102 protein-coding genes and 3 tRNA genes (1 of these 105 running past the window's edge) are annotated in these 115343 nt (G+C 40.8%); 62 read left to right on the top strand and 43 right to left on the bottom strand.

Annotation, left to right across the window (positions count from 1 at the left end):
* The 3 genes from H9Y05_RS11330 to recQ form a co-directional block, all read left to right on the top strand.
* A protein-coding gene (locus H9Y05_RS11330; protein ID WP_216714351.1) for a TonB-dependent receptor crosses the window boundary here: on the top strand, positions 1–1534 show its 3' portion. It extends 1244 nt beyond the left edge of the window; only the last 1534 of its 2778 coding nucleotides appear in the window; its start codon lies beyond the left edge, outside the window; its stop codon occupies positions 1532–1534.
* Entirely contained in the window at positions 1518–2249 is a 732-nt protein-coding gene (locus H9Y05_RS11325) for a GLPGLI family protein (RefSeq protein ID WP_216714350.1), read from the top strand. Before H9Y05_RS11330 ends, H9Y05_RS11325 begins: the two co-directional genes overlap by 17 nt.
* Before the next feature lie 195 nt (positions 2250–2444).
* On the top strand, positions 2445–4625 hold the full coding sequence (gene recQ / locus H9Y05_RS11320; protein WP_163491232.1) for a DNA helicase RecQ: 2181 nt from the start codon (positions 2445–2447) through the stop codon (positions 4623–4625).
* 67 nt (positions 4626–4692) lie between these two features.
* Here recQ and H9Y05_RS11315 read toward each other — a convergent pair whose 3' ends face one another.
* A complete protein-coding gene (locus H9Y05_RS11315) occupies positions 4693–6315 on the bottom strand; it encodes an ABC-F family ATP-binding cassette domain-containing protein (protein ID WP_163491230.1) in 1623 nt (540 codons plus the stop codon).
* 348 nt (positions 6316–6663) lie between these two features.
* On the opposite strand from H9Y05_RS11315, the gene H9Y05_RS11310 reads away from it, so the two are divergent.
* The 3 genes from H9Y05_RS11310 (at position 6664) to arr (ending at position 8474) form a co-directional block, all read left to right on the top strand.
* The gene (locus H9Y05_RS11310) at positions 6664–7272 is read left to right on the top strand and encodes a hypothetical protein (protein WP_216714349.1); all 609 of its coding nucleotides are present in this window, start codon (positions 6664–6666) and stop codon (positions 7270–7272) included.
* A 68-nt stretch (positions 7273–7340) separates the two neighbouring features.
* Entirely contained in the window at positions 7341–8024 is a 684-nt protein-coding gene (locus H9Y05_RS11305; protein ID WP_216714348.1) for a hypothetical protein, read from the top strand.
* Positions 8025–8033: 9 nt separating this feature from the next.
* Entirely contained in the window at positions 8034–8474 is a 441-nt protein-coding gene (gene arr, locus H9Y05_RS11300; RefSeq protein ID WP_216714347.1) for an NAD(+)--rifampin ADP-ribosyltransferase, read from the top strand.
* A gap of 60 nt (positions 8475–8534) precedes the next feature.
* Here arr and H9Y05_RS11295 read toward each other — a convergent pair whose 3' ends face one another.
* On the bottom strand, positions 8535–10706 hold the full coding sequence (locus H9Y05_RS11295; protein ID WP_216714346.1) for an outer membrane beta-barrel family protein: 2172 nt from the start codon (positions 10704–10706) through the stop codon (positions 8535–8537).
* Positions 10707–10820: 114 nt separating this feature from the next.
* On the opposite strand from H9Y05_RS11295, the gene H9Y05_RS11290 reads away from it, so the two are divergent.
* Together H9Y05_RS11290 and H9Y05_RS11285 are read left to right on the top strand one after the other, a co-directional pair.
* Positions 10821–12125 carry a sensor histidine kinase gene (locus H9Y05_RS11290; RefSeq protein WP_216714345.1) on the top strand — a complete coding sequence of 435 codons (1305 nt, stop codon included), beginning with the start codon at positions 10821–10823 and terminating at the stop codon, positions 12123–12125.
* Positions 12115–12795, top strand: coding sequence for a response regulator transcription factor (locus tag H9Y05_RS11285; RefSeq protein ID WP_163491219.1), 681 nt, complete (start codon positions 12115–12117; stop codon positions 12793–12795). The genes H9Y05_RS11290 and H9Y05_RS11285 overlap by 11 nt, the downstream gene beginning before the upstream one ends.
* Positions 12796–12939: 144 nt before the next feature.
* Here H9Y05_RS11285 and H9Y05_RS11280 read toward each other — a convergent pair whose 3' ends face one another.
* Together H9Y05_RS11280 and H9Y05_RS11275 are read right to left on the bottom strand one after the other, a co-directional pair.
* Positions 12940–14982 carry a M13 family metallopeptidase gene (locus H9Y05_RS11280; RefSeq protein WP_163491218.1) on the bottom strand — a complete coding sequence of 681 codons (2043 nt, stop codon included), beginning with the start codon at positions 14980–14982 and terminating at the stop codon, positions 12940–12942.
* Between the two features lie 174 nt (positions 14983–15156).
* Positions 15157–15426 carry a hypothetical protein gene (locus tag H9Y05_RS11275; protein WP_163491216.1) on the bottom strand — a complete coding sequence of 90 codons (270 nt, stop codon included), beginning with the start codon at positions 15424–15426 and terminating at the stop codon, positions 15157–15159.
* Positions 15427–15544: 118 nt separating this feature from the next.
* Between H9Y05_RS11275 and H9Y05_RS11270 the strand changes: the two genes are divergently transcribed.
* The 8 genes from H9Y05_RS11270 (at position 15545) to H9Y05_RS11235 (ending at position 25440) form a co-directional block, all read left to right on the top strand.
* Positions 15545–16294: a hypothetical protein gene (locus tag H9Y05_RS11270; RefSeq protein ID WP_216714344.1), complete on the top strand. Its 750-nt coding sequence runs from the start codon at positions 15545–15547 to the stop codon at positions 16292–16294.
* Between the two features lie 23 nt (positions 16295–16317).
* Positions 16318–17655, top strand: coding sequence for a methylmalonyl-CoA mutase family protein (locus tag H9Y05_RS11265; protein WP_216714343.1), 1338 nt, complete (start codon positions 16318–16320; stop codon positions 17653–17655).
* 10 nt (positions 17656–17665) lie between these two features.
* Positions 17666–19804, top strand: coding sequence for a methylmalonyl-CoA mutase (gene scpA / locus H9Y05_RS11260; RefSeq protein WP_163491211.1), 2139 nt, complete (start codon positions 17666–17668; stop codon positions 19802–19804).
* A 93-nt stretch (positions 19805–19897) separates the two neighbouring features.
* A complete protein-coding gene (locus H9Y05_RS11255) occupies positions 19898–20632 on the top strand; it encodes a hypothetical protein (RefSeq protein ID WP_163491209.1) in 735 nt (244 codons plus the stop codon).
* A gap of 214 nt (positions 20633–20846) precedes the next feature.
* Positions 20847–22799, top strand: coding sequence for a DNA topoisomerase (ATP-hydrolyzing) subunit B (gene gyrB, locus H9Y05_RS11250; RefSeq protein WP_163491207.1), 1953 nt, complete (start codon positions 20847–20849; stop codon positions 22797–22799).
* 92 nt (positions 22800–22891) lie between these two features.
* Positions 22892–23872: a 6-phosphofructokinase gene (gene pfkA / locus H9Y05_RS11245; RefSeq protein WP_163491169.1), complete on the top strand. Its 981-nt coding sequence runs from the start codon at positions 22892–22894 to the stop codon at positions 23870–23872.
* Between the two features lie 64 nt (positions 23873–23936).
* Positions 23937–24353: a tRNA (adenosine(37)-N6)-threonylcarbamoyltransferase complex ATPase subunit type 1 TsaE gene (gene tsaE, locus H9Y05_RS11240; RefSeq protein ID WP_163491168.1), complete on the top strand. Its 417-nt coding sequence runs from the start codon at positions 23937–23939 to the stop codon at positions 24351–24353.
* 181 nt (positions 24354–24534) lie between these two features.
* Positions 24535–25440 (top strand): PstS family phosphate ABC transporter substrate-binding protein, encoded by a 906-nt coding sequence (locus H9Y05_RS11235; RefSeq protein ID WP_216714342.1) that lies wholly within the window; start codon positions 24535–24537, stop codon positions 25438–25440.
* 189 nt (positions 25441–25629) lie between these two features.
* Here H9Y05_RS11235 and fabG read toward each other — a convergent pair whose 3' ends face one another.
* Both fabG and H9Y05_RS11225 read right to left on the bottom strand, forming a co-directional pair.
* The gene (gene fabG / locus H9Y05_RS11230) at positions 25630–26376 is read right to left on the bottom strand and encodes a 3-oxoacyl-[acyl-carrier-protein] reductase (RefSeq protein ID WP_163491165.1); all 747 of its coding nucleotides are present in this window, start codon (positions 26374–26376) and stop codon (positions 25630–25632) included.
* A gap of 161 nt (positions 26377–26537) precedes the next feature.
* Positions 26538–27944 carry an AAA family ATPase gene (locus H9Y05_RS11225; protein WP_216714341.1) on the bottom strand — a complete coding sequence of 469 codons (1407 nt, stop codon included), beginning with the start codon at positions 27942–27944 and terminating at the stop codon, positions 26538–26540.
* A 159-nt stretch (positions 27945–28103) separates the two neighbouring features.
* Between H9Y05_RS11225 and H9Y05_RS11220 the strand changes: the two genes are divergently transcribed.
* The 11 genes from H9Y05_RS11220 to H9Y05_RS11170 all read left to right on the top strand — a co-directional run bounded on the left by H9Y05_RS11220 (position 28104) and on the right by H9Y05_RS11170 (position 37384).
* A complete protein-coding gene (locus tag H9Y05_RS11220) occupies positions 28104–30359 on the top strand; it encodes a beta-N-acetylhexosaminidase (protein WP_216714340.1) in 2256 nt (751 codons plus the stop codon).
* A gap of 24 nt (positions 30360–30383) precedes the next feature.
* Entirely contained in the window at positions 30384–31112 is a 729-nt protein-coding gene (locus H9Y05_RS11215; RefSeq protein ID WP_216714339.1) for a copper homeostasis protein CutC, read from the top strand.
* A gap of 51 nt (positions 31113–31163) precedes the next feature.
* Positions 31164–32255: a hypothetical protein gene (locus H9Y05_RS11210; protein WP_216714338.1), complete on the top strand. Its 1092-nt coding sequence runs from the start codon at positions 31164–31166 to the stop codon at positions 32253–32255.
* Positions 32252–32851: an RNA polymerase sigma factor gene (locus H9Y05_RS11205; protein WP_216714337.1), complete on the top strand. Its 600-nt coding sequence runs from the start codon at positions 32252–32254 to the stop codon at positions 32849–32851. The genes H9Y05_RS11210 and H9Y05_RS11205 overlap by 4 nt, the downstream gene beginning before the upstream one ends.
* The gene (locus H9Y05_RS11200; protein ID WP_163491155.1) at positions 32844–33644 is read left to right on the top strand and encodes a hypothetical protein; all 801 of its coding nucleotides are present in this window, start codon (positions 32844–32846) and stop codon (positions 33642–33644) included. The genes H9Y05_RS11205 and H9Y05_RS11200 overlap by 8 nt, the downstream gene beginning before the upstream one ends.
* Positions 33645–33817: 173 nt before the next feature.
* Entirely contained in the window at positions 33818–34111 is a 294-nt protein-coding gene (gene trxA / locus H9Y05_RS11195) for a thioredoxin (RefSeq protein WP_163491153.1), read from the top strand.
* A 2-nt stretch (positions 34112–34113) separates the two neighbouring features.
* Positions 34114–34824 (top strand): thioredoxin domain-containing protein, encoded by a 711-nt coding sequence (locus tag H9Y05_RS11190; RefSeq protein WP_216714336.1) that lies wholly within the window; start codon positions 34114–34116, stop codon positions 34822–34824.
* Between the two features lie 14 nt (positions 34825–34838).
* Positions 34839–35183 (top strand): hypothetical protein, encoded by a 345-nt coding sequence (locus tag H9Y05_RS11185; RefSeq protein WP_163491150.1) that lies wholly within the window; start codon positions 34839–34841, stop codon positions 35181–35183.
* Positions 35184–35274: 91 nt separating this feature from the next.
* A complete protein-coding gene (locus H9Y05_RS11180) occupies positions 35275–36285 on the top strand; it encodes a TQO small subunit DoxD (RefSeq protein WP_163491148.1) in 1011 nt (336 codons plus the stop codon).
* Positions 36286–36411: 126 nt separating this feature from the next.
* Complete coding sequence (locus tag H9Y05_RS11175; RefSeq protein WP_163491147.1) at positions 36412–36975, top strand: Crp/Fnr family transcriptional regulator; 564 nt, start codon at positions 36412–36414, stop codon at positions 36973–36975.
* A gap of 79 nt (positions 36976–37054) precedes the next feature.
* Positions 37055–37384, top strand: coding sequence for a DMT family transporter (locus H9Y05_RS11170; protein WP_163491146.1), 330 nt, complete (start codon positions 37055–37057; stop codon positions 37382–37384).
* Between the two features lie 63 nt (positions 37385–37447).
* Here H9Y05_RS11170 and H9Y05_RS11165 read toward each other — a convergent pair whose 3' ends face one another.
* The 4 genes from H9Y05_RS11165 to H9Y05_RS11150 all read right to left on the bottom strand — a co-directional run bounded on the left by H9Y05_RS11165 (position 37448) and on the right by H9Y05_RS11150 (position 46171).
* Positions 37448–39406: a hypothetical protein gene (locus H9Y05_RS11165; protein WP_163491144.1), complete on the bottom strand. Its 1959-nt coding sequence runs from the start codon at positions 39404–39406 to the stop codon at positions 37448–37450.
* Between the two features lie 9 nt (positions 39407–39415).
* On the bottom strand, positions 39416–41359 hold the full coding sequence (locus H9Y05_RS11160; protein WP_216714335.1) for a DUF3857 domain-containing protein: 1944 nt from the start codon (positions 41357–41359) through the stop codon (positions 39416–39418).
* On the bottom strand, positions 41346–44627 hold the full coding sequence (locus H9Y05_RS11155; RefSeq protein WP_216714334.1) for a toxin-antitoxin system YwqK family antitoxin: 3282 nt from the start codon (positions 44625–44627) through the stop codon (positions 41346–41348). The genes H9Y05_RS11160 and H9Y05_RS11155 overlap by 14 nt, the downstream gene beginning before the upstream one ends.
* 230 nt (positions 44628–44857) lie before the next feature.
* A complete protein-coding gene (locus H9Y05_RS11150) occupies positions 44858–46171 on the bottom strand; it encodes a DUF389 domain-containing protein (RefSeq protein ID WP_216714333.1) in 1314 nt (437 codons plus the stop codon).
* Between the two features lie 206 nt (positions 46172–46377).
* Between H9Y05_RS11150 and H9Y05_RS11145 the strand changes: the two genes are divergently transcribed.
* From H9Y05_RS11145 to H9Y05_RS11115, 7 genes are all read left to right on the top strand, one after another.
* Positions 46378–46773, top strand: coding sequence for a DoxX-like family protein (locus H9Y05_RS11145; protein WP_216714332.1), 396 nt, complete (start codon positions 46378–46380; stop codon positions 46771–46773).
* A gap of 108 nt (positions 46774–46881) precedes the next feature.
* On the top strand, positions 46882–47481 hold the full coding sequence (locus H9Y05_RS11140) for a SatD family protein (protein ID WP_216714331.1): 600 nt from the start codon (positions 46882–46884) through the stop codon (positions 47479–47481).
* The gene (locus H9Y05_RS11135) at positions 47474–48187 is read left to right on the top strand and encodes a DUF3307 domain-containing protein (protein ID WP_216714330.1); all 714 of its coding nucleotides are present in this window, start codon (positions 47474–47476) and stop codon (positions 48185–48187) included. Before H9Y05_RS11140 ends, H9Y05_RS11135 begins: the two co-directional genes overlap by 8 nt.
* The gene (locus H9Y05_RS11130) at positions 48188–48922 is read left to right on the top strand and encodes a DUF2071 domain-containing protein (protein WP_216714329.1); all 735 of its coding nucleotides are present in this window, start codon (positions 48188–48190) and stop codon (positions 48920–48922) included.
* Positions 48913–49674, top strand: a complete 762-nt coding sequence (locus tag H9Y05_RS11125) for a class I SAM-dependent methyltransferase (protein ID WP_216714328.1) — start codon at positions 48913–48915, stop codon at positions 49672–49674. Before H9Y05_RS11130 ends, H9Y05_RS11125 begins: the two co-directional genes overlap by 10 nt.
* Positions 49658–50059: a hypothetical protein gene (locus H9Y05_RS11120; protein ID WP_216714327.1), complete on the top strand. Its 402-nt coding sequence runs from the start codon at positions 49658–49660 to the stop codon at positions 50057–50059. Before H9Y05_RS11125 ends, H9Y05_RS11120 begins: the two co-directional genes overlap by 17 nt.
* A gap of 1 nt (position 50060) precedes the next feature.
* On the top strand, positions 50061–50699 hold the full coding sequence (locus H9Y05_RS11115) for a class I SAM-dependent methyltransferase (RefSeq protein WP_216714326.1): 639 nt from the start codon (positions 50061–50063) through the stop codon (positions 50697–50699).
* Position 50700: 1 nt separating this feature from the next.
* Here the strand turns inward: H9Y05_RS11115 and H9Y05_RS11110 are convergent, their stop codons facing one another.
* From H9Y05_RS11110 to H9Y05_RS11040, 15 genes are all read right to left on the bottom strand, one after another.
* Positions 50701–51726, bottom strand: a complete 1026-nt coding sequence (locus tag H9Y05_RS11110; protein ID WP_216714325.1) for a cytochrome-c peroxidase — start codon at positions 51724–51726, stop codon at positions 50701–50703.
* Between the two features lie 50 nt (positions 51727–51776).
* Positions 51777–52601: an MbnP family protein gene (locus H9Y05_RS11105; protein ID WP_163490980.1), complete on the bottom strand. Its 825-nt coding sequence runs from the start codon at positions 52599–52601 to the stop codon at positions 51777–51779.
* Between the two features lie 31 nt (positions 52602–52632).
* Positions 52633–53022, bottom strand: a complete 390-nt coding sequence (locus H9Y05_RS11100) for a hypothetical protein (RefSeq protein ID WP_163491127.1) — start codon at positions 53020–53022, stop codon at positions 52633–52635.
* Positions 53019–53933 (bottom strand): hypothetical protein, encoded by a 915-nt coding sequence (locus H9Y05_RS11095; protein ID WP_216714324.1) that lies wholly within the window; start codon positions 53931–53933, stop codon positions 53019–53021. The genes H9Y05_RS11100 and H9Y05_RS11095 overlap by 4 nt, the downstream gene beginning before the upstream one ends.
* A gap of 177 nt (positions 53934–54110) precedes the next feature.
* Positions 54111–54488: a hypothetical protein gene (locus tag H9Y05_RS11090; RefSeq protein ID WP_163491124.1), complete on the bottom strand. Its 378-nt coding sequence runs from the start codon at positions 54486–54488 to the stop codon at positions 54111–54113.
* 285 nt (positions 54489–54773) lie between these two features.
* Positions 54774–55808, bottom strand: a complete 1035-nt coding sequence (thiL, locus tag H9Y05_RS11085) for a thiamine-phosphate kinase (protein WP_216714323.1) — start codon at positions 55806–55808, stop codon at positions 54774–54776.
* 62 nt (positions 55809–55870) lie between these two features.
* Entirely contained in the window at positions 55871–56692 is an 822-nt protein-coding gene (locus H9Y05_RS11080; RefSeq protein WP_163491121.1) for a hypothetical protein, read from the bottom strand.
* Positions 56689–58206: a GH3 auxin-responsive promoter family protein gene (locus tag H9Y05_RS11075; protein WP_163491119.1), complete on the bottom strand. Its 1518-nt coding sequence runs from the start codon at positions 58204–58206 to the stop codon at positions 56689–56691. Before H9Y05_RS11075 ends, H9Y05_RS11080 begins: the two co-directional genes overlap by 4 nt.
* Before the next feature lie 336 nt (positions 58207–58542).
* Entirely contained in the window at positions 58543–58914 is a 372-nt protein-coding gene (locus tag H9Y05_RS11070; protein WP_216714322.1) for a hypothetical protein, read from the bottom strand.
* A gap of 62 nt (positions 58915–58976) precedes the next feature.
* Positions 58977–59990 carry a hypothetical protein gene (locus H9Y05_RS11065; protein WP_163491116.1) on the bottom strand — a complete coding sequence of 338 codons (1014 nt, stop codon included), beginning with the start codon at positions 59988–59990 and terminating at the stop codon, positions 58977–58979.
* A gap of 77 nt (positions 59991–60067) precedes the next feature.
* Positions 60068–60514 carry a DinB family protein gene (locus H9Y05_RS11060; protein ID WP_216714321.1) on the bottom strand — a complete coding sequence of 149 codons (447 nt, stop codon included), beginning with the start codon at positions 60512–60514 and terminating at the stop codon, positions 60068–60070.
* Positions 60515–60521: 7 nt separating this feature from the next.
* Positions 60522–61172: a ribulose-phosphate 3-epimerase gene (rpe, locus tag H9Y05_RS11055; protein WP_216714320.1), complete on the bottom strand. Its 651-nt coding sequence runs from the start codon at positions 61170–61172 to the stop codon at positions 60522–60524.
* Positions 61173–61276: 104 nt separating this feature from the next.
* Positions 61277–62227, bottom strand: a complete 951-nt coding sequence (fmt, locus tag H9Y05_RS11050; RefSeq protein ID WP_216714319.1) for a methionyl-tRNA formyltransferase — start codon at positions 62225–62227, stop codon at positions 61277–61279.
* 103 nt (positions 62228–62330) lie between these two features.
* The gene (locus H9Y05_RS11045) at positions 62331–63659 is read right to left on the bottom strand and encodes an MATE family efflux transporter (protein ID WP_163491110.1); all 1329 of its coding nucleotides are present in this window, start codon (positions 63657–63659) and stop codon (positions 62331–62333) included.
* Positions 63660–63756: 97 nt separating this feature from the next.
* Positions 63757–64926 carry a class I SAM-dependent rRNA methyltransferase gene (locus H9Y05_RS11040; RefSeq protein ID WP_216714318.1) on the bottom strand — a complete coding sequence of 390 codons (1170 nt, stop codon included), beginning with the start codon at positions 64924–64926 and terminating at the stop codon, positions 63757–63759.
* Positions 64927–65124: 198 nt separating this feature from the next.
* Here H9Y05_RS11040 and H9Y05_RS11035 point away from each other — a divergent pair, with 198 nt between their 5' ends.
* A complete protein-coding gene (locus H9Y05_RS11035) occupies positions 65125–65577 on the top strand; it encodes a DUF1569 domain-containing protein (protein WP_216714317.1) in 453 nt (150 codons plus the stop codon).
* 37 nt (positions 65578–65614) lie between these two features.
* Entirely contained in the window at positions 65615–66196 is a 582-nt protein-coding gene (locus tag H9Y05_RS11030; protein WP_163491105.1) for an NAD(P)H-dependent oxidoreductase, read from the top strand.
* A 105-nt stretch (positions 66197–66301) separates the two neighbouring features.
* Here H9Y05_RS11030 and H9Y05_RS11025 read toward each other — a convergent pair whose 3' ends face one another.
* Genes H9Y05_RS11025 through H9Y05_RS11015 form a run of 3 tightly spaced genes read right to left on the bottom strand, consistent with a single transcriptional unit; the run spans position 66302 to position 72956 of the window.
* Positions 66302–68218, bottom strand: coding sequence for an OmpA family protein (locus H9Y05_RS11025; protein WP_216714316.1), 1917 nt, complete (start codon positions 68216–68218; stop codon positions 66302–66304).
* A 26-nt stretch (positions 68219–68244) separates the two neighbouring features.
* The gene (locus tag H9Y05_RS11020; RefSeq protein WP_216714315.1) at positions 68245–69168 is read right to left on the bottom strand and encodes a PorP/SprF family type IX secretion system membrane protein; all 924 of its coding nucleotides are present in this window, start codon (positions 69166–69168) and stop codon (positions 68245–68247) included.
* Positions 69169–69194: 26 nt separating this feature from the next.
* Entirely contained in the window at positions 69195–72956 is a 3762-nt protein-coding gene (locus H9Y05_RS11015) for an Ig-like domain-containing protein (protein ID WP_216714314.1), read from the bottom strand.
* A gap of 411 nt (positions 72957–73367) precedes the next feature.
* Between H9Y05_RS11015 and H9Y05_RS11010 the strand changes: the two genes are divergently transcribed.
* The 7 genes from H9Y05_RS11010 (at position 73368) to H9Y05_RS10980 (ending at position 77662) form a co-directional block, all read left to right on the top strand.
* Complete coding sequence (locus H9Y05_RS11010) at positions 73368–73694, top strand: hypothetical protein (protein ID WP_163491099.1); 327 nt, start codon at positions 73368–73370, stop codon at positions 73692–73694.
* 155 nt (positions 73695–73849) lie between these two features.
* Positions 73850–74329, top strand: a complete 480-nt coding sequence (locus H9Y05_RS11005) for a hypothetical protein (RefSeq protein ID WP_163491098.1) — start codon at positions 73850–73852, stop codon at positions 74327–74329.
* A 3-nt stretch (positions 74330–74332) separates the two neighbouring features.
* Positions 74333–74719 (top strand): histidine kinase, encoded by a 387-nt coding sequence (locus tag H9Y05_RS11000; RefSeq protein WP_216714313.1) that lies wholly within the window; start codon positions 74333–74335, stop codon positions 74717–74719.
* A complete protein-coding gene (locus tag H9Y05_RS10995; protein WP_216714312.1) occupies positions 74719–75138 on the top strand; it encodes a sensor histidine kinase in 420 nt (139 codons plus the stop codon). The genes H9Y05_RS11000 and H9Y05_RS10995 overlap by 1 nt, the downstream gene beginning before the upstream one ends.
* Positions 75135–75791 carry a response regulator transcription factor gene (locus H9Y05_RS10990; RefSeq protein ID WP_163491096.1) on the top strand — a complete coding sequence of 219 codons (657 nt, stop codon included), beginning with the start codon at positions 75135–75137 and terminating at the stop codon, positions 75789–75791. Before H9Y05_RS10995 ends, H9Y05_RS10990 begins: the two co-directional genes overlap by 4 nt.
* Positions 75792–76099: 308 nt before the next feature.
* Positions 76100–77143, top strand: a complete 1044-nt coding sequence (locus H9Y05_RS10985) for an amidohydrolase family protein (protein WP_163491095.1) — start codon at positions 76100–76102, stop codon at positions 77141–77143.
* 102 nt (positions 77144–77245) lie between these two features.
* The gene (locus H9Y05_RS10980) at positions 77246–77662 is read left to right on the top strand and encodes a BrxA/BrxB family bacilliredoxin (RefSeq protein WP_163491094.1); all 417 of its coding nucleotides are present in this window, start codon (positions 77246–77248) and stop codon (positions 77660–77662) included.
* Positions 77663–77741: 79 nt separating this feature from the next.
* Here H9Y05_RS10980 and H9Y05_RS10975 read toward each other — a convergent pair whose 3' ends face one another.
* From H9Y05_RS10975 to sucC, 6 genes are all read right to left on the bottom strand, one after another.
* Positions 77742–78569, bottom strand: a complete 828-nt coding sequence (locus tag H9Y05_RS10975) for a phosphosulfolactate synthase (protein WP_163491093.1) — start codon at positions 78567–78569, stop codon at positions 77742–77744.
* A 13-nt stretch (positions 78570–78582) separates the two neighbouring features.
* Complete coding sequence (locus H9Y05_RS10970) at positions 78583–79989, bottom strand: tetratricopeptide repeat protein (protein ID WP_163491092.1); 1407 nt, start codon at positions 79987–79989, stop codon at positions 78583–78585.
* Positions 79990–80168: 179 nt separating this feature from the next.
* Positions 80169–81965 carry a translational GTPase TypA gene (gene typA, locus H9Y05_RS10965; RefSeq protein ID WP_216714311.1) on the bottom strand — a complete coding sequence of 599 codons (1797 nt, stop codon included), beginning with the start codon at positions 81963–81965 and terminating at the stop codon, positions 80169–80171.
* Positions 81966–81989: 24 nt separating this feature from the next.
* Entirely contained in the window at positions 81990–83867 is a 1878-nt protein-coding gene (locus H9Y05_RS10960; protein WP_216714310.1) for a DEAD/DEAH box helicase, read from the bottom strand.
* A gap of 148 nt (positions 83868–84015) precedes the next feature.
* Positions 84016–84489 (bottom strand): hypothetical protein, encoded by a 474-nt coding sequence (locus tag H9Y05_RS10955; RefSeq protein WP_216714309.1) that lies wholly within the window; start codon positions 84487–84489, stop codon positions 84016–84018.
* Positions 84490–84632: 143 nt separating this feature from the next.
* Complete coding sequence (gene sucC / locus H9Y05_RS10950; protein WP_163491088.1) at positions 84633–85844, bottom strand: ADP-forming succinate--CoA ligase subunit beta; 1212 nt, start codon at positions 85842–85844, stop codon at positions 84633–84635.
* Positions 85845–85998: 154 nt separating this feature from the next.
* On the opposite strand from sucC, the gene H9Y05_RS10945 reads away from it, so the two are divergent.
* Positions 85999–86679, top strand: coding sequence for a hypothetical protein (locus H9Y05_RS10945; RefSeq protein ID WP_216714308.1), 681 nt, complete (start codon positions 85999–86001; stop codon positions 86677–86679).
* A gap of 68 nt (positions 86680–86747) precedes the next feature.
* On the opposite strand, the gene H9Y05_RS10940 is transcribed toward H9Y05_RS10945, so the two are convergent.
* Positions 86748–88232 carry an acetyl-CoA carboxylase biotin carboxylase subunit gene (locus H9Y05_RS10940; protein WP_163491086.1) on the bottom strand — a complete coding sequence of 495 codons (1485 nt, stop codon included), beginning with the start codon at positions 88230–88232 and terminating at the stop codon, positions 86748–86750.
* Positions 88233–88365: 133 nt separating this feature from the next.
* On the opposite strand from H9Y05_RS10940, the gene nhaA reads away from it, so the two are divergent.
* The 9 genes from nhaA to H9Y05_RS10895 all read left to right on the top strand — a co-directional run bounded on the left by nhaA (position 88366) and on the right by H9Y05_RS10895 (position 98473).
* Positions 88366–89703, top strand: coding sequence for a Na+/H+ antiporter NhaA (gene nhaA / locus H9Y05_RS10935; RefSeq protein ID WP_216714307.1), 1338 nt, complete (start codon positions 88366–88368; stop codon positions 89701–89703).
* Positions 89700–91439 carry a TrkH family potassium uptake protein gene (locus tag H9Y05_RS10930; protein ID WP_317170303.1) on the top strand — a complete coding sequence of 580 codons (1740 nt, stop codon included), beginning with the start codon at positions 89700–89702 and terminating at the stop codon, positions 91437–91439. Before nhaA ends, H9Y05_RS10930 begins: the two co-directional genes overlap by 4 nt.
* Positions 91440–91450: 11 nt before the next feature.
* Complete coding sequence (locus tag H9Y05_RS10925; RefSeq protein ID WP_163491084.1) at positions 91451–92143, top strand: potassium channel family protein; 693 nt, start codon at positions 91451–91453, stop codon at positions 92141–92143.
* Between the two features lie 225 nt (positions 92144–92368).
* Positions 92369–94813 (top strand): alpha-ketoacid dehydrogenase subunit alpha/beta, encoded by a 2445-nt coding sequence (locus tag H9Y05_RS10920; protein ID WP_216714306.1) that lies wholly within the window; start codon positions 92369–92371, stop codon positions 94811–94813.
* A gap of 158 nt (positions 94814–94971) precedes the next feature.
* Positions 94972–96018, top strand: coding sequence for a serine hydrolase domain-containing protein (locus tag H9Y05_RS10915; protein ID WP_163491082.1), 1047 nt, complete (start codon positions 94972–94974; stop codon positions 96016–96018).
* A 14-nt stretch (positions 96019–96032) separates the two neighbouring features.
* Positions 96033–96407 (top strand): fluoride efflux transporter CrcB, encoded by a 375-nt coding sequence (crcB, locus tag H9Y05_RS10910; protein ID WP_163491081.1) that lies wholly within the window; start codon positions 96033–96035, stop codon positions 96405–96407.
* 202 nt (positions 96408–96609) lie between these two features.
* Positions 96610–97386, top strand: coding sequence for a class I SAM-dependent methyltransferase (locus H9Y05_RS10905; RefSeq protein ID WP_163491080.1), 777 nt, complete (start codon positions 96610–96612; stop codon positions 97384–97386).
* A gap of 11 nt (positions 97387–97397) precedes the next feature.
* Positions 97398–98117 (top strand): iron-sulfur cluster repair di-iron protein, encoded by a 720-nt coding sequence (gene ric, locus H9Y05_RS10900; RefSeq protein WP_216714305.1) that lies wholly within the window; start codon positions 97398–97400, stop codon positions 98115–98117.
* Positions 98114–98473 (top strand): DUF488 domain-containing protein, encoded by a 360-nt coding sequence (locus H9Y05_RS10895; protein WP_235992185.1) that lies wholly within the window; start codon positions 98114–98116, stop codon positions 98471–98473. The genes ric and H9Y05_RS10895 overlap by 4 nt, the downstream gene beginning before the upstream one ends.
* A 78-nt stretch (positions 98474–98551) precedes the next feature.
* Here H9Y05_RS10895 and H9Y05_RS10890 read toward each other — a convergent pair whose 3' ends face one another.
* Together H9Y05_RS10890 and H9Y05_RS10885 are read right to left on the bottom strand one after the other, a co-directional pair.
* Positions 98552–99613: a CaiB/BaiF CoA transferase family protein gene (locus tag H9Y05_RS10890; RefSeq protein WP_317170302.1), complete on the bottom strand. Its 1062-nt coding sequence runs from the start codon at positions 99611–99613 to the stop codon at positions 98552–98554.
* Positions 99614–99656: 43 nt separating this feature from the next.
* Entirely contained in the window at positions 99657–99950 is a 294-nt protein-coding gene (locus H9Y05_RS10885) for a c-type cytochrome (RefSeq protein WP_163491077.1), read from the bottom strand.
* A 269-nt stretch (positions 99951–100219) separates the two neighbouring features.
* On the opposite strand from H9Y05_RS10885, the gene H9Y05_RS10880 reads away from it, so the two are divergent.
* Together H9Y05_RS10880 and hppD are read left to right on the top strand one after the other, a co-directional pair.
* The gene (locus H9Y05_RS10880; RefSeq protein WP_163491076.1) at positions 100220–101377 is read left to right on the top strand and encodes a homogentisate 1,2-dioxygenase; all 1158 of its coding nucleotides are present in this window, start codon (positions 100220–100222) and stop codon (positions 101375–101377) included.
* Between the two features lie 38 nt (positions 101378–101415).
* Positions 101416–102576 carry a 4-hydroxyphenylpyruvate dioxygenase gene (gene hppD, locus H9Y05_RS10875; RefSeq protein WP_163491075.1) on the top strand — a complete coding sequence of 387 codons (1161 nt, stop codon included), beginning with the start codon at positions 101416–101418 and terminating at the stop codon, positions 102574–102576.
* A 76-nt stretch (positions 102577–102652) separates the two neighbouring features.
* Here the strand turns inward: hppD and H9Y05_RS10870 are convergent, their stop codons facing one another.
* Complete coding sequence (locus H9Y05_RS10870) at positions 102653–103114, bottom strand: thioredoxin family protein (RefSeq protein ID WP_216714304.1); 462 nt, start codon at positions 103112–103114, stop codon at positions 102653–102655.
* A gap of 84 nt (positions 103115–103198) precedes the next feature.
* On the opposite strand from H9Y05_RS10870, the gene H9Y05_RS10865 reads away from it, so the two are divergent.
* Both H9Y05_RS10865 and H9Y05_RS16555 read left to right on the top strand, forming a co-directional pair.
* Positions 103199–104218 carry an AMP-binding protein gene (locus H9Y05_RS10865; RefSeq protein WP_216714303.1) on the top strand — a complete coding sequence of 340 codons (1020 nt, stop codon included), beginning with the start codon at positions 103199–103201 and terminating at the stop codon, positions 104216–104218.
* Positions 104190–105053 carry a J domain-containing protein gene (locus H9Y05_RS16555; RefSeq protein ID WP_216714302.1) on the top strand — a complete coding sequence of 288 codons (864 nt, stop codon included), beginning with the start codon at positions 104190–104192 and terminating at the stop codon, positions 105051–105053. Before H9Y05_RS10865 ends, H9Y05_RS16555 begins: the two co-directional genes overlap by 29 nt.
* Here the strand turns inward: H9Y05_RS16555 and H9Y05_RS10855 are convergent, their stop codons facing one another.
* Genes H9Y05_RS10855 through H9Y05_RS10840 form a run of 4 tightly spaced genes read right to left on the bottom strand, consistent with a single transcriptional unit; the run spans position 105054 to position 110054 of the window.
* On the bottom strand, positions 105054–107366 hold the full coding sequence (locus H9Y05_RS10855) for a helix-turn-helix domain-containing protein (protein ID WP_216714301.1): 2313 nt from the start codon (positions 107364–107366) through the stop codon (positions 105054–105056).
* 60 nt (positions 107367–107426) lie between these two features.
* Positions 107427–107975, bottom strand: coding sequence for an LPS export ABC transporter periplasmic protein LptC (gene lptC, locus H9Y05_RS10850; protein ID WP_163491070.1), 549 nt, complete (start codon positions 107973–107975; stop codon positions 107427–107429).
* Positions 107976–107980: 5 nt separating this feature from the next.
* The gene (locus H9Y05_RS10845; RefSeq protein WP_216714300.1) at positions 107981–109330 is read right to left on the bottom strand and encodes a hypothetical protein; all 1350 of its coding nucleotides are present in this window, start codon (positions 109328–109330) and stop codon (positions 107981–107983) included.
* On the bottom strand, positions 109320–110054 hold the full coding sequence (locus H9Y05_RS10840) for a type III pantothenate kinase (protein WP_216714299.1): 735 nt from the start codon (positions 110052–110054) through the stop codon (positions 109320–109322). The genes H9Y05_RS10845 and H9Y05_RS10840 overlap by 11 nt, the downstream gene beginning before the upstream one ends.
* Positions 110055–110151: 97 nt before the next feature.
* On the opposite strand from H9Y05_RS10840, the gene H9Y05_RS10835 reads away from it, so the two are divergent.
* The 3 genes from H9Y05_RS10835 to H9Y05_RS10825 all read left to right on the top strand — a co-directional run bounded on the left by H9Y05_RS10835 (position 110152) and on the right by H9Y05_RS10825 (position 110754).
* Positions 110152–110238, top strand: a tRNA-Ser gene (locus H9Y05_RS10835).
* A gap of 321 nt (positions 110239–110559) precedes the next feature.
* Positions 110560–110634, top strand: a tRNA-Pro gene (locus tag H9Y05_RS10830).
* 46 nt (positions 110635–110680) lie between these two features.
* Positions 110681–110754, top strand: a tRNA-Arg gene (locus tag H9Y05_RS10825).
* Between the two features lie 320 nt (positions 110755–111074).
* Here the strand turns inward: H9Y05_RS10825 and H9Y05_RS10820 are convergent.
* Entirely contained in the window at positions 111075–112151 is a 1077-nt protein-coding gene (locus H9Y05_RS10820) for a tyrosine-type recombinase/integrase (RefSeq protein ID WP_216714298.1), read from the bottom strand.
* A gap of 264 nt (positions 112152–112415) precedes the next feature.
* Here H9Y05_RS10820 and H9Y05_RS10815 point away from each other — a divergent pair, with 264 nt between their 5' ends.
* Positions 112416–113525: a DNA adenine methylase gene (locus H9Y05_RS10815; RefSeq protein WP_216714297.1), complete on the top strand. Its 1110-nt coding sequence runs from the start codon at positions 112416–112418 to the stop codon at positions 113523–113525.
* Between the two features lie 2 nt (positions 113526–113527).
* Complete coding sequence (locus tag H9Y05_RS10810) at positions 113528–114628, top strand: hypothetical protein (protein ID WP_216714296.1); 1101 nt, start codon at positions 113528–113530, stop codon at positions 114626–114628.
* Positions 114629–115343 lie beyond the last annotated feature (715 nt).

Here is a 115343-nt window from a genome sequence, read left to right as displayed (position 1 = left end):
CAATAATTCACTGCAATCTGACTTCTTAAACAGCACTGGTACTCTGACCAGGAATGCATCTAACACGAATACCAGTGAAAGTGACGCAACAAATATTAAAACAAAGCTGGGATACACCAAAAACTTTAAAAAAGAAAAACGGCAATTGCGTGTATTGAATAACTTTGTTTATGATCAGTCCAACACTGAATCCGGACTACTGTATACCGATTATTTCGCACAAACGGGACTGACAGAAAACGGAATAGACCAGAAAAAGAACGGGGATAAAACAATTCTTTCCAATGTATTCAGCATCGCGTATGTAGAACCGATTTCCAAGAAACTGAAGTTGGAATTTACATACGAGTTATTCAACAGCACCAACATCCGTCACAGCCGTTCATACAATAATCAGAATGGGGTTTACGACAATCTGGATTCACTGACTTCCGGTGATTTTAAAAGTATTAAGTTTCAGAATCGCCTGGGAGCTTCTTTGTTTTACGACTTCAAGAAACACACGTTCGGGTTTGGTGTATTCGGAAGAAATGTTTCCATTGACAACCAAAATCACTTTTTGAACACAACCATCAATCAGAATGAAACCAACCTCCTGCCGAAGTTCACTTACCAGTTCAGGATTAATCAGAACAGCAGTTTGAGAATCAACTCCCAGACGACATCCGTTTTACCGGGTATTGAATTGCTGCAACCGATTCAGGACAATTCGAATCCGAACAGTATTCTGACGGGGAACCAGAACCTGCGTCCGAATTATGCCATCAACACCAACGTGAATTACAATACCTACAACCCGTTGTCAGGTGGGTACTTTTATGGTGGATTCTACTCTGAATACGGGTTCAATCAGTTCATTTCCACGATTAATTACGATGCCATCGGAAGAATTGAAAGTAGCTATCAGAACGGGAATACCCTGAACTACCTGGGAACTTACGGAGGAGGAGCTATTCCGTTGATTAAGCAGGTTTTTACACTTGATCCGAATTTTGGATACAGTTACGGAAACAGGTACAGTTTTATCAACGGTGAACGAAATGCGTTGACAACCCACAACCTGGAGACCGGGTTAAGCCTGGAGTTGTATACAGACGTCATTGAATTCAGTGTCGGAGGAAGCTATACGCTCGGGCAAAACCTCAATTCAATCAGTCCCGAACTGAACTTAACCAATCATATTTACGGATTAAATTCAGATTTACGGGTGTATCTTCCATGGAAAATGGAACTTGCGACGGATTTTAATTACAATAATTACAATAACCTGAGTGAGGAATTCAACATCAATACATTTATCTGGAATGCATCCATTGAACAAAATTTAGGAAAAAATAAAAACTGGACCATTTCGGCGCAGGCACATGATATTCTGAATCAAAATACGCGCATTAGCCGTACTGCCGTTGCCAATCGTGTAACGGACAGCAGAACGGCGATTATCGCACGTTACTTCATGTTCAGTTTAAGCTATAAGTTCAACAGCACATTCAAGAAAACAACTAATACGGATACAAATGAAGAAGGCCAATAAGATCCGGACGGTATTGCTCGTTGCATCCGTTCTTTTTGCAGTGGGGTATTCACGCGCACAAATGCAGGAAGGTAAGATTGTATTTGAACGCAAAACCAACCTGTTTAAGAAATATACCAATAAATCAACACAGGATTACATCAAGGAAGAAAATAAATACAAAATAGATAATTTCACCCTCTATTTCAATGATTCCGTTTCGGTATTCGTTCCGGAAGAAAACTATGAAAACAACCGGCTCAGCTGGACAACAAACTCCAATACCGTCGTTCAGGATTTTCGAAACAACGAGACAAAAACCATTTACAGTTTTTCCGGTGCACCTGTACTGGTAAAGGACTCTTTGCAAAAACGCCAATGGAAGCTGACCGATAAATGGCGGACAATCTGCCAGATTGAATGCATGCAGGCAGTGTACGAACTTGATGATTCTACCCGGATTTATGCCTGGTTTACCGCCTCCATTACCCCCAATATAGGACCTGAGAGTTTTTGGGACCTCCCCGGTGCAATTTTGGGGTTGGCTACAGAAGACGGGGCTGTTACCTATTTTGCAAAATCCATTGAAGAACGCAAGATAGATATGGAGGTCGTAATGCCGAAATTCAAAGACAAAAAAGCAAGAACACGGGAGGAAGTAATGGAGCAGGCTAAAAAGGATTTCAAATTTGAGAAAGAAATCGACTCGTACCTCAAAAGCCTGTTCATGTGGTAGTTGACCATACACCATGTAAGTATACGTAGAACTACTTACTGAAAACAACTTTCTATAAATCAACCGGCTGAATTTTAGGACCATCCCGGCGTGTCATTTTATAAACAAAAAATTATTTTTTTGTTCTTTTTTGTAGTATATTCGTGAGGTTGATATGAACCAAACCGTTTATTCGGAAAAATATATATGGAAAATATGATAGCCTTAGATTTGAAAGATGCTTTAAGAAAGTATTTTGGCTTTGATCAGTTCAAGGGGAAGCAGGAATCTATTATAGCAAATTTACTGGAAGGAAAAAATACATTTGTCATCATGCCTACCGGAGGCGGTAAGTCCTTGTGTTACCAGTTACCGGCGTTGTTATCGGAAGGAACTGCTATTGTTGTTTCTCCATTGATTGCATTGATGAAAAACCAGGTGGATGCTATTCGCAATGTGAGTGACCAGGAATCCATCGCTCATTTTTTAAACTCATCGCTGACAAAAACGGAAATCAACCGGGTGAAGGCAGATATTTCTGCCGGGTTGACGAAATTACTGTACGTTGCACCGGAATCTCTGACAAAACAGGAGTACATCGATTTCCTTACATCTGTCAACATTTCGTTCTTCGCAATTGATGAGGCGCATTGTATTTCGGAATGGGGGCATGACTTCCGGCCTGAATACCGCCGGTTGCGTGAAATTTTTGAGCGGATTTCCAATGTTCCGATCATTGCATTAACGGCTACGGCAACACCAAAAGTTCAGTACGATATTCAGAAAAACCTGAACATGCTGGATGCTGTGCTTTTTAAATCATCCTTCAACAGGGATAATTTATACTATGAAATCCGTCCGAAGCGCGACATTGATAAGCAAATTATCAAATACATTCGTACCAAAGAAGGAAAAAGCGGCATCGTTTATTGCCTGAGTCGTAAAAAAGTGGAAGAACTGGCGGAATTACTCCAGGTCAACGGAATTAATGCCCTGCCCTATCATGCCGGGTTGGACGCTGCTACGCGTGCCAAACACCAGGATATGTTCCTGATGGAAGAAGCTGATGTAATTGTGGCAACGATTGCCTTCGGAATGGGAATTGATAAACCGGACGTACGTTTTGTAATTCACCACGACATCCCAAAATCGCTGGAAAGTTATTACCAGGAAACCGGTCGCGCAGGCCGTGACGGTGGTGAAGGAGAATGCCTGGCATTTTATCAATACAAAGACATTGAAAAACTGGAAAAATTTCTGCAAGGAAAACCGGTTGCGGAGCAAGAAATCGGAAAGCAACTGCTCAACGAAATTGTTTCGTATGCGGAAACTTCTGTGTGCCGCCGGAAATTCATCCTGCACTACTTCGGAGAGGTCTTTGATGAATCGTTGTGCAACGACAACTGTGACAACTGTAAACATCCGCGGGAACGAACGGAAGGAAAAGAATATGTTCGGAAATTACTGCAGGTTATCTCTGATCTGGAAGAAATGCAGAAAGCAAAGCACATCTGTTCGTTTGTTGCTGGTAAAGTAACTTCTGACATTAAATCCTACAAACACGATCAGCTGCCGAATTTCGGAATCGGGCAAGACCGGGATGAGCATTTCTGGAATGCGGTTGTACGTCAGTCACTGGTAGCCGGATTGATTTATAAAGACATTGAATCCTACGGAATTGTTAAATTAACCGAAGCAGGAAGAGATTTTCTTGAAAATCCGACTTCGTTTATGCTGATCAAAGAGCACGATTATTCTTCGGATGAAGACGGGGACGATGTTGTCGTATCAGGAAAATCAGCGGTGCTGGATGACGTACTCTACAAACAATTACTGGATTTACGGAAATCGATTTCCAAGCAGAAGAACATTCCACCGTTCGTGATTTTCCAGGAACCATCGTTGCGCGATATGTGTTTTCAATACCCGATTACCATTGAAGAATTAACCAATATCCAGGGAGTCGGAACCGGAAAAGCAGCTCGGTACGGTGCTCCTTTTGTTGCGTTGATTAAAGCGTATGTAGAAGAAAACGAAATCGACCGTCCACAGGACATGGTTGTCAAATCACTGGTGAACAAAAGCGGGTTAAAAGTACAATTAATTCAAAACATTGACCGAAAATTACCGTTGGAAGACATTGGTCGTTCACAAGGGAAAACGCTGGAAGAAATCATCGAAGAAATCGAAGCGATTGTTGCATCGGGTACACGTGTGAACATTAATTATTACATCGACGATATTTTAGACCCCGAAAATCAGGAGGAAATTTTTGATTACTTCACTGAAGCTGAAACGGATGATTTGCGTGAAGCCTATAAAGAATTTGACGGAGATTATTCCGAAGAAGAATTACGCCTGATGCGCATCAAGTTTATGAGTGATATGGGGAACTGATTATTAATTTTGAATACTGAATATTGAATTATGAATGGGGTTTATTATTCAAAATCCTATATTCAACTTAAGCGTATAATTCCGCTTGTTGCTGTGCAATCTTTTCGTCTTTTAAATAGGCATCGTACGGCATCATTTTATCAATGATTCCATTTGGTGTAATTTCAATGATGCGGTTAGCAACTGTATTCACCAACTCATGGTCATGTGATGTGAACAGGATTGTCCCCGGAAATTCATTCATCCCGTTGTTCAATGCCGTAATAGATTCCAAATCCAGGTGATTGGTCGGCTCGTCCATCAGCAATAAGTTCGCTTTCGCCAACATCATTTTCGACAACATGCAACGTACTTTTTCACCTCCGGACAATACATTTGCCGTTTTCATTGCCTCCTCACCGGTAAACAACATACGCCCCAGGAATGTGCGCAGGTATACTTCCTCTTTTTCTTCATCTGTATGCGCATATTGACGCAACCAGTCGATCAGTGGTAATTTATCTGCGAAATAGTCACTGTTATCATTTGGTAAATAAGACGTTGTAATTGTTGTTCCGTACAAGAATTCACCTGTTTCCGGCTTTTGATTACCGCTTAAGATTTCAAAAAGAGCAGTCAGTGCCAGTGAGTTTTGCGATACAAATGCAATTTTATCTCCTTTATTGACAATGAAATTGACATCTTTGAACAAGGTTACACCATCCGAAACAGCAGATAAATTATCAACATTCAAAATCTGGTTACCGGCTTCCCTATCCTGGTAAAATGTAATTCCCGGGTATTTTCGCGAAGAAGGTTGAATTTCTTCAATATCCAGGTTATCCAACATTTTTCTACGGGAAGTTGCCTGTTTTGATTTTGCAGCATTGGCAGAGAAACGGGAAATAAATTCCATCAATTCCTTTTTCTTTTCTTCTGCTTTCTTATTCTTATCCGCACGCTGACGGGCCGCTAACTGAGAACTGTGGTACCAGAATGAATAGTTCCCGGTAAACAAATTAATTTTTGCAAAGTCAATATCACAAATATGCGTACACACCGTGTCCAGGAAGTGCCGGTCGTGGGATACAACAATAACTGTGTTTTTAAAATCCAATAAAAAGTCTTCCAGCCATGAGATCGTTTTCAGATCCAGGTCATTCGTCGGCTCATCGAGTACCAGTACATCGGGGTTTCCGAACAATGCCTGAGCCAATAACACACGCACTTTCAAGTCGTTGGACAAATCCTCCATCAACGAGTAATGTTTGGATTCATCAATTCCTAAACTGCTCAGTAAGGTAGCTGCATCTGTTTCGGCGTTCCATCCTTCCAAATCTGCAAATTCTGCTTCCAGTTCAGCTGTACGCATTCCGTCTTCATCTGAAAAATCCGGTTTTGCGTACAAAGCATCTTTTTCCGTCATGATTTCAAACAACCGTTTGTGTCCCATAATCACAGTTTGCAATACCTGGATCTGGTCAAATTCAAAGTGGTTCTGCTTCAATACAGCCAAACGTTTCCCCGGCTCCAACTCTACCCTACCCGTTGTAGGATCCTGATCACCCGTAAGAATTTTCAGAAATGTAGATTTCCCGGCACCGTTCGCACCGATCACACCGTAACAGTTTCCGTTTACAAATTTTACGTTCACCTCGTCAAACAAAACACGTTTTCCGAACTGAAGAGATAAATTATTAACTGAGAGCATACTTTTGAAATTTTGTGCAAAGATAGTCATTTTTTAGAAAACAGAATACCTTCGGTTGACGATAGTCAAAGCAAACACATTTAAAATTTTTATGCTATTTTTTTTAGTGATTTGTATAAAAATGGCTCGCCAAGGTGCTAAGTCGCAAAGGTATTGGTTTATTTAGATTGCACCTTTGCGTCTTTGCGAGAACAGGTTAACTACATTACTTAGCATTTGCTCTTATCTTGTTAAACGTTTAAATGAGTTCAAAAGTAAATGTATTTGCCCTGTGGCGATGGTCTTTTTGCTTCGTTTTTTAAGAAATAACACGTATATTCGTTCTTCGATCAAGATATTCCGAAACCAATGAAAATACTACTCACATTATTCATGTTCATGACCGGTCTGTGCGCAACAGCAACACATGAACTTACCTATTATGTTTATTCTGAAACAGAATATATACAAGGTCCCTGGTTGCGAACCGACGCATTGGAAGCGTCCGGTTTTAAATTCCTTTCGGCAACGTCTTACGAAGACTTATTCGGCTCCGGAGATGACGCTTTAGCCGGTAAACTATTGTCCCGGTTGAAAGAGAAAAAGCCTGATTTGTATGAATGGAATTACACATTATCTTTTCAGGGCGATACTGTTATCATCACTCCACAAAAAACGATTCAATCATTTGAAACCGTTATGAATGAAATAACAGCGACATTGACACTCAATCGGTTTAAAGCAGTTACATTTCAGATAAACGGCCAACAAAAGACATACACACTGACCGACCTCACACTCCCCTATTTCGATCTGGTATCCGGACAACCTGAAACAAGTGGTGAACCGGAGATAGTGAGCGCAGAACAAACACAAGATCCCGTAAAACCGCAAAGGAACCAACGTACCTGGTTGATCATCTCAGGAGTATTAAATGTTATTTTTCTCGGAGTATTGATCATGAGAAAGAAAAATTAATCGTTTCCCGGTAGTAAATCCCTTGTTTTTCTGCAATTTAATTGCTTTCAACGAAATCAGACATCCCGATGATTCAAAAGATTCAGATTCACATCAGTTTATTATCTCTGTTGCTCGTTGTTTATTCCTGCCGGCAACATTCTACCCCGAAGCAAGAGGCAGAAACTGGCCCCCACAACGAAAAACAGACAACAGAAACACATTTTATAAAATTTGATCCGGATACAATTCCCGCTTTGACTATAAACGGATTTACCAGCGATTATTCCTTTAAAATCGGGCAAAACTACCTCGTTGTTGGATATTACATGCCTGTGGACGGACAAATCGTGCCGCCGGATACCGAAGATAATTGGGGAGATCGTTTGCTTTTTTTGGATGCAAAGAAGTCGATTGTCTACACATCAAAAGGTGTGGGGGATGTTTATCTTTACGAGCCCCATTTCTTTAAAAGCACCAGCGGAGATAAAATAATTGTTGTTTGCCAACTGGGATATGAGTATTTCTTCGGAGGCGATGCATACCTGATTGAAAACACTACAATCCGGTACATTGGAGCGATCGATATTGAAAATTACCGGGACGAGAAAAGATTGGTGGATATTCTGAATATTAAATCCATTGACAGTACCATTGTCTTTTCATTTGATACCGATTCATTGGTATTACAGCCCGGAAGTGAAGATATACCTGTCGCCAATAACAACATTCGGTATGAGTATGACTACAATGCATTGAAATTGATCAAATAACAGAAAAACATGAAAGACGTACAAGAAAACAGTAAACCTGATAGTGAGAATGAGCGTCCGCAGCAATTTTATCACGGGACGAAAGCAAACTTGCAATCAGGGGATTTAATTAAACCCGGATTCCAATCCAATTACGGTCAGCGAAAGAAAGCGGCTTACGTTTACCTGACAGCCACCATGGATGCAGCGATCTGGGGAGCTGAACTTGCAGTGGGAGATTGTCTGGAACGCATTTACATTGTGGAACCGACCGGAGCTATTGAAGATGATCCCAATCTGACGGATAAAAAATTTCCGGGAAATCCAACGAAATCCTATCGCACCATGTTTCCGCTCAAAGTAATTGGTGAAATTCCAAAGTGGGAAGGTCATTCACCGGAACAATTGGAAGCCATGCACAAACACCTGGAGCGATTAAAGCAACTTGGAATTGAAGCAATTGAAGATTAAAAACAATCGGTCGCTTACTGGTTTACAAGCAAACGACCGACTCTTCATTGGCAAATGAAGTTATAAGCGTTTTTGCTCATCTGTTTTATCAACGGAGCGCGTTTCTTTGACTTTCTGGTTTCCAAAGTTGTATTTCAGATTGATCATGAAGTAACGGGTATCTCTGTAATCTTTGAATTGCTGATTCTGATCGGCGTATTGTGTCGAGATCGTATTTCTGTCGGTTTTAAAGATATCGTTGATTACCAATCCGACTTCCAATCTCTTATCAAACAGCTTTTTATTCAAGATGATGTATGTATTTTGAGAGGGACTAATCGTAAACGATCCCTGAATCGCTTTCGAATTGTATCGGTAACCTACATTCAAATCCCATGTTTTATTTTTATCCAATGTCACCATCGTAGAAAGGTTCAAGTGGTAGAAAAACACGTTGTTCTTATACAGCTGATTATCCGTGCCTCGGAAATAATTTTCAGTGTACTCCCCCATTGCAAATGCATTGAGTTTCCAGTTGGGTAGCAACGTAAATGATTTGGACACATTTACTCCTATATTGCGTCCGTCTTTAATGTTTGTGTAATGATATACCGTTTCAAACGTTGACGGATTCTGGACAGATATTTCCATCGATGGATTTTTAATGTAGCTGTAATACACTTCAAAATTCCAGTCAGACAATGTGTAAGTTAAACTCAGGTTGTCAATCAAAGCAGATTTCAGATACGGATCCCCCTGGAAGTACGAGTAATAATTATAATACGATTTGGAAGGATTTAAAAAATCATACACCGGACGATCGATGCGCTTTCCATAGGAAAACCCGATTTGTTGCTCGTCCTTTACCTCGTACATCACAAATACCGTAGGAAATAAATTGTTTCTGGTTGTTGTATTCACCACCTCAGGATTATCCGACGTTGACCGGATGAGTGTTGTTTCATTGCGCAATCCTGCCTTAAAAAACCATTTTTTCCATTGATATTCCGCTGAAATATATGCTGCAATGATCTGTTCATTGTAATTGAAGTGATTACTTCTGTCCGTATCCATGTAGAGTTGCCCGTTTTGTTCACTCAGAAAGTCCAGTTGATTTTCGTTTCCGACCAAACTGTATTTTGTACCGCTTTCAAAAATAACCCCCTCTTTTTCTAACCGGTAATCAAGCTGCGAAGAGAACAGATTGATGTCTTGTTTGCTGTTGTAGCCAAATCGATTAAAACTTTCCGGTTGATTGATAAAGTATTGCCAGGTAGAAATTTCCTGGTCTTCGGCATATTTCTTCGTGCTGAAATGATTGCTCCAGGTCAAATTACTGCTTTTAAAGGTTTTGTCAAAAGCCAGAAATGCATTTAAGGTACTGTGCTTTTGAAAACGGTCGTTCGCTGTTGTGTAATGCGATTCCAACAGGTTGGTTTCCGTATTGTAAATGCGTGTCGGAATGTAATAATTCCCCGTAGACTTAGGGTTGATGTGCCCGTCAACAGCAAATTGAATCACCGAAGTACTGTCAGGGGCATACTGTACTGAAAAATTATACAAATGTTGCTGGAGTGCACGTGTTTTTCGAACCATCTCACTTTCCCAGCGCGTTTTTTGCTGATCGTAAGTCACGACATCAAAGTTTTGTCGTACATAATCACCGGAAACAAAAGTGTAATTCCCGCTTAACTGCCATTTTTCAGTATTGTAGGACTGCGTCAACCCCAATCGTCCTTTGGCGTACATGGATTGATGATAACGTGCAGCAACGCTACCTTTATACCCTGTCATTTTATTCTGTTTCATCTTGATATTGATCACTGCTGCGCCTTCTGCTTCATATTTCGCGGGAGGATTTGTGATTACTTCAATGGAATAGATCTGATCACCGCTTGTGTTTTCAAGGAATTGTTTCAATTCTTCCTGTGTCATCAATGTTCGTTTGTCATTAATGGTAACGATGATTCCGGTATTCCCACGAACGCTCAAGGCTTCATTTTTGATGACAACATTAGGGGTGTTTCGTAAAATTTCCCATGCGTTGAGACTTTGTAAAGGAGTTCTGTCAACCGTAAATTCCAAGCGGTCCACTTTTCGTTTTAACATGTTTCTTTTGGCGGTTATTTCAACGGAGGGCATCAAATATAAACTATCAGTTACCGTTGAATCTGCTGGTATTTCGTATTCATTTGTTACTTGCCCGAATAAACTTATCGGTAAAAGGAATGTGAAAATCAATCGTCGTTTCATTGTCTGTTTGTTTTTTATGCAAAAGTGGATCAGAAATCTCCCGTATTCGGTTAATGGTAGGTTAATGACAGGTTAAACAAGTGATTGCCTGCATTTATATTGTATGTTTGTGAAATGAATAAGAAAGGAAATATACTTTTACTTTTCAGTTGCTGCTTCCTGATTCTGTTGGGATTACAAGTGTTCTACATTCATAATTCCTACCAGCTTGAGGAGAAAGAATTGAACCGGGAAGCACGTCTCATTGCTGACAGTGTTTTAGTGGAAATGGAGCATCTGAAAAAAGGGATGCGTGAAGATTCTCTAATTAAGCACTTGTTGAAATTGGATACACAGGAGCGGGCTACGGATAAAATCATCCAATACAACCTGAATTTGTCAAAATCAACAGAACACTTCAATCAATTGATTGATCAGCTGATGGAACAACGGACCAAAGGTACAGGGTTTCGGATTGCCCTGAAAAATGAAATTTATTCCATCAATGATCTGAGACTAAAAAAAGAACTGTTACCGCCAGAAACCCCTATCGTGCTCTATGAAACGAAAGACAAAATTGAAAAGGGTAATTTGATCAACGAAGGGAAATGGAACAGCGATGTGCACCATCAGAACACCGATCAAAGTACGGACGAGTATTACAAATCCGTTATCAAATCACGTAGCATGTTTGAGCTGTTGAACGTCCGGTCGCTGATCATTCAAAAAATCATTCCCCTGTGCGTTATCAGTTTATCGATCTTAATCTTTTTACTGTATCTGTTCCGGAAGACTCTAAAAAACATTGAGCTTCAAAACCGGAAAATAGCACAGCTGCACACAACAATTGATTCCATCGCTCATGAATTAAATACTCCCATTACAACGCTGAAGTTTGCCATTGCATCCGTACAGGAAACAACGTCAACACACTTGTTGGAGCGTCAAGTCCGAAAATTGGAACACATTGTTGCTTCCATCCATACCGTTGAACAAACAACCGACCTGGTGACTGAACAGGAGATCAAACAATTCATACAACAACTCAAAAACAGTTATCCGTCCCTTACAATCACAGCAACCATTCAATTCAACAAAAATGAGCGCCTGACAAAACAAGCATTGGAACTGATCTTGAGCAACCTGGTTGATAATTCATCCAAATACAAAGCAAACAATGTCGAAATCAGGCTTTCCTTTGGCACACGGGTTGAGTTGCTCATTACCGATGATGGCATGGGGATTCCAAAGGAAGAGCAACAGCATGTTTTTGAGAAATACTATCGAATTTCGCGCACGGAAAATCATGAAATCAACGGATTAGGAGTTGGATTATACCTGGTGAAGAATACAGTTGAACGATACAACGGAACTGTTGAAATTATATCTGGTTCGGGGAAAGGGACAACATTTAAAATTGCGCTACCGAATGAAAAATAAACTGATCCTGGTAGAAGATGATCCTGATCTGGGGACTGTACTCAAGCAGTACCTTGAGTTTTCGGATTTCGAGGTCATTTGGTTTACTTCTCCTGATGCATTATTAGCTTCATCTATCAATTATACGGATTATGACGTGGCTATTCTGGATGTAATGCTTCCTGGAATGGATGGTTTTCAATTGAGTAAAGAATTGAGGAAACAAACACCGATTCCGTTCTTATTTCTGACCGCAAAGGGACAAAGCATTGACCGGATTTTGGGACTGAAATTAGGTGCTGATGATTACATTACGAAACCATGTGAACCGGAAGAGTTGATTTTACGTATCCGGAACATTTTGAAACGTCAAACGAGTGTTTCTTCCAATACAATAATCCGCTTGGGAAATTATACGTTTTTTCCATCCCGGTATTTGTTACAGCTGGAAGAAAAAGGATTCCAACTGACCGAAAAAGAGTCTGATTTACTCCAGTTACTGACGACCCGTAACAACAATGTGATCAGCAGGAAGGAAATCTTGGAGAAACTCTGGGGGGAAGATGACTACTTTCTGGGACGCAGTCTGGATGTATTCATGTCACGCTTGCGAAAGTACCTGCAACACGATGACCGCATCAAACTGGAATCAATTCGCGGCGTTGGGTTCAGAGTTGTGTTCCCTGAGTAATACATTGAATGATGTTGTTCTAAAACTATTTTTTTACACAGATTTGATACTACGTATAAACGAACTACCAATTGAATCCGTGGTTAAAACACAAAAAAGGGGAATCAAACGACTCCCCCTCTTCAATCTATTATTCATCAATGATTACCAGATCACCGCGACTTTATCTTTCGGGTTTCTCATCTTATCACCTTCTTTTACGTCAAATGCTTCGAAGAACTCCGGACAGTTTTTCAACGGGCCGTTGATTCGGTACATCCCCGGAGAATGCGGATCCGTTGCCAGTCGCTTTTTCAACTCCGCATCCGTATAATTGATTTTCCACAACTGCGCGTACGAAATAAAGAAACGTTGTGCCGGTGTATAACCTGCACGCTTCTCCCCTTTTTTAAACTCATCTGTGCGTGTGTAGGCGTAATAGGCCATCGTCAATCCTCCTAAATCGGCAATATTTTCTCCCATCGTCAGATCAGGATTGACACAATGCCCTTCAAACGGACAGAAATTAGAGAACGTTTCCCCGTACACTTTTGTTTTTGCTTCGAATGCTTTTCTATCTGCATCTGACCACCAGTTTTTAAAGCTTCCGTCGGCGGCAAATTTTGACCCCATATCATCAAATCCATGCGTAAACTCATGTCCGATCACCATTCCGATTCTTCCGTAGTTAACCGCATCTTCTGCTTCATTATCGAAGAATGGCGGCTGCATGATTCCTGCAGGGAACGCAATTTCATTCAACAGCGGGTGGTAATACGCATTTACCATGTGTGCCGGCATGTGCCATTCGTCCCTGTCTACTTTTTCAGCCAGTTTATTCATGTTTTTCTTGTGATCATATGCTGCCACAGCCTTCAGGTTACTTACATACGTATCCGGACTGAAATTCAGCGAACTGAAATCTTCCCATTTGTTCGGGAATCCTAATTTTCGTCCGAAAGATTCCAGTTTACCTACTGCTTCTTTCTTCGTTGCATCAGACATCCAGGATAATTTCTCAATACGTTCTTTGTAAACTGCTTTCAGATTGTCAACCATTTCATTCACGCGTTTTTGAGCCGCTTCAGAAAAATATTTATCTACAAACGCTTTCCCCAGCATTTCTCCGAAACTACTGCGGGTAATTTTTTCAATCGCCCGTTCGTTAATCGGTTTCATTTCCTTTTTACCACTTAGTGTAGTTCCTTGAAATGCAAATTCCAGATCAACAAATTGTTGCCCCAGACTTCCAATGTATCTATCAAGTGTCTGCCATGTCAAATAATCTTTGATTGCATCCAATGACTCTTCTTTGATTAATTTATTCAAATGAGCAGGGTATTTTGTATTGTCAACAATTAACGTATCAAAATCAAGCGAACCGATTCCCGTTAAATACGCATTAAAATCAAAATTTTTGAATTCATCAGTCAATTGTTTTTTCCCGTATTTGTTATACGTTAACTCAGGGATTCGCTGTTCTGCCGGTTTTAACATAACAGACGCCAATTTATCTTCAATCCGGTAAACGTTTGCCACTTTCATGTTTTGATTTCCCTGGGTTGTTTCATTGGTCAATCCTGCCAATGCGAATGCGTCTCCGATGTATTTTTTATATGCCTCGCGGATTTCCGCCTTCGTTGCATCTTTGTAATAATCACGGTTAGGCAACCCGATTCCTCCCTGCCCGAAGTAGGAAATGTGGTTTTCCACATTCTTCAAATCCTGCTCAACGCCAAATCCGAAAAACGCACCAATCCCTTGTCTGTGCATTGTTGCTATAAGAGCAGCCAGTTCATCTTTTGATTTTAATTGCGCAATTTGATCCAGTTCCTGCTTGATTGGCTCCGCACCTTTTTTATTGCGGGCATCCATGTTTGTATACGATGCATAGAAATCTCCCAACAATTGTTCTTTTGTACCTTTTTTCGCTTTTGCGTTTTTAAATTCTTCAAGAATTTCAGTCAGCTTTTTATTATTTTCCTGTTCCAGTTCATTAAAACTCCCCCAACGGGATTCAGATGCCGGAACCGGATTGTTTTTTATCCAGTTTTCATTAGCAAATAAAAAGAAATCTTCAGTCGGTTTTACAGTCTTACTCAGGTAGTCAACATCAATTGTCTTTAATTCCGCGTGTTCTGTTTTGGCAGAATTACAGGAAGCAAGTACCACCGCTCCCATCACTAAATACAGAGGTGTTTTTTTCATATGTTATTTTCGAATTATTTATTGAATGACGAAACGTCGAATGGTGCTAAAAATAGCAAATAATTCTCAATTGATTTCCTTTCATTATGAAATGAAGTACGAGAGTACCCCTAAAAAAGAGAAGTGATGTACGATTGGTACATCACTTCTACTAAAATAAGATGGAGGTTGTTTTTATCTCTCTTCTTTTCTTTTTTGCACTTCAGTATTTTTCTTCGGTGCTTCTGAATTAACAGCTTTTGGCTCTGTACTATTCTTTTCGGAAGAAACACTTTCATTTTTCTTTACCTCAGTATTCATTTGTTTTGCCTCAATAGCTTTAGGGTTAGAAAAAGCACTTGCATTTATTTGCTTTCCGTTGCTTCCTGTTTGTCCTGTCTGAGCGTTTACCGTTGAAACTGCAAGAAATGACAGGACAAAAAATGACACTTTAAATACGTTCATAATTTCCTGATTTTGATATAATCCGGTAAAATCAAAAATGATGCCACATCAACATAACATTTACCTTTACCTGGCTAAAGATAAATCTATTTTATTAAATTCGCAAGTCATTAGAACTATGAAAAAAAATATTCATTACCATCTGGAAGCAATTAAGGATACATTTGATCAATTATCAAAAGGTAATTTCCTCATTTATTTTTTACCCGGAGCGATCATAACACTGTTTTTTGTGTTCTTTAACGTGTTGCTGCAGTTCATTTTCGGATCACCTGAGTCCGTGACGGAAAATACCGGTTGGTTTGCTACAGCATTTACAAAGATCGGATCAGTTGTTGATTTTATCCTGACCCAGATTTATATTTTTTTCATCTTGACCCTGCTTTCACCGTTTAATACGATTCTTTCGGAAAAACTGGATACTAAGTTGACCGGACAGAAGTTCAACTTTAGCTTCGCACGATTAATTAATGATTTTTTACGGATGATCTTTATTGTGATATTGGTTGTTATCATGGAGTTTTTCATCCTGGGAATCTGGTGGTTTTTCTGCTGGATTTTCAACATTGATGATACCATTATCTACAAAATAATCACGTTTTTAATCGGAGCATTTTTCTTTGGCTTTTCATTTTATGATCACAGCCTGGAGCGTTATGAAGTCAATGTATTTGGGAGTATCGGGTTTGCGTTTTCCAACATTCTGATGCTGACAATTACAGGCACACTCTTTAAATTATTGTATTATTTTCCTTACTTTTGGGAGGTCTCATACATAGGAATAATAATTGCACCGGTGATAACAACAATGATTTCTACGATTGTATATTTACGTTTCAAAAACAAATATCCACAGACCAACAACTGATATTCAAACGCTAAGACAAAAGGATGGACAATTTATTTGAAGAATTCGCAAAACCAGGTTATCAGGACTGGGTTAACCAACTAATCAAAGACTTGAGAGGTCAGCCGGAAGAATTAATTCAACGTGATGATTTGATTGAAGAACTGAATTTCAATTCATACCAGCACCAGGATTCAGGACAGACTCATCCGGTTGACAGTATGAATAATCCGTATGTACGGCAAACATTCCGTAGTTCTAATCAATGGGAAAATATTGGAAATATTGTTGTAACCAATGAAGAGACAGCAAATAAACAAGCACTTTCATACCTGAACATGGGAGTTACTGCTCTTCGGTTTGATATACGGAAACAATCCGGATTGAATTGGAAACAGTTGACAACTGAGATTCAGTTAGAATACATCGAAACAACTATTGTTGTAGATTCTTATGATCAGTTTTCTTTCATCAGAAGCAGCTTGTCTGAATCAGCATTTGATAAGATTCACTTCGAGATAGAACTCACTGATTTAAAGCTAAATGAATGGGATTATTTCGCGAAAGACTTAAAGAAAAAACAGCAATTTACATTCCTTGCAAACGGATATGCTTTACAACAGTGCGGAGCCACAACCTGGCAGGAGGTCAGTTATTGTTTAGCGACTGCTCACGAATACCTGGTGCGTTTAACGGAATCGGGACTAACTGTTGATGAAGCAGCAGCCTGCATTCATTTTAATACTGGCGCAGGAGCGCGTTATTTTTATGAAATTGCGAAAATCAGAGCGTTGCGCATTTTGTGGTCACGTATCCTGGAAGAATATCAGCCAACGCACATGTGTACGTACGCCACACGCATTACGGGAATGACCGGTTTTACCAACAAGTCGTTAAAAGATCCATATACCAACCTGCTGCGCCAAACAACGGAAGCAATGAGTTTACTTTTTGGCGGTGTACACGCGGTGTGTGTGCAGCCCTACGATATCTGCTCGACAAAAGGTGCAACAACCTTATCAACACGGATGGCGATCAATATCCCACTGATCTTACAGGAAGAAAGCTTTCTGGAGAAAGTAATTGACCCCCTGGGAGGAAGCTACACACTGGAATACCTGACGAATGTCATTGCAGACAAAGCATGGGGTGAATTCAGGAAACTGGAAGAACTTGGTGGCATTGGAAACGAGGCGGCTGTAAATTACATGAGGACAGCTGTTCAACAAAAAGCAGACTTGAGAAAACAACGAATCGCCGATAAGTCGGATGCATTCATCGGTATCAATATCTTCCCGAACCCATCCGAAGAAAACAATGAATGGTTGCCGGTCGACACGTACCTGGGAATGCCGGCATTAAACTTGGAACAGTCCATATAACTAATTACAGATGAGCAGAAAGATTTTCAAACATATCGACTGGAAAACAAGCAATGTGACAACACAAGCGACAGCTGCCGAAACGGTATTCACAACAGCTGAGCAAATTGACCTGAAAAATTATTATACCGGTAAAGATATTGCGACAACCGAACACGTCGGATACGTTTCGGGGATTGCACCATTTTTAAGAGGACCTTATTCTTCCATGTACGCAATTCGTCCGTGGACTATTCGTCAATATGCCGGATTTTCAACGGCCGAAGAATCAAATGCATTTTACAGAAGAAACCTCGCCGCCGGGCAAAAGGGACTTTCTGTTGCGTTTGACCTGGCAACACACCGGGGATATGACTCCGACCATCCGCGTGTATTCGGGGATGTCGGAAAAGCAGGAGTTGCCATTGATTCGGTCCTCGACATGAAAGTACTCTTCGATCAGATTCCGCTGGATGAAATGTCTGTGTCGATGACCATGAACGGAGCCGTGATTCCAATCATGGCATTTTATATTGTCGCAGCAGAAGAACAAGGAGTAAAGCAGGAGCAATTATCAGGAACCATTCAAAATGATATCCTCAAGGAATTTATGGTGCGAAACACCTACATCTACCCTCCTGACCCGTCCATGAAAATTATTGCAGATATTTTTGAATATACTTCGAAATACATGCCCCGTTTCAATTCGATTTCCATATCCGGTTATCATATGCAGGAAGCCGGTGCAACAGCAGCGATTGAATTGGCATATACACTTGCTGACGGGTTGGAATACTTACGCGCAGGAATCAAAGCAGGAATCAATATTGACGACTTTGCTCCGCGACTCAGCTTCTTTTGGGCAATCGGGATGAATCACAATATGGAAATTGCAAAAATGCGTGCAGGACGTATGATCTGGGCAAAGTTAGTAAAGCAATTTCACCCGAAAAGCGATAAATCACTTGCCTTGCGAACCCATTGTCAGACTTCCGGATGGAGTTTAACCGAACAGGATCCGTTCAACAACGTCGCAAGAACATGTATCGAAGCATTAGGGGCCGCACTCGGTGGTACGCAGTCGCTGCACACCAATGCACTGGATGAAGCCATTGCACTGCCGACGGATTTCTCGGCACGAATCGCACGCAACACTCAGATCTACATTCAGAAAGAAACAGGTATAACAGACTTTATCGATCCGTCAGGAGGCAGCTATTATATTGAGAAATTAACAGAAGAATTGATTCATCAGGCGTGGAACCTGATCCAGGAGGTGGAAGAATTGGGAGGAATGGCGAAAGCAATTGAAACAGGTCTTCCGAAAATGCGCATTGAAGAAGCTGCTGCCAGAAAACAGGCCCGGATTGATTCCGGTAAAGACATTATCGTTGGAGTCAACCGGTACGAAGTAACTGATAGTGATCCTTTGGAGATTTTAGAAGTTGATAATACAGCTGTACGCAACGCGCAGATTGAGCGATTAACAAAAATGCGGGCGGAAAGAAACCAGGAAAACGTTCAGCGCGCACTCAACAACCTCAAACAGGCTGCTGCAACCGGAACAGGTAATTTATTAGAACTTGCCATTGAATGCGCACGGGAACGAGCTTCACTTGGGGAAATCTCCGATGCAATGGAAGATGCATTCGGTCGCTTTAAAGCAACCATCCGATCCATCAGTGGTATTTATTCTGCGGAAGCTATGAACGATAAAGATTTTGAACTGGCGAAAGAAATGGTTGAGCAGTTTACGAAACTGGAAGGACGACGACCACGTATTATGATCGCTAAAATGGGACAGGACGGACATGACAGAGGTGCAAAAGTTGTGGCAACTGCTTATGCCGATATCGGGTTTGACGTAGACATCGGACCGTTGTTTCAGACACCGGAAGAGGCAGCGCGGCAAGCAATAGAAAATGATGTACACATTCTTGGTGTTTCTTCACTGGCAGCCGGACACAAAACACTTGTTCCGCAAGTTATTGAAGAATTAAAAAAACAAGGACGGGAAGACATCATGGTTGTTGCCGGGGGAGTTATTCCTCAGGGAGATTATGAGTTTCTGGAAAAAGCAGGAGTATTTGGGATTTACGGTCCGGGGACAAAAATATCAAAAGCAGCGCAGGATTTATTGCGGTTGTTGATTCAAAGTGCCTCTGAGTAAAAAAACAGATCGAATTTTTAATCCTGTCATTTTTTTATTACCTTCGGCATGATTCTTGAACTTATGTGGACTAACTTGAAAAATTAAAAACAAATGAAAAATATACTGAACACCTTAATTTTGTTTTTGGCAGTTAATACTGGTTTCAGCCAGAAAGAATATGACGAATTGCGTATTCTCTATGCTGACGGAAACTATGAAAAATTAGCAAAAGTAGCTGATAAATACACCAACGCAGACGACACAAAAAAAGATCCATGGCCTTATTTATGGCTGTCCAAAGGATTGTACAAAATCCACGTTGGAGGAAATACAGACCCGGTGTTTAAAAATGCGTATAAAGAGTCTATCAATGCGATGAACAAATGCATTAAGTTTGATAAGACCGGATCCGTTATCGCAGATCCTGACAACAAGGAATTTTTAGATTTACTTCAAAGTTCCCTGGTAGAACAGATCGATAATGAAATATCAGGAGGCAACTTCCGGAAAGCATACAGTTGGGTAACGACTTACAAAAAAATCTCCAACAACCTGATCGGTCAGGTATTGCTGGAAGGAGCGTGTAAATTCCGTACAGATGATAAAACAACAGGATTTACGCTGTGGAAAACAGCAGATGATCAATTGAAAAGCCTGGATGACGCTGCCATCAAAACGTGGTCTGAATCAGACAAAGAAATGTTGAAGATGGGAGTGATTCAAACTTCGGAATGCTACGTCTCGATCAAAAAGATAGAAAACGCACGTGTATTGCTCAACAAAGTGGCGCAATGGTTTGAAAACGATGAGGAATTCAAAGAAATATACGACAAAGTCGTTAACTGATTCACCTCTTATTTTTATACGAAGCCTTCCCAATCCGGGAAGGCTTTTTTGGTTTCCGTAACATCGTTTTCCTGATTTAAACGAATCGTTTCGAAATCGTTAATTAATTGTTGATAAGTCAATCCAAACCACCTTGTTTTTAGTGGTTTTTACCATTTAAATTTCGTATTTTTGCACGTTATAAAATATTTACATCAGCTCAAAAGAAAAGGCAATGAGTGAAGACTTAAAAAAACAGGAATATTCAGCGGATAATATTCAGATTCTTGAAGGTTTAGAGGCGGTAAGAAAACGTCCTGCCATGTACATTGGTGATGTCGGGATCAAAGGATTACACCACCTGGTATATGAGGTCGTGGACAACTCCATTGACGAAGCATTGGCAGGTTACTGTGATACAATTGAGGTATCTATCAACGAAGATAATTCAATCACCGTTAAAGATAATGGTCGGGGAATTCCTACAGCCATGCATACCAAAGAAAAGCGTTCAGCGCTTGAAGTGGTAATGACAGTACTGCACGCCGGAGGTAAATTTGACAAAGATACGTACAAAGTATCCGGAGGTTTGCACGGAGTGGGTGTGTCGTGTGTGAACGCGTTGTCGATTCACTTACGTGCTGAAGTTCACCGGGAGGGAAAAATCTTTGAACAGGAGTATTCCATCGGAAAACCACTTTACGCTGTAAGAGAAATCGGAACATCTGATATTACAGGTACGATTGTTACATTCAAACCGGATACATCTATTTTTGAAGATACGGTATACAACTACGATACACTTGCGGCAAGAATGCGCGAGCTGGCGTTTCTTAACAAAGGCATTCGTATCACACTGACCGATCTTCGCGAGCAGGATGAAAAAGGCAATTATCTTTCCACGCAATTCTATTCCGAAGGTGGCTTGAAAGAATTTGCGCAATACCTGGACCGAAACAGAGAAACACTGGTGCAGGACGTGATCTATTTCGAAGGAGAAAAAGATGGGATTCCGGTAGAAGTCGCACTGACGTACAATACTTCTTATACGGAGAACATTCAGGCATACGTAAACAACATCAATACACACGAAGGAGGAACACATTTGTCCGGATTCCGCAGAGGTCTGACGAATACGCTGAAGAAATACGCAACAGACTCAGGAATGTTAGCGAAAGAAAAAGTGGAAATCGAAGGAGATGACTTCCGTGAAGGATTGACGGCTGTTGTATCTGTAAAAGTTGCGGAACCGCAATTCGAAGGACAAACAAAAACAAAATTAGGAAACAGGGAAGTAACAGCTCCTGTCAGCCAGGCTGTTTCTGAAATGTTATCCGATTACCTGGAAGAACATCCGAACGAAGCAAAACAAATTGTTTACAAGGTGATCTTAGCAGCGAAAGCACGTCAGGCTGCAAGAAAAGCACGGGAAATGGTGCAACGTAAGAGCGTGATGACAGGCTCCGGTCTTCCCGGGAAACTGGCTGACTGTGCTTCGAAAGATCCGGCTGAGTCAGAATTATTCCTTGTCGAGGGAGACTCTGCGGGGGGGACGGCTAAACAAGGTCGTGACCGTCATTTTCAGGCAATCATGCCGCTTCGTGGTAAGATTCTGAATGTAGAAAAAGCAATGCAATACAAAATCTTCGAAAACGAAGAAATTAAAAATATCTACACGGCACTTGGTGTTCGAATCGGTACGGAAGAAGATTCCAAAGCACTGAACCTGGAAAAACTGCGCTATCACAAGTTGATCATCATGTGTGATGCCGATGTGGACGGAAGTCACATCGAGACATTGATCCTGACATTCCTGTTCCGTTACATGAAGGAATTGATCGAGTTGGGGTATATTTATATTGCAACCCCTCCACTTTACCAGGTAAAGAAAGGGACAAAAGCACAATACGCCTGGAACGATGATCAACGCGATGTGCTGATTCAGCAATTGAAAGGTGCCGGGTCTGACTCTTCGGTTAACGTTCAGCGTTATAAAGGTTTGGGGGAAATGAACGCAGAACAGCTGTGGGATACAACCATGAATCCGGAGGGACGTACACTACGCCAGGTAACAATTGAAAACGCAGCAGAAGCTGATCAGATTTTCTCGATGTTGATGGGGGATGATGTTCCGCCTCGCCGGGAATTCATTGAAAAAAATGCAAAGTATGCGAAAATTGACGCATAACAAATTGATACCAAAAACGCTCACAGGAATGTGGGCGTTTTTTTTGTATGTAAACCTTCCGTTGTTCATTGATAAACCATATATTTAGGTATATGAATCTAAAAAAAATAGCCGTTTTGACTTCCGGAGGAGACGCTCCCGGAATGAATGCATGTATCCGTGCCGTTGTTAAAGCTTCCCTGCATTTTGAATTGGAATGTATCGGAATCTATGATGGTTTCCAGGGATTAATTGACCGAAAGAGCTGTGTGTTAGACTATGCAGTTGTCAATAATGTCATTCAGCGGGGCGGGACGATTCTGGGAACAGCACGCAGTCAGGAGTTTCGTACAACGGAAGGGAGACAAAAGGCAATCAGCTATTTGAAAGAATTACAAGTAGACGGGTTGATCGTCATCGGTGGAGATGGTTCGTTTACCGGTGCAAAAATACTGGGAGACGAATACGATTTACCGATTATCGGAATTCCCGGAACAATCGATAATGATATTTACGGGACAGATCATACCATTGGTTACGACACCGCTTTGAATACTGTTGTAGATGCCGTCGATAAAATACGGGACACCGCCAGCAGCCATCACCGGGTATTTTTTGTTGAAGTAATGGGGCGCGATTCCGGGTTTATCGCTTTAAATGCAGCAATTGCATCGGGAGCAGAATCAGTATTGATTCCAGAAGAACTGACCGACATTCCCAAATTAGCGGAAAGCATTAAAACACAAAACAAAGGAAAAAGAGGTTCCATCATTATCATCGCTGAAGGTGATGATGCCGGTGATGCAGTGACCATTATGAACAAAGTAAAACCCTACCTCCCCGATTACGATCTGAGATGTACCATCCTGGGACACATCCAACGAGGCGGCAATCCATCTGCGTATGATCGGATCATTGCCACCCGGATGGGGGCCAAAGCAGTAGAATTACTACGGGAAGGAATGACCGACAAAATGATTGGAATGCAAGGAGATCTCATCGTGATTAGCAGTATTGAGGACGGAATAAAAAAAGAAAGTTCACCTGATTTATCAAAACTTGAACTGCTTGCGCAACTGAGAACAAAAAAATAACCCTAATTTTGCAGCAGTATATGTCACAGGTAAATAAACTCCGTTGACTTTGTAAATCAATAACATGCAGTACCTTCTTCCCGATCTCAATAGTATTCCCAAAGTCGCCTCCCAATTTCTGACAGATTTCGGGCACCGTAAAATTTTTGCTTTTGAAGCAGCAATGGGAACCGGAAAAACAACATTTATCCTCGGACTTCTGCGCGCAATGGGGATTGAACACCCCGAGGGCTCCCCTACTTACTCGCTGGTAAACAGTTATGAAAGCCCCATGTATGGAAAAGTATATCATTTCGATCTGTATCGAATCGAAGATGAGGAAGAGGCCTATGACATCGGAATGGAGGAAATGCTGTACGGGAATACAGCTTATTGCTTTATCGAATGGGCAGAAAATGTGAAAAATCTACTGCCACCCAATACAGTAGTTGTAACCATGCATGTAAATGAAACGGGGGAGCGTTTGATTGATGTAAAGTAACATCAGTACGCGTATTGTTACTGTTATGTAATGATTAACTTCGTTAATGCATTCGCTGTCATTTTATTCACGGGCTTTTCAACCTTTTTACAGGACAATTATTTCTTTCAGGCTTAACTTCTCTTTAATCTGAATCGGTGACAGAGTCTCTACTTTTGTTGCGTCAAATTAAGGATTTATTATGAAACATATTATTGGAATTTTAACAATAAGCCTGCTACTAACAACCTGTCAGAAAGCGACAGAACAAACAGACAGCTACACCATCAAAGGTTCTGATTCCGAACTGGAACTGATCCGGATTTTAGCAAACAATTTTGAAGAAGAACACCCCATGACGCGTTTATCTATCTCGGGTGGAGGCTCCGCATACGGGGTACAGGAATTAATCAAAGGAGCTGTCGACGCGGCCAATTCCTCCCGCATGATTACCCGGGAGGAATTAACACAGGCACAGGAAAAAGGAATCAATCCCGTTCCGATTATTATTGCAACAGATGCCGTTGCGATTATTACCAACCCTAAGTTAAAAATGGATAGTTTATCTATTTTCCAGGTGAGGGATATTTTGAGCGGTACCATCACAAACTGGAAAGAGATTGGTGGTCCGGACCAGGTGATAACAGTCTACGGGAGGGACTATTCTTCCGGTACGCGTGAATTTTTGAAAAAAACCGTTCTGAAATCCAACTTTGCAGCCAATTCAAAGGAATTAAAAACATCAAAAGAGATCATCGAATCGGTAAAGAAAGACATCGGAGGAATCGGGTATGTCAGTGTCGGGACATTAATGGACGAAAATCACAAACCGAACGGTGAAGTATGGGCGACTTATTTATACCTGGAGAATAACCGCGCGGTATCTCCTTATGAATTTAAATCGGTAGAGTCCGGAGATTATCCACTCAAACGTCCGTTGTTCCAATACTTTAACGGGTGGCCGAAAGGCGATCTGCTGCAATATGTCGAATTTGAGCTTTCAGAAAAAGGGCAGGCAATCATACGGGAAAACGGCTACTTTCCGATCACTCATTTTCATGAGCATTTAAATGAAATGAGTAAGAAAGAAGCCCTGGAGAAAAAATAGTGTACCCCCTTGAGAAAAAGATGCGGAGATCCGTTGAAACATAGATAAAACCATTCAGTCGTTTCACTAATTGTTCAATCGCTATCGGTTGTGTTTTATCCTGCATTCAGGGTCTCCGTATTTCACAGAATAAAAAAGCCGGACATACATCATCACCCGGCTTTTAACTTATTTTGAAGTATGAATTTGTTACATCAGCATTCCCCCGCACACATTAATCGTTTGCCCGGTGATATAAGTCGACATATCCGAACCAAGGAACACAACCAGATTGGCTACATCTTCCGGCTTTCCTCCGCGTCTCAATGGAATCGAACTTCTCCATTCATCCACTACTTTCTGATCCAACACTTCTGTCATTTCAGTTTCAATGAATCCCGGGGCAATTGCATTGCAGCGAATATTCCGAGATCCCAACTCCTGCGCCACAGATTTTGTAAATCCGATTAACCCGGCTTTTGAAGCAGCATAATTTGCCTGACCGGCATTTCCGCTGACTCCAACAACGGAAGACATATTAATGATTGATCCTGATTTTGCTTTCAACATCGGTCGCTGAACGGCTTTTGTCAGGTTGAATGCTGATTTCAGGTTTGTATTAATCACTTCATCCCATTGTTCTTCTGTCATCCGCATCAGCAACGTATCGCGTGTAATTCCCGCATTGTTCACCAACACGTCAATTGTTCCGAACGCAGCAACCACATCGTCAACTAATTTTTGAGCTTCGTCAAACTTAGCGGCATCAGACTTAAAACCTTTTACTTCCCCTCCGTCTTTTGCCAATTCCGCTTCCAATGCTCTCGCTTTTTCTTCTGATGACAAATAGGTAAACGCTACTTTAGCGCCGTGCTTTACACATTCCTCAGCGATCGACTTACCGATTCCACGAGATGCTCCCGTGATCAAAACAACTTTGTCTTGTAATAATTTCATCTTGTTTATTTTCTGTATTCAAAAATAGACAAAAAGATTAACAAGCGATGTATTTTACAAACAAAAAAACACGTTAAAAAGAACAGTATAATTGGGAGTAAATAAATAATATATTCCGCCAAAACTAAATTAAAATAAAAGTTTTGGCGGAATATAAAAAATCAATCATTGAATAAACTATCTATTTTCAGTTCGTTCTGAACCAATTCCCTGCTGTATTCATTTTCTTTTATCCCGTACGATGTAACCATCGTCAGGAAGATATTCTTCCGCGTTCCGGTTTCCCGTTGAAACGCATGTAATTTATTTTTGAGGTTTTGATACGCCTTTTTATCAATCGTATAATCCGTATTGTAAAACTTCATTTCACAGATCGTAATGATGTTGTCATCCCGGTCAATGAGCAAATCAATCTGGGCATCCTGATTGAACCAACTACTGTTCAGAGAATAAATTGCATCAATTCGGAGTGATCGCTTCAGTTGGTGAATGTGCTTCAAACAAAGATTTTCAAAGCTGAATCCCGACCAGGAGTTATAGGACTGACTCTTAAACAAACGCTGCCAGGTTCCTGATCCGTTTCCTTTGTGCTGTTGAATGAATTTTAAATAAAACCGGCAATATTCATCCGACAAACGATACAACGTCAGCTGCTTTTTGTTTTTATAAAATGGAGATTCACTGACAAAACCCGATTCAACCAGTTCTGTGAGTTTCCAGGAAAAATCACCTCCTCCGGAAATACCGCTCCTGTCAATCAGTTCCTGCCGGGTAATTCCTTTATTAACACCCGCCAGCGTTTTAATAATTGAAACATATTTGTCGGAATGATCAAACAACGAACGAAACAAGCGATCGAACTCATCGGTCAGCACACCATCTTTTTCAAAACACAACCGATCAATGTTTTGCGCTACGCTTTCTCCTTTTTTCAGTTTATCCAGGTAATGCGGGACCCCGCCAATCGCCATATACAACTGAACAACATCATAATTGGTATACCGGATTCCCCTGTGCCTTAAAAACAGGTTGGTTTCGGACAAATTGAATGGCAGTAATCGTATTTTTTGTGTAATCCGGTTGTGCAACCCGCCTTTATTATTAACGATTTTATGAACCATATAGGAAGCAGCAGATCCGCAGATAACGACAACCAGATCCTGGCGTTTTGTGCAGTAATGATTCCAGAAATTCTCAAAAGCCATCAGGAAATTAGAACGTGGAGTTGCCATCCACGGAAATTCATCAATAAAGAGCACTTTCTTCTTTTTAGACCTCAGTCGGTTTATTTTATGCTCCAGTCGTTCAAATGCTTCTAACCAGCTGATTGGAAGTGGTTCTCCATCTGAATTACCCAATGATTTTGTGAAATTGTACAACTGTTCTTTCATTGATCCGTTAAACAGTCCCGTCACTTCAAAAACAATATCGTTCCGGTAACATTCCCGGATGAGAAAGGTCTTCCCTACCCTTCTTCTACCATATACCGCAATCAATTCAGACTGATGGCTATCGAGCGCATTCTGAAGTAACTCCCGTTCATTTTTACGACCAATAATTGTTGGCATAACATTTTTATATTCCGCCAAAATAACCAAAAAAATAGATTTTTGGCGGAATATAAATTAAAAATACAGCATTGAATACAATCCGTGCTACCAGATGTCATATCAAATTGTTGTGTGTTCATCTATTTTTCTTTAATTTAGTACGAATCTTTAAGAAAAATGAAGCCAATTACCCTCCTGTTCCTCTTTTTATTTGGAGTAACTTCCGTTAGTTTCTCACAGTCTCATGTCATTCCAACACCACAATTTTATGAGCAATCGCCGGGAGAATCATTTAAATTTTCAATACTGATTGCAGATATAACCGGACTTCCTAAAGGAACATCTGACGTGTTACTCTCCTGGAACAATACATTCCGGCACCTGGTAGAAAAGAAATCCGATGCTATTCCGGTTGCATTAAAAGTCAGGTTGCATCAAACGACAGAAAAACATCCTGAAAACGATTTTTATGAATTGTCCTTCAATGGCAAATTTGCAGATATTCAGTATACAACTCCTGCCAGTTTGTTGTACGCATACAGCACATTGTTGCAATTGATTGAAGACGAAGGGAATCAGCTAAGCATTCATCCTTTTACATTAAAAGACCATGCGCAATTTCCGTGGCGAGGTCTGCACCTGGATGTCTGCCGGCATTTCTTCACCGTTGATGAAGTGAAACGCTACATCGACATCATGTCATTTTACAAATACAATACATTTCACTGGCACCTGACGGACGATCAGGGGTGGCGGATTGAAATCAAAAAATACCCGTTGCTGACGGAAATCGGAGCATACCGGGACTCTACTCTGAACGATCACTACAATACATCTCCGCGCACATGGAATACAGAACACTATGGCGGTTTTTATACACAGGAACAAATAAAAGAAGTTGTCCGTTATGCATCAGACAGAGGCGTGACTATTGTACCTGAAATCGAAATGCCCGGACATGCCCGTGCGGCGCTGGCCGCTTATCCTCAATTATCGTGTACGGGAATGCAACAACCGGTGACCGGTTTGTGGGGAGTATTTGACGATATTTTTTGTTCGAAACAAGAAACTATTTCCTTTTTGCAGGATGTGCTTACAGAGGTGATCGAATTGTTTCCGTCCGAATACATTCACATCGGTGGCGATGAAGCTCCGAAAACACGTTGGAAAGCCTGTGAAAAATGCCAGAACAACATCCGCAACCACCAATTGAAAGATGAACATGAGCTGCAAAGTTGGTTTATCCGGCAGATGGATGAGTTCCTGACAAAGAAAGGTCGGAAACTGATCGGGTGGGATGAAATACTGGAAGGAGGATTAAGTCCCAATGCCGCTGTAATGAGCTGGCGGGGTGAAGAAGGCGGGATCGCTGCTGCCAACGAGCAACACGAAGTGGTGATGACGCCCGGTTCTCATTGTTATTTTGATCACTATCAGGGAGACAGTCAAACTGAACCGTTGGCATTCGGAGGATATACGCCACTTGAAAAAGTATATGCCTATAATCCTGTTCCTGCCGGAATCAGTGCAGAAAACAAACAATACATCCTTGGTGCCCAGGCAAATCTCTGGACGGAATACATCGCCGATTTCAAACAGGTAGAATACATGGTTTATCCACGGGCATTGGCAATGATTCAGAATACGTGGAGCGAGAACAAACCTGACTATCAGACATTCATTCAGACGCTTTCCAACCGACAGTTTGATCTCTTAAAAGCCTGGAATGTAAATTATGCGCTTTCATTCGCCAAACCGGTTTTTCAAATTACAAAAGAAGACCGGGGGATTGTGATCACAGGAACCTCAATCGAAAAAAATCCGGTGAACATGGCATTAAAATGTACTTCTCAGAAAAAAGGAAAGGAATTGATTATCATGGGCTCCTCCATTTATTTCAGTCGTTCCGGCTCCGACACAAAGACGTATCGCATCACAGCTTTTGAAAATAAATTTCATTCTTCATCGACCATCAATTTCATCAACCACAAAGGAATCGGGCTGGATATCGAATTCATTACTCCCCCCAACAAACGGTACGCACACAATCTTGAATCCACCCTCATTGATGGTATTTTAGGGGCGCGTCCCTGGAACGGTAGTCAGTGGTTGGGTTTCAATCAAGGAAATGTAGAATTCATTGTTCGAACGGATGAAAAAATAAACTATAAATCTGTAATAGCAAGCGCACTAAATGCTACGACCTCATGGATACATCTACCTGAATCCATTATCGTCTATGCCTCTGACGACGGAAATAACTGGAAAGAAATTGCCCGTCAAAAAGTGACAGGGGAGCAAACGAAGATCGCATTAAAAGGAAAGCACAAACAATTAAAATTTGTATACACAGCATTGGAGGCAATTCCTGAAGGAATGCCCGGAGAAGGATACAAACCATTTACTTTTCTGGATGAATTAATTTTTGAATAAAACACTTATTGATACTGTTAGCATATGAAAATCGAATTGTGTGCCGCTTCAGTAACGGCAATAAAACTGGCAAAGCAACTGAATTTTGATCGCATAGAGTTGTGCGAAAACCTGGTTCAGGGTGGAATTACGCCCTCTGCAGGAAGAATTGAATATGCCGTAAACTCAGGAATGGAGACTCATGTATTGATCCGTCCACGTCCCGGAGGTTTTTATTATTCAAAAGAAGAAATCACCATTATGGTATCGGACATCCGGTTTGCGAAAAAAATGGGAGCGGCAGGTGTTGTTGTCGGGGCATTGAACAACTACAGAGCAATCGATGAAGAAGCATTGAAAGCCTTTATGGACGCCGCCGAAGGAATGGAAGTGACGTATCATCGTGCCTTTGACGACTGCGTACTGGATTGGCAGAAACGACTGGATATCCTGATCAATGCTGGAATCACACGTTTGCTTACTTCCGGACTGGCGAGTAACATTAATAACGGAATCCCTGTGCTGAAAGAGATGAAAGGCTATATCGCAGGACATCTTGAGTTGATGCCAGGTGGCGGTGTCAACGCAGCCAATGTTTCAAAAATTATTCATGAAGTAGAGCCGGATGCCATTCATTTTTCAGGAACAGTAAAGACAGTAGTGGATGAAGAGTCTTTCTTTTCCGAGACTTTTCTGGCAATCGATGAGAACCGGGTAAAGCGCATCCTGGATGAAATCCGGTCAACGCTAAAAAATAATCATTCGGTCAATTGAACGTTTTAAGGACCTGGCTGTACAGAAGTTTGATTGACAAAAAAAAGAACAATGAAAAAGTATTTGTTTTTCCTGTTTATGACTGTATCTGTAACAGTACTTGCTCAACCACCCGTTGAACGAAACAGTGCTGTTACAAATAGTGCTGAACCTTCTGTTTTGAAGGAAACAGAAGAAGTAACTGTTCCACAGACAGCAACAATACAGACTGGAAATGAATTTTACAAACTGTATCAACAAGCAAATTCATCTCCCGAACAGAAAAATCCAACCGTTCAGCAACAACGACGGATGAATGATTTTGTAGAACTGAACAGACAAGAAGATGCAAACGGTTTCGATTACAATTTAAGCGTATTCATGGCTGGAAACTATGACCTTTCAAAGAAGGATTTTTTGGAGAAAGCGAAAGTACTTCAACCAAAGAATCAATATGTATTGTTGCAATCTGTTGGTGTCAGCTATATTCTCAATGATCAAACTACGCTCATAACGGATTTGAAAGAACTGGCGAAGCAAAATGTATGGAATACAGATGACTTTTCCTATGCGAAAGATGTGCTGGCAAGCATTCCTTCCAACGGAATATTAATCACGCACGGCATTCATGACAGTTATCCGATCATTCACTTACAGCGCATTGAAAAATACAGAAATGACGTACGGGTCATTCCAATGCATCTTCTGCAAAGCAGTGAGTTTAGAAAGCAGCTTTCCAATGAGGATCTTTCAATCCCTGAAACGAATCAGGTCAACACACAGTATTTAAAAGAATTCTGCACATCGAATCAAGAAGCGCCCATTTACTTATCACTGACGATTCCTTCGGCTTATTTTACGGATATGGAACAGCGCCTCTACCCTGTCGGATTGACCTTTCGGTACTCGCCTGCTGTTTTTCAAAACAGTGAGTTAAACACCAGACTGTGGACAGGGATGAATAAAGGGGTTATTGTGAAATACAAAAGCCAGACAGGCAAGCAGTTGTCAGCAAATTACCTTCCGGTTCTGCTCAATTTGTATATGTATTACAAAGCGGAAAACAATGGCAGGTTGGCAAATGAAATTAAAAATTCGATCCGGCAAATCGGTGAGAATATTGGAAATACGAATTTAATGAAAGAGCTGGGGGTAAACGAATGAGGTTTTTCAAAACGTCATACAAGGATCTAACGGATGAAGTGCTGATGCAAAAAATTGCGTCAGGTGATAAACGTGCGTTTGATGATTTGTATTTACGTTACGCGACTCCGTTGCTTAATTATTTTCACCGGATGCTGTGGAAAGATCGGGAAAAAGCAGAAGATTTTGTGCACGATTTGTTTGCAAAAATTATTCAGAAGCCAACATCATTCGATGCTTCGAGATCATTCAAAACATGGGTTTATTCAGTAGCAAATAATATGTGTAAAAACGAGTACAAACGGCAGGAGGTTCGATCCGGGACAAAAAACGGGTTGGAAGAATATACGGCTGTGAGTGACGAGACTGTAAATGCGTTGCAACAAACCCATCACACGTTGTTTGGAGAAGAATTTAAACAAAAACTGGACGAATTAGATGAAAAACACCGGGAAGCATTTGTATTCAGACACATTGAAGGACTTTCCATTAAGGAAATCGCAGAAATACTGAAAATCAGCGAAGGAACCATCAAATCACGGATTTTCTACGCCACCAAATACCTCGCGGAAGAATTAGTTCATTATCAACCGGAAAAATCAAAGCACCATGGTTAAGGATATTTTTGATACAATACTGGAAAAGGAATTCCACCAGTTGACAGCATCTGAGTTAGCTGAAATGGAGGAATTCTGTAAGACCGAAGAAGCGTTCAACGCAATGAAACAGGTACTGATTCATTCAAAATCAGTTGCGGGAGGGCCTAAATTATCGCCACGGGATGCAACCAAAGAAAAATTGGACAACCTGTTCGATCAAACGCATGTAAAAACCCGGAGATTTATCCCATCTTACCTCATTCCTGTAATCCAGGTTGCAGCAGTTGTAACCATTGGATTCGCCGTGTGGTTCTTCTTTCTCAATAACCACGATACCGTTCCGGCAACTCAACAACTGGCAGAGAATACTGCACCAAAATCGGACACAATAACCCCAGAAAAGTCTGTTACAGATACACAACCACAGCCATTGAATGCATCCGAAACACAATTGACAACCCGAGAAAAGGAACAGCAAGCAGATAACACTTCCGGGCGTCAGCAGGAAACTCCGGCAGTCCCTCCGATTGTTGCGGCACCAAATGCGAATACAATCCGTACTTTTTCCATGAAATCCATTAATCCATCAGAACAGGAAGTAATCACAGAAACAGTAAAAGAAGAATCTGTAAATGCGGATCAATTGATGCAGCCAGCTCAGAGTACATACAAAAAGGTAAGTGCTCCGGCAACTTCTGCAAAAGACATTTCAGTAGACGCTTCAAAACGTCCGTTTAAAAATCAGGCGGCAACCTCTGTCAATGTTGCCTCACAAGGAAATGTCATGAACTATCTGACTGCGCGGTATTAGCTGTCCAACAGAAACTATTCTTTTCGTGACGACGTTTTACATCCATCTATCGGTAATCAACGTGCGCTGTTTTTTATAAATGTACTTATTTAAGAATCTTTTAACGTATTCTGTAACATTTATCACATAACAACTTGACAAAATGTTGCAACTTTGTAGAAAATACAGTTATCATGACGTTTCAGGAAATCATTAATCAGGATAAACCAACACTGGTTGACTTTTTTGCAGAGTGGTGCGGACCGTGCAAAATGATGGCTCCTGTGTTGGAAGATGTAAAACACCGTGTCGGAGAACATGCCTCTATCATCAAAATAGATGTTGACAAGAACCCGCAGGTTGCACAACAATTTCAGATTCGGGGTGTTCCGACATTTATTATCTTTAAGAACGGAGAATTGAAATGGAGGCAATCCGGAACATTTCCTGCCAATGAACTGGAGCGTTTGATCAAAGAAAATTATTGATTATGTACAAATACATGTTATCTGTCATTACACTGTTGTTGTTTGGTTGCAGCAGCGGGCAAAACAATCCGGACAAAACACAACTTTCGGCGGTCGAGTTTTCTCAAAAAATTAATGAATTGGGAGCCCCGCAACTGATCGATGTGAGAACACCGGAAGAATTTGAAGGGGGACACCTCCTGCATGCCATTAACTTCAACTGGAATAGCGATGACTTCATGAAGAAAGTAGCATCATTGGATAAAACGAAACCCGTATTCGTTTACTGTTTGAGTGGTGGAAGAAGTGCATCGGCAGCTGCGACGATGCGAAAAAACGGATTCCGGGAAGTATATGAAATGGACGGCGGAATGATGCAATGGCGTGCCCGACAACTTCCGGAAGTAAACGGTGCTCCGTTATCCGACGCGATCAGTGTGAATCAATACAATACACTCATCGACTCTGAAAAATTGGTGTTGATTGATTTCTACGCTGAATGGTGCGGACCATGCAAAAAAATGGAACCTTATCTCAACAAAATAACAGAGGATTCAAAAGAATATGTGACCGTTATCCGCATTGATGCCGATAAAAATCCGGATTTATGCCGACAACTGAACGTGACAGCTCTACCTGTATTGAAGTTGTACAAAAACAAAGAGCTGATTTGGGATAACCTCGGATTTGTTGAAGAAGGAAAAGTTCGCGAGCAACTAACCACTAACCGTTAATCAAGCTACACAGCATGTTTGTCAATGTAACACAAATCGCAAACAGAAGTTTCATCTACACACTGATGCTACTGCTTTGTCTTTCCTGCCCGCTTAAGCGGGAAATAAAACATGCATTCAATATTCCCGTTTCTCAGTCCGAAGGTACCGGAAAACCTAATAAAACACAGTTTTGTCAGTTTACAACAGATCAATCAAAAAAGAAAACATACAACCAGGCTGCTAAACGCATCCAATTACCCGACCTGCACAGCCCCGTATTCATCACATCAGCGACAACCGGAAAACATTCCGTCACAATCGATGGTCCCTGCAAAAAAGTTTCTATCTACATTCAAAACGAACAATTTCTGATATAGAATCGATCATTACGTTCGGAAAATCTAATAATCAGTATGCTTCCTGTGTTCACAGGCAGTAAAAATAATACAGAATCACAACTTATTCGTTATGAACAATCAATCGTATGCAACTGCAGGGCTGTTTACAACTGCACTGCGCTGGGTCGTGGGATGGACCTATTTCTCCGCTTTCTGGAGAAGATTAGTTTTAGAAAACAAATTAAATCCGGAAGAGGCCGGTTATATCGGTGAAAAATTCAATCACTTTCTTCCTAATGCACTTGGTATAAGACCCCTTATCGAATACCTTGTATCACATCCGGAAGCACTCTGGTGGGCAATGGTCGTATTCACAATTATAGAAGGGATTGTCGGTTTATTATTGATGCTGGGGCTGTTTACCCGGTTGATGAGTGTCGGTGTATTCCTTCTTGCGCTGGGAATTTTACTGGGATCAGGTTGGATCGGAACAACGTGTTTGGATGAGTGGCAAATCGGCGTTTTAGGAATTGCTGCCGGTTTTGTTCTTTTTCTTTCAGGAGGAGGAACATACACTGTTGATCATTATTTGATCAGTCATAATAAAGCAATTACACGTAAAAAATGGTTCCAATGGGCCGGATCGACAGCACCCCCCTTCAGTGCACCGGTATTGCACAAAATAGTACTATCCGGTTCTGTCGCAATCCTTGGATTAACGTTGTTTACCAATCAATATTTCCACGGAGGTGTCTATGGAACTCTTCACAACAAATCCGTTCGTCCATTGATCGTTATTAGTCAGCCGAAGATGCAGGGCACGACTTTTTCTTTTGCGCTTTCACGTGTTGAAGGGGCAGATGTTTACGGTTCTTTTCTGATTAACATTCAGCTAAGGGATGAAAACGGAATGGTGGTATTTGAACAGCAGCAATCCGATTTATCCCAACTAAAGAAAACACAAATCAGCAATGCGTATGTTGCGAAGATTAAGCCGGGAAAATACAGTTTGATCATCCCGTTAGGCGCAAAGGCCACCCTTTCGTTCCGGGATCAACGCTTTTTGGAACTGTCGGGAAAGTATACATTGGAGTTGACGGATATCAGTGGAATTCAATGGAAAAAAACAGTTAAAATCTGATTAACAGCTAACGGCAAACAGTCCTGTCCTGAAAATCGGCTGTTTTCAGAGCAGGACTGTTGTTTCATTTTTAAAATGTAGTATTTTTTTCCGGGGAGAAACTGTAAATTAGCACAAACTTGACACATGGAATTTTCAGCAATTATTGATGCGGTTTACCAACTTCCCGAACAGTCGAAAATGAAGCTAATCCGCTCCGTTCGGGAGGTAGAAGTCCCCAAAGGATGGTCGTTGCTGAAAGCAGGAACCGTTGAAACACGTATTTATTTCATCAAAAAAGGAATTGTCCGTGCTTATTCTTCTACTCCGGACAATGAAGTCACATTTTGGTTCGGAAAAGAAGGACAGGCGGTTATTTCCATGCGGAGTTATGTCGAACAGCTTCCGGGATATGAAGACATTGAATCACTGGAGGCCTGTGAATTGTATGAGTTAAACACCGAACATCTGCACCGGTTATTTGAAGAAGATATTTACATCGCCAACTGGGGACGGAAATTTGCCGAGCAGGAATTGATTCGAACAGAAGAACGGCTGATTCAGCGGCAGTTTCGTACGGCATCAGAACGATACACTGATTTACTGATTCACCATCCGGATTTGGTTCAGCGCATTCAACTGGGACACATCGCCTCCTATCTGGGGATTACACAGGTAAGTCTGAGCAGAATCAGGGCTGAATTAAAATAAAACCGACACGCGATTTTTTATCATTTGTAAAATAGTTTGTCAACTCCTTCCTCTACTTTTGTCAAAAAAAAATACAGTCATGAATTGGGTTATTTTAATTATCGGTGGATTATTTGAAGTTGGTTTTACCTTTTGCTTAGGGAAAGCGAAGGAAGCTTCCGGGAATTTAGCATACATCTGGTACAGTGCATTTGCATGTTGCCTGGTTATGAGCATGTATTTGCTAATCAAAGCGACACAAACATTACCATTGGGAACGGCTTATGCTGTCTGGACAGGCATTGGGGCTGTAGGAACGGTACTCGTCGGAATCTTCGTTTTTAAGGAGCCTGCCACTTTTCTCCGCATCCTGTTCATTGCTACACTGATCGGATCAATTATCGGGTTAAAAGCGGTTTCATCGCATTGATTTGTCAAAGAGCTTTCTGAATAAATATGCATAATAATTGACTCAAAAAGCTCTTCTGTTTGATTATTTCGGTTGTAAAATCAGAATCAATTTATTAAAATCTGCAGCAGCATTTATCACGGTCTCATAGGAAACATAGTCAGTTGCTTCAAAATAAATTTCATTGTACCATTCCTTTACGTTGATTTTAAGTACATTTCCGTCAACGATATATGAAGAAACAAATCCGATACTTCCTGTAGCCCCGAAAGGGACAACATTGACAGCTACATCCTGTAAGTTTTTTACGCTGTATCCATCCGGAATTTCAATTTCAATTACTCGGTCATATATTCGTGCATGTGGAGACTCTACAGGTAATAAACGTGATTCACGATTATACAACTCTGATTGCGGACCTATTAATAACCCAGCTTTCAGTAAGAGTTTATCCCCTCCCTTTTCAATAAAATTTTTGCTCGTAAAACTCGCTTTTCCGATTAATGGATTTTTTCCGAATGAAGTGGTAGCATCATTTTTAAAAGTCATCTCATCCAGTAGTGCTCCTTCATCAATATAAGTCAAATATTCTTCCCTTACCTCTTTCTTTTGATCCTCCATCATATAATCCAACGGCACCTGATAAGGTAATGCTTTGTAACCAGTAGTTACCCGTTCCACAGTAATTTTATTCTCCGTTTTATCGTCACTAAACGCTAATTTAACTGACAGCTTATCGATGGATTCAGTGGCCGGCACATAAGCAATGCTTTTAATTTCACTAACTCCTGTCAAAATATCCTGTACTTTTATTTCTCTGATGAAAAGCCCTTTCTGAAATGTAAGTTCATCCGGGGGAAATCCATACCGGGACATTAACTCTTCTGAAACATATTTGCCGGTATTGGGAAAGTACAATAAGTAATTATTTAAAAAATTATACGCTTCATACTTTGTACTGAACTTATCTTCATATCGATTGCATGTCAACACAATTTCATAAGGAATGGATAATTCTCTGAGGGTGTTCAGGAATATCCGAAAAAAACCACTGGTAGACATAATGTGATTTTTTAAAATACTTTCAATATCACTTCCTTTTTCAATGGATTGATCTACGATATAAAATCCATGTTTAAATTCGTTTTCAATTGTTCTGATTTTATCTTCTTCATCTTGAATAGCATTAAGATCCAGCGATTTTAAAAACTTTTTCAATGCTGCACTCTCTTTCTTTGACATCGAAGAAAAGAGTGATTCATGCACATTGTGTGTAACGTCACTATATGAATAGAAATTCCCTTTGCGTGTATTCAGATTTTTGTCCAATTTGTAATAAATCTTTTTCAAATTAGCTCCATATGCTGCCCAATCTTCTTCCTTCAATTGTTTTACTTCGTCTAAATGCACATATAAGCGTCTGTATCCCTCACGGGCAATTGTATCTTCAATTAGTTGCGGAGCATCATTGGCAGCATAAAAAGCATACGATAAATAATCGGGAGAAATAACTTCAAAATCAACATTTTTATAGAGACTTGCTCCTTGTAACCTAATCGATGCTCCTGTCAATCTTGCCGGAAATGATGCCAACTCGAGAATCTCTACCGTACTTCCTTTTTCAATCCCTTCAAATGCAAAATATTTGTACTCAACTTCTCCATCTTCATTCAATGCTTCTTTAATATCGGATGCATTCTGAACAACAATATCTCCGTTAGGTTTTATAACACGAGCTTTTTGAAAACGGACATCAACTGCTCCGAAATGATTCAAATACCATTTATTATGATGTTCAATTCCCTTATCTGTGTTCAAGCGTATTATTTTATGTGACAGACGGTACTCAAGTGCCCGTTCCTCCGAAATAAAGAGTTGAATGCAATCTTTTCGTTTCAGATACACTTCGTCCAACTTTAACTCTTCATTTGTTAACTCATATTTGTCCGGAACAGCTGTCCAATCATATGATGCGTAATAAAAATCCTGCGCGTCTGAAAAGAAGCTGATCGCCAGGAGAATGGTACAGATTGTATATTTCATTTTCATTATTTATTTTCCTTTTACTAGAACGACCGAACTGCCCAATGCCTTATCAACAATAGAAACAAAACTGTTCCACAGATGAAATTCGTTTGGCTGTAGGTATAAAAATTTAAACATGGTATTCATCTTCATTCGCACAAGATTATCTACTAATTCGTATTCTATTTTAAATGAAATCTTATCCGAAGAAAAGACCAGGGATTCAGGAAGATCTTTCACAATCATTCCTTCAGGGATAATCAATTCAGTTACATAGTAGTTGTCTGAATAGAAGTCAAAGCTGAAGGGGCTCTTTCTGTTCGCTTTTAATTGCTTTTCCTTGTATATACTTTTGTCAAGAATTAAATTGACAAATATTTCATCTTCAAATGCCGTGACATAGTTATCTGCATCAAACGAATAATCAAACACAACAGGTTCACTCCTGTTAGTGTTCATTTGTATTGTTGATTTTGTCACTTTATAAGAATTGTTTCCCAGATTACTGAATTTCTCTATTTTTTTCTCATCCGTAAGATCAGTCATATAGGAGAACCGCGTGCGGAAAATCCAATTATAATACCCCATCAATGTTTGCCTGCCTGTTCCTATAATCTTTCTGTTTTTGATTTCAATACGTGTTGTATTATTGTATACAGTCACTTGTTCATCCGGAACAGGAACTTGTTCAATGTGGTACTCATTTCTTCCTCCAAAAATAAGGGCCTCTTTTCCCTGAATAGAGAATGCCGGGATGTCGATGGATTGCATCTCGGATGTCGCATCCAGAAAATAGGTTTTACCTTCTGTCTCATAAACGGCAATCATGTGGTTGTCAACAATGGAGCTAGGGAAATCGCTGTACCTGAATGGCAAACTATTTGTTCCAATCCATGCAATCTTACCTTTAATACCAGCTACCTCCATTATTTTGTAGATCAGTACAGCCATATCTTTACAGTCCCCATACCTTTTTTCACATATCTGATTCGGCATCCTCGGAATGTATCCTTCTTCTCCCTCTTCAAAAGCGATGTACTTAATATGATCCTGCACCCAGTAATAAATTGCTTTTACCTTGTCCATCTCATTGTCAATGCCTGAGGTAATTGAATTTGCTGTAATTATTAGACTTTCCGAAGGTTGTTCAGTAAGTGCTTTTTCCACATTCTCAGCATACCACCCAACCAGGTCATCCAGATTTCCAAGCACGTTGATTCGCTTTCCCTTGATATAATAATGACTAATTTGACAATACGTGCTGGGGAAAAAATAAATCGGATTTGGGGCATACGCATCCACTCTGAAGTCGGGCACTTTTGTACATGTCCATGTCCAAATTCTTCGATTTTTAACATGTGTTTCTTTAAAGTAGATTTCATAACCATCGAAGTTGAAATCGTAGCGAATCAGGTGAACGGATGTATCATGATCAATCGTGAAAGTCGACTTTTCAAGTGGATAATAAGAAAAAAAGCGATGTCCATGCGGAAACCGGTGCTCCGAATAATCAACCGTGTAACTTAAATGCTTAACAGATCCTTCTTCCAATCCGGGATAGAAAAATGAAAGTGTTTTCATATCATCATGAAAGATGTTGTCATCACGTTCTGCCGTTTTTGTTTTAAAATTCGTCGCTTTAATTTTTTTCGGATTCTTGTTCGTCAATTTATACGAATACGCTTCCATGTTCCTGATTGTTTCAAAGGAAGAATAATCAATTGCTTCTTCTGAGAAGAGTGATACACCTTCATTATTCAGAATCAGATAGTCTTCATCAGATGTCACTGAAACAGCAAATTGATTATTTACAACATCTATTTTTACAACCTCGTTTCTGTTTAGCTGTACCATTTGGTTGCCACTGTATTTTGTCTTATATTCCTGTAAGTTCAACTGGGCACCTACGGAAACGGAAAAAAGAAGTAGTATGGTTAATGGTAGTACAACTAATTGACTAGTTAACTTCAAGCATCTGATCATTATAATAGATATATGTTTTAATTAATTCACCTTTTTCTGAATATACCTTTCGTTCTCCGTTTAATTCACCGAAACGATATGTTGAAGACATTTTTAAAATCCCATTCGAATGGTATTCATAATACATTCCTTCGAGTTCGCCATTTTTGTATGTAGCTTCTGTTTTTTTATTTCCATTCGGGTGGTATTGAATATATTCCCCTTCCGGTTCACCATAATAATAATTACTTGCCGTCATTAATTTCCCATCAGAATAATACTCTTTATACACTCCATTCATTTTTCCATTATAACGGGTTTGCTCTACTGCTTTATTTCCGTTCTGATAGTACACAATAAAACTGCTCTCTCCTTTTTCTATAGGGATATACGGCAATTCGTTTCCGTGTTTGTCCAGATAGCTATACGAGATCAAAACTCCCCGGTCATACATTCTAATCTGTTGGACAGCACCATCATATCCATAAGTGATAACTTTCCCATGTCTGAGATCATCAATATAAACAGCTTCCGTCTCTTTATTTCCGTTGTTATGGTAGAAAACCGTTTCTCCTTCTGATTTTCCGTATTGGTATTTTTGCCTGGTTAAAATTTTCCCATTCTCATAATATTCAATGAGCTCTCCATGAATCTTTCCGTTGATATAATCAACTTTTTTCCAGATCTTCCCATTTAGATCATACCATTTCCACATCCCTTCTCGTTTTCCGTTGACAAAATTCCCCAAGGTAATCAATTGTTGTTTTGCATCGTACCATTTTGCCTCTCCGTCAATAACTCCGCTGTTATAATGGCATTCAAACCGGACAAACGTGCCGGAAGGATCTTTCAATTGTATTTTCCCGTTAAACTGCCCAAAACGCTGCATATCCATCCCATTAGTATCCAGATATATGCTCGCGACACTAATTCCGTCAGAATAAATTTCATAGTTTTCAAGCTTCCCGTTGACAGCATAGTTTCGGTAAAAACCGTGTTGAATACCACGGTTAAATGCATATTCTTCTCTCAACGATCCATCCGGATAATATTCATACCAGTCATTTACGGCTTCTCCCTCACTGTAGCGTCCTTCCTGAATTAAATGACCAAAAACATTATATTTCAGGTAAATCCCATCCAACTCATCATCTTTATACTGGATGATTGACTGTATGTTTCCATTTGGGAAATATGTAAAAACCGTATCCTGAATTATTCCGCTTTTATATTTCTCTGTTTTTTGAAGCACTCCGTAATTATCATAATACTTCCAAATTCCGGATCGTTTATCGTCAATAATTTCTCCTTCACACAACAAATGTCTTGTTGGGTAATAGTTTTCATATTTTAACTTTGCTCCTGATTTCGAAATAGTCTTTATTGATTTCTCTTGCTGATCAAACACTTCTATTTTCTGGATGGAGCCTTTTTTGAAGTCGAATGCAACAAACTTCTTTCCTTCGCTATCAAAATATTCAATCACCCCATTTTCTTTTCCTGCTTCATCGTATTTCCCCTTTGAATAAACAGTTCCATTGGAATAATAAGAAACGTTTTCTCCGAAATACTTACCTGCCATCATTTTTCCTTCTTCCTCCACCTGTCCGTTCGGATAATATTTTTTAAACGCTCCATCAACTTTATCATTCTTAAACGGGTATTCATACTCTAATTGTCCGTTCGGATAATAGCTCTTCTTTTCTCCTGTTATGACTCCCTTTTCAACAGTCACTTTTACACTTAATTTCCCATTTTCATGGTAAGTCTGATACAACCCATTTAGCTCTCCTGCTGTAAATGGTGTAGAAATTTTTAATTGTCCATTTTCATAATAGGTGGTTGCAATTCCATCCCTGAGATTGTCTTTTAACGGAATAATGTCCATGGTCTGTCCTCCCCGATAATAATTAACAACAGTATCGATCATTTTACCGTCTTTATAACGAATCATCTGCTCTATCTCACCAGACTTAAAGTATTTTTTCTGGATACCATTTTCGATATTCTTTGTATATGTTGTCTCTTCAATCAGATTATTTGTAAAAACGTCATATTTTTTTAATACCCCGTCTTTTTCTCCCTGCATGTTCAATGGAACAATCAAATGAAGATTACCCTGCGGGTGATAGTAATACCAATTCCCAATTGGTTTGTTTTCAGCTGTCAACACACCTACAATGGGAGCTGAATCTTTAAATAAAAGCCCTACTTTTTGTTTTTTTCCTTCAAATTCCAAGTACTGGAACATATTATTGTTACTCCAATAGTTTGTTGCCTCTTTCACAAATTTATCAATGACACTTTTTTTTGATGTAACTGTCTTCGCTGTTTTTTCGTTTGTCACCGACTGAAGAGTAAATAAAATCATTGGATCCAATTGTCCGGCATTGTAAATATTTTTATAAAAAGAAAGGTATTGCCGATGCCAGAATCCTTCATCATTCCCATCATATTCAAGAGTAGATAAGATCAAGTGAAGCTGCCTGGCATAGGACGTGGAAACAGTAAATTTCGCTTTATATTTCGGTTGTAAAGCCACCTTATTTGAGAACAAAAGATTAACGTGATCGAATTTATCTCCATTTTCCGATAACACAATGCCTTTTTTAGTTGGTGTAAACGTCCCGTCAGCAATTTCTTCCATGAAAAAAACAACATCTCCTGACTTTTCTCCCTTCGGTTCAATCATCAGGCAGCTTAATAAGCTAAACATCGCTTCTGTATATTTCCCTTCATTTGCAGCAAGGATTCCTAATCTCATATGTGCATCATAGTAATTCATGTTTCTTTGAATAGCCTGTTTATAGGCCTCAAGAGCGTTTTGATACTCTCCCTTTTTTTCATATGTCAATCCCTTCACATGATATAGGATGTGGTTCATGGGATAGTTTTTTATTCCCTCCTCCAACAGTTCAAGAGATGCATCATATTTTTCCTGTCCGTTGTATGACTGTGCAAGAATATAGTATACCGAAGCTCTGTTATTAAAAGCTGATTCATAATTTAATAAAGTTGTGAGAATTTTATCGGACTTTTCAAATTCTTTCATCGACATATACAATAATGCCAGCTCCTTTTGAGCAAGGACATAATTTGTATCATTAATTGATATAGAGTTAAATGAAGCTTCAGCTTTTTGTGGTTCATTGTTCCCTTTGAATTTCAAACCATCCTGCAAAAGTTCAATGGACGTCTTGGTTTGTAGTTTCTTCTGTGCAGTTAAAGCAAATGTAATCCCTGTTAAAAAAAGTAATAATAAACATGTAATTTTCATAGTAAAACTAGTAAAACGATAAAATAGATAAGTGGTATCTCCTGAATAAACTGGTTACTCCGCTCCAAATATGCCAATTTTATTCGAATTTACATGCCATTTTATGAACAAAACCACACTCAAATGTTAAAATCACAACAATTAATTAGTAAAAAACGACATTTCCTTGCAATAATTCACAAGCATACTTTAGTTCCATCAATCGAATTTTCGATTGATTTGAAACGTAATTATCGCATTGATACCGGCTGCACTTTTTCATACAGCACCTGTATTGAAGATTGATTGAACTTTGCCTGCAGCCAGTTTTTAATTTTTTCCGAATCAAGTTGCTTCCCCGATTCATAAATGAAGACCATTTGGTTGGAAACACTGTCATTTTCAATCGTTGCATGTTTTAATTTCCCGATATAAAATTGATGAATTTCCGGGTAAAGAATTCGGATTTCTTTTGTCAGCGTTGTATCACTTATTTTATAGGAATTCAACTCCGTTTGTAACGCGTTGATTTTTAGATCCCGCTCAATTAGTCGCTTATCCTGTGTTCCGATTTCATTCAGAATTTCAGATTTGAGATCAGCGGCATCCTGCTTGATGATCAGTTTTGTATTGTACAATCCGAAATCATCCAACATATTGTTCAGTGTTTTTACTTCCTCCGGTTTAAACTTTTTCACCAGGAAAGCTACTGTAATTGATTTGGGGTTTGCAGCATAATTGATGTCTTTGTAGATCACGGTATATCCGCGGTTGACAAACTCTGTCTCAATAAACCGTTCTGCATTTTGTGAATATTCTTTTTCTTTCAACAGGTTGTATGCTAAATAAAAACTTGGGATGAGCATCAGGAACAACGAGATAACCACAGCATAACGAATTTTCTTTTCCAGCAGTTTATTGGTCTGCTTGACAATATCATATTTGAGGTACCTGACAACCAGAAAGGTTGCTACGCAAATGAAAAAACAGTTAATGGAATACAAATAGAACGCTCCTGCGAAATACGAAAAATTAAAGGTGGCCAATCCATATCCTGCCGTACATAAAGGTGGCATCAAAGCTGTTGCAATCGCTACTCCGGGAATCGGGTTTCCTTTCTCAACGCGTGTGATAGCAACAACGCCCACTACTCCACCAAAAAACGCAATCAATACGTCATAAAACGTGGGGGATGTCCGTGCCAGTAATTCCGACTGAACATCTTTAAACGGACTCAGGTAAAAATAAACAGAAGAAACAAAGATACTTACCAGCGTAGCAATCAACAGGTTTTTCAACGCCCGTTTCATCAAATGGAAGTCAAGCGTAGCCAGCGCAAAACCGGCTCCTACAATCGGCCCCATTAAAGGAGAAATCAACATGGCTCCGATAATAACAGCTGTTGAGTTGACATTCAATCCTACGGAAGCAATGAGTATGGCACATGCCAGAATCCAAAGGTTTGACCCCCTGAAAGGAATATTGGCAGCAACATTTTCCAGCACTTTTTCTTTTCGTTCTTCTCCGTTGTGCAGGTTGATGAAATTCAAAAATTTATTGTCCATGAAGTTGTGTAAATTTTACGTTTAAATATACATTTTTTCAGAAAAATCAACAATAAGAAATTATTTACAGTTATTTTGAAGTGAGCAAATTAATTGACTACTGTTTTTTAAATCGTTCTATCTTTTTTGAAAGCCGTTGTTTTTCATTCAAACAAAGTCAACTATTTTTTGTACATTTCATCTCGTCTATTTTAACCCCTTAGTCGTTGAATAACAATAAGTACATACACCTCATTTCAACTATCTTTATTTCAACCGTCTGGCTGATCAACGGATTGGTGTGTAAAGTTCTTAACCTCGTTCCCAGGCATCAGGAGATTGTTGCCCGGATTTTAAGTGAAGAGTATGCCCGCCCCCTCACCTTCACAATTGGTATCCTGGAAGTTTGCATGTCACTGTGGATTGTGACGGGATATAAATACCGGTTGAATGCCGTTCTTCAGATCATTGTTGTCGGAACCATGAATCTACTGGAATTTTTCATTGCCCCCGATTTATTACTTTGGGGAAAATTCAATAGTTTGTTTGCCTGTTTATTTATATTTATTGTATATGCGAATGCATTTGTTTGGAACGGAAATACACCACAAAACAATCGGTAATAAATTGGTCTAAAAAGGTGGATTCTGAAAAATTAGCCTAAAAAAGATAATTTCAAAAAATTAGCTTATTTAAGTTAATTTTAATACATTTGTTAGAAACAAGTGAACATGACAGCGGTTATCACAGGAGATATTATTCATTCACGAAAGGTAGCTTCGGAAGTATGGCTTCCGAAGCTGAAAACATATTTTGAATCTGTTACAGATCAACCGGGAAGTTGGGAAATTTATCGCGGAGACAGTTTTCAGCTGGAACTTCCCGTTACGGAAGCATTGAGAATTGCATTTTGTATCAAAGCGCTCGTCAAAACAAACAATACAATTGACGTCCGGATGGGAATAGGAATTGGTGACAAGGGCTACACGGGAACAAAGGTAACGGAATCATCCGGAACGGCATTTATCCGCTCAGGGCATCGTTTCGAGCAGTTAAAAGATCAGACACTGGCAATTGAGAGTGCATCGGAAGAGGTGGATGCTGATTTTAATCTCCTGTTAAAATTAGCCGGATTCATTGCTGACAACTGGAAACCCGCTACCTCCGAAACGATTTTCCACATGTTGAACAAGTCGGATTTACTTCAGAAAGAACTTGCACAGCAGTTGGGGAAAAGCAATGCAACTGTTAACAAAGCATTGAAAAGAGGAGCGTACGATGAACTCCTGGAAGTTATTCATTTGTTTAACAAAAAATATGGTCATGGCTGAACTCACATTGAAAATCATTTTTTGTCACCTATTGGGTGATTTCGTTTTGCAAACCAATAAAATGACGGAGGAAATCCGGAAACACAAGTTCAGATCTTCGTCATTGTACATCCATATTGCAATTCACCTGTTGCTGCTGCTTGTCTTTACTCAATTCGAATTAACCTACCTGTTCCCCGTACTTTTACTAACCTTGTCTCATTTCGTTATTGATAGCTGCACCAAAATTCTTTTTGCCAAATCCATCAAGGGAATTTACAACTTCATGATTGACCAGGGATTGCACCTCTTTGCAATCTACCTGTTTGTTTATTATTTCTATGGGACGGAGTTTATTCCATCTTTCCTGTTCGGTACACAGACTTATTTATTGCTGATCAGCATCGTTCTTCTCACTTTTTTCTCGTCCGTAACAATTAAGAAAGTGATGAGTGTATTCAATTACCCGGTACCAAAAGGCGGGTTAAAGGATGCGGGTAAATACATCGGCATCCTGGAACGGTTGTTTATTTTTCTGTTCATTACCATTTCATTTTGGGAAGGGATCGGATTCCTGCTGGCAGCCAAGTCCATTTTCCGGTTCGGAGACCTCAAAGAAAGCAAAGATGTCAAACTGACTGAATACATCTTAATCGGAACCCTGGTGAGTTTTGGAATCGCTATTGTGATTTCCATGCTGTATGTGTACTTAAAAAATATAGTGTAAATGAAGTTCCTGAAGAATCATCCGTTTCCCGTTGAAGCTTTCTTCAAACAATCGGTTGTACTTACGTTTGCTGTTCCGAAAGAACAGTTGCAACAGTTGATACCTGAATGTTTGGAACTCGACACATTGAATAATACATGGGGATTTGTCGCGGTGGCACTTGTTCAGACTTCCGGTTTACGCCCAAAAGGATTTCCTGCATTTATGGGAAATGACTTCTTCCTGACGGGTTACCGGATCTTTGTCCGCTATACCACCAGTAACGGAAAACGCTTACGCGGACTGTACATCCTTCGTTCTGAAACAAACCGGAAGAAAATGGAATTTTTCGGAAATATATTCACTCACTACAATTACACAACAACTGATATCACTCAACAATCAATCGGAACCAAGCAAGTGATTCGTTCAAAGAAATCGGGATTAGATGTCACATTTGACGTATCCGGAGATGAGGTATTGTTACCGGAGTACTCTCCTTTTTCAGATTGGAAAGAAGCTCGCAGGTATGCCGGTCCTCTGCCACATACATTTACGTATAATCAGCAAGATAAAACTGTTTTAATCATTGAAGGAATCCGGCAAAACTGGAACCCAAAACCTGTAAATGTCATCAACTACCAATTTGCTTTTATAGATCAATTGAACCTGGAGGGCATTGTATTGGCAAACGCATTTGAAATCAGCAATGTTCCGTATTATTGGAAAAAAGGAAGAAAGGATCAATGGAAATAAAAAGAAAACCATTTCAGGGAGTAATGAATATTGTCCGGTTTAACCGCCACTTTTATATCATTGCCTTACTTGTACTTTCGGCTGTTGTCCTGTTTCACCATTATTTACCTTTACCTTCCTGGTTACAATCACTTGCGGTAATCGGGGCATTAATCACCCTGCTAATGATCGCGGGATCACTCGCAATCTCTTATTTTATTTACGATTGGTCAGATTTGTATCACCTGAACTGGCTTCCCGACTTGAATCACAAGAAGGTGATGAATATCCATGCGGGATTTGATGAAACGAGTACAATTATCACACAAAAATTCAAAACAGTTAATTTGACCATCTGTGACTTTTACGATCCGCAACAACACACAGAAATTTCCATTCGCAGAGCCCGAAAAATATATCCTCCTCATAGAGAAACAATCGCGGTTGTTACAGATAAACTCCCCTTTCCTACGAATCATTTTGATGTTGTTTCTGTCATTTTTTCGGCACATGAGATTCGTGATGTACAAGAACGTATCCTGTTTTTCAAAGAACTCCGACGGGTTGTTAAACCATTTGGTATGGTCTATGTAACAGAACATTTACGAGATCGTGCTAATTTCGTCGCTTATTCGATCGGGTTCTTTCATTTTTATTCCCGAAAAAGCTGGAGAAATGTATTCAAACATGCGGCATTGACACTCGAATCTGAACTAAAATCAACACCATTTATTTCAACCTTTCAACTTAAAAAACATGGAAATACAGTATAAAATAATCGGTTTTTTACTGATGGCACTTGCGATCGTTCACATCATTTTTCCGCGCTATTTCAATTGGAAACACGAACTCAGTTCCATGAGTCTGATCAATCGTCAAATGATGCAGGTACACACATTTTTCATTGCACTTACCGTATTTCTGATGGGGCTGCTATGTGTGGTTGCAACCGAAGAGCTGATTACCACTCCGCTAGGGCGAATCATTTCACTGGGGTTGGCAATTTTCTGGGGATTCCGATTGTTTTTCCAGTTTTTTGTCTATTCTCCGAAACTCTGGAAAGGAAAGCCATTTGAAACGATTGTACACATCGTATTTTCAATAATCTGGATGTATTTTACTCTTGTATTTATCCGGGGATTCATCGATCCGTACTAACATGGAAGATCACTATAAAGAAACATTCGAAACGTGGAACAAGGTAGCAATGCGTTACCAGGAAAAATTCATGGAACTGGAGATTTATAACAGTACCTACGACGCTTTTCTCGATTCCCTTTCCGGAAATCATCCGAAGGTACTTGAAATCGGTTGTGGCCCGGGAAATATAACGCGTTACCTCCTTTCACAACGCCCCGATTTGCAGCTACTGGGGACCGATATTGCGCCCAATATGATTCAATTAGCTGCAGGCAATAATCCGACAGCGACATTTATACAACTGGATTGCCGGAAACTACATCAATTGACAGGTTTGTTTAACGGTATTATTACCGGATTCTGCATTCCCTATATCAATGAGGAAGAAGTACAAAATCTGTTTGCAGATTGCGGGAATCGTTTGACAAACAACGGTGTATTGTACCTGAGTTTTGTGGAAGGAGATGCTGCGCAATCAGGTTTTCAAACAGGAAGCAGCGGCGACAGGGTTTATTTTTATTACCATCAGTTAACCGTTATTACGCAACTTCTGAACCATTTCGGATTTATCCAACCGGAAGTGTTTCACATCCCCTATACACTTTCGGACGATCACACCGTTATTCATACCGTTGTGATCGCTCGAAAAGAACATTAGTTCAGGGCTCGCTAAGCAGTTTATCCCCCATTAGTTTATAATCATTCAATGTTTCCAAAAAGCGTTTCAGGTGCTTTTTATCATCTGCGGATAATGGAATCCCGTTTTGTAATAACGGATCCAGGTTGGCATGTGCTTTCACACCACTGTTGTAATGTTCAAGCACCTGGTCAATTGTAAAAAAACGCCCGTCGTGCATATATGGATACGTCAGCAATACATTTCGCAGAGTCGGAACTTTAAACCGCCCTCTGTCGGATTCATTTTGTGTGATCAAAAACCGGCCATCGTCAACGGAAATGACATCCAATCCATTGTTCCGGAACGAAAAATCGGTAAACAAAGGTTCCGTATGACAGGATGCGCATTTTTGTAAAAACAGTTCATATCCTGCCTGTTGTTCAGCTGTAAAAGACGCTTCACCTTTCATTACTTTGTCGTACTGAGTACCATCTGAAATAATCATAAGCATATATTGTGTCAACGAGACAAACAATTGCTGATCAGTCACCTCATTTGTCCCGTACACACTTTTAAACCAGTTTCTCCAGTAGTCGGACGCATTCAGTTTCTGGATAACACCCGCCATTGTCTCATTCATTTCCACCGGGTTGGTAATCGGAGCAATGGAAAACAATTCCAGGTGATTCACTCCTCCGTCCCACATAAAATGAGGCTGCCATGCCATGTTGAAAATCGGCGGTGCGTTTCTCGCCCCCACTGCACCACCTACCCCGATACTCAATGCAATATTATGATCTGCAAAGGAATGTGTCTGCGCATGACAGGTAGCACAGGAAACCGTGTTGTCTGAAGATAAGATCGTACTATAAAAAAGTGCTCGCCCCAGCTTAAAATTCGCAGCATTAACCGGCTTTTCTCCCAAAGGGTAAACGGTCGCCGGGAAACCTGGAGGGTACCGAAACGCGATAACCTCTTCCGGAGTTGCGTCAATGACTTCAATCGGGTCTTTTTTACACGCCGTGAGCAACAAAAATCCTGCAACTAAGTAATTAAAATACTTCATATTCAACAAAAAGGTCAGCGAGCCGACAACTCCGGCTCGCTGATCATGATTTAATTCTGAATGGATTTGAACGCAACACCTGAAGTATAAAAATCCGTTGCCATTGTTACTGCATTTGCCCCCGGCATGTGAATCATTCCGACAGCTCCCACAGAACCGGTTGTTGTAAACAACTTTGACGGGTCTGCGGACAAGTTAATTTTACCGTTGCTGGTTGTCGTTACCTGCAGCACTCCTCCGAATCCAGCTGTTTTTAATGTTACAATGTTCGTTGCTCCGGCAAATCCACCCAGGTGAAATGTAAAGGCTCCGCCCATACCTGCCTGTGGAGATAATCCCTCTGCTTTTAACATGATATATCCCGTATTCCAGCTCCAGAACATTCCTGAAGTTGTGGACAGTGCACCTGATTGTGCTCCGCTGACATTTCGCGTGCTGTCAACTCCCATTACGTAAGAAACTTCTGTATAATTACCAACCGGAATTCCCGTAATATTAAGCTGCGTCGAAGATGGTCCGGATACATCAACTAAAAAATAGCTCTCGGGGTGTGTCCACCAACTTCCGTCCTCTTTTTTCAGGCGAACATTCGAAATGAAGTATTTAAACGTTGTGAACGTCAATGTATCGTTTGTCGTGGGGTGTACGTATTCCGTCCCCAATTCAAACGAAGTTGACTCGTTCACCCAGTGGTGACTCAGTGCTACGGTTACTTTCCCTGTTTCTTCCGCAGGAGCTGCATACGTACAGGAACCGTCATCTTTTGTCGCTTCCAGGTTGTAATTGGTTGCGGTAGGGTCAGTACATCCTTTTTTCTTACAGGATGTGATTCCAAATATCCCCGCAAATAATGTCATGATTACTAAATTCTTCATAGTCATTTTTTAATTTCTTTTAATTCTTTACTTAGGGCAGGCACACCACCGTTCTTGTTGCTGTTTCACGGTCTCCTGCTTCATTTTTAATTACTTCTACTTTTACCGTAACGGATGTCGTGTCATACAAATTATTGATCCAGTGTTCATGAAAATTGTATGCCTTAGACGTCACATCATATGCCGTAGTAAACAATACTTCGTTTGTTGTGGCATTCAGCGCAGAAATAACGTAGCCTTTCATTTCTCCGTCACCGGAAACAGTTCCTTCCATGTGCACCTGGTTCCACGAAGGAATGGTATCACCGACAGATGGTTCCGTGAATGTAATTGTTACGTTTTCAGCTCCGTCTTTTTCTTTTTTGCATGCCCCGAACAGCCCTGCCGTCAGCACAATTGCAATTACACAATGTATTTTCATTTTTTGCTGTTAATAAAATAATTTACTCCGCACCGAAGCATTGTTTTCTGTGTCACATAGCCGCTGTTCAGCTGTTGCGCCAACGGAATATAGACCTGCACGTTGATCCCTACATTTCTGTACAACAGAAATACATTGAATTGCCCGTTGTACATGTTTCCGCCATTGAATGTATCTTCGGAAAGTACACCATTCTTACGGTCCTTCCAGTTGTGCATAAAGTTCAACCCGATTTGAGGAATGATTTTCAGGTCTTCGTTAACATCCCAGCGGTAAAAAACCAATTGAGAGATACTCAGTGCATTTCCAAACCGGTATTTGTACTTATTTTCTGTTTTGTAGGTAAATCCTGATTCGTTTTGCAGTCCCCAATTATGGAACTGAACGGAGTAATTGAGGTTTGCGATTACATCCACAGAACCGGTTCCCGGCAACATGTTGATTTCTTCAAATCCCAATTTAAAAAACTGTCCTGTAGGTGTTTTTACTCCCAAACCGATTGTTCCCGAATGACGGACTTTTCTGTTCAGGGAATCCATATTGTCAATAAATACAAAATTTCCCATCGCAACGATGTCACCAAGTCCATGAATGGGAGTTGTAATACTGTCCGTTTTCCGGTTGTATACATATGGGATAAATGCCTGTACATGGAACCGTTTCCCCAGTTTGAAGCGTCCGAACAATTCTGTTGTATTAAACAACTGTGTGGAAATGCCTCTGAATCCATGTCCATCCGGTGCCGGCTGACTTTCAAACCAACGGCTTGTATTGCGGACACCTATGAAATGGTGCTTGCTATTAGGCAGCATTCCGACTGAGAATGCATTTGCCGCGCATCCGCAAATATCACACGCGTGAGAAGTTGTTGTTATCATTCCCAACAACATTCCCACTATATAGTGTTTCATTTTACTCTGATTTAAGTGAATAAAAAACTGTATTTACACAATAAAATCACTCAGGAGGCACAAAAAAATGTACTCACTCCTTTCTATTCTGTGCATTACTTCCACAGCCATCCAACATGTTAAAAAGAAGATACAGAAATACCTGCCACAACAGCTGTTGAGCAGAAAATCCTGTTTTTAAGCAACATTCGTCGGGGGATGAAAAACAGGTGATTGAAAACCGGTTGTTTTCTGAAGAAGTTCAAACGTACAATGTGTTTGCTCTTCAATAAAAGTGGATTGTTCAAACGCAATCATTGTATGATGATCCTGAAACAACAACAGGCTTACTTCTACCTGTTGTTTGGTATCTTTTTGTTTCCGTTCATCGTCTTTGTTCAATTCTTTTTTCAAGTGACACTTCCCGTTACATTCCATTTGTGGTTTTTCACGGTTTTCGCATAAATTCTGAGCAATAAATTCCTGATTGAGCCAGTAATTGAAGTAAACAATCATCCGGCTGGCGGAATGAAGCAAGAACGCTCCAAGAAAGAGATATGTAATGAATCTCTTCATAAATCGCCGTGAAGTTAATCATAAAAGTGATTCACCCCCAAAAGAAACCAGAATAACTTCTGAACAGAGTGATGTGAGCAATGAAATGCTTGTTTTCTAAGGCAATTGAAACGGTCCTCCTCCTCGATCCTCCTAAGAGGGAAAGTTATATCCCACTCATAAAAATAATTCCGTTAACTTATTTTATATAAGTTACAAGGATTGAGAATATTCTTTGTGATTCATTACAAGGGAATGAAATTCTTCCTCCTTAGGAGGGAGAGGATAGCAATCAGTTAATAAAAATCACTGTCCGAAATGGTTCCATCCCTGTGCTTTCAGGGTAATGGCACTTCCGTTTTTATCAATGAAGTAACAGCCGTCATTTTCGTTGGTCATGTGCCCGATAACAGTCATGTGCGGATTCCCTTTGATTTTTTCATAATCGGACTGTTTTACGGTAAACAACAGTTCGTAATCCTCACCACCATTCAATGCACAGGTTGCAGGATCCAGGTTAAAATCAATTGCTGCGAGCGAGGTAGCCCCGTCAATCGGAATTTTTTCATCGTAGATATGACATCCTACCTTGCTGCTTTTACAGATGTGCAAAATTTCAGAAGCAAGCCCGTCAGAAATATCAATCATTGCAGTCGGAACAACCTCCAGCTCCGCTAAAAATTCAACAATATCTTTTCGGGCTTCGGGCTTCAACTGGCGTTTGATGATGTAGTCAAATCCTTCCAGATCCGGTTGAATATCCGGATTTGCTTTGAATACTTCTTTTTCCCGCTCCAATACCTGTAATCCCATGTATGCGGCTCCTAAATCTCCGGAGACAACGAGTAGATCATATTCATTTGCACCGGAGCGATAGGTTATTTTGTCTTTCTGAACACGGCCAATCGCTGTAATGCTGATGGTGAGTCCGGAATAAGAAGTACTTGTATCACCTCCTACCAGGTCTACTTTATAAACATCACATGCTGCTTTGATTCCTTTGTACAATTCTTCAATCGCTTCTAACGGAAACTTGGAAGAAAACGCCAATGAAACGGTAATTTGCTCCGGTTTCGCATTCATCGCGCAGATATCAGACAGGTTGACAACAACGGATTTATATCCCAGGTGCATCAGCGGAGTATACATCAAATTGAAATGAATCCCTTCTACTAACATATCAGTCGACACAACCATCGCTTCTGTTTCAGAGACGGAGATCACCGCCGCGTCATCACCTATTCCTTTTATTGTTGATGGGTGAATGGTTGTAAATTCATTACTTAAATGGTCAATCAGACCAAATTCACCCAACTGGTTCAAATCTTTTTGTTCGGACATACTGTTTCTTTACTGAAGTGCAAAAATACCACAATTTTGCGGATCGTTAAACAGAATAACAATTACTCGAACACAAATTGTGCTTTTGTGATTGTTGTGGCGGAACGAAGGTATATGAATGCATCGTCGACATAAAAATCACGAACACCTTCATATTTCAATGGGAAATCGACACTTTTTTTATCGTTCTGCAAAGAAATCATTTCCAGTTTTCCTTCTTTGAGGCAAATCAGGTAATCGTTGTAAAACTGGATCCATTTTACCTGTTGTACTTCGATGAAACGAATCAATGTCCCGTACAGATCAAACACATATATCCCTTTCTGGTTATCGAGGATGAACAGTTTATTGTCCCATTCGATTAATTCCGCAATATGCGCCGCATCTAAAATTCCATTGAGGTTTTTTACATTCTGACTTTGCAGCAATCCTTTGAATGAAAGCAGGTATAGCGATGAATTTACCTGGTCAAATGCCCACATTTTATCTGATTGACCGGAACTGGCAACCGTACTGACATTGACCAGATCGTATTCACTCAAATCAATGCATTTTTCCATCGAAGTTAATGAGTTGTCGTAGAAGCAAACAAGCTGTTGACTTTCAGAAAATCCATATATTTTCAGCGAGTTAACTAACTCAATCTTATCCAATCGTCCAAGTGATTTTTGGCTTTGCTCGAATAGCAATTTTCCGTTTTTATCGTATTTTGTGAGGCGGTCACGATCCGAAATAATGATGTTTTCCAACCCGTCAACCATCCAGATCGCCTGCCCGGAAATCGGGTATGTCTTTAATTCCTCCAGTCGTTGGGAAAACAGAATACCAGGCAACAGAATCAGTGCCGTTATCAATAACCGTATCGTGTGTTTATGTACTGTCATATTACCTGGACAACACTCAAAATCTGTTCCGCAATTTCACGGTCATTTGCCAGACGGGGAATTTTATTCTGCCCTCCCAGTTTATTCTTTGTCTTCAACCACTGATCGAAACTACCTTTCGGCAATACAACAAAAACAGGTGGTTCGAGGATCATGTCCTTGTACCGCTTTGCATCATAATCGGAATTGATTTCCCGAAGGGTTGCATCCACTACTTTTTTAAATTCCTCGATGTTATCCGGTTCATTTACGAATTCAATCAGCCACTGATGCGCTCCTTTCTTATCATTTTCCATGTACACGGGACATGCATGAAAATCACGCACTTGCGCACGGGTAACTCTTGATGCCATTGTGACGGCTCTTTCCGCATTTTCAACAATCACCTCTTCTCCGAACGTATTGATGAACGATTTTGTCCGTCCGGAAATCCTGAACCGGTAAGGCAATAACTCGGTAAATACGATTGTATCTCCGATGATGTAGCGCCACAAGCCTCCGTTTGTAGAAATAACCAATGCGTATTGTTTCCCGATCTCTACCTCTTCCAGTGAAATAATCTGCGTTGAATTGATTCCGTTATACGCCTCCATGGGAATAAATTCAAAGAAAATACCATAGTCCAGCATCAACAGCATTCCGGGGTTGTTTTCTTCGTCCTGGATACCGAAAAAACCTTCGGAAGCATTGTATGTTTCCACATAATGCATGTCATCAAAACCAATCAATCTTTTAAATTCTTCTTTGTATGGTTCAAAACTTACTCCTCCATGCATATACAGTTCCAGGTTGGGCCACACTTCTTTGAGCGTATTTTTTCCTGTAATTTCAAGTACGCGTTTTGCCAGCACCATTGTCCAACTCGGAACACCCGCTATGATGTACACATCTTCCTCAATGGTGGAATGGGCCATTTTTTCGATTTTCTCTTCCCATTCGCTCATCAGTGCAATTTCGCGCGCAGGAGTCCTCTTGATTTCTGCCCACCAGGGTAAGTTTTTTACGATAATAGCGCTTAAGTCACCAAAATAGGAATCATCTGACAGGTAATTTACCTGCGCGCTTCCTCCTACGATCAGGTGTTTTCCATTGTATAATTTCCTGTTTTCGTAGTTATTGTAATACATTGAAAGTAAATCCTTTCCACCTTTGTAATGACAATCTTCGAGTGATTCCCGGGTCACAGGAATTAATTTGCTCCTGGACGATGTCGTACCGCTGGACTTTGCAAACCATTTTGTTTCAGTAGGCCAGAGAATTTCCTGCTCCCCTTCAATTACACGATCAATATAAGGTTTCAGGTCATTGTATTCATGCAAAGGAACATGTGCTTTAAAGTCTTCGTAACTGGTAATGTCCTTGAAATTATATTTTAATCCGAATTCTGTAAAAGCTGCGGTAGAAATAAGGTGTTGGAACAGTTCATTCTGTACTTCCAACGGAAACTTTTTAAACAACTCAATCTGGTGAATTCTCTTTTTGACAATCCAGGAAAATATTGCATTGAATGGCATATACAGTTGTCTTCGTAGGTACTAAGATAGTATTTTTCTCAGTTAAATGAGCTTTTAGAATCGTTCGCGCATAAAAAAACCGGAACAATCCGGTCTAAATACGATTCATCTTACTTATAGTAATGATTACCAAGGATTATCCCCAGATAATAATTGAAGCAAGTATTGATAAACAAATAATCACGTAGATTGTCCCTAATGCTACTGTTGAATCATCAAAAAAGTTATCGTTATTCGCCATTGTTCTTTTTTTTCTCAAAAGTACTATTATTTCCAATAAATGCAAAGTTGAGCCGGAAAAAATAGAAAAAGATTTGCACGTCCGGTTGTTTACAATCACAAGTCATCCAGCAATTCCGTATCATCTTTCTGATCATCTGTTCTTTTCTTCGGAATGAAGAACGAAACCGCCATTAAAATAAGTCCTGCATATATCACTTGTTTTGCATATGGCCAATGCATGGTTATCATTCCGATGCCAATTACGGACAACAGGCAGGCAAACCAATATACAATGCTGTATGCGATGCTGTGTTTACTTTGCCGGACTGTAAACAGGTTCAACAGGATGCCTGCTACCCCCAATCCGATTACACCATATGCCATCATCGCCCTGGGGAGCACTGCAACGGATACATCCAGCAGTAACAAAACCGCGAATAGCATCGCCAGGAAAAAACAAATTCCGGAAATCGTTTTTACGTTCATAAACGAAAGATAACAAAAATGATACAGGTATTCAACTTTCCGTCATCGGATCTATCCAATACTCATCGTTTCTTTTTTTTCTTTGTGCCGTTAACCGGGTTATAGCTTTGTGGTTGATGCCGGTCCGGCTTGTGATTATTTTTAGCCGCCGGCTGTTCTTTTTGCTCTCCGGCCTGTTCCTTCATCTGGTCTTCCGGCGTTGTCGCTACATGCGATTTGGAAGGTTCTTCCCATTTATTCTTAATCTTACGCTCCTTGATCTCCCCCGTTTTATCGTCCTTATAAGAAACTGTAATTGTTTCCGACATGGCAGCATTCACACCGATCACATCTTCTACCAGGTACCATTTTCCGTCGTCCAGGATAAACGCATCATGGGAGAGATCCGGTACATACATGGAATACATCCCTGTTAATGCAGGAGTTTCCGGAGCCAGGTGGTCAAAGATAATACGTGAATACTGCTCTTCGTAAGACATGTACATGGTTGTTTTCTTTGAAAACTCAAAAAATACCCGTTTTAATGTTTCTTTCGGAAATTTAAAAACGGGGCTTCCCAATCGAACAGTTCCTCCGCTAAAATTCAGTACATCGAGAACTTTCATCGTACTGGAAGCATTATTCCCATCCCATCCCAATACAGTATATACTGTTTTAGAACCTTTCTTCATCGGTATAATCTTATAATACAGCGCGCCATACCAGTTGTCTGCTTCCAGGATTTCTGTCGGTTTTTGCGGCAACATAAAACTATTGTCTTTCAATTCAATGATCTTGTATTTTTTAGAGCGGTCGTCGAACGTCAGGACATAGCAGTAATATTTCTGTGTCATATCGTCCTGCTCTACATTCCAGTTAAACAGCCGGAATTCATTATCCGGGCTTTTGATGGAACCCATGGTTTTCAATCCTGAAAAAGGGTAATCAAATGCGCCATCCAACCGGATTGTTTCCTCCAGTTTGGCTTTGAACTGCGCATTCGCTTGATTTTTTTCTGCATTGTCCTTTGCCGAACGCAGCGCATCCAGCAAATGAATCAATTCAGCTTCATATTCAGATAAATCTTGACTTTTCACCCCGGAAAATGTCAAAACACAACTAATAAAAAGGATGATTTGTATCGGTTTCATACACTTATTAACGCTAAAAGTTCTTATTTGTTACTCCATGCAATGAAATTCATTTCAGCAGGAATCGCGCCAATTTTTCGAAGCAGGAAATTGATATATGCCCGGTGGTGAACAGAATGCTGTAATATGTGGTATAGAATATCCGATGACGTTTTTCGTTGTTCTTGTCCTTCGCTGTCCGTGTATTCTGTTTCTCCGGCAATGTCTTTGTTTACGATAAACAATTGCGTCTGTGCACAATTTTCACGGTTTAATTTTCTCCAGGAGTGAAACGGGAGATCATCCCAATCGTCTGAAAATACGGGCATGTCATTCAATCGACTTATCCACAAATGATGAACATTGAGGATATGACACAATTGCCGCCTGATCTCAAAATGATCTGTTACATCCTGTGCTTCGATGGCATCAATCCATCGTTCATTGGCCTGGTAATCAAATTCAAATTTGGAAAGAAAAAATCCTTGCATCTGTTTGTTACAATGCTTTCAGATCCTGTATCGTTTGGGTAGGATCGGGAGAATTAAACACAAAACTTCCGGCAACAAGTGCATCTGCTCCAGCCTCCAATAATTGTTTCCCCGTTTCCAAATTCACACCTCCGTCCACTTCAATCAATGCCGAAGAACCTGTTTTATTGATCAGTTCTTTTAGCCGTGCGACTCTTTTCAACGCGTGCGGGATGAATTTTTGTCCGCCGAATCCGGGATTGACAGACATGATGAGTACTAAATCCAGCTCCGGTAAAATATCTTCCAGTACTTCCACAGATGTATGCGGGTTCAACGCGACGCCGGCTTTCATTCCGTTTGCTTTAATCACCTGAATGGTTCGGTGTAAATGAGTACACGCTTCATAGTGAACTGTCAACCAATCAGCGCCCGCTTTTTTAAATGCTTCAATGTACTGATCCGGATTGGCGATCATCAGGTGCACATCCAATGGTTTTGTCGCATGTTTTTTTATCGCACTGATTACCGGGAAACCGAAAGAAATATTGGGTACAAACACTCCATCCATTACATCTACATGAAACCAGTCAGCGGTAGAATTGTTAATCATTTCAACATCGCGCTGGATGTTTGCAAAATCACACGAAAGTACAGAGGGAGAGATAATTTGAGACATAATTATTACTTTTCGGCAAAGGTAATAAAATGCGTTGGAAAAGATTGTGACAGATTGATTAAAGATTAAGATTTCACGCAATCAGACAATTGTATCCAAAAATCTCATTGAACACTCCAGTTTTCTACTGAATTCCCTGCCAAATAGGCTTTAAAATCCATTTTGCGTTTGCCTTCCGGCTGTAACTCTGTAACCAGCAGGTAAAAATCGGAACACGGGAACAGGATACCGTCTTTTGTTGCTTTTAACTCCCTGCTTGCATCTACCGGTTCGATTGTCTTCAGGCAGCGAAACAATTTGAACGTTCGTTTTCCTTCTTCCGGATGATGAAGTGTGCACCATGCGGCAGGATACGGAGACAATCCGCGGATAAAATCGTGTACATTCGCCACAGGTTGATTGAAATTCACTTCACAATCTCCCTTAAAGATTTTAGGTGCAGCTTTCAGTTCTCCGTCTGTCAACTCCAGTTGCGGAATTCCCTCTACATTTCCTTCTGCTATTTTTATCACCGTAGAAAGGGTTGTCTGTGCTCCCAATTCCATCAAACGATCGTGTAATTCTCCAACCGTTTCATTTTCTCCTATGGCAAGGGCATTCCGTTCAATCACTTTTCCCGTGTCGATTTCTTTTTCAATGAAGAAAGTCGTTACACCGGTCTCTTTTTCACCGTTGATCACTGCCCAATTGATTGGAGCTGCACCCCGGTAATTCGGTAAAATACTACCATGCAGGTTGATTGTTCCCTTTGGCGGCATCGACCAGACAATCTCCGGCAGCATTCTGAATGCGACAACGACAAACAAGTCTGCGTGTAAATCACGGAGTTCAGCAATAAATGCTTCGTCCTTCAGATTGACAGGTTGCAATACATGCAATTGTTGTTGAACGGCATATTGTTTTACAGCACTTTCATTCATCTGCAATCCTCTTCCGGCAGGTTTATCCGGCGCTGTGATTACTCCGGCAACGTTCGCTCCGTTTTTTACCAACCGGTCTAAAATTGTGACCGCAAATTCGGGCGTCCCCATAAAAACAATTCTCAGTTCTTTCATGACGCAAAGATATACCGATTTTTTGAGTTGGGAGAAGGAGCTTGAAAACACATACTCACATCAGCCAGCGTTTTTTCTTTCAAACGGGAACGTTACAACAGTTTTATTGCAATTTCTGTTTCCAGTTAACCAACTTCAGGTAAGCAACGGACATCAATCCCATGGAACCGAAGTAGACATATTCAACGCTCCATACATACACAATATCCACGTGCCAGATTTTGATCAACAGGTAGGCTGACAATGCGTACAACCCAACCGCAATGGCTTCGATGAGAAAGGTAATTTGTGTTTTGCCGATCCCGTTAATGGTCTGAAAGAATACACTGAAATAGGCAAACATGAACATGGACAAACTCACATAACGAAGTGTATCCGCACTTTTAGCAATGAATGCTTCTTCCGGGTTGATCCATGAAATAATTGCCTCCGGATAAAGGAAACTTCCGTGAAAAGTGATCAGCATAAACACCATTGATAACAACTGAATCCGCCATTGGATTTTTCGGATGTCTTCAATTCGCTTTGCTCCAACATATTGCGAGATATAGGTTTTTGTAGCTGCTGCAAATCCCCAGACGGGAACAAAGGCAAGGAAATAAACGGATCGAATGTTCTGCGATACCGTGAGCTCAAATTTACCCATCTGCTCCAGCCAGATAAAGAAGATGGTCCAGGTAGAAAGTGCAACCGTTCCCTGGAAGACAATGGGCATGGACAGCCTGAAAATCTCCACAAATGTCGTTTTCAGTAATCGAAAGTGTTTAAACAGTTTGTATTTTACGTGCTCCTTTGATAAAAACAAAAAAGAAACCAGGAACAGCGCGCTCAGTCCATCTGAAATGGTTGCAGCCAAAGCTGCTCCTTTCAGCCCCATTTCAGGAAATCCGAAGTTTCCGAAAATCAGGCTATAGTCCAGTACCACGTTTCCGACTGCAGTTACAATCGCACTCACTAAGGGCACCCACGATTTCCCAAAGGCAAAATAATATGCCTGAACAGGGAGCATCAACATCGCAAAGAACAATCCGTAGCTACGAATGGAAATATAATCTACCTGCGCCTGCGCTATTTCAGGATGCTTGACATAACTGTGGATGATATCCGGAAGAAGTAGCTGTGCAAATGTAAACAGCAACACGACAATCACGGATAAAACAAGTACGGAAGACCCCAGCAATTGTCCCAATACATCATATCTCCCCTGCCCAATCCTGTTAGAGATCAAAATCTGTGCTCCGTCACTAATTCCAACGACAAACATGTGCATGGAAATGTAAATCAGTCCGGCATTCCCAACTGCTGCAAACGCGTCTGTAGAATAGCGACTCAGGAAAGCGGATGCCGTAAGCAATACAATGGATTGCACGAATGAAGCTCCCATCATCGGAAGGGCTACGGATAAGATTCTTTTATAACTGAAAGGTAACAATGGAGGGAATTATGAATGTTGAATTATGAATGTTGATTGGAAAATTTATCCTGTGATTCTCTATGATGAATTCATTCACAACAGGTACTATTTTTGATTAATCAACATAGATCACCAGCCCTTTAAGGTATTCTCCTTCGGGGTGAACGGCAGCAATCGGATGGTCGGCAGGTTGATGCAGCTGTTCAAGGATGCGTACATTTCTACCGGCTTCGATCGACGCGGCAATCACTGTATTGGTAAACAATAACTTGTCGATCACCTGAGAACAAGAGAAAGTAAAAATAATCCCTCCCGGTTTGATCTGGCGGATTGCATGGGCATTCAACCGTTTGTACCCCTGTACCGCTTTGTGTCGTTTATCGCGGTGCTTGGCAAAAGCTGGCGGATCAAGGATAATAATATCGTATGCCTCCGGCAGTTCTTTCATGTACTCCATCGCATCGGCGACAATAGATGCATGGTTCTTGAATCCGTTCAGCGCAACGTTTTCATCGGTAAGCCGGATCGCTTTTTTTGAACTGTCCAGTGAATGTACCAGCTCAGCACCGTTTTTTAATGCCAGCAAACTGAATCCTCCGGAATAACAGAAGGTATTCAATATTTTCTTGCCCCGGGCGTATTTTCCCACCAACAAACGGTTTTCACGCTGATCGATGAAAAAACCCGTTTTCTGTCCGTTGATCCAATCGATGTTGAATTGCACCCCGTTTTCTGTCGCGACATGGGGCATTTCACAACTTCCGAACAGATAAGAATCGTTGACCTCCACCCGATCGGGAAGCGTTTCGGATGATTTGTTGTAAATGGCAGTCAATTCGTCCTTCAATACGGTTTTTAATCCTTCTGCGATGAATGCTATCGAACGGTACATCCCAATACTGTGGCATTGAATTACCGCTACTTTGTTGTAATAGTCGACAATCAAGCCCGGCAAACCGTCCCCTTCACCATGGATGAGACGAAAAATGGAATTGTCTTCCCGGAATACGTTCAACGAGCGGCGAACGTTGACCGCGTTTTGAATTTTCTCCCGGAAGAACTCCGCGTCAATCGGAATGTCTTCAAACGTCAGTACACGAACTGCAATGGTCGCATTTTGGAAATGTCCGCGCGCCAGAAAACACGATTGATGGTCATGCACAGTCACCAAATCACCGTCTTCCAGCTCTTCTGAGGCTAAATCAATGGCACCCGAAAAAATCCAGGGATGTCTGCGTTCTACAGACTGTGTTTTTTTCTTGTATAGTTGAACGATCTTCGACACACATATAATTTTGCGCAAATGTAGGGATTAATGTTGATACGAACTTCAGTTCCTTCTCTTATGATTTTTTACAGAAATATGTTGTTGAATAAATTTTTCATCTATTGCTCTATGATTTCACATTAAAACAATCAAAAATCAAAGAATTTGTTCGATTTTTACATCCGGAAGTATCAACTGACCAAATCCGAAAAAACGATGAAAAATATTTTTGAAAAAACAGTAACCGACGAGGTAATTGAACGAATTGAAAATCTTGACAGTACGAAAGCTCCGCTGTGGGGTTCGATGAATGCACCGCAAATGCTTGCTCATTGCAGTGTGACCTATGAATTGATCTATGACAACAAGCATCCGAAACCGAAGGGTGTTAAAAAACTGGTGTTAAAATGGTTTGTAAAGGGAATTGTTGTCAGTGAAAAACCTTACAAAAAAGGAAGCCCGACCGCACCTGAATTTAAAATAGTCGACAAGAAGGAATTCGGAGCTGAAAAACAACGCCTGATTAACTACCTGACAAAAACACAGCAATTGGGGAAAGCTCATTTTGAGGGAAAAGAATCACATTCATTCGGAAAATTGACAGCAACCGAATGGAACAACATGTTTTACAAGCACCTGGATCATCACCTGACTCAATTCGGTGTATAACATTCACCTCTTCTGAACATCAAAGACATTCATTTTTATGAAAAAAAAGATTTTAATCATTAACGGACATCCGGATAAAGAGAGTTTCAATTTTGCATTGGCAAATGCCTACAAGACCGGAGCATTAGCAGCAGGACATGAAGTACAGGAAATTATCGTCAGGGATCTGGTATTCAATCCCAACCTGCAATTCGGGTACCGCAAACGAACAGACCTCGAACCGGATTTATTGGATGCCCGGGAAAAAATCACATGGGCAAATCACATGATTATCATCTACCCGGTTTGGTGGGGAAGCGTTCCTGCTATGCTAAAAGGGTTTCTTGACCGTGTTTTACTCCCTGGTTTCGCCTTTAAAAAGAGAGAAAATTCAGTGTGGTGGGATAAATTCCTGACGAATAAATCTGCGCGGATCATTTGCACGATGGATCAGCCTTCCTGGTATTACCGGTTGGTATATGCACGTCCGAGTACCAATGCGATGAAAAAAGCAACACTTGAGTTTTGCGGAATAAAACCTGTCCGCGTTACATCAATCGGCCCGATACGGCTTTCAAAAGATTCCTATAGAAGTAACTGGTTGAAAAAAGTAGAAGTGCTGGGTAAAAAAGCAAGATAAATTCATCGCATGCGCATGCGATGTACGATACAAAAAATGGGGAACGATAATACAACCGCTCCCCACTTTCTCACTTAACTACCACTTACTTACACCTAAAACTAACTATTTGCTAATCACTATAAAGTCGGATCTTCGATTGGTAAAATGTTCATCTTCCGAACATTTTACCCCGTTTTTACAATTATTTTTCAACCGTGTTTCACCATACCCGATTGCACTTTCAATACGCGAAGGGTCAATTCCTTTGGAAATCAGGTACTGCATGGTCGATTTGGCTCTGTTGTCTGACAATTTCAAGTTATAGCTGTCCGACCCTCTGGCATCTGTATGCGATTCGATCTTGATTTTCAAATTCGGGAATTTCTCCATTGCAAACAGGATTTTATTCAATTCTCCTTCTGCCTGTGGTGTAATGTCCCATTTGCTGTAATCAAAATAGATCGGATCTACTTTGATTTTTTCCAGTATACCGTCTTTTTCTACCAGAGAAGAGAAACTGGTCAGACGCACATTGTTGTCTTTTGATTCTCCCGGTTTTTCGGGGGTTGAAACAGACACTGTTTCCGTACTGTACTCTGGTTTACTGTATACAAATTTCAATTGAGAATTGCACGGAAGGTCGACATTGTAGTTTCCTTTATCATCTGATTGAAATTCCGTGATCAGATCGTTGAATACATCGTATACCTGTACTTTTGCATTCGGCACGGGAGTATCGTCTCCTTTTGTCAGCACCAGTCCGCTGTATGCAATAAACTTTTTCAATTCAACCATTTCAAACCAGTAAATATCGTCATCTCCCTTCCCTCCTTTCCTGTCGGAGCTGAAATAACCTGTCCGGTCCTGTAGTTTGATGAAGGCGAAATCATCCATGTTACTATTGATCGGTTTTCCTAAATTTTCAGGAATTGAAAAATTTGTTTTTCCAGCCATTTTCGAACTGAACACGTCCAATCCTCCATACCCGTAGTGTGCATTGGATGAAAAGAACAATGTATCTCCTGAAATACTTGGAAATAGTTCCACTCCGGGGGTGTTGATCATCGGCCCCAGGTTAACGGGCTCTCCCGTGCTCCCATCGTTGTACAATTCAGCAACGTAGATGTCACTTTCTCCGTGTCCTCCCGGCATATCCGAGGCAAAAAACAGTTTTTTCCCGTCCTTGCTCACAAACGGATGAGAGCAGTTGTAGTCTTTACTGTTGAAATCCATTGGAACAATGTCTACCAGTTGATTATTCATCACCCGTCCGCGCATGATCATCACATTGGAAACCCCTCCGTTTTGTGCGTCCAGCTTATCGTTTTTCGTCAAGAAATTACGCGAGAAAAACACAATACTGTTGTCTGGTGTAAATGCCGGCGTGGCATCGTGGTACCCGGAGTTCATATTGGACAGGAATGTTTTAACATTGCTCAATTGCCCTGTCGTAGGATTCCTGGTTGCTGAATACAGATTCAGGTATGGGTATGCTGTCATTTCCGGACTGGCAGTACTCAATTCCCGCGATGAAGAAAAGATGATTTCCTTATCGTAAAGTGTTACACCAAAATCCGCAGACTTCGAGTTAATACTCATATTTACTGCATCTTTGTATTCTGACGTTAAAGAATCCAGCGTACCTTTCTGGTAAACAAGCATTTTTATTCGTTGTGGGTTTCCTGCATAATATGATTTGAGCAGCTCATTTGCCCGGTCATAATCTTCTGCTGTCCGCAATGTACTGATCATCCGGATAAATAATGCTTCATCCATATTGTTTCCTTGCATGGAATAAATCTGGAAATAATATTTACGTGCGTTCGAATAATCTTTTGTATAAAAGTAGCTGTTTGCCAGGTTGATCATTACATCCGTGGAAGGGCTTTCCTTTTTGAGTTTTGAAATATGCTTTTCATAACCGGAAATGGCTTTATCGTAGTTCAGCATCGCATAGTCTTTATCTGCCTCCAGATAAGAACCCTGGGCAAAAACAGCCAACGGTGTCACTATTGTCAGTATGTTTATTATTTTTTTCATAATCCGCATAAAATTTGGTCGCTGTATTAAAAAAAGCGTGGTGAACGAGCCGCCATGTCTTTTTTATACAAGTTGTATTTCAAAATAATATCGTGTGATCCTGAATTATATGTTCTCAAACGGGAAAGATTGATGTCGTATGAATAACCGATAAAGAACGATCGTTTGAACGTATACCCCAGCAACAGAGAAACGGCGTCGTTGTAGCGGTATGCCGCTCCGATTGTAAATTGCTCTTTGATCAATGTGTTCAGAGAAACATCTATCGTAAACGGTGCTCCGCTAACCATTTTCGCCAGTAAGGCCGGTTTTAACTTGACATTTTCTCCCACATTGAATACGTATCCTGCAATTGCATACCAGTGTACGGCATTGTTGATGGAAGCTTCATTCCATTCCCCGTATCGATCCCGCTGGATAAACGTCGGAGAAGAAAATCCGAAGTACCAGTTATCTGCATACAAGTATACGCCTGCTCCAAGTACGGGACGTACACGGTTCCGGATATTGTTCATCATTGCCGCGTCATTGTCTGATTGCCACTGACCTTTTGACCAGTCCACATTCACAATATCCATTCCCCCGTTCAATCCGACTGACAGCTTGATTTTTTCTGAAAGCGGAATACGGGCAGCCAGTGATGCCGTAACGAATGTCTGGTTAGCAGGTCCGATCCGGTCGTTGATAAAATTCAACCCGACTCCGACAATTTTTCCTGCAGTACCATGCACTGCAACGTTCTGTGTACGCGGTGCACCATCCAATCCGACCCATTGTGAACGGTGAATGAACAATGCTTCCAGTACACTTCCTGTTCCTGCATAAGCCGGGTTCACCATCATTGTATTGTACATATACTGGGTGAATTGGACCTGTTGCTGCGCACTTACGTTTATTGAAAGCAATATCAACAGCGGCAACAAAAATCGATGTGTTTTACTATTTTTCATGACTTATCATTGTTAAGTAAGTACTATTATCTGACGATGTATAACCATCCCGAACTTTCATATTGCTCCTCTTCCACTTTTATCAGGTAGAAATAGGTCCCTGCAGGTAACGGTTCCCCTTTCCCGATTGTACCACTGACATTTGCAATGCCATTCCAATCGTTTTTGTAACCATCCGTTGCATACACAATGTTTCCATACCGGTTGTAAATGGTAACTGAATTACTAACGTGTTTCTCGATGCAGTCAATGTAGAAGTAATCATTTACACCATCTCCGTTAGGTGATATTTCATTGTATACTGTAAAGCATCCTGGTTCGACAATCACCTCGGAACCGTTGTTTCCGGTATCATCGTCATCTACTCCGGAGGTAATGGTCGCAACGTTATGGTAATTTCCTGTCGGGTTGACAGTCACTGTAATTGTTAATACGGCTTGCTCATTAGCACCCAGCAAAGGGATGGTCCATTCTCCTGCCAGCAGGTCATACGTTCCGTTTGTAGTCTGGTGGCTGACATACGTAAATCCACTTTGAATGACTTCATCCACAACCACATTGGTGAACTGGTCCTGCCCGTCATTGGTGACAACAATGGTAAAAACAATCTGATCTCCGATAAACGGATTCACGTTATTCACTGTTTTCACGATTGTCACATCGGAACATACTTTTGTTGTGATTGTAAGTTCTTCCTGCATCTGGATTATACAACCATTTACACTTTGATAGCTCACGTTGATTGTTGTAATCGGTGTATTCTGCCATACAACTGTTACCGTATTATCGGATGTACTTCCTCCCGCGATAATGGTACCTCCGGTTACATCCCAGTCATAATTTGTCATTCCGGCAGGAGCTGAATATACAAGTGTATCTGAGAAACACACATCATTCATCTGTCCGCTGATCTGTCCGCTGTATTGATTTTCAATCGTAACCACTACAACCAATGAATCACTGCTTTGACACACACCATTATCAATAACCGCGTAATATGTTGCTCCGTTTTCAAGCAGTGTTGTTGGCGTGAGCACCGTTCCGCTCATAGTGTACCAAACAACATCCGGTTCATTGACCTGAAGATCCGATACAGTGGGAGGAGTTGCAGCACAAAAATGTTGTGTATTGTCCGTTGCCGTAGGAGTCGGAAGGTTTTGTATAAAAATTGTTACGGATAGCCTGCTCTCACTTTCACATGTTGTCCCTTGCTGCGCAGCATAATATGTCATTCCGTCCACTAACGGCGTAGCAGGTGCAATCACATTTCCTCCGGAAGGAGCATCGTACCAGACAACAGTTGCTTCATTCACTTCAATATCTCCCACCGTGTATGCAGGTGTACCTCCCGATGGAGCACAAAATATCTGAACAGTGTCCTGTGTCGTTGGTTCAGCTACCATTTCGAACGTGATATTTACTTCAAACTGTGTTACACTTTCACACGTCGGGCTAACCAGAGCCGCATAGTAGGATGTATTATCCGTTAATAATGTTCCTGCAGGAATACTGTTCCCGTTTTCGTCGTACCAAACAACGGTCGTTTCGTTTAAGTTAATGTCATCAATCGTCGGATTATCAACCGAACAAAAGACCTGATTTGCCTCTCCGGTTGGTGAAGGAAGATCAGAGACTGAAACAGTGATCATTAAGGAATCAGAGCTTTCGCAAAGCATTCCTTGTGTTGTTGCCAGGTAAATGCCATTATCCACCAGTAATGTGGAGGTTGTCAAACTGTTTCCATTGTTATCATACCAGTTAATGTTTGTACCCGTTACAATCAGATCTCCTACTGTTGCATTGTCGGAAAGACAAAAATGCTGTGATAAATCTGTTGTCGCAGGAGGTTGTTCGTCATTTACAACTACAAAGACTTCGAGACGAACTGATGATTCACACAGCGGACCTACGGAGCTTGCATAATAACTGGTCGAATCCTGTAATACATCTGTTGACGTCAGCAAATTACCTCCCGTCGGTGCATCGTACCAATTGATGGTCCCTCCGTTGGTCTGCAAATCTGCGACAGTCGGTTGTTGATTGGCACAAAAGGTTTGCTGTGTTTGTGACGTTGTCGGTGCCAGTTCATCAATAATAACAATGGTTACCGGAATGTAATCTCCGGGTAAACTCCAACATCCCGTGCTTGTATCCTGTACACCTGCGTATACAGTAAACGGAGAGTCCGCAATTGAAAGGCCAGAGATTGAAAGGGAATCATTGTGTAGTGTATAGGTATGATTTCCTTGTTGCTGTCCGGATACAATCGGGGTAGTGGATGTCGGGGTTAAGTACCATTGGAAATCCGTCCCCAGTGTGCTGCTTGCTCCGAGTGTGACACTATCTACCGCACAATATTCCGGTAACACAGGTACACTAATCCCGGAAGGATCAGGTCCCGGAATCACATCGACAGACACAGGAATACGAAGGGATTCATTCGGACATCCAGGAATTGCGGAGGCTAAATAAAAGGTGGTGTCCGAATGAAGTATCCCTGTTGTAAAAGGCGCCCCGGAAGCAGTGATGCCTATCGGAGTCGTTGCATTCATTGTTGTGTACCATCTGATCTCATCGGTCGGATTAATGGCATCGGCAGACAATGTTGCTGCCGTACCTTCACAGATAGATACGTTTGTACTGTTGATTCCAAGTACCGGTGGCTGGGTAATTTTATAGACTTCAAATAAATCGAGTGATTGACTGACCGTTACACCAAGTATTCCGTTTAATTCAGCCACTACCCTATCGACGGGAAGGTTCGGAGTAATGTAAACGGTAACAGGCTGGTTGTTTTGTAACGCAATAACATCTGCCGGAGTGAGCAACGACTGAAGTGTAACATTTGTAACAACGTTCGCACCGTTTTGCGTCCGGATTCGGACCCCCTGACCTAATGTAATCGCCAATAATGCAGGATCAATTCCCAACCGTACAGCGAACACATCTGTAGGTTGTGACAATCCTTCGAAATAGACACGTTGTGTAATGCTGGAGGCAACGCTCACCACTCCCAATGACAAGGTAGAGTGTGAAGCCAGGTTGGCATCAATTACGCGTTCCAGGTTGTGCACTCCGCCACCAAGGTTCAACAATTCCAGTGTAATTCCGGCAGCATCATACGATGTGAATTTAGGTATGTCGCAGTTGGATCCTTGTATCACATAATACGGATCCCATACCTTCATGTGCTTTTTTGCTCCCAAACCAACAAGGCTACCGGTCATATTTGTGATCCGGATGCTCTGATACTGTTGATTTGGTGTAATTGCAAGGTATTGGTGGTTGTTGGCATCAATCACGACTTTTAATCGTTCTCCTGCAAAACTGACCGGGTTGGTAGAACTTCCCGACAGTACTACATTTGATCCGTTTTTAACATCAACTGAAAATTCCTGATTTCCGGTCAATGCGATTCCGACAACACTTGAAAGTAGGTTTCCCAGGGTTCCCCCCATAAGGCTTGAAAGGATATTGTCCTGCGTTTCAATCCGCACGAAGCAGGTTTGATTGGCTGGAACGGGTGCAGGAAACTGCAACTCAATATGAGATGAGTAGCTTCCGATTCCAATGATGATTCCTGTTCCGGCTTCCAGTTCGGAATAAGTAGCCGGGTTGGCATCAATACTGTTGGACGAACTGGTCGCGTGTGATTCCGAAAGTACGGCAGTTGCGTACTGAAGTTGAGTATGTCCTGTAAAGATTCCCGAGAAGAAGATCAACAGATAAAAAATTACCGGATATACCTGGCTGCGGAACCTGTTTAAGTTAAGTATAGAATTTTCCATAACTTAGTGGTATTAGTATTAGAAGTTTAATATTGTAATGTCTCGTAAGTAATAGTTTAGTGTATGCAGGGTATGGGATTGGATCCCGATAGAAGCCGGTTATTAGCTGGCTTTAGTTTCATTCATAGTCATTTCGTATTTAAGGAGGGGAATCCATACAGGAATTCAATTCCCTCCAGGTAAACGTTTCCATTGTTAGCAGTTTGAATTAATTATTATTTCGAAATGAAAATTATCCCCTTTTTCACCGATAAAAAAAATTTTTCAACGCTTTTTCGAGGATTTACCTACAAAACAGGTGTTTACCCCCATAGCTCAATACGTATAAATACGTGTTTTGATTTCGGGCATTTTTTTTATTCTGTTAACTTTTTATATTTGGTTTTAATAATCACAAATGCTATCTAAATTATGGAACCGAATGTAATTACATTGCAACAAGCCCAAACATGGGCTCAAAACTGGAACGTAAACAAGCTTAAATTTTTCGAAACAAGAGACCTGAAAGCGTTTTTGATTTCGGAACAGGTATTGCAGGCTGTTACAGCTCCTCAACAGGTGGTTGATATCAGAACGTACCTGGGGCTGGATGAACAAATGAATCCGCATATGATGATTGTGGGAGTGGATGCAGACGGAAACGACCTGATCGATTATCAAAATGGTTTGTATATCTACAATTTTACCAGACCATGCCCTACTTATTGCCCTAAGTCCGCGCCTTACATAAATGGATGATCCTATTTTCCACGATAAGTTATTGGTGTTATCTGTGTATTCTGCTCATAAACACCGTTCTTTCGTTCATAAAAAGTAACGAGCGCAAAATCGTTTGGCTAAGAATACTTTCGTTCTATTTATTGGGACTATTTATTATACAAATCGCGTCGGATGTGACAGCTTATTTCACATCCGACAATTTGTACTTCTCTCACATTTACTTTTACTTCCAATTTCTTACACTCGGCCTTCTTTATCACAACCTGTTTAAAAAGTACCCGAAACAACAGAAATTTATCCGTATTTATGTACTTTTGACAACAGTCTACTTACTCATTTATTACATCATCAGCCCGGCTATGTGGTTCAAATTCAACCTTACTGAAATAATTATTACCAACTACCTGCTGATCGTATGTTCGCTGATGTACAACTACAATACGTTGTCAAAACGGCGTCTGTTGGGATATTTCAATATCGGCGTTACTTCCTACAGCATTCTGTGTTGCTCATTGTTTCTGTACGGAAATGTCATGGCAAAAGTCGATTTAAGTGCAGCGATCTATGTCTGGACGCTTCATTTTCTTGCAATCATCTTCTTCCAGATAATGATTTTTGTGCAATTAATAAAACTTTTCCCTTTTAGAAAGTAAATTATGATTGAGCAGATTGACAATATCGACATTATCAAATCAGTTGCGTTTACGTTTCTAACGTTCTTCATTGTCCTGGTTACCCTGGTCGTCTTTATCTATCTTTCCAGGAAGAAAATGCTTGCCCAACGGTTAAAGACAAAAGAACTGGAATTACAGATGCAAAAGGACGTTGTCAACATTATCATCAATACACAGGAACAAGAAAGAAGCCGGATCGCACGGGATCTCCATGATGATATCAGTTCAAAGTTAAACGCGGTATCGATGAGTATCCATTTGCTCAAGCGGGATAGCCTGAGCAGCTCCGACCGTACTGAAATTTCTGACAATACCTTATCCGCCTGCCAACTTATCGCGAAAGTTCCAGGAGAATTGCACACAACCTGATGCCTCCTACGTTGGAAAATGTCGGGTTGCACCTGGCGATCGAAGAATTGTGTAAAAATTTCTCTACTACTGAATCGGTTTCTATTTGTTACGACAATCCAAAAGAACAACTTTTGTTTCAGCATTTAAGTATGGAACATCAGATTCATTTGTATCGAATCATTCAGGAACTGATCAACAATTCCATCCGGCATGCAAAAGCATCGGAAATCAAACTCTGGTTTGAGTATGATGATCAGACAGCGTTGTTAACTTATACGGACAACGGTCCGGGAATTACCAATTATCAACTTACCAATAACGGAGGGATCGGACTGCGAAATATTTATTCGAGAGCAGACATTATCCAGGCCACCCCTCATTTTCATACCAACCAGGTAAAAGGGTTTAAATTCACATTAAAATTCAACAGCCTATGAATTCAATCATTCACATTGCGATGATCGATGATGAAGTACTTTTCAGAAAGAGTATGGCATTTCTACTCAATGAAGAAAAGAACATCAACATTATTTTTGACGGGGACAATGGTCAGGATTTATTAAAATTCCTGAAAAAGAGTGAGCGGCATCCCGACATCATACTGATGGATATCCGGATGCCGGTAATGAATGGGATTGATACGTCAAAAATCATATCTGAAAAGTATCCGAAAATTAAAATCATCATTATTTCGTCGTACGATTCCGATCATTTTATCGAACAGATGGTTCAATACGGGGCCTGTGCCTACCTGGTTAAACAATCCGATCCTCAGACTGTGATTCATACAATTAACCAGGTGTACCGGTACGGTGTTTATTTTCCTGCCGATATGCTGAATAATATCATTAATACCAAACGCTTGACCAATAAACATTCCGATCCGGTTCTCAAAGATCTCTCCGAACGTGAAGTTGAAATTCTCAACCTGATTTACCAGCAATTCAACACAAAAGAAATTGCAGAGAAACTCTATATCAGTGAGCGAACGGTTGAAGGTCATCGCAAAAATATGCTCGACAAAACAAAGTCGAAAAATGTGGTTGGCCTCATTTTATATGGAATTAAAAACAATTTGCTGTCCGTTTAGTCATAAAAAACTGTTTTTTTGATGAAAAACACGTATTTCTACGCTATGAATATAAGCGTGAAAGCATTAGCTTTGTCAAAGATATATTGTCAATATTGGTAAGAGATAAATCCTGCCTACTTTATTACAACCAAATGTATTTTTGGATTATGTGTGCAGATTCTTAAGTTGAGTTTGTGATTTTCAAATTAAGAATTTGCACACTTATCTCTGCCGGGCAATGACAGATTCGTTTTTTATTCATTTGCATGCGTTCCCTGCATATTTTTATGTAAGTTTGAATCTCTAATTGGTAGCTTAAAAACTGTATGAGAATTAATGGACACGGGCATATTTTGCCTGAACCGAATGAAATCCCTCAATTTCTGAAAGACCGGAAATTGTTTTCGATCGATGATGACAAAAAATTTATGCGCCAGGGTGACTGGACACGTCCCATTACTGATCCCAGTTTTTTCCTGCGGGAGAAATTGGAATGGATGGAGCGTTACAAAATTGATCATGCAGTGATGCTCAACCTTTCCCAGATTTATTGTAACGGATGGGAGCGACAGGAAACATACGATACCATTCGCTGGCAGAATGATTTCAACGCGAAAATACAACGGGAGCATCCGGATAAATTTACGTGTGGATTTGTTGTGCAACCACTCCACCTGGAAGACGCATTAAAAGAAATTGAACGCAGTGTCGAGGAGTTGAACCTCTCTGTTTTGTGCCTGCCAACTCATTTCCTAAATGCAGAAGGCGAATGGCTGACGGTGATGGACGAATCGGTTTTCCCGATTTTTGAGCTGGCGAATCACTATAAATTGGCCATCGAAATCCACCCGTACGACGGAGAAAAAATGGTCAAACTAAAAGATGAATACTGGCGTTTTCACCTGGTTTGGATGATGGCACAAACGGCTGATGCACTCCACTTTTTCTCGCTCAAAGATTTTGTTTCCCGTTTTCCGGATATCCGTACGTGTTTTGCTCACGGTTGTATGCTCGGACAGGCCAATTACGGACGACGACTGCAGGGCTATGACGGTCGACCGGATTTGTTCCAGGGAGCAAAAGACCCCAGAAATACACTCGGACATCCAAATGTATTTTTTGACACGCTGGTACACGACTCTTACACCCTGCAATTATTAAAAATCAGGGTTGGTGCCACACAAATCGTTGCCGGGCTGGATGACCCCTACCCACTTGGAGAGATGGAGGGAGTTGCACGCTCCTACCCGGGACGTGTAATCGACTTTGCTGTAGAAGCAGGTATCCTCACGGAAAAAGAATCAAAAGAAATCTGGTATGACAACGTTTTGAGGTGGCTGGGGAAATCCGGAATTGAGCCGGCAAAATAAAATGGTTCATCAACTTAGGAGTCGGATGTATAACATTCATTTTTCTTTCTTCTGTAATCGAAAGAATATTTGTAATTTTGTATAAATTCAAAAATAAACAATATGTATCCACCAGAGTTAGTACAACCAATGAAAGAAGATTTGACTTCTGTTGGTTTCAAACAATTGACAACAGCAGGGGAAGTTGACCAGATCATTAAAGATACAAAGGGAAGTTTGTTACTTGTGGTTAATTCAGTTTGTGGATGTGCGGCAGGAAATATGCGTCCGGGAGTGAAATTATCTCTCAACAACGATACATTACCTACAGGATTAGCGACTGTTTTTGCCGGAGTAGACGGAGAAGCGACTGCTCAGGCAAGAAAGTATTTTCTTCCGTATCCTCCATCTTCACCTTCCATTGCCTTATTCCAGGATGGAAAATTGGTTCACTTTTTAGAACGTCACCACATTGAAGGTGCGTCTGCTGTGATGATTGCTGAAAACTTAGTTGAAGCATACAATCAATACTGTCAATAAAAAAATTTACTACGACCAAATAATGGTTACAAGAAAGCCCGGATCAACCGGGCTTTTTTCTTATCTTTCTATTGTTGGATTAATCTTCTTCTTCCATTTGTGCCAGCTCTTCATCATCATTCACTTGCTTCAGGCGCTCGGCATAATCTTTTGGCAGGAAATCAAAAAAGGTATCTCCTCTCAACCCGAGGCGCAGGCATTCCAGCGGAATGATGTCATTCGGCGCAATATTTCCCAGATTTACTTCGGCCCCGAACAATTTGATGAACCACACCTGTTGATTTTTGATCGGTGCTTCCCACAGAATGTCTTCCGGTTTTACTTTTGAAATAATCTTATTGATCAGGAATGTATGAGCTGTCCCGTTCGGACGGAAAACACCAACGTTTCCTGCTTCACGGCCTTCAGCGATTACCTTCCAGGATCCCGCACTCAATTCTTTGCTCATCATTTTGATCCAGCGCGCAGGTGAAATCAGGATTCCGGAATCTTTTGACCCGACTTCCGAAAGGACTGTCCGTTCCTTGGAAAGGCGATGTATCAATTCACATTTCTCATCGTGATTGATGATGATGGATCCATCCGAAATTTCCAATAAATCCATATTGTACTTATCCAATAACTTCAGAAAATCATCAAATTTTCCCCTCGCATAAAACACTTCAAACAATGTACCTCCAAAGTAAGGACGAATGTTTGCTTCTCTATACAATGCCAATTTTTTTTCCAGATCTTTTGTTACATAAGCAGTTCCAAATCCAAATTTCACTAAATCTGTCAAATGTGCATTTGCCTGTATAAAAGCTTCTGTTTCGATAAGGCTTAATCCCTTATCCATCATCATTGTTACTCCTTTGTTTCTTGGCTTTTCCGAACGTTCCGGAATAAATGGTAATTCAAAATTCATTCTTCTAACTACTTTATTGTTCTGTCAAGTGGATAAATTCACTCACTTGTCGTAAATCGCTATTGATTTCAAATATTTCTTTTGCGTATTCCAGGTTTTTCTCAACACACAATCTGAACAAGCTCACGGCTTCTTCTTTCCTCCCCAGCCTCCACAATTGATTAACAATCAACAAATCAATGGAATCGTTTGCCCCATATTCTGCCTGAAAATTCTGAAGAAAACTTAAAATTTCAGTATCCGGTTCAACTTTTGAAAGCAACTGTACAAATCCGCGCAGGCAGTCTTCATCTGTACTGTCGAGTTTCAATGATTTATCGAAGTAATACGCAGCTTCCTCAATTTGCTCCACCTTTTCATACGCACCTGCCAGTACATGAAAAATACCAGAATTATCCGGATCCAGTTCAGATGCTTTTGTGATCAGGGTGATTCCCTCCCGGGTATTTCCTTTCAGGTCTTCTACAATTCCCAATCCCAGCCAGGCATCCGGTAGCAGTGGTGCCAGATCAAGGCTCCTGCGGTAATAAAATTCTGCCGAATCCAGGTCTCCCAGCTGCTCAAAGCATTCTCCCATGTAACAAAATGCCATCGGGTCTTCCCCATCCAGGTCCATGCATTTCTGGAACGCATCGATTGCCTGTTGAAAGTCATCCTGTCCCATATAAGCATTTCCCAGGTTGAAGTATACCGGTCCGAAATCTTCATTGATCACAATACAATAACCGTATGCATCAATGGCTTTTTCATAATCTTCTAATTTGGAATAGGCATTTCCCAGGTTATACCATGCGGTAAACGAGTACGGATTTTCATCGATGAAATCGGAATAACACTTGATTGCCTGCTCGAAATTTCCCAACTGATCATAACAGTATGCAATTTCATAGATCGCTCCTTCATTTGAAGGATTGATTTTGATGGCTTCTTCCAATACTTTCAGCGCACCGTTAAAATCGCGAAGCGCCTGGTATTCCATCGCCAGGTCCAGGTAGATTTCATCCCTGTCTTCTTCTCCTTCAACCAGGCGTAATGCCTCGTTAAAATATTTAATGGCTTGTTTATGGTCGCGCAACTGGCTGAAAATAGATGCTTTTGTCAACATCAGTTCAGCCGACCCGAATTCCATTTTTTCAACCGCATTCAATAAATTCAATGCTTCTTTCAATTGCCCGATCGCCGACATGGCTTGTGCCTTTCGAATGGTAAAAACGGAATAATATGGAAATTGGTCTCTGGCATAATCAGCTGCCTGATTTGCTTTTGAATATTGACTGTTCATTAAATAGTGATCAATCAGGAACTCCAGCCTGTCACTATCTACAAACCCCATTGCCCCCCCTTTCAGATAATTCTCAAAATTGGCAATGTCTTCATTTAGGTTTGCGTCAAAAAAATCGTCTTCCTCACTGTCAAACATATTGTTCTATATGATGTATAAATATACGAAAAAAATATGCAACCCTTTGTTATTCGATTTCGTTTTTTCAACAAGAAATAAACAAGTTGAACGGAAACAAAAAAGTTTAACCACATAGTCGTCTCAACAGCACTTTCTCTATCTCCTCTGACTATGTGGTTAAACCGTATCAATTAGTATTACTTCCCTTGTCGCTTGCGGTCTGTCTCTTTTAATAAGATTTTACGCATACGCAGGCTTTGCGGCGTTACTTCAACGTACTCATCTCCCTGAATGTATTCCAGACATTCTTCCAGTGAAAACACTTTCGGCGGAGCAATTTTTACTTTGTCGTCTGCTCCGGATGAACGCATGTTTGTCAATTTTTTTGTTTTTGTAACATTGACAACCAGGTCGTTGGATCGTGTGTGTTCACCGATTACCTGCCCTTCATAAATGTCATCATTCGGGTGAACGAAGAAAATCCCGCGTTCCTGCAGATTCGATAATGAGAACGGAATCGCGCTACCTTGCTCCATAGAAATCAATGATCCGTTCATACGTCCCGGAATTTCTCCTTTGTATGGCTGGTATTCCAGGAAACGGTGTGTCATGATTGCTTCTCCAGCTGTTGCCGTCAACAGGTAATTTCTCAATCCGATGATTCCGCGGGAAGGAATTTCAAACTGGATGATCATACGATCTCCTTTCGGTTCCATGTTCTTCATCTCCCCTTTTCTCTTGGAAACAGCTTCTACGGCTGTCCCGGAGTTTACTTCCGGAATATCAATCGTCAACTCTTCTACCGGCTCGCATTTTACACCATCTATTTCTTTGATGATTACCTGTGGCTGCCCCACCTGTAGTTCATATCCTTCACGACGCATTGTCTCAATCAATACAGACAAGTGCATGACACCGCGTCCGAAAACAACCCACTTATCCGCTTTGTCAGTTTTACCGACACGCATTGCCAGGTTTTTCTCCAATTCTTTGTCCAAACGCTCAGAAATATGACGAGATGTTACAAACTTCCCTTCTTTTCCGAAGAATGGTGAATCGTTAATCGAGAACAACATGCTCATTGTCGGCTCATCAATAGAGATTGTCGGCAACGGTTGCGGATTTTCCGCATCGCAGATACAATCCCCGATTTCAAATCCTTCAATTCCTGTTACCGCACAAATATCTCCTGCCTGAACGCTTTCTACTTTCACGCGGTTCAATCCTTCAAACACGAACAATTCTTTTACTCGGTGTTTTTCCTGGGAACCGTCGCGTTTTGACAATACAATGCTCTGGTTTGTTTTCAACTCACCTCTGTTCAAGCGTCCGATGGCAATACGTCCCACGAACGTTGAATAATCCAATGAAGTAATCAACAACTGTGTATTTCCTTCTTCAATTTTCTTTGGTGGAAAATACTCCAGGATTTTATCCAGCAACGGTGTAATGGACGTAGTCGGCTGTTTCCAGTCTTCGGACATCCATCCGTTTTTAGCGGAACCGTAAACTGTAGGAAAATTCAACTGTTCTTCGTCCGCATCCAGTTCAAACATCAGATCGAATACCTTTTCATGCACTTCTTCCGGAGTACAGTTTTCTTTATCCACTTTATTTACAACCACCAAGGGTTTAATTCCCATTGACAATGCTTTCCCCAATACGAAACGCGTTTGCGGCATCGGACCTTCGAAAGCATCCACCAGCAAACACACCCCATCGGCCATGTTTAATACACGCTCTACCTCTCCACCGAAGTCGGCGTGTCCGGGAGTGTCAATAATGTTGATTTTTGTCCCTTTATAAGAAACAGAAACGTTTTTAGATACGATTGTGATTCCACGCTCACGCTCCAGGTCGTTGTTATCCATGATTAATTCACCGGTCGGACGTTCTCTTTCGTCGATGACGTTACCGGCTTCAATCATTTTGTCCACCAATGTTGTTTTTCCGTGGTCAACGTGAGCAATAATTGCAATGTTTCTAATCTCCATAAAATTTATTCAGTTGTGTATGTTTTAGTATGAATTTCTTCTTCTGCGTCCGCCGCTGTTACCGGAACTTCTGTCAGAATCACTTTTTCCTTTGAATCCTCCTCTGTCAGATCCTTTGTCACGCCCTCTGAATCCTCCTCTGTCGGAGTCTCTTCTTCCACCGCGATCACCATCTCTGCGTCCACCGCCAAATCCGCCGGAACGTTTGTTTCCACCGTCAAAACGACCTCCACCACTTCTTCCACGGGAGCTTCCCTCACTTTTATTTTTTGTAATCTCAACCGATACTTTATGACCTTCGTATTCTGTACCATTGACATTACTCAAAATTTTGTCTGCTAATTCATCATCTGCTTCAAAGAAAGAAAACGATGCAAGGATATCGATCTTACCGATATTTTCAGAACGCAAACCTGTTGAATCACAGATCACACGCAATAAACCACCCGGATTCAATCCATCTCGCTTACCAAGACTTACAAAGAAACGTGTCTTACCTTCATCTCTTCTTGATCCACGGTCTCTGTTACGGCTTCCGCGATCTTCATTGAAATCATCCCGATCTCCACGATCTCTAGAAGTGCTTGCATTCAAATCACCTGCACGCTCGTAATAATCGATAAAGCGGTTAAACTCTGCAGAAATAAACTTCTTCACCACTTCTTCTTTTGACAATCCGTCAAATTCACGCATGATGATCGGAAGGAATTCTTCAATCTCGTCTTCTTTTACTTCCGTAGAGATGACTTTATCTGCTAATTTCAGCAATTGGATTTCACAGATTTCTTTTGCATTCGGAACAGTTCCTACTGTAAAAGTTGTACGAATTGTACGTTCAATCTGTCTGATTTTCCCTAATTCTCGTGTGTTAATCAACACCAATGATTCACCTTTCTTTCCTGCTCGCGCAGTTCTTCCTGAACGATGCGTGTAGTTTTCAATATCGTCCGGCAAGTTGTAATTGATCACGTGCGTTACATCACTCACATCAATTCCACGTGCTGCCACGTCTGTTGCCACCAAAATCTGCAATGATTTTTCACGGAAACGCTTCATTACTGAATCACGTTGTGCCTGGGACAAGTCACCATGCAACGGAGCTGCATTGTACCCATCTTTTTCCAGCATTTCAGCAACTTGTGCTGTTTCTCTGCGCGTACGGCAGAAAATCAATCCGTAAATGCTCGGGTTAAAGTCAATCAAACGTTTTGTTGCCGCATATCTGTCTTTTTCTTTCACCATGAAATAGATATGCTCGATGTTTTCGTTCGTTTGGTTTTTATGTCCAATACTAACTTCCAATGGGTTTGTCATGTAGTTTTTCGCAATTTCCGCCACTTCTTTGGGCATTGTTGCAGAAAACAACCATACATTTTTCCAATCCGGAGTTTGTTCAAGAATGGTATCAATATCTTCTTTGAATCCCATGTTGAGCATTTCGTCTGCTTCATCCAGCACGACCCACTCAACTTCTTCTAAACGAAGTGCTTTTCTGTTTGCCAAGTCCACCAAACGTCCCGGAGTTGCAACAACAATTGTTGCCCCGTTTTTAATATCAGTCATCTGGCGACGGATATCCGTACCTCCATATACTGCTACAACGTTAATTTTAAGGTGTTTGGAAAAGTTTTGCAAATCTTTGGTGATTTGCAGGCATAGTTCCCGTGTCGGGCAGATTACTAATCCTTGAGGAATTTTACGTCCTTCCTCTACTTTACTTACTAATGGAAGACCAAACGCTGCGGTCTTTCCTGTCCCTGTTTGAGCTAAACCGACGAAATCACTTTCTTCTTTGAGTAAGTGAGGAATCGCTTCGGTTTGTATCGGAGTGGGTGTTTCAAACCCCATTTCAGTCAACGACTTCAACACCCCACTCTTCAGCCCGAGTTCTTCAAATGTCATCTAATTAATTATAAAATTGGGTGCAAAGGTACGTAGATTTTCTTGTTATGCAACATTTTATTTTTGTTAAGAAAAAATAATGGAAATTATTAACAACAAAATAGCGTTTCCATTTTTTGAAAACGCTATTCCTTTACTTTTTAGTTAATTATTTTGATCCTTCAATCCTATGACTAATGTCCCCATTAATCGTATCGGCACTATGTGTACTCAAAATAATTTTACCGGAAGAACAGTGACCGCTACCTGAGAGTGTATGCGTTGCGTCCACTTGCTGGGACGGGATCGAGAAACTACTACTCCCTGTAATGATTGCCATGTAACTCTGACCGGAACCATACAGATTATTCAAGAAAATAGTATCCAATGTTGTCCCACCTGTTGTAACATGGAGTTCATACGTTTTTCCTTCTGAAAAATTACCTGCGACATACATACTATCCATCACTTGATAATAACCTAAGAATGAGTCCCGGTATGCTCCCATTTTGTATTTACATGTAAAATCTTTTTTCTCCGCCTTTGGATTATAATTAAGCGCAGCGGGGTCTGTGCACCCTTTCTTTTTACAGGCCACCGTTAATGTCGCAGCCATCATTCCAACCATCCATAAATTTTTCATGTTTCGTTCGTATTAGTTATTAGTAAATAAATGCACTACTACAAACCCGATTTATTACTGTTTATTTTAAACAAGATAATTTTTAACAAAAAAGCGTTTCCATTTCTGAAAACGCTTTTACTCATTATTCTGTTGCTATTGACTTATGCCAATACTTCTTTTACTTTATCTGCCGCCTCCTGCAACAATACTGCAGAATGCACATTCAACCCGGATTCGTCGATTAATTTTTTCGCTTCCTCTGCATTTGTTCCCTGCAAACGAACGATAATCGGAACCGGGATATTCCCCATGTTCTTGTACGCATCTACAACTCCCTGAGCAACACGGTCACAACGAACGATTCCACCAAAGATGTTAATCAAAATCGCTTTCACATTCGGATCTTTCAAGATGATGTGGAATGCTTTCTCAACACGTTCTGCATTTGCAGTACCTCCCACATCCAGGAAGTTTGCCGGATTACCACCTGACAATTTGATGATGTCCATCGTTGCCATTGCCAATCCCGCTCCGTTTACCATACACCCAACGTTTCCGTCCAGTTTCACGAAGTTCAATCCAGCTTCTCCAGCTTCTACTTCTGTCGGATCCTCTTCGGTCACATCACGCATTGCTGCATAATCAGGGTGACGGAACAATCCGTTCCCATCCAATGTTACTTTCGCATCTACCGCGATGATTTTGTTATCAGATGTTTTCAATACAGGGTTGATTTCGAACATTGATGCATCAATGCCCACATATGCGTTGTATAGAGAAACAACAAATTTTGTCATTTCTTTGAATGCTTGTCCGCTCAATCCAAGGTTGAAAGCAATGTTTCTCGCCTGGAACCCTTGAATTCCCACACGGGGGTCAATTTCTTCTTTGTAAATTTTTTCAGGAGTATGCTCAGCAACTGCCTCGATGTCCATTCCACCTTCTGTTGAGTAAACAATGGTATTTCTTCCTCTCTCGCGATCCAACAAAACAGACATGTAGAATTCTTCTGTTTCCGCTTCTCCCGGATAGTATACATCCTGAGCGATCAATACTTTGTTTACTTTTTTCGCTTTACCGTTTGTCTGAGCCGTCATCAGGTGACCTCCCAGAATTCCTTTTACTTTATCTTCAATCTCACCAAGGCCTTTTGCCAAAACAACTCCGTTGGAATCTGTTTCCTGAACTTTTCCTTTTCCGCGACCTCCTGCATGGATCTGAGCTTTCACAACATACCAACCAGTTCCGGTTTGTTCTGTCAGTTTTTTAGCTGCTTCAACAGCGTCTTCTACTTTGTCAATAACAATACCTTCCTGTACCGCTACTCCGTAGCTTTTAAGTATTGACTTCCCTTGATATTCGTGTAAATTCATTTGTTATGAGCTTTATTTTGCGTGGTAAAAATAATATTTTATTGTGAATGGGCAAACAGTTTTTTAAGGAAATAATACCGTGTTCATCTCCCGTCAAAATAATGGACAGTAAAATAAAAAGTCAATTGTCCCGTTTGGGAGGAAAAACTACACGATGAAATACCTTCTTGCTACATTTATTATCGGTTTATGTTACGTTACATCTGCACAGGATGATCTTCAACTGGGAATTTCAACGACATCTTCCAATTACATCGGCCGAACGGTCAGCAGTACCAACAGTAAAGAACGTCCGTTTATCGGATCGGGGTTCCTGTTGTTTACCAGCTATCAGTTTAAACAATCCAAAACGTCCTCATTGGTTTACGGAATTGAATATTCCTCTACCCGGCATACATTTTGGGCCAACGGGTTTGATCCGTTTTTCAGCAATACCTCCTTAAAAACGGCACTGCTCTACCAGTTCCGGTTCAATGTTAAAGGGCAGGTATCCCCGGTTGCACGAATCGGGCTCAACAATTTAGTTCAGATGTCACAGCAAACAACGACAGTACTTCGAAAGAGCAATGAAATTCTCACCAACGACAAGCGGGGCGGTATTTATCCCATGGCACAGTTGTGTATTGGTGCTGATTTCAGGATCAATCAACGCCATTCAATGATGGTATTATTAGGCATGAGTAAGGGGTTTATTCTCAATGAAAAATTGCAGTACATCAACACACAGACAAATTCCGCACAACTTTTTGAAACGGACGGCAGCTATTTTGATCTCAGAATCATTTGGTGTGTACGGAAAAAAGCCGGAGGGAAAAAGTCAACAGATGAAGGGTAAGGAATTTAGATAAAAAACGGAAAAGACCACCAATCCGGCAGTCTTTTCATTTGTTTCGTTTCTATTCGTCATGCATTCGCATTCACCCAGCTGCTGGTAATATCTCTGGATTTGAATTCTTTTGCTTTCACCTTTTTAATATCATCCCAGATTTGAGAAATTCCGTGTTGCAATGCATCTTTTTCATCTTCCATTGCTGTGACAACAACTGAAGGATCCGAAAAGTAATGCTTTACAAAATTTGTATCAAAATCTCCGCTTTTGAATGCCTCGTGTTTCAAGACAAACTTACCGAAATCCAATGTAGTCTTCACTCCTGAAATCTGGTATTCATCAATGGCTTTCACTGCTCGGGAAATAGCTGACTTTCGGTCTTTCCCCCACACAACCAGCTTGGCAATCATCGGATCGTAGAAAATCGGAATGTCCATTCCTTCTACAAATGCATCATCCACGCGAACCGCTCTTCCTGAAGGGACTCTGTATCGTTTCAGATTCCCGATGTCCGGTGTAAATCCATTCAACGTATCTTCCGCATACACACGAATTTCTACCGCATGCCCGTTAATGGTCAGTTCTTCCTGTTTCAACGGCAACGCTTCTCCCCGTGCAACACGAATCTGCCACTCCACTAAGTCCAGTCCTGTAATTTCTTCCGTTACCGGATGTTCTACCTGTAAGCGCGTGTTCATCTCCAGGAAAAAGAAGTCCATGTTTCCGTCGACCAGAAACTCAACAGTCCCTGCTCCTTCATAATCACATGATTTACAAACGGCAACTGCAGCCTCTCCCATTTTCTTGCGCAGTTCAGGTGTGAGCAACGCACTTGGTGCTTCCTCGATTACTTTCTGATGACGTCGCTGTACCGAGCACTCCCGCTCAAACAGGTAGACGGCATTTCCATGACGATCTGCAAAGACCTGAATTTCAATGTGACGGGGTTTGGTAACAAATTTTTCAATAAAAACGGCATCATTTCCAAATGAAGAGCGCGCTTCATTCTGCGCCAATCGCATTTGTTCGCGGAACTCTTCTTTTTTCTCAACCAGGCGCATCCCTTTTCCTCCACCTCCTGCAGAAGCTTTTATCAGAATCGGGTATCCTACTTCATCTGCCACTTTAATTGCTTCATCTACATCGGTAATTGCTTCATCGACTCCCGGCACCAACGGTACTCCGAAATCTTTAACAGCTTGTTTTGCACTTAACTTATCCCCCATCACCTCCATTGATTCAGGAGATGGTCCGATCAGTGTGATTCCTGCCGCTTTCACTTTGCGGGCAAATGCCGCATTCTCAGAAAGAAAACCGTACCCCGGGTGAATCCCGTCTACGCCCAGTTCTTTACAATAATCCAGGATTAGATCCATCTTGAGGTAGCTTTCCGCTGCTGGGCTTCCTCCTAAATAAACAGCTTCATCTGCTTCCAATACGTGTGGTGCATTTCTGTCTGCGTCAGAGTAAACCGCTACACTTTTGATGTCCATCGCTTTAAGCGTTCGGATGACCCTTCTGGCAATTTCTCCTCTATTTGCAATAAGTACTTTTTTCATGGAAGTCATTAATTTGATCTGATCGCGAAGATAACACTTTCAAAGAAACTGAATGGATATTTTTATGAGATTTGGGGGAAGGTTCAAACAAAATAAGGTACCTTTGCTGCTTGCTTATTAATTTATTCATAGAATGGTCACTAACAATAAGTCACACATAGACAGAGTCGTTCAACCGATCCAAAAATTTATTCAACAGGAAAAGTCAGGCGGACTCGTACTTGGAATCAGTGTTATCGTTGCTTTATTCCTTGCGAATTCTCCCTGGTCAGAAGCTTATCATCACTTTTTTGAACATAAATTCGGTCTTCAGTTTGACGGAGAAACCTACCTGGAATACAGCATTCACCACTGGATTAATGATGGTTTGATGGCAATTTTCTTTTTTGTCGTCGGGTTGGAACTCAAACGGGAAATTATTGGCGGAGAACTGTCCAATCCTCGTAAAGCAATGCTTCCCATCATTGCTGCAATCGGAGGAATGCTTGTCCCTGCAGTCATTTATTTTTCACTTAACCCTACCGGCGATGTTCAGGGGGGATGGGGAATCCCGATGGCAACGGATATCGCATTTGCGTTAGGGGTTTTGTATTTACTGGGCGACCGGATTCCACTGTCATTAAAAGTGTTCCTTACTGCACTGGCAATTGTTGATGACCTGGGCGCGGTACTTGTCATTGCGTTCTTTTATACCTCGGAAATATCTGCTTCGAGCTTACTGACGGGTCTCGCCTTTTTATCCGCTATGTACCTTGGAAATAAAGCCGGTATCAGAAGCATCCTGTTCTACGCGGTACTGGGAATCGGTGGTGTGTGGACCTCTTTTTTACTCTCCGGAATTCATGCAACCATTGCCGCCGTACTTGCTGCTTTTGTGATTCCGGCAGATGTGAAAATCAAAGAAGTTTCCTACATTGAAAAAATCAAAAAATACCTCAGTAAATTCGGAGGAATTGACCCCAAACACAACATCCCTACGCTAACCAATGAGCAATTGCATGTATTGGATGAAATAAAAAAAGATACCAATCAAGCCATTCCTCCTCTGCAACGACTGGAGCACGCTATGCACCCTATGGTAACGTTTGTTATTATTCCCGTTTTTGCCCTGGCCAATGCGGGTGTTTCAGTACTGGATATCGACGTCAATGAATTGTTCAGCACCAATGTCGCCCTGGGAGTCGGATTGGGGTTATTGGTCGGAAAAGTAGTTGGTGTCGTTGGGTTCACCTGGTTGAGTTCAAAACTAAAAATCGCTCCGTTTCCTGACGGAATGAATCTCCGGAATTTATTCGGACTGGGATTATTGGCTGCCATCGGTTTTACCATGTCTCTGTTTGTTACATCACTGGCATTTAATGACGCGACATACGTCACGCAAGCAAAAATCGGCATCTTTACCGCTTCTATTGCAGGTGGAATCCTTGGGTACATTGTTCTTAATAAGCAATCAAAAAAAGCAGGCAAGTGAAACGGTTGGTTGAGAACAAACAATTAAGCAGATACCTGTTTATTTTATCATTTCTGGCAATCGCTCTGCTGATTATCGAGAATGGTTTTGTTCTTCCTTCCCAAGCAGAAATTATTATCCTGATTATTTACGGCATCTTGTTGTCAGCCGGAATCAGCATGACCATTTTACGGCTTGTTTATAAAAAAACAACCAACGTCCGTTTGATCGTATTTGATCTGGTCAGTGTCAGCTTTATCCTGTTTTGTATTTTTAAACAGATCACATTACAACATTCCTACCACATCATTACGGATTGGATTCGTGTTGCTGTGATTGTAAAATGGGTCAGGGAAATGATCACCCGGCGGTTGTATTATAAGCGCTCACTGATCAACCCGGCACAATTGTTTATCATCAGCTTCCTTGTGATGATCCTCTGTGGTACCTTCCTGCTTATGTTACCGGAGTCTACGCATAACGGCATTTCGTTTATTGATGCTTTTTTCATGTCTACCAGTTCGGTATGTGTAACGGGACTTGGCGTCGTTGATGTGAGTGCTTATTTCACACATTTCGGGCAAACGGTCATCATGCTGCTGATCCAGGCAGGAGGATTGGGAATTTTGACGTTTGCAAGTTACTTTGCCTATTTCTTTAAGGGGGGAGCGACCTATGAAAACCAACTGGCATTAAGTGATATTTCAAGTTCCGGAAAAATCGGCGAAGTATTTACCACCCTGCGCCGGATTCTCATTATTACGTTTTTAATTGAATTTATCGGTGCGTGCTTTATCTACATCAATCTGGACAAGACGTTCATTCCAGGTTTCGGTGACCGGGTTTATTTTGCTGTTTTTCATGCCATCTCATCCTTTTGCAACGCCGGTTTTTCAACTATGCCCAAAGGAATGATGGATGGTGAATTAATCTTCAATTACCCGTTGCAGCTGACGATGGTTCTTATCTTTGTTTTCGGGGGATTGGGCTTCCCCATCATGATCAATATCCTGCGTTACGTCAAATACTTTATTAAACGCTATGTTCTTTGGTTTGTTTCGGGGGAAAACAATTACCGCGCATGGGTGATGACACTTAGCAGCAAAATCAACCTGATCACAACACTTGTGCTCATCGTTGTGGGAACCTCCGCCTTTTTTATTATGGAATATTCCAATTCACTGGCTGCGCACAACGGTTCCGGAAAAATCGTCACAGCATTGTTCTCTGCAACTACTCCCCGCTCCGCAGGTTTGAACACGATTGATTTCAGCAGCCTGCACATGTCTACTATTATTCTGATCATCCTGCTGATGTGGATCGGAGCTTCTCCTGCATCGACAGGTGGAGGGATTAAAACCAGTACATTTGCTATTGCAACGCTTAATTTTATCAGCCTGGCAAAAGGAAAAAGTAAAATAGAGTTGTTCCGGCGTGAAGTAGCCGACATCTCTGTCAGAAGGGCATTTGCCACCATGACACTCTCCTTTGTGGCAATCGGGACCGGAATCTGCTTTCTTTCCCATTTTGAAAACGACGCCTCTCTGCTTGAAATTGCTTTTGAATGCGTCTCCGCTTATTGTACAGTAGGGTTAACACTGGGAATAACGCCGGAGCTGAGCGATCCCGGGAAAATTGTATTGATCGCATTAATGTTTACCGGAAGGGTTACCATGTTGTCCATTTTAATTGCTTTCTTTAAGAAAGTCCGACCGATGAGTTACCAGTATCCAACGGATGAAATCATGATTAACTAAAAAATGACACAATGAAATTCATAATTGTAGGCTTAGGAAATTTCGGAGCTTCTCTTGCCGAAAAACTCACACAGCAGGGAAATGAAGTGATTGGTATCGACTCCAGTATGGCAAAAGTTACAGCCTTGAAAGAAAAGATCAGTCACACCATCTGCCTGGATGCAACAGACGAACAAACGGTTTCAGATCTGCCGTTGAGAAATACGGATATTGTGATGATCTGTATCGGTGAAAACCAGGGAACCAATGTACTGGCAACAGCGCTCTTTAAAAACCTGGAAGTAAAACGACTCATCAGCCGTTCGATCAATCCGCTCCACGAAAAAATACTCCGGGCAATCGGTGTGGATGAAATTGTGCGGCCGGAAGAAGAAACTGCGGAACGATGGTCGAAAAAACTATGCCTGAGAGGTGTTGTCGATTCATTCGAACTGAACAAAAATTACAGTGTTGTTGAAGTAAAAACACCTGCGTTTCTGGTGGGAAAAACCATCAAAGAAATCGGGTTTCGGAAAAACTATAAAATTGTGATTCTCACCATTATCAAACAATCAGAAGTGACCAGCTTACTGGGTAAAACCACAACGGTTTCAAATGTTCAGGGGATTCCGCAACTGGAAACAGTTATTCAGGCAGAAGATATCCTGGTGCTCTACGGCTCCAATAAAGACCTGGCAAAGATTGCAAAAATCACCCGGGAATAACGTTCTGTTTACAGCACAAAGATCGCCACGATAATAAATACAATGATGATCAAAATGTATTGCCAGAAATCGATAAAATAAGGTGCGTATTTTTTTAGATCATCTTTCCATCCCATGTCGCAAAGTTAAAAAAATCTTTTTCTAAAACTTTTTGTCTTTTATTGAGAATATCATTTTTCGTTGAGGGCGAATTTTGCTATATTTGTGCTGCGATAAAACTAAGTTATGACCAAAGAAATAGTATCAGACAAAGCAAAAACACTCGATTTCGATACCTTTAAATCAGAAGTATTAGCCGATTATAAACTGGCATGTATTTCCCGGGAAACTTCCCTGCTCGGAAGAAAGGAAGTTTTAACTGGAAAAGCTAAATTCGGGATTTTCGGAGACGGAAAAGAATTGGCACAAATCGCTTTGGCAAAACAATTTCAAAACGGGGATTTCCGCTCGGGGTACTACCGCGACCAAACCCTGATGATGGCCATCGATCAATTGAGTGTACAACAATATTTTGCAGGATTGTACGCACACACAGATGAAGAAATTGAACCTATGTCTGCAGGACGTCAGATGGGAGGACATTTCGGAACGCGTAACCTGGACAAAAACGGAGACTGGAAAAACCTGATGGAACAAAAAAACAGTTCTGCAGACATCTCCCCCACTGCCGGTCAAATGCCGCGCTTACTGGGATTGGCACAAGCATCCAAAGTATATCGCAACCATACGACCTTAAAAGAGTTGGAAGCATTCAAAAAATTCACAAACGGCGGAAATGAAGTTGCATTCGGAACCATCGGCGATGCTTCTACTTCAGAAGGACCTTTCTGGGAAACCATCAATGCAGCAGGTGTATTACAGGTGCCAATGGTTATGTCTGTGTGGGACGACGGGTACGGAATTTCTGTCTCCAGAGACAATCAAACAACAAAAGACAGTATCTCCGAAGCATTGGCAGGAATGCAACGTACGGAAGATAAACCGGGATATGAAATTTTCCTTACAAAAGGATGGGATTACGCGCATTTGTGTGAAACCTATGAAAAAGCAGTTGCACTGGCACGAGAAGAACACATCCCTGTCCTGGTACACGTAAAAGAAGTCAATCAGCCACAAGGACACTCCACTTCCGGTTCGCACGAACGCTACAAATCAGCGGAACGTTTACAATGGGAATCTGATTTCGACTGCATCAATAAGTTCAAAGAATGGATTCTGAACTTCAATGCAGATGGTTTGACCATTGCAACGGAAGAAGAACTCAAAGCAATTGCTGACGAAGCAAAAAAGTCTGTTCGTGACAGCAAAAACAACGCATGGAAAGAATTTACGGATGTCCTAAAAAAAGACCTGGCAGAAGCGATCCAATTGATAAAAACCGTTGCAGAACAGAGCTCCAACAAAGCATTTATTCAAAAGGAAATCGAAGCGCTTGAAAAGGCAATGGATCCGATCCGAAAAGATATTCTTTCCGCTGCAAAAAAGGTACTTCGCCTGATCCGAAATGAGCAAAATCCGGCAAAAACAGCACTGTCAGCATGGATTCAACAACAGACAAGTGTCAACTATGACCGTTACAGTTCTCATTTATATTCTCAGTCTGAAAAGGCAGCATTGAAAATCAAAGGAATTGAACCGACATACGATGCAAATGCTCCGCAGGAAGACGGGCGGATCATTTTGCGCGACAATTATGATAAAATTTTAGAAACGCGTCCGGAAGTATTGATTTTCGGGGAGGATGCCGGAAAAATCGGTGGTGTGAACCAAACACTGGAAGGAATGCAGGAAAAATACGGTGAATTGCGTGTCGCTGATACCGGAATCCGTGAAATCACCATTATCGGGCAGGGAATCGGAATGGCGATGAGAGGATTGCGTCCGATTGCAGAAATTCAGTACCTGGATTATTTACTATACGCTATTCAGGTCATTTCAGATGATCTGGCAACTGTTCAATACCGAACAAAAGGAGGTCAAAAAGCACCGTTGATTATCAGTACACGGGGACATCGCCTGGAGGGAATCTGGCACTCCGGATCACCAATGGGAATGATCATCAATGCCGCGAGGGGTGTGCATGTGTGCGTACCGAGAAATATGACAAAAGCAGCTGGTTTTTACAACCTGTTGCTGGAAGCAGATGAACCGGCAATTGTCGTGGAGCCGCTAAACGGATACCGTACAAAAGAAGCACGTCCGAGCAACATCGGAGTATTTAAAATTCCGTTGGGAGTTCCTGAAATCGTAAAAGAAGGGACTGATTTAACGATTGTTTCCTATGGTTCAACATTTAATCTGTGTGAAGTGGCGGCTAAGCAACTGGCAGAATTGGGAATCAACGTGGAATTAATTGACGTTCAAACGTTACTTCCGTTTGACATTCACCATGTCATTGCAGAATCGTTGGAGAAAACGAACCGTTTACTAATTGTAGACGAGGATGTGAGCAGTGGTGCAACAGGGTTCATGCTGGACAAAATCCTGGTAGAACAAAAAGGATATTACCACCTGGATTCCGCACCTGTGACATTGAGCGCGAAAGATCACCGTCCCGCGTACAGTACAGACGGAGACTACTTTTCAAAGCCAAGCATCGACGATATCGTGGAGACAGCTTATTCCATTCTGCACGAAGCAGATCCGAAAGCGTACCCGGCATTGTATTAAAATAATCATGTATAAAACAACAAGACCCGATCATGAACTGGTCGGGTCTTGTCGTTATACTCTGCTGAATCAATATATTTCTCAAAAAAGGACAATAATTCGTTAACATACCCTATTCATTAACTAATTAATTTTACTTGCTTTAACAAACAGGTCGGATGACGAATAAAGCACATATATTACAACAGATCTTAGACAATCGGACAGACAATAAAAAAGTGTTCGGAACATCGTTCAGTATCCGGCACAAAGAGCATATCTGGTACGGGGCAAGTGGTAACCTGACAACTGAAAGCAGTTATTTTATAGCAAGTACAACCAAGTTGTATACAACTGCTATCATCCTGCATTTCCAATCAAAAGGATTATTAAAACTCGACGACCTGATCCTGCATTACCTGGATGAACACATCATCACCGGGTTGAACAGGCACAAAGGGGTTGATTACTCCAATAAAATCACCATCAAGCAGTTACTCGCACACACATCCGGGATTCCGGATTATTTTCAAGGTAAAAATGAACTGGGAATTAGTCTTGAGCATCAGTTAATGAAAAACACGGATCAGGCCTGGTCATTCGAAGACGCTATCATGCGGGCAAAAACAATCTCTTCTTCTTTTTCAGCAGGGACATCAGGAAAAGCTCTTTATTCCGATACCAATTTTCAGTTACTGGGAAAAATTATTGAAAAGATAAGCGGAAAAACACTGGAAGAAAATTACAGCGAATTTATTTACACCCCGTTGCAGCTAACAAAGACATACCTGTACCAAGATCCAAATGACAAAATTCCCGCCACCTTATTTTACAAGCATTCACCATTGGACATTCCTCTTGCCATGTCTTCTTTTGGCCCCGATGGGGGAATGGTATCCACCTCCGACGAATTACTTCAGTTTTTATACCATTTTTTCAATGGGACGTTCTTCGAAAAATCGACGCTAAAGGAATTACAGGTTTGGAACAGAATTTTCTTCCCAATGAAATCGGGTGTAGGTATCCATCAATTCAAACTTCCAAGGTTTTTTGATCCTCTTGGAATCATGCCGGAACTAATCGGTCACTCCGGGCTTTCCGGGGCATTGGCGTATTATAGCCCGCAACATGATCTATATATTGCCGGGACAGTCAATCAGGTAGCATATCCGGACACGTCTTTTAAGTTGATGACCAAATTAATTCGAACAATGTTGAAAAAGTAAGTACATTTGAGACAATGAAAGCATTACTTTTAGTTGGCATTGGCGGAGGGATCGGCAGTATTATGCGATATCTCACCACAGTACTGATTTCCCGGTATTCCTCCTCCCTGTTCCCGTGGGCTACATACAGTGCAAATTTGTTGGGATGTTTATTGATTGGTTTATTTATAGGAATCCTGGAGCGTCAACAGGTGCTTAGTTCCGATTTAAAGTTACTGTTAATCACTGGTTTTTGCGGAGGTTATACCACTTTTTCTGCGTTTGCAAATGAAAACATGACACTGATTCAAAGCGGTCATACATTTACCGCACTGCTATACATTGCGGTTAGTGTATTGTCCGGAATTCTTGCCGTGTACGGAGGAATGCTGATCGCGAAATCTATCTGACAACGGTCTTTCCCGGCTTCACGGACTGCAAAAAACACATTACTCCTGTTACAGCATTGATTTTACCTGTTATTTTTTACCGATTTTACTATATCCCATTCAAATAAAGAGAATTTTAATTTAAGATAATTTTATCTTAAATTAAAATTCTTCCTATATTTGTTGAAACGAAAGGAGTTCTCACAGTAAACAGACAACAACCATGAATACCACCGATTATACAAAAGCACAGGGACACTGGGTGCTTGCCCGAATGGGGAAAAAAGTACTGCGTCCGGGAGGGAAAGAATTAACACATCAATTAGTCAGATCGTTGGAAATCACAACTGAAGATCACATTGCAGAATTTGCCCCCGGATTAGGATTCACTGCTTCCATTTCACTAAAAAATATGCCTTTTTCCTATGTAGGAATTGATGCCAATCAGGAAGCAATTCGTTATTTGAAACAAAAAGTAACTGGGAGAAATGTCGAATTTATTGAAGGAAATGCGGCCTCTACCCCATTGACGGCGGGCAGCAAAGATAAAGTCTACGGTGAAGCAATGTTGACAATGCATGCCGATCACCGCAAATCAGAAATCATAAAAGAAGCACATCGTATTCTGAAAAAAGGAGGTCTGTATGCCATTCACGAACTGGGACTAACGCCAAATGATCTGAGCGAAGATATGAAAGCAACAATTCAAAAAGATCTGGCACTTGCCATTAAAGTAAACGCCCGCCCATTAACAGAAGCTGAATGGATCACTTTATTGGAAAGTGAAGGATTCAGGATCAGGAAAACAGAACGCAATACGATGCACCTGCTCGAACCCTCCCGGATAATTGACGACGAAGGTGTATTCAGAGCATTGAAAATCGGGTTAAAGCTACTGACAAATCCGGGAGCACGAAAACGAATTATACACATGAGAAAGACATTCAAGAAGCATCAGCAGCACATGAATGCCATTGTTATTATTGCTGAAAAAATTTAAATCAGGGACATATGGACATTACAGAAAACAGTATCATCGGAGAATTAGTCGCATCTGATTACAGAACAGCATCCGTTTTTAAACAACATCGTATTGATTTTTGTTGCAACGGAAACCGTACAATCCACGAGGCATGCAGCAACAAGAAAACGGATACAGATCGTTTGATTGCAGAACTCAGGCAGGTAGTATCTTCTTCGAACAACACGGTCATTGATTATACTTCATGGCCAATCGATTTACTCGCTGATTACATTGAAAAAAAGCACCACCGGTATGTAGAGACAAAGATTCAGGAAATCAAACCTTTTTTGAAGAAGATCGTCGCGGTACATGGGGCGCAACATCCTGAACTTGCAGAAGTAGAAGAATTATTCATCGCTTCCGCAGGAGAATTATCTATGCACATGAAAAAAGAAGAGTTGGTTCTGTTTCCGTTTATCCGCAAGATGACCGCAAACCAACTCACAGGTGAAACGACTCCTGCCCCCCATTTCGGGACAGTACAAAATCCGATTAATATGATGCACCACGAACACGATACTGAAGGGGAACGGTTTCGCAGAATTGCGGAGCTCACCAATCAGTATACACCACCGGCAGATGCCTGTGCAACTTACAAAGTAACTTTTTCGATGCTCAAAGAATTTGAAGAAGACCTGCACCTGCACATCCATCTTGAAAATAATATTTTGTTTCAGAAAGCCATTCAACTGGAACAACAGACATGAGCAGGATAATCCATATCAAACGTGTGTACGAACAACCGGAAGAAAGTGATGGTTACAGAATTTTAGTTGACCGCCTCTGGCCCAGGGGAATAAAGAAGGAACAAGCACATGTGAGTGAATGGAACAAAGAAGTAGCTCCTTCAACTGAGTTGCGCACATGGTTTGATCATCGTCCTGAGCGGTTTGAACAGTTCTCCCGGGAATACAGGAATGAGCTCTTGCAAAAAAGGGAGGAATTAATCCGTATTCAACGCCTTGCAGATAAGCAGCCGGTGACATTGATCTATGCAGCGAAAGATCCGGAGATGAATCACGTCGTGATACTTTGTGATGTATTGAGCACAATTAAAGGATGATAGGATGACTTTATGATGGTGCAGTTGGATGATGGTAGGATTTAAAAACAGAGTGGGCATTCAGGAAAAGTTTCTTGTTTACCGGATGTGAAATGCAACTGACTTGATCCGTTTTGTCAACACGCCATCGATTGTTTCTTCGAGGATCATGTTTTGTACTGCCGGGTCATCCAACACTTCATTCAGTGGTTTGATCACACCGACCGGAATGTGTTCTTTCGCCATTGCATGGAGCAGTACTTCACTATCGATCAACTCAATTTTTTCCTGCAGGATGCGTTGCAACTTTAACCGGTTGACCACCCGTACCTGATTGTACGCGAACAATTCATCATCGACCAGGTTCAGACAGTCTAAGAACTGGCACAATTTAAAAAAATGATTGTTGCTTCCAATCGCAAACGTGATTAGCTTATCATCCTGTGTAATGAACAGCTCGCCGTAAGGAGCAATGTTAGGATGCAGGCTTCCTACTCGCTTTGCAACAAATCCCTGATTCAGGTAATTAGTCGCCTGGTTGACCAAACTACTTACCGCAGCTTCATACAAGGAGACATCTACCGTTTTTCCTTCACCACTCTCCAACCGTTGCAATAACGCCACTAAAATTCCTTCTTTCAATTGATGAGCAGCCAGCACGTCAATCAGTGCAACCGGCATTTTTACAGGTCCACTGTCGGGAGTCCCGTTCATACTCATAAATCCGGATTCTGCCTGGAGAATCAAATCATACGCGACCCTATCGGAATCCGGACCAAATCCGGAAATACGCCCATGAATCAGCCTCGGATTAATGTTTTTTAATACTTCGTTTGTGAGGTTAAACTTATCTGCATCACCCGATTTGAAGTTTGTCAACAGAATATCTGCCTGTTCAACTAACCCTAAAAATTCCGAACGGTCGGCTTCTTTGGTATAGTCTAATTTCCGGTATTCCTTTTTGTAATTAACGGACGAAAAATAGGCGGAGACAGTGCTCTCTTTTGATTCCGTCGGCAGCCGCCATGTGCGGGTAACATCCCCGTGAAGGGGATGTTCTACTTTAATTACTTTCGCTCCTAATTCGGCAAAAAACATTCCTACAGACGGACCAGCCAATACCGTCGATGCATCAATAACTACTAACTTTTTTATGTCCACTTTACCAATTTATTCGTGTTTAATGCCAATCAGGAAGCGTACATCAATTCGTCAATTCCCAGTTGATGTATTCATTAACCGTTGCTTCCTGCTCAGGAGTCAGCTTTGCCTTTTTCGCCATGTTCGGTAAAATTTTGTCCCAGTCCTCCCGTGAAAAATCCTCTACCGTTTTCAATTTATGACAGCGATTGCAACTCTGTGCGTACAAATTATATCCTTCTTCTACTTTTGCATTCGGGAAGTTCATTACTTTTTCTTCCGTGCTGACAGTTGTTGTTTTAGGACCACATGACACTACCGCCAATGCTCCCATAAAAATAAGTGCTTTGAATTTCATAACTATAATACCAATTTGGAATAAAAGTAAAGAAAAAATTCATTCCCGGGTAACTTTTGCAAGAAATCTCACCGGCTACTTTTTTGTTTATATTTTAACAGTCACTTCCCAAAAAGCAAAAAAAAACCTATTTTTGTTACTATAAACCGGACATCATTATATGTGGATTGAATTGACCTTATTACTTAAACATATGATTAAGCGCAATCCGGAATGATTTGCTCATTTTAACTGCGTTTTAATTAGTTATTCATAAAAAACTTAAGGTTATGCCATTTTATCATAAATTAGGAACGATTCCTTCCAAGCGACACATCCAGTTCAGGCAAGCTGACGGCTCGCTCTATCAAGAGCAGTTATTTGGCACCATCGGTTTTGACGGGATGTCGAGTTTGTTGTATCACATTCATCCTCCGACAGTGGTGAATGAAATTCTGGGAGAAAAAAACATCGCGCCGGAAATTGCCATCGAAAAAAACATGGTGATGCGCAGTCTCCAGGGTTTCAATGTACCTCCGACCGATGATTACCTTGAAAGCCGTGTTCCTGTATTGGTCAACAATGATGTCTACATCGAGTTGGCCTCTCCGAAAAAATCAATGACGGATTATTTCTACAAAAATGCGGACGCAGATGAAGTAATCTTTATTCACAGAGGTTCCGGTGTACTCAAAACGCAATTGGGAAATATTGATTTCTCCTATGGGGATTACCTGGTGGTACCTCGCGGAATGATTTATCAATTGCATTTCGAATCCGAAGACAACCGCTTGTTTATTGTTCAGTCGTTCCATCCGGTATACACACCGAAACGGTACAGAAACTGGTTTGGACAGTTGTTGGAACATGCCCCTTTCTGTGAACGCGATATTCGTCCTCCTCACGTACTGGAGCCAATCGACGAAAAAGGTGATTTCCTGATCCGGATCAAAAAAGAAGATGTGTTGTACAGCTATGTATATGCTTATCACCCGTTTGATGTTGTCGGATGGGACGGATACAATTATCCGTATGCTTTCTCAATTCATGAATTTGAACCGATCACGGGACGGGTACATCAACCACCACCGGTACACCAGACGTTTGAAACAAGCGCGTTTGTTATTTGTTCATTTGTTCCACGGTTGTATGACTATCACCCGTTATCCATTCCGGCACCGTACAATCACAGCAACATTGATTCCGACGAAGTATTGTACTACGTTGATGGTGATTTTATGAGTCGCAATCATGTGGAGAAGGGACAAATTACACTGCACCCGGCAGGAATTCCTCACGGACCGCATCCGGGAGCATACGAACGCAGTATCGGAAAGAAAGACACCCAGGAGTTGGCCGTTATGGTAGACACATTCAAGCCCCTCAAGTTAACAAAACAAGCGTTGGGACTGGAATTGAAGGAATACAAAACATCCTGGAAATTGTAAATAAAAAAGAAGTCAAACAAAACTAAAATATTAAAATCATGTCAGATAATTTAAAAAGTGTAGAATACGGATTGGAGAAAATCTTTGAAGGAGCTCAGGATTTTCTTCCGTTACTGGGAACAGATTATGTAGAGTTTTATGTAGGAAATGCCAAACAAGCTGCGCACTTCTACAAAACAGCATTCGGGTTTCAGTCGCATGCGTATGCCGGATTGGAAACAGGAATGAAAGACCGTGCATCGTATGTATTGAAGCAAGACAAAATCCGTTTGGTCCTGACAACAGCATTGAACAGCCAGTCACCGATTGGTGAGCACGTAAAAAAACACGGAGACGGCGTAAAAATCGTTGCCTTGTGGGTGGAGGATGCGCGTAAAGCATTCGAAGAAACGACCAAACGAGGGGCAAAAGTATACATGGAGCCAACAGTAGAAAAAGATGAGCACGGTGAAGTTGTACGTGCCGGAATCTATACCTATGGAGAAACGGTTCACATGTTTGTTGAACGCAAAAATTACACCGGGGAGTTTTTACCGGGGTATGTGAAATGGGAATCTGATTACAACCCGGTTCCGGTCGGTTTGAAATTTATTGATCACATGGTTGGTAACGTTGGTTGGAATCAAATGAATGTTTGGGTAAAATGGTACGAAGATGTCATGGGATTTGTCAATTTCCTTTCATTTGACGACAAACAGATTACGACTGAATATTCTGCTTTGATGTCAAAAGTGATGTCGAACGGGAACGGGCGCATCAAATTCCCGATCAACGAACCGGCTGAAGGTAAAAAACGTTCACAAATTGAGGAGTACCTGGATTTTTACGAAGATGCGGGAGTGCAACACATTGCCGTTGCTACGGACGATATCATCAAAACCGTTTCAGACATGCGTTCACGCGGTGTTGAATTCTTAAGTACACCTCCGCAGGCGTATTATGATGCCATCCCGGATCGTTTGAAAGCTCACATGTCTAAGTTCAAAGAAGACATCAAGGAACTGCAAAAGCTGGGAATTATGATTGACGCGGATGAAGAAGGATATTTGTTGCAAATCTTCACCAAACCGGTAGAAGACCGTCCTACATTGTTCTTTGAAATTATTCAACGAATGGGAGCCCGTGGTTTTGGAGCAGGAAACTTTAAAGCCTTGTTTGAATCCATCGAAAGAGAACAGGAATTAAGAGGTACATTGTAACCCTCTGATTTATCAATAAAAAAAAATCCCCTGTCTCAACAACTGACAGGGGATTTTTTTTTGTTATCATTTTCAATTATTTCTTAACTGCTTCTTTCGCTACCGCCAGCAATTGTTCCGGAGTGACATATCCCAAGCTTTCCTTGATCAACTCTCCTTTTCCGTTTACGAAGATCAATGTCGGATAAGCACGCACCTTAAACAAGCGCGCCAATTCAGGCCCTTCCGCATCTTTCTCCATTTCAATTTTCAGGTTAATAAAATTACTGTTGAAAAAATCACCGACTTCTTTGTTGGTAAATGTATTTTTCGCCAAGTATTTACACGGTCCGCACCAAACGGTATAACAGTCTACAAAAATCGGTTTCCCTGTAGATGCGGACAATTTCAACGCATCTGCATAGGTCATTGAGCTAAACTTGATTCCTACTTCTTCCTGTTTAACAGACTGCTGCGCTTCCTGTTTTTCTTTCGGAAATGCAAATGCCATTGTAATTGCTGCCCCCAATAAAACCGTTAATCCTATAATCTTTCTCATGTTTCCTGTTTTTACACTGTTGTTATACATTGATAATTCTCCAAATTTGTTACTTTTAAACCAAATATCATTCCAATAATACGAATGAATTTACAATTTCTGACAAATAACGTACAAATAAAAGAGCAGGTTGCTTCATTTATCCGTGAATGGGAAGATGAATCTTCATTTTTTGACAGCAAGACTTCCGGGTCCACCGGAACCCCGAAAACGATCCGCATAGAGAAAAAACATGCGGAGGCATCTGCACAGGCAACCATTAATTTTTTACAACTGCACGCATCGGATAATGCTTTGTTGTGCCTGAACCCGGAAACGATCGGTGGTAAAATGATGATCGTCAGAAGTTGGATCAATTGTATGAACCTGTACGTAGAGGAACCGACGGCGAATCCGTTAAAAAATGCCGTTATTTCATTTGATTTCATCGCTATTGCCCCTATTCAACTGGCCGCTATTTTGCAGGAATCACCTGAAAAACTAAGAAAAATACGCTGTGTCATCGTCGGAGGGGGAGCAATCTCTGAAGCAACCGGGCAACGGCTAAAGCAAGAACGAATTACGGTATTTCAGACATTCGGAATGACCGAAACCATTTCGCACATTGCACTGCGAAAAGTTGGTTATGAAGAGGAAACCGCTTATACAACACTTCGTACGGTCACGATCAAAGATGTCGGTGGAAATTTGTGTATCCACGCCCCACTTATCGGTATCCGGGAATTGATTACAAACGATGCCGTTGAAGTACTCAACGATCATCAATTCAAATGGATCGGCAGAACCGATTTTGTCATTAACAGCGGTGGAATTAAGATTCAGATTGAGGAATTGGAAAAGCAACTCCAGCAATTCATTCCCCAAAAACTGTTTGTACACCCAAAAAAAGATGAAAAACTCGGAGAGAAAATTGTATTGATCGTCGAAGGAACGGAACAGGATTTCCTTGCATCAAAAACATTTTATACGTTCCTGGAAAATCGGTATCACGTTCCGAAAGAGGTTGGTTTTATTCCGAATTTTATTTTGACTCCCAGTCACAAAATCAACCGAATTGCTAACTTTGAACAACTCGATGAGCACTGCTTTAAGCAAATATTATAAGTTATTCGGCCTTCCGGAAACTGCTACTCAGGCAGAGATCAAACGTGCATATCGCCAGCTGGCCATGCAGTATCACCCGGATAAAAATGGTGGTGATGACCGGTTATTTCTTGAGATAAAAGAAGCATATGAATACCTGACAGGGCGAAAAACGGTTGCTTCGCAGCAGCACACGCACACCTACTCCCCTACCAGGAGTACCAGTCAGGCACGTCAGCAATCCAACGAGGAACGGATCAAACAAGCCCAGCAGCGAAAAAAAGATACGGCCTACAAAGAGCACATTGAAAATGAGCGTTATTTTCAAAAGTTAACTTCCGGTTCCCGGTGGCGGATTTTAAAACTGGCGTCCAAAATCGGTGCGGTCATTTTCCTGGTCCTCATAATTGATGTATTTCTTCCCAAACGCTATACCCCCAAACGAATCGTTGCATACGATAAACAAAATATCGGAGGTCTCGATTCGGATTCGGGGGTGAAAAAAGTTTTTTTTGATGCAGGAGAAACCTATTACATCGAAAATTTTTATTCGATTTATTCCACGGATCCGGATGTAATTCTGGTTCAATCCGCAATCTTTCACAATGAAATCGGTTTTATTCCAATGTACGGACACGGTTCAAAAACATACCGGATTCAATATAGCATCGGTGCGCATGCGTACCTTCTTTCTCCGTTGTTCCTATTCCCGTTGTTTATTGTGCTGTTCAAACGTAAAACCTATACATTTACGCTGTTTTACTTCCTGAGTTTGTTCATCTCTACTCCATTGATACTGCTTTTTCTCTTCAGCGGCAACCGGTGGCTGCATTTGATCACGTTGGGTTATTTTTGATCAGCGAAGTAAGTGTGCCTGGTACAACCGGATTTGTTCGTACGAAATGTGTTCTCCGGCCAGTTCCTTTATCTCGGAAAGTTGTAATTCTTTCGTACCGACGATACGCTTCAGGTAAGTATAAGTTTCCTCATCCATTACCTGTAGAATATCCAACTTTTCATTTTTAATCAGTTGCGACAAGTGTCCGTAAATCGTTCCTTTTGATAATTGACGCCTGGATGCGATTTCTTCTACTGTCAACCCCGTTTCAAAATATTCGAGGGTTTGTTCAATGGTCGGTTTTTTCTTTTCTTTCGGACCTGACTTTTTCTTTTTCGTTTCTTTCTGGAAGAACAAACTGTCCTCCTCTTCATTCTGGTTGGTCGCCATGAATAATTCCGCATTACTGACAAGTGTGTGTTTCACTTTCGCAATGCGGGCAATTTTATAATTCAGGATATCTTCTCCAAAACACGTTTTCTTATCGATTATTTTTCCAAGAACAATGTGTTCAACAATTACCGCCGTCTTTTTTATATTCAAAATCGTTTCCAGCAATGCTTCTTCCAGTTCCTGTAGTTCTTCTACAAATACCTTTGATTTTTTCACCCGGTTGAGCTCCATCATTTTTTTCAACAGGGAAGTATACACCGTATCCAGGATCGGAAAAAAATAATCAACAGAGGCCTGTACCCGCTCCAGGATTTTCTGCTGGTTGTAATGAGGTGCATGAAAGAGTGATTCCAATTGCCCCCGGAATTTCCGCGCCGGTTCTAACGTACTCTGAATGGAATAATTCTGTGCTGTGATCCAGGTATAACTTTCTCCTTTCAGTGACTTTTTAGGTTGCAACGCATAGCTATTTTCGTGCGTTGACCATTTGGAAGCCATTTCCAGCCAGTCATAGGTCTTTGTTAATCTTCGGAATAATTCCTGTTTAACGGCATGTGGCAATAATTCGGCCAACCGGTCTTCGTTTTCAGACTGTTCACCGTAGCGAATAATGGATGCATCAGTATTGATTCCATTGATTTTCATCGGCTTTAACATCACCAATCCATCGAGCGAACGCAAGCGCGACAATGCAACGTATGCCTGTCCGGGTGCAAAAACATCCGACACGTCCAGTACCGCTTTATTAAATGTCAACCCCTGACTTTTGTGCACGGTAATTGCCCATGCCAGTTTTAAGGGGAACTGAACAAATGTCCCGATAACCTCTTCTTCTATTTCTCCTGTCGTTTCATTATTCGTATACCGGATATTTTCCCATTCGTAGCGTTGGACTTCGATTCGTTTTTTATCTTCAATGCATTCAACCACCACATCAAACTGGTTGATTTCGGTTACAATCGCCATTTTACCATTGTAGTAGAGTTTTTCAAAAGACAAGTCATTTTTAAGAAACATGACCTGCGCACCCTTTTTCAATTGAAGTTCCGGCTCTACGGGGTATATATGGGGCGGAAAATCTCCTGTAATCTCTGTGGTATATGTATATGCCTTTCCGGGAAGCTGTTCCAGCGCTTTTTGATTGATCACATCTGCTTTGTGGTTGTGTGTGGTCAATGTAATGTACCCTTTTTGTTCGGATGCCTCAAAGGTTGCATCGACTTTTTCATTGATCACAGCCAGCCCTTCGGCATTCAACTGATTGGTCCGCAACTGGTTCAATACCTCAATAAAAACCTGGTCCTGCTGCCGGTATATTTTTTTCAGTTCAACATACACCGGAGGCTGTTCCTGCAAGACGAGGGCATTAAAAAAGTGAATTCCGGCATAGTACTTATTCAACTGTGCCCACTCTTCCGGTTTTATGACCGGTGGAAGCTGGTGTAAATCACCGATAAACAATACCTGCACCCCGCCAAACGGTTCATTTGTCCGCCGGATATTGCGCAACACCCAATCCATCGCATCCAGGACATCCGCACGCAACATACTTACTTCATCGATGATCAGCAGTTCCAACGCACGCATCAGTTGTTGCCGTTTTTTATTGTGTCGGAAATGGCGCAGCAGCGTTGTCTTACTTTCCAGTTTTACCTGATTGGAAATGTACATCTCATTGATAAAATCAGGAATAAATCCTCCGAATGGAAGCTGAAAAAAAGAATGGATGGTAACCCCTCCGGCGTTCAGAGCTGCAATTCCTGTCGGAGCAACAATGACGGCCTGTTTGTGTGTGGAGTCGATGAGTTTTTTTAAAAATGTCGTTTTCCCGGTACCGGCTTTACCAGTCAGAAAAACGGATTGATTCGTGAGATTAATAAATTGTTCGGCAAATTCCTGCGGTTCTGTCATGTTCATCGGTGAGCATTCGTTTTCCATTTAAGTTAATGAAAAATAACCTTTCGGTGCAAGCTCTTTTTTCTTTTTTTCAAAAACTGGTTACTTCTGATCAAATTCGTACGCTCCTCTCGGGTCGGTAATTTTATAGCTTGTGAAATCCTGTTTCGCCCGCAAACTGGTTCCGAATGCTTTTCCCTTCGGAGAAATCAACCGGACATTCTGGTCTGTATAAATCGTACTGTCCGATTGGTTCCAATACAAAATACTGGTATACATCGTCCGTTGATCCGCATGGTTGACCAGTTTAACGGAATCTTTTACAAACATTTTTCCCGTCTCGTGGTCCACTTCTCCGTATTTTGCAGTCAGCGTCGTCGTTATTTTTCCCTGGTCATCATAAAAATCGACTTTCAGGCTGTCTTTCAACTTCGTTGTATGCGGTTTGGAATACGTTTCAGCATGTACCGCAAAAATATTGAGTTTTGCATATCCTGAATCTGCGTAATAGATATTCAAATTCACAGACACTTCGTTGGGAGCCTTTGGGTCGTACGTAATTTTTTTGATCTTGTCCAGATCGTTGGTACAGGAAAACGCAACAAGTACCGTCAGCAGCCCTCCCCACAACCGTATTGATCCGGAGCGCATGCTGATTAATCCAGTTTTCGTTTAACAAACCACCGGTCGTTGATTCCCGGAGCAATCAGAATTCCAAGGTTCACTGCAACAAAGGTCTCATTCATTGCTCCCGGTTGGTTGTTCCCCCTCTTCCCGACTCCAACTCCTAACTGAATGGAAGAGTCCAGGCGTTTATCAACCAGGACAGGAATACCGAACCCGACTGTTGCCGCCCATTCATTCAATTGAGCTCCGTTGTACATGTATGGGAGCGCATTACTGTAAAATCCGACTCTGTAATTGATGCGTTCAAAAAACTTCGGCATCAGGTTTCCAAAATATTGTGTTTCAGGAATGTATTGCACTCCCACCTGGAAACCGGAAGAATTCTTAAGATTATACGAAAACGATGTATCGCTGTAATTTTCACGGTATTTTGACCAGTCTGTTGCCGAATAACTTGCTGCCACCATCAATTGAGCATTGCGTTCGCCACCATCCTTTTTCGTTGTTTTCAGTATTTTTGAATACGACACTCCTACATTATAACTGGACGCAAATAAGATTTTACCTTTCAATTCTCCTGACTCTGTCAGCAACTGGTATGTGTTCGGATTACTTACATCACTTGCCGAGTAGGACAATTGACGGTTGTAGGAAGAGCGAATCTGTTGTTGCGGCTCATAAGTTCCTCCCACTGAAATCATGTGCCCGTTTTTGATGTGATATTGAATCAAGGTTCCCAGATCATAATGAAACGAACGCAGATGCTGGCTTCTGGTCTCTACTCCCCCCGGTTTTGCAATTGCGGTTTCAATGGAGCTTCGTCTTTCATCCTGTACCGTTCCAAACACCCCTCCTACATTTCCTCCCACTGACCACTTAAACGATTTGTAGTTCAAAATATTAACCGAAAATCCAATGAATGCTTTGTTCAGGGTACCATTCCCCATGTAATCATACCTTACAGAATCTTCCATCAACAGGTATTTTTCAGTAATCGAATAAGATTTTTTGTACACCGGCTTCAAACCGAATGCCAGTCCGAATCGTTTTGCGAACGAAAGTCCGAAAGCGATTTCAGAAATATTGGAAGACGAATTGAACTCTTTAATGGAATCAGCCTGGTTGAATGAGAGTCGGGTTGAAAATCCGACGGAAAAAATCGGAAACTGGTGCCGCAAATACGAATACGTTGCAGGATTAGATGTATTCAACACGGAAGGATAAGCGTATGTAACTGACTGATTCCCCATTCCGGAGAAAACAGGATGTACTGAATTGAGACGCTCGCCAACACCTGCAGACGAATAAGGGAAGTTAGTTTGAGCAGCTACTCCGTATGCAACAGAGATCATCACTATCAATAAAAATCTATTGAACATTGAATACATATATTTGATAAAGCCCTTCCAGGGTTAAATTTTTGTTTGCAAAGATGTTATTTTTTGTTTCCAAATCAAAGTATTTCGCATCTCCTCCGGTCACAAAAATAGTTAATGATTCATATTTTTGTTCATAACGCGCAATCAAACCATTTATTTCAGCCTGCATCCCATTGATCACTCCTGAGTGCATTGATTCTTTCGTTGACTTCCCGATTAATTCGACCTGTGTGGTTTCACTGATTAGTGGGAGGTTTGCCGTATAATCATTTAATGACTGATACCGCAGGCGGATTCCCGGACTGATTGATCCTCCCTGGTAGATTCCGTCATGTGTGACGACATCCAGTTTGATACATGTCCCCACGTCTACAACCAATACATTGGTCTTCTTCTCTGCCTGGTTCCACCCCCCTACTGCATTACACAACCGGTCTTTTCCCAGTGTTTCAGGAGTTGCATAGTTCAGGGAAACCGGCAAAATCATCCCGGAATCAAATTGTTTTAACAGGGGGAAACGCTTTTTGAAAGCTTCATTTTGCCCTTCTGAGAGTACGGAAGAGAAAATTCCCTCCTGTTTTTCTATTTCTTTTTTCAGCGGATCATTTTCCAGCACATCTGTCCAGGAAACGCGTTTCACTTCCGTTAACTCATTGTTAATGAAACAACCAATTTTCACATACGAGTTGCCAAGATCAACGGCAAGTATCTGTTTTTTTTCCATTTCTGCTAACAAAGATAGAAATTTCAATTATTTTTTTTGAAAATGCTTGTTGATATGAATCTAATTACTACTTTTGCCGTCCGTTCTTTGAACACCGGGTGGGATGGGTGAGAGGCTGAAACCACCAGTTTGCTAAACTGACGTACGGGTAACTGTACCGCGGGTTCGAATCCCGCTCCCACCGCAATAATAATTGAGGGGAATAAAAACACCGGGATGAGAACCAAAGGGTTCGCGCCGCAACAAAGCGGAGGCTATTGGAGACGACTGTCGACAATAATCCCGCTCCTACCGCAATACGAATTGCAGAAGGAATCCGGTAACTGATTAATTTTCTTTCAATATAAATTACTGATTGTTAACCCAAAGAAAAAAAGTTAACAGAAAAGTAAAATAAAAGTTGCAAAATAGTTTCAATTAACTTAATTTTGCACTCGCTTTTGAGAAAACGTTCTCATTAAAAGTTGAAATAAAAAAGATTCATTGGAAGACAATTCCAAGGTATCGGGGTGTAGCGTAGCTCGGTTATCGCGCCTGGTTTGGGACCAGGAGGTCGCAGGTTCGAATCCTGCCACCCCGACTTAGGGAGATGTTCCGCATCTCCCTTTTTTATTTATACATTTTCAGGTCCCGTAGCTCAGCTGGATAGAGCAACTGCCTTCTAAGCAGTAGGTCTCTGGTTCGAATCCAGACGGGATCACAAAGAAAAGCCAATCCATTAGGGTTGGCTTTTTAATTACCCATCAATCTATTTTTCAATACTTTAAAATGATTTAAAAAGTTAGAACTTTTGATATTTTTGGTTAGAATCCCTCCGGGGTCACAAGTTAAAGCCAATCCATTAGGGTTGGCTTTTTCATTATATTAAAATCTATTTTTCAGCTCTTTACATCAATTTAGAAAGTTAGAACTTTTAGCATTTTTAGTTCGAATCCTTTTGGGTCTCACCACAACAGCTCCTCAGCAATGATTGGCTTTTTGTTTCATTAGAATTTAGTAAGGCTCCGAAGATTTGCGAAATTATAAAGCATCCAATGGACTTTGAACGTTAGAAAGTGTCTTATTGGAAACTTTCGCATAAATTTCAGTCGTCTTGATATGATTGTGTCCTAGTAATTTTTGAATAAAAACCATATCTGTTCCTGCTTCAAGTAAATGTGTGGCATAGGAATGGCGCAAACCGTGAATTCCTGAGCTTTTGTTAATCCCAGCTTTTTTCATTGCATTACGAAAAACAGATTGGGCACTTCTAACAGTGTATTGTTCGGAAAACTGTCCTTCAAACAAATAAATCGATGGTTGATAGGCTTTTAAATAATCCAGGTAAAGTGGTTTGAGACTCTCTGGAAAGTGAACGTATCTATCTTTTTTTCCTTTCGATGAAACAATATGAGCCTGCCTTCTGTCCAGGTCAACATCATTTACCTTCAATGCGATTAATTCACTTACTCTAAGTCCCATTCCATAAGCTGTTTTCAGAATAAGTAAGTGCTTTAAGTTTTTCGTTGCTGTAAAGAGTTTAGCAATTTCTTGTTTGCTCAATACTTTCGGTAGTTGTTTATGAGGTTTGGGGCGAATAACATTATCGAACACGGCTTCTTTGTTAAGCACTAGTCGAAAATATGACTTTACTGCATTCATTCTTGAATGTACTTGTGCTTCGGAGTGTTTTAATTTTTTTATACAGTACAAAAAATAGGAATTGAGGCGTTCAGATGTCATGGCATCTATAGGATGGTTCTTGAGAAGAACGAGAAGCTGAGCAAATTCGCTTAGATAGGTGTTGATTGTGTTGGGTGAGAATGCCTTTTGGGTAAGCGCATTTCGAAATTTAATAAATTCAGTTTTATTGTGTTCATATAATTTAGATAACCAGACGTCGCCAATCTCAGGGAGAGGAAGCTTTAGTCGTAATCGGTAAAGTGTTGAATCTTTTACGTACCAGGAGTTATGCGTTCGGGACCATTTAGCCGAAGGAAATTCGCTCCGAAACTCCTTCAAAAGTTCGGGTTTGTATGGGAAGGTGCATAGGATCACTTTTTGATTTCTATGCACACACTCCTTGAATGAGAGCTGATGGATTAATTCTGGCTTCATTTATCGCGCAATAAAAGTTAAAATTAAACAATTAAAAATACGCAAAATATTTTTAAGCTTATCCTCTGTAATTCAATTTTTTTTGAATCGCCGCTGAAAAACAAAAATCTTGATTATATTCGTCAATAAATAAGTTATGCCTCATTGTAGGACGACCGTGTAACAATCAACATTTGTGCTGACATTGGACGGAAATTCCTAATGCTTCTCAAAATTAGAAGAGTTAAATTTTGTAACTTGCAGACTTAAATTTAAGAGATAAAAATGCTTTTTGAAGAATATCAATATTTTAATTACCAATTTCCTGAACCTCAATATTTAGGTGCAAAGCATACTTTATTGCCTTGGCTTAATCAGTTCATTCCTAAAAATATAAACTCTGCGATTGATGCTTTTTCTGGTTCGCAATCTGTTGGTTATTTATTAAAACAACAAGGATGTAAAGTAATTACTAACGATTTTTTAAATTTTAATAATCAAATTGGAAAAGCTTTAATTGAGAACAAGTCCACCAAATTAGACAAAACAGATTTAGATATTCTTTTTCAGCCTGCAAAAAACAAAAACGAATTTGACTTAATTGAAAATACATTTACAAATGTATTCTTTGAAAAAGAAGAGGCACAGTTTTTAGATAATTTCAGAGCAAATATTCCATTATTAGAAAACGAGTTTAAGCAAGCTCTTGCTTTCACGGTTATCAATAGAAGTATGACCCGAAAAATAACAATGGGACATTTTGGTCATACGCAAGCTTTGGTCTATGCAAGCGACCCAGAAAGGATAAAACGCAACAGAAGTTTAATAAGACCAGTCAAAGAAATTTTTGAAGAGTTACTTCCAAAATACAATGACGCTGTTTTTGACAACCAGCAAGACAACCAAAGTTTCAACCAGAATATTTTAGACTTACTACCTAAAATAGAAAATGTAGATTTGGCATATTTCGACCCTCCATACTGTGATAGTCACGCAGACTATCAAGGTTTTTACCATTTGTTAGAAACTTATACGGAATATTGGAAAGACAAAGATTTTATAAATGGTATTAAACGTTATGAACCACAAAGATTTAGCGGTTTTGACAAAAAAAGAGATGTTATATCTTCTTTTGAAAAGCTATTTGAATTATCAGAAGAAATTCCGAATTGGTTAATTAGCTACAACAATAGAAGTTATCCAGGAATTGAAGAATTTGAAAAATTAATTTCAAAATACCGAAACGTAACAGTAGAAGCAAAAACATATCAAAACGGAAGAGGTGGAAAAGGAAGCGTTGCAGGTAGTCAAGAAATACTATTTGTATGTAAGCCAAAGAAAAAACATTTTGTTTCGAATTATCAAAATGAAACAAAAAAATCAAAAGTTTTATAACAATGATAGAAATATTTAGAACATTAAATAGTGCATACCAGAATAATGATTTTGACACCATTTTAAATCATCAATATGGAAATTATTTTCTAAAACTTCGTTCACTTTCTAGGGCTGAAATTCTGAGAAGGCTAGCCCTGTTAGCCGATGTTGACATAGACAATATTCAAGGACGACAGTTATTTGAACATTTATTTTGTCAAAATATTTTACAAGAAACTATTGATAATTTTATCAGAGAAATTTATCAAGAAGAACGAATTATAAGACGGCAAAACGAAGAACAACTTTATCATCATTTATATAGGTTAAACCATATTGACTCAGGTGGTTTCCATCAAAGCGAAGTCGAAGTTTATATTGTAAAAAATTATATAAAAGACGTTTCTGACTTAGATGTCTTAGAAGCAAAAGTTCAAAATGAATTAAATGGGAAAATCAGAAACTATGTATTGTGGTCATGGTATAATTTCTGGACTTCAATCCTTATCGAGGATATTTTTAAAGACCATCAAAATATTATTCCTGCAGTTGGTTTAGTGAAAAAAGTGGACTTTTTCTGGAACAATTTCCCTTTTGATTTAAAAGTCACATTTTTCCCAGATGGGTTTATGAAACTTAAAAGAAGACATAGGGGACTGCCCGAAAGAGAAATTATTGAATTACGAGCATTTGCAAGAAGAAATAGAATTCCATACGACAGAACTTTAAATGACGAGGAGCAATTTAACGAATTAATCAATCGAATAACTGAAAATCCAAGTGAGGAAGCTCAATCATTCATTCAGGCATTTCACAACACAAGAACAGAAATTATTGATGAAACATTAGCTAATCCTCAAGAACTTACTATTTGGTTTTATGAAAATCAGGCACCCAGAAGATTTGATGCTGCAAATAGATTTTTCCTTGTTTTAATTGATAGAAATCATCTTGAAGAAAGTTGGAAATTAAAAAGAAACGGAGAAGTTTTAAGAACAAGGATTAATGACTTTTTAAATGAAAACCAAAATGTAGACTTTAATCAATATAGAACTAATTTTAATTGGCAAGGAACAAATTATGAATGTTACGCTACTTGCTTATTTATAGTGAGAGAATAATTGTCCAACACATTTACGCCTCAAACAACGAAGGCATAACAAGGGTTTTGCAATAGTGGGGCGAAACTGCAAAGTTCAACGGTAGTTATTCGGTTCAACTTTTGTGCAAAATTGAAGATTTTCGCTTCGATTGCCCCACCATCGCAAAGCCCCGATCCGTTATACTTCTAGTTTTATTGAAACTTCATATTTTTCAATCATTTCTAATTGTAAAACCCACTCCAAATCCTCCATCAAAAAGTTCGAAATTTCTCCTGTTGGGGTCACTCTGATAAAAAGCATTCGCGAAGCGAGTGCTTTTTTCGTTTAAAGCGAACTGAACTTGTTCAAGTGAACGGTAAACGAGAAAAGCACGTCAAGGCGCGGAGCGACTGATGCTTTTAATCCACTGCACGTCAATCCGAAGGGATCAGGAACTAATCTATCCGGGGTCACAAAGTTAAGTCAATTCAATCAGGGCCGGCTTTTTGATTTATACATCACTCATTTTCAACACCTAAAAAAGTTAGGAGAAGTTAGAACTTTTGGCATGTTTGGTTCGAATCCTTTTGGGGCTCACCACAACAGCTCATCAGAAATGATTGGCTTTTTGTTTCATTATAATTTAGTAAGGCTCCGAAGATTTGCGAAATTATAAAGTGTATCGACCCCTTATTAATTGGACGGATTTCCGCTGTTAGTTTAGGTTGATTTTATAGTTTTACGGCTTTCGCCG

It is taken from the genome of Taishania pollutisoli (assembly GCF_014518315.1).
GTDB lineage: Bacteria > Bacteroidota > Bacteroidia > Flavobacteriales_D > Crocinitomicaceae > Taishania > Taishania pollutisoli.
This window is presented reverse-complemented; position numbering and strand designations above follow the sequence as displayed.

Bases quoted from the DNA above. Each gene is read 5' to 3' on its own strand.
- H9Y05_RS11310 (WP_216714349.1), top strand. From the start codon at position 6,664: ATGAAAATACTACTCACATTATTCATGTTCATGACCGGTCTGTGCGCA.
- H9Y05_RS11295 (WP_216714346.1), bottom strand. From the start codon at position 10,706: ATGAAACGACGATTGATTTTCACATTCCTTTTACCGATAAGTTTATTC.
- H9Y05_RS11185 (WP_163491150.1), top strand. From the start codon at position 34,839: ATGTTTGTCAATGTAACACAAATCGCAAACAGAAGTTTCATCTACACA.
- hppD (WP_163491075.1), top strand. From the start codon at position 101,416: ATGTCAGATAATTTAAAAAGTGTAGAATACGGATTGGAGAAAATCTTT.
- H9Y05_RS10940 (WP_163491086.1), bottom strand. From the start codon at position 88,232: ATGAAAAAAGTACTTATTGCAAATAGAGGAGAAATTGCCAGAAGGGTC.
- H9Y05_RS10905 (WP_163491080.1), top strand. From the start codon at position 96,610: ATGAATACCACCGATTATACAAAAGCACAGGGACACTGGGTGCTTGCC.
- H9Y05_RS10990 (WP_163491096.1), top strand. From the start codon at position 75,135: ATGAATTCAATCATTCACATTGCGATGATCGATGATGAAGTACTTTTC.
- H9Y05_RS11060 (WP_216714321.1), bottom strand. From the start codon at position 60,514: ATGCAAGGATTTTTTCTTTCCAAATTTGAATTTGATTACCAGGCCAAT.
- H9Y05_RS11155 (WP_216714334.1), bottom strand. From the start codon at position 44,627: ATGAAAATTACATGTTTATTATTACTTTTTTTAACAGGGATTACATTT.
- H9Y05_RS10895 (WP_235992185.1), top strand. From the start codon at position 98,114: ATGAGCAGGATAATCCATATCAAACGTGTGTACGAACAACCGGAAGAA.
- H9Y05_RS11110 (WP_216714325.1), bottom strand. From the start codon at position 51,726: ATGAAGTATTTTAATTACTTAGTTGCAGGATTTTTGTTGCTCACGGCG.
- H9Y05_RS11255 (WP_163491209.1), top strand. From the start codon at position 19,898: ATGAAAAATATACTGAACACCTTAATTTTGTTTTTGGCAGTTAATACT.
- H9Y05_RS11115 (WP_216714326.1), top strand. From the start codon at position 50,061: ATGGAAGATCACTATAAAGAAACATTCGAAACGTGGAACAAGGTAGCA.
- H9Y05_RS10820 (WP_216714298.1), bottom strand. From the start codon at position 112,151: ATGAAGCCAGAATTAATCCATCAGCTCTCATTCAAGGAGTGTGTGCAT.
- H9Y05_RS10980 (WP_163491094.1), top strand. From the start codon at position 77,246: ATGTATCCACCAGAGTTAGTACAACCAATGAAAGAAGATTTGACTTCT.
- H9Y05_RS11205 (WP_216714337.1), top strand. From the start codon at position 32,252: ATGAGGTTTTTCAAAACGTCATACAAGGATCTAACGGATGAAGTGCTG.
- H9Y05_RS11100 (WP_163491127.1), bottom strand. From the start codon at position 53,022: ATGAAAATACATTGTGTAATTGCAATTGTGCTGACGGCAGGGCTGTTC.
- H9Y05_RS11275 (WP_163491216.1), bottom strand. From the start codon at position 15,426: ATGAACGTATTTAAAGTGTCATTTTTTGTCCTGTCATTTCTTGCAGTT.
- H9Y05_RS10870 (WP_216714304.1), bottom strand. From the start codon at position 103,114: ATGAGAAAGATTATAGGATTAACGGTTTTATTGGGGGCAGCAATTACA.
- H9Y05_RS11200 (WP_163491155.1), top strand. From the start codon at position 32,844: ATGGTTAAGGATATTTTTGATACAATACTGGAAAAGGAATTCCACCAG.
- H9Y05_RS11140 (WP_216714331.1), top strand. From the start codon at position 46,882: ATGACAGCGGTTATCACAGGAGATATTATTCATTCACGAAAGGTAGCT.
- rpe (WP_216714320.1), bottom strand. From the start codon at position 61,172: ATGTCTCAAATTATCTCTCCCTCTGTACTTTCGTGTGATTTTGCAAAC.
- H9Y05_RS11030 (WP_163491105.1), top strand. From the start codon at position 65,615: ATGAAAAAAAAGATTTTAATCATTAACGGACATCCGGATAAAGAGAGT.
- H9Y05_RS10975 (WP_163491093.1), bottom strand. From the start codon at position 78,569: ATGAATTTTGAATTACCATTTATTCCGGAACGTTCGGAAAAGCCAAGA.
- H9Y05_RS11015 (WP_216714314.1), bottom strand. From the start codon at position 72,956: ATGGAAAATTCTATACTTAACTTAAACAGGTTCCGCAGCCAGGTATAT.
- H9Y05_RS11120 (WP_216714327.1), top strand. From the start codon at position 49,658: ATGGAAATACAGTATAAAATAATCGGTTTTTTACTGATGGCACTTGCG.
- tsaE (WP_163491168.1), top strand. From the start codon at position 23,937: ATGCAGTACCTTCTTCCCGATCTCAATAGTATTCCCAAAGTCGCCTCC.
- H9Y05_RS11090 (WP_163491124.1), bottom strand. From the start codon at position 54,488: ATGAAGAGATTCATTACATATCTCTTTCTTGGAGCGTTCTTGCTTCAT.
- H9Y05_RS11170 (WP_163491146.1), top strand. From the start codon at position 37,055: ATGAATTGGGTTATTTTAATTATCGGTGGATTATTTGAAGTTGGTTTT.
- H9Y05_RS10915 (WP_163491082.1), top strand. From the start codon at position 94,972: ATGACGAATAAAGCACATATATTACAACAGATCTTAGACAATCGGACA.
- H9Y05_RS11270 (WP_216714344.1), top strand. From the start codon at position 15,545: ATGAAAAAAAATATTCATTACCATCTGGAAGCAATTAAGGATACATTT.
- H9Y05_RS11130 (WP_216714329.1), top strand. From the start codon at position 48,188: ATGAAGTTCCTGAAGAATCATCCGTTTCCCGTTGAAGCTTTCTTCAAA.
- H9Y05_RS10845 (WP_216714300.1), bottom strand. From the start codon at position 109,330: ATGTTCAATAGATTTTTATTGATAGTGATGATCTCTGTTGCATACGGA.
- scpA (WP_163491211.1), top strand. From the start codon at position 17,666: ATGAGCAGAAAGATTTTCAAACATATCGACTGGAAAACAAGCAATGTG.
- H9Y05_RS11235 (WP_216714342.1), top strand. From the start codon at position 24,535: ATGAAACATATTATTGGAATTTTAACAATAAGCCTGCTACTAACAACC.
- H9Y05_RS10840 (WP_216714299.1), bottom strand. From the start codon at position 110,054: ATGGAAAAAAAACAGATACTTGCCGTTGATCTTGGCAACTCGTATGTG.
- H9Y05_RS11190 (WP_216714336.1), top strand. From the start codon at position 34,114: ATGTACAAATACATGTTATCTGTCATTACACTGTTGTTGTTTGGTTGC.
- H9Y05_RS11035 (WP_216714317.1), top strand. From the start codon at position 65,125: ATGAAAAATATTTTTGAAAAAACAGTAACCGACGAGGTAATTGAACGA.
- H9Y05_RS11105 (WP_163490980.1), bottom strand. From the start codon at position 52,601: ATGAAGAATTTAGTAATCATGACATTATTTGCGGGGATATTTGGAATC.
- H9Y05_RS10880 (WP_163491076.1), top strand. From the start codon at position 100,220: ATGCCATTTTATCATAAATTAGGAACGATTCCTTCCAAGCGACACATC.
- H9Y05_RS10815 (WP_216714297.1), top strand. From the start codon at position 112,416: ATGCTTTTTGAAGAATATCAATATTTTAATTACCAATTTCCTGAACCT.
- H9Y05_RS10855 (WP_216714301.1), bottom strand. From the start codon at position 107,366: ATGGAAAACGAATGCTCACCGATGAACATGACAGAACCGCAGGAATTT.
- H9Y05_RS11095 (WP_216714324.1), bottom strand. From the start codon at position 53,933: ATGAAACACTATATAGTGGGAATGTTGTTGGGAATGATAACAACAACT.
- H9Y05_RS11000 (WP_216714313.1), top strand. From the start codon at position 74,333: ATGATTGAGCAGATTGACAATATCGACATTATCAAATCAGTTGCGTTT.
- H9Y05_RS11220 (WP_216714340.1), top strand. From the start codon at position 28,104: ATGAAGCCAATTACCCTCCTGTTCCTCTTTTTATTTGGAGTAACTTCC.
- H9Y05_RS11180 (WP_163491148.1), top strand. From the start codon at position 35,275: ATGAACAATCAATCGTATGCAACTGCAGGGCTGTTTACAACTGCACTG.
- H9Y05_RS11020 (WP_216714315.1), bottom strand. From the start codon at position 69,168: ATGAAAAATAGTAAAACACATCGATTTTTGTTGCCGCTGTTGATATTG.
- H9Y05_RS10960 (WP_216714310.1), bottom strand. From the start codon at position 83,867: ATGACATTTGAAGAACTCGGGCTGAAGAGTGGGGTGTTGAAGTCGTTG.
- H9Y05_RS11010 (WP_163491099.1), top strand. From the start codon at position 73,368: ATGGAACCGAATGTAATTACATTGCAACAAGCCCAAACATGGGCTCAA.
- arr (WP_216714347.1), top strand. From the start codon at position 8,034: ATGAAAGACGTACAAGAAAACAGTAAACCTGATAGTGAGAATGAGCGT.
- H9Y05_RS10955 (WP_216714309.1), bottom strand. From the start codon at position 84,489: ATGAAAAATTTATGGATGGTTGGAATGATGGCTGCGACATTAACGGTG.
- H9Y05_RS11075 (WP_163491119.1), bottom strand. From the start codon at position 58,206: ATGCCATTCAATGCAATATTTTCCTGGATTGTCAAAAAGAGAATTCAC.
- H9Y05_RS11305 (WP_216714348.1), top strand. From the start codon at position 7,341: ATGATTCAAAAGATTCAGATTCACATCAGTTTATTATCTCTGTTGCTC.
- H9Y05_RS10945 (WP_216714308.1), top strand. From the start codon at position 85,999: ATGAAATACCTTCTTGCTACATTTATTATCGGTTTATGTTACGTTACA.
- fabG (WP_163491165.1), bottom strand. From the start codon at position 26,376: ATGAAATTATTACAAGACAAAGTTGTTTTGATCACGGGAGCATCTCGT.
- H9Y05_RS10970 (WP_163491092.1), bottom strand. From the start codon at position 79,989: ATGTTTGACAGTGAGGAAGACGATTTTTTTGACGCAAACCTAAATGAA.
- H9Y05_RS10885 (WP_163491077.1), bottom strand. From the start codon at position 99,950: ATGAAATTCAAAGCACTTATTTTTATGGGAGCATTGGCGGTAGTGTCA.
- H9Y05_RS16555 (WP_216714302.1), top strand. From the start codon at position 104,190: ATGAGCACTGCTTTAAGCAAATATTATAAGTTATTCGGCCTTCCGGAA.
- sucC (WP_163491088.1), bottom strand. From the start codon at position 85,844: ATGAATTTACACGAATATCAAGGGAAGTCAATACTTAAAAGCTACGGA.
- ric (WP_216714305.1), top strand. From the start codon at position 97,398: ATGGACATTACAGAAAACAGTATCATCGGAGAATTAGTCGCATCTGAT.
- recQ (WP_163491232.1), top strand. From the start codon at position 2,445: ATGATAGCCTTAGATTTGAAAGATGCTTTAAGAAAGTATTTTGGCTTT.
- nhaA (WP_216714307.1), top strand. From the start codon at position 88,366: ATGGTCACTAACAATAAGTCACACATAGACAGAGTCGTTCAACCGATC.
- H9Y05_RS10925 (WP_163491084.1), top strand. From the start codon at position 91,451: ATGAAATTCATAATTGTAGGCTTAGGAAATTTCGGAGCTTCTCTTGCC.
- H9Y05_RS11125 (WP_216714328.1), top strand. From the start codon at position 48,913: ATGGAAATAAAAAGAAAACCATTTCAGGGAGTAATGAATATTGTCCGG.
- H9Y05_RS11165 (WP_163491144.1), bottom strand. From the start codon at position 39,406: ATGAAATATACAATCTGTACCATTCTCCTGGCGATCAGCTTCTTTTCA.
- H9Y05_RS11315 (WP_163491230.1), bottom strand. From the start codon at position 6,315: ATGCTCTCAGTTAATAATTTATCTCTTCAGTTCGGAAAACGTGTTTTG.
- H9Y05_RS11285 (WP_163491219.1), top strand. From the start codon at position 12,115: ATGAAAAATAAACTGATCCTGGTAGAAGATGATCCTGATCTGGGGACT.
- H9Y05_RS11070 (WP_216714322.1), bottom strand. From the start codon at position 58,914: ATGAACGTAAAAACGATTTCCGGAATTTGTTTTTTCCTGGCGATGCTA.
- thiL (WP_216714323.1), bottom strand. From the start codon at position 55,808: ATGTCCGAACAAAAAGATTTGAACCAGTTGGGTGAATTTGGTCTGATT.
- H9Y05_RS11280 (WP_163491218.1), bottom strand. From the start codon at position 14,982: ATGAAAAAAACACCTCTGTATTTAGTGATGGGAGCGGTGGTACTTGCT.
- typA (WP_216714311.1), bottom strand. From the start codon at position 81,965: ATGGAGATTAGAAACATTGCAATTATTGCTCACGTTGACCACGGAAAA.
- H9Y05_RS11150 (WP_216714333.1), bottom strand. From the start codon at position 46,171: ATGGACAATAAATTTTTGAATTTCATCAACCTGCACAACGGAGAAGAA.
- H9Y05_RS11215 (WP_216714339.1), top strand. From the start codon at position 30,384: ATGAAAATCGAATTGTGTGCCGCTTCAGTAACGGCAATAAAACTGGCA.
- lptC (WP_163491070.1), bottom strand. From the start codon at position 107,975: ATGCGCTCCGGATCAATACGGTTGTGGGGAGGGCTGCTGACGGTACTT.
- H9Y05_RS10920 (WP_216714306.1), top strand. From the start codon at position 92,369: ATGACCAAAGAAATAGTATCAGACAAAGCAAAAACACTCGATTTCGAT.
- fmt (WP_216714319.1), bottom strand. From the start codon at position 62,227: ATGAAAGAACTGAGAATTGTTTTTATGGGGACGCCCGAATTTGCGGTC.
- H9Y05_RS11080 (WP_163491121.1), bottom strand. From the start codon at position 56,692: ATGACAGTACATAAACACACGATACGGTTATTGATAACGGCACTGATT.
- trxA (WP_163491153.1), top strand. From the start codon at position 33,818: ATGACGTTTCAGGAAATCATTAATCAGGATAAACCAACACTGGTTGAC.
- H9Y05_RS11225 (WP_216714341.1), bottom strand. From the start codon at position 27,944: ATGCCAACAATTATTGGTCGTAAAAATGAACGGGAGTTACTTCAGAAT.
- H9Y05_RS11325 (WP_216714350.1), top strand. From the start codon at position 1,518: ATGAAGAAGGCCAATAAGATCCGGACGGTATTGCTCGTTGCATCCGTT.
- H9Y05_RS10995 (WP_216714312.1), top strand. From the start codon at position 74,719: ATGCCTCCTACGTTGGAAAATGTCGGGTTGCACCTGGCGATCGAAGAA.
- pfkA (WP_163491169.1), top strand. From the start codon at position 22,892: ATGAATCTAAAAAAAATAGCCGTTTTGACTTCCGGAGGAGACGCTCCC.
- gyrB (WP_163491207.1), top strand. From the start codon at position 20,847: ATGAGTGAAGACTTAAAAAAACAGGAATATTCAGCGGATAATATTCAG.
- H9Y05_RS11135 (WP_216714330.1), top strand. From the start codon at position 47,474: ATGGCTGAACTCACATTGAAAATCATTTTTTGTCACCTATTGGGTGAT.
- H9Y05_RS10865 (WP_216714303.1), top strand. From the start codon at position 103,199: ATGAATTTACAATTTCTGACAAATAACGTACAAATAAAAGAGCAGGTT.
- H9Y05_RS10985 (WP_163491095.1), top strand. From the start codon at position 76,100: ATGAGAATTAATGGACACGGGCATATTTTGCCTGAACCGAATGAAATC.
- crcB (WP_163491081.1), top strand. From the start codon at position 96,033: ATGAAAGCATTACTTTTAGTTGGCATTGGCGGAGGGATCGGCAGTATT.
- H9Y05_RS10810 (WP_216714296.1), top strand. From the start codon at position 113,528: ATGATAGAAATATTTAGAACATTAAATAGTGCATACCAGAATAATGAT.
- H9Y05_RS11290 (WP_216714345.1), top strand. From the start codon at position 10,821: ATGAATAAGAAAGGAAATATACTTTTACTTTTCAGTTGCTGCTTCCTG.
- H9Y05_RS11265 (WP_216714343.1), top strand. From the start codon at position 16,318: ATGGACAATTTATTTGAAGAATTCGCAAAACCAGGTTATCAGGACTGG.
- H9Y05_RS11210 (WP_216714338.1), top strand. From the start codon at position 31,164: ATGAAAAAGTATTTGTTTTTCCTGTTTATGACTGTATCTGTAACAGTA.
- H9Y05_RS11175 (WP_163491147.1), top strand. From the start codon at position 36,412: ATGGAATTTTCAGCAATTATTGATGCGGTTTACCAACTTCCCGAACAG.
- H9Y05_RS11025 (WP_216714316.1), bottom strand. From the start codon at position 68,218: ATGAAAAAAATAATAAACATACTGACAATAGTGACACCGTTGGCTGTT.